This is a genomic window from Paenibacillus cremeus (assembly GCF_007786445.1).
Taxonomy (GTDB): domain Bacteria; phylum Bacillota; class Bacilli; order Paenibacillales; family NBRC-103111; genus Paenibacillus_G; species Paenibacillus_G cremeus.
Genome location: NZ_VNJI01000008.1, coordinates 56,446 through 139,247 on the forward strand (window position 1 = coordinate 56,446; position 82,802 = coordinate 139,247).

Annotated in this window: 67 protein-coding genes, 1 pseudogene and 1 riboswitch (1 of these 69 running past the window's edge); of the genes and pseudogenes, 55 read left to right on the forward strand and 13 right to left on the reverse strand. The window is 53.5% G+C overall.

The annotated features are described in order from the left end of the window. The 7 genes from FPZ49_RS08275 to FPZ49_RS08305 form a co-directional block, all read left to right on the forward strand. Nucleotides 1–664 carry the 3' portion of a polysaccharide biosynthesis protein gene (locus FPZ49_RS08275; protein ID WP_144845434.1) on the forward strand. The gene continues 1,163 nt to the left of window position 1, outside the view, so only the last 664 of its 1,827 coding nucleotides appear in the window; its start codon lies off the left edge, out of view; its stop codon occupies nucleotides 662–664. A 22-nt stretch (nucleotides 665–686) separates the two neighbouring features. After that, nucleotides 687–1,418, forward strand: a complete 732-nt coding sequence (locus FPZ49_RS08280) for a hypothetical protein (protein WP_144845436.1) — start codon at nucleotides 687–689, stop codon at nucleotides 1,416–1,418. Nucleotides 1,419–1,664: 246 nt separating this feature from the next. Beyond that, nucleotides 1,665–2,681: a copper amine oxidase N-terminal domain-containing protein gene (locus FPZ49_RS08285; RefSeq protein WP_144845438.1), complete on the forward strand. Its 1,017-nt coding sequence runs from the start codon at nucleotides 1,665–1,667 to the stop codon at nucleotides 2,679–2,681. 897 nt (nucleotides 2,682–3,578) lie between these two features. Next, complete coding sequence (gene ltrA, locus FPZ49_RS08290) at nucleotides 3,579–4,745, forward strand: group II intron reverse transcriptase/maturase (protein ID WP_144845440.1); 1,167 nt, start codon at nucleotides 3,579–3,581, stop codon at nucleotides 4,743–4,745. Between the two features lie 288 nt (nucleotides 4,746–5,033). Beyond that, a complete protein-coding gene (locus FPZ49_RS08295) occupies nucleotides 5,034–6,935 on the forward strand; it encodes a DUF2334 domain-containing protein (protein WP_144845442.1) in 1,902 nt (633 codons plus the stop codon). A 192-nt stretch (nucleotides 6,936–7,127) separates the two neighbouring features. Then, the gene (locus tag FPZ49_RS08300; RefSeq protein WP_144845444.1) at nucleotides 7,128–9,230 is read left to right on the forward strand and encodes an ATP-binding protein; all 2,103 of its coding nucleotides are present in this window, start codon (nucleotides 7,128–7,130) and stop codon (nucleotides 9,228–9,230) included. Nucleotides 9,231–9,308: 78 nt separating this feature from the next. Further along, the gene (locus FPZ49_RS08305; RefSeq protein WP_144845446.1) at nucleotides 9,309–10,022 is read left to right on the forward strand and encodes a response regulator transcription factor; all 714 of its coding nucleotides are present in this window, start codon (nucleotides 9,309–9,311) and stop codon (nucleotides 10,020–10,022) included. 57 nt (nucleotides 10,023–10,079) lie between these two features. Here FPZ49_RS08305 and FPZ49_RS08310 read toward each other — a convergent pair whose 3' ends face one another. From FPZ49_RS08310 to yhbH, 4 genes are all read right to left on the reverse strand, one after another. Next, entirely contained in the window at nucleotides 10,080–10,424 is a 345-nt protein-coding gene (locus tag FPZ49_RS08310; RefSeq protein ID WP_144845447.1) for a hypothetical protein, read from the reverse strand. 22 nt (nucleotides 10,425–10,446) lie between these two features. Then, on the reverse strand, nucleotides 10,447–11,145 hold the full coding sequence (locus FPZ49_RS08315; protein WP_144845449.1) for a pirin family protein: 699 nt from the start codon (nucleotides 11,143–11,145) through the stop codon (nucleotides 10,447–10,449). Between the two features lie 186 nt (nucleotides 11,146–11,331). After that, nucleotides 11,332–12,768, reverse strand: coding sequence for a SpoVR family protein (locus FPZ49_RS08320; RefSeq protein ID WP_144845451.1), 1,437 nt, complete (start codon nucleotides 12,766–12,768; stop codon nucleotides 11,332–11,334). Then, entirely contained in the window at nucleotides 12,765–13,925 is a 1,161-nt protein-coding gene (yhbH, locus tag FPZ49_RS08325; RefSeq protein WP_144845453.1) for a sporulation protein YhbH, read from the reverse strand. The genes FPZ49_RS08320 and yhbH overlap by 4 nt, the downstream gene beginning before the upstream one ends. Nucleotides 13,926–14,425: 500 nt before the next feature. Between yhbH and FPZ49_RS08330 the strand changes: the two genes are divergently transcribed. Further along, a complete protein-coding gene (locus tag FPZ49_RS08330) occupies nucleotides 14,426–16,189 on the forward strand; it encodes a glycoside hydrolase family 2 protein (protein WP_144845455.1) in 1,764 nt (587 codons plus the stop codon). Nucleotides 16,190–16,214: 25 nt separating this feature from the next. Here FPZ49_RS08330 and FPZ49_RS08335 read toward each other — a convergent pair whose 3' ends face one another. Next, nucleotides 16,215–17,057: a sugar phosphate isomerase/epimerase family protein gene (locus FPZ49_RS08335; protein ID WP_144845457.1), complete on the reverse strand. Its 843-nt coding sequence runs from the start codon at nucleotides 17,055–17,057 to the stop codon at nucleotides 16,215–16,217. A gap of 171 nt (nucleotides 17,058–17,228) precedes the next feature. Here FPZ49_RS08335 and FPZ49_RS08340 point away from each other — a divergent pair, with 171 nt between their 5' ends. Continuing rightward, nucleotides 17,229–19,532: a glycoside hydrolase family 95 protein gene (locus FPZ49_RS08340; protein ID WP_144845459.1), complete on the forward strand. Its 2,304-nt coding sequence runs from the start codon at nucleotides 17,229–17,231 to the stop codon at nucleotides 19,530–19,532. 73 nt (nucleotides 19,533–19,605) lie between these two features. On the opposite strand, the gene FPZ49_RS08345 is transcribed toward FPZ49_RS08340, so the two are convergent. Then, nucleotides 19,606–19,857 carry a hypothetical protein gene (locus FPZ49_RS08345; RefSeq protein WP_144845461.1) on the reverse strand — a complete coding sequence of 84 codons (252 nt, stop codon included), beginning with the start codon at nucleotides 19,855–19,857 and terminating at the stop codon, nucleotides 19,606–19,608. Nucleotides 19,858–20,111: 254 nt separating this feature from the next. Between FPZ49_RS08345 and FPZ49_RS08350 the strand changes: the two genes are divergently transcribed. Next, on the forward strand, nucleotides 20,112–20,411 hold the full coding sequence (locus FPZ49_RS08350; RefSeq protein WP_144845634.1) for a hypothetical protein: 300 nt from the start codon (nucleotides 20,112–20,114) through the stop codon (nucleotides 20,409–20,411). 111 nt (nucleotides 20,412–20,522) lie between these two features. After that, nucleotides 20,523–20,894: a DUF423 domain-containing protein gene (locus FPZ49_RS08355; protein WP_144845463.1), complete on the forward strand. Its 372-nt coding sequence runs from the start codon at nucleotides 20,523–20,525 to the stop codon at nucleotides 20,892–20,894. Between the two features lie 85 nt (nucleotides 20,895–20,979). Here the strand turns inward: FPZ49_RS08355 and FPZ49_RS08360 are convergent, their stop codons facing one another. Continuing rightward, a complete protein-coding gene (locus FPZ49_RS08360; protein WP_144845465.1) occupies nucleotides 20,980–21,444 on the reverse strand; it encodes a hypothetical protein in 465 nt (154 codons plus the stop codon). A gap of 719 nt (nucleotides 21,445–22,163) precedes the next feature. Between FPZ49_RS08360 and FPZ49_RS08365 the strand changes: the two genes are divergently transcribed. The 17 genes and pseudogenes from FPZ49_RS08365 (at nucleotide 22,164) to FPZ49_RS08445 (ending at nucleotide 41,843) form a co-directional block, all read left to right on the forward strand. Next, nucleotides 22,164–23,009, forward strand: coding sequence for a LuxR C-terminal-related transcriptional regulator (locus tag FPZ49_RS08365; protein WP_261381323.1), 846 nt, complete (start codon nucleotides 22,164–22,166; stop codon nucleotides 23,007–23,009). A 263-nt stretch (nucleotides 23,010–23,272) separates the two neighbouring features. Further along, the gene (locus FPZ49_RS08370; protein WP_144845469.1) at nucleotides 23,273–24,265 is read left to right on the forward strand and encodes a VanW family protein; all 993 of its coding nucleotides are present in this window, start codon (nucleotides 23,273–23,275) and stop codon (nucleotides 24,263–24,265) included. Between the two features lie 47 nt (nucleotides 24,266–24,312). After that, on the forward strand, nucleotides 24,313–26,034 hold the full coding sequence (locus tag FPZ49_RS08375) for a GspE/PulE family protein (protein ID WP_144845471.1): 1,722 nt from the start codon (nucleotides 24,313–24,315) through the stop codon (nucleotides 26,032–26,034). Between the two features lie 49 nt (nucleotides 26,035–26,083). Further along, nucleotides 26,084–27,295 carry a type II secretion system F family protein gene (locus tag FPZ49_RS08380; RefSeq protein ID WP_144845473.1) on the forward strand — a complete coding sequence of 404 codons (1,212 nt, stop codon included), beginning with the start codon at nucleotides 26,084–26,086 and terminating at the stop codon, nucleotides 27,293–27,295. Nucleotides 27,296–27,336: 41 nt separating this feature from the next. Continuing rightward, complete coding sequence (locus FPZ49_RS08385) at nucleotides 27,337–28,020, forward strand: prepilin-type N-terminal cleavage/methylation domain-containing protein (RefSeq protein ID WP_144845474.1); 684 nt, start codon at nucleotides 27,337–27,339, stop codon at nucleotides 28,018–28,020. A gap of 70 nt (nucleotides 28,021–28,090) precedes the next feature. Further along, complete coding sequence (gene pilM, locus FPZ49_RS08390; protein WP_144845476.1) at nucleotides 28,091–29,095, forward strand: type IV pilus biogenesis protein PilM; 1,005 nt, start codon at nucleotides 28,091–28,093, stop codon at nucleotides 29,093–29,095. Nucleotides 29,096–29,102: 7 nt separating this feature from the next. Then, a complete protein-coding gene (locus FPZ49_RS08395; RefSeq protein WP_144845478.1) occupies nucleotides 29,103–29,717 on the forward strand; it encodes a PilN domain-containing protein in 615 nt (204 codons plus the stop codon). Nucleotides 29,718–29,724: 7 nt separating this feature from the next. Continuing rightward, nucleotides 29,725–30,423, forward strand: coding sequence for a type II secretion system protein GspM (gene gspM, locus FPZ49_RS08400; protein ID WP_144845480.1), 699 nt, complete (start codon nucleotides 29,725–29,727; stop codon nucleotides 30,421–30,423). A gap of 26 nt (nucleotides 30,424–30,449) precedes the next feature. Then, on the forward strand, nucleotides 30,450–31,529 hold the full coding sequence (locus tag FPZ49_RS08405) for a type IV pilus twitching motility protein PilT (protein WP_144845636.1): 1,080 nt from the start codon (nucleotides 30,450–30,452) through the stop codon (nucleotides 31,527–31,529). Then, nucleotides 31,530–32,804 (forward strand): S-layer homology domain-containing protein, encoded by a 1,275-nt coding sequence (locus FPZ49_RS08410; protein ID WP_144845482.1) that lies wholly within the window; start codon nucleotides 31,530–31,532, stop codon nucleotides 32,802–32,804. A 49-nt stretch (nucleotides 32,805–32,853) separates the two neighbouring features. Further along, nucleotides 32,854–35,211: a vWA domain-containing protein gene (locus tag FPZ49_RS08415; protein WP_222429887.1), complete on the forward strand. Its 2,358-nt coding sequence runs from the start codon at nucleotides 32,854–32,856 to the stop codon at nucleotides 35,209–35,211. A 24-nt stretch (nucleotides 35,212–35,235) separates the two neighbouring features. Then, complete coding sequence (locus FPZ49_RS08420) at nucleotides 35,236–35,769, forward strand: type IV pilus modification PilV family protein (RefSeq protein ID WP_144845486.1); 534 nt, start codon at nucleotides 35,236–35,238, stop codon at nucleotides 35,767–35,769. A gap of 7 nt (nucleotides 35,770–35,776) precedes the next feature. Continuing rightward, nucleotides 35,777–36,313: a PulJ/GspJ family protein gene (locus tag FPZ49_RS08425; protein WP_144845488.1), complete on the forward strand. Its 537-nt coding sequence runs from the start codon at nucleotides 35,777–35,779 to the stop codon at nucleotides 36,311–36,313. 87 nt (nucleotides 36,314–36,400) lie between these two features. Next, the gene (locus FPZ49_RS08430) at nucleotides 36,401–38,203 is read left to right on the forward strand and encodes a hypothetical protein (RefSeq protein ID WP_144845490.1); all 1,803 of its coding nucleotides are present in this window, start codon (nucleotides 36,401–36,403) and stop codon (nucleotides 38,201–38,203) included. Between the two features lie 24 nt (nucleotides 38,204–38,227). Then, nucleotides 38,228–38,578, forward strand: a pseudogene (locus FPZ49_RS36370) (response regulator); the annotation flags it as partial. 1,175 nt (nucleotides 38,579–39,753) lie between these two features. Next, nucleotides 39,754–40,536 carry a prepilin peptidase gene (locus tag FPZ49_RS08440; RefSeq protein WP_144845492.1) on the forward strand — a complete coding sequence of 261 codons (783 nt, stop codon included), beginning with the start codon at nucleotides 39,754–39,756 and terminating at the stop codon, nucleotides 40,534–40,536. Between the two features lie 47 nt (nucleotides 40,537–40,583). Further along, nucleotides 40,584–41,843 carry a methyl-accepting chemotaxis protein gene (locus tag FPZ49_RS08445; RefSeq protein ID WP_144845494.1) on the forward strand — a complete coding sequence of 420 codons (1,260 nt, stop codon included), beginning with the start codon at nucleotides 40,584–40,586 and terminating at the stop codon, nucleotides 41,841–41,843. On the opposite strand, the gene FPZ49_RS08450 is transcribed toward FPZ49_RS08445, so the two are convergent. Then, nucleotides 41,833–42,138, reverse strand: a complete 306-nt coding sequence (locus FPZ49_RS08450; RefSeq protein ID WP_144845496.1) for a DUF5658 family protein — start codon at nucleotides 42,136–42,138, stop codon at nucleotides 41,833–41,835. The genes FPZ49_RS08445 and FPZ49_RS08450 overlap by 11 nt on opposite strands. Before the next feature lie 406 nt (nucleotides 42,139–42,544). Next, nucleotides 42,545–42,628: riboswitch (cyclic di-GMP riboswitch) on the forward strand. 88 nt (nucleotides 42,629–42,716) lie between these two features. On the opposite strand from FPZ49_RS08450, the gene FPZ49_RS35450 reads away from it, so the two are divergent. The 7 genes from FPZ49_RS35450 to FPZ49_RS35455 all read left to right on the forward strand — a co-directional run bounded on the left by FPZ49_RS35450 (nucleotide 42,717) and on the right by FPZ49_RS35455 (nucleotide 46,953). Continuing rightward, entirely contained in the window at nucleotides 42,717–42,890 is a 174-nt protein-coding gene (locus FPZ49_RS35450) for a hypothetical protein (RefSeq protein ID WP_186445689.1), read from the forward strand. Between the two features lie 100 nt (nucleotides 42,891–42,990). Continuing rightward, nucleotides 42,991–43,767: a gluconate 2-dehydrogenase subunit 3 family protein gene (locus tag FPZ49_RS08455; protein ID WP_144845498.1), complete on the forward strand. Its 777-nt coding sequence runs from the start codon at nucleotides 42,991–42,993 to the stop codon at nucleotides 43,765–43,767. A 44-nt stretch (nucleotides 43,768–43,811) separates the two neighbouring features. Next, nucleotides 43,812–45,533 (forward strand): GMC family oxidoreductase, encoded by a 1,722-nt coding sequence (locus FPZ49_RS08460; RefSeq protein WP_144845500.1) that lies wholly within the window; start codon nucleotides 43,812–43,814, stop codon nucleotides 45,531–45,533. 15 nt (nucleotides 45,534–45,548) lie between these two features. Beyond that, nucleotides 45,549–46,277, forward strand: a complete 729-nt coding sequence (tatC, locus tag FPZ49_RS08465) for a twin-arginine translocase subunit TatC (protein WP_144845502.1) — start codon at nucleotides 45,549–45,551, stop codon at nucleotides 46,275–46,277. Between the two features lie 25 nt (nucleotides 46,278–46,302). Beyond that, a complete protein-coding gene (locus FPZ49_RS08470; protein WP_144845504.1) occupies nucleotides 46,303–46,503 on the forward strand; it encodes a twin-arginine translocase TatA/TatE family subunit in 201 nt (66 codons plus the stop codon). Nucleotides 46,504–46,597: 94 nt separating this feature from the next. Further along, nucleotides 46,598–46,822 carry a ferredoxin gene (locus tag FPZ49_RS37440; RefSeq protein WP_144845506.1) on the forward strand — a complete coding sequence of 75 codons (225 nt, stop codon included), beginning with the start codon at nucleotides 46,598–46,600 and terminating at the stop codon, nucleotides 46,820–46,822. Beyond that, complete coding sequence (locus tag FPZ49_RS35455; protein WP_186445694.1) at nucleotides 46,747–46,953, forward strand: hypothetical protein; 207 nt, start codon at nucleotides 46,747–46,749, stop codon at nucleotides 46,951–46,953. Before FPZ49_RS37440 ends, FPZ49_RS35455 begins: the two co-directional genes overlap by 76 nt. Before the next feature lie 69 nt (nucleotides 46,954–47,022). Here the strand turns inward: FPZ49_RS35455 and FPZ49_RS08480 are convergent, their stop codons facing one another. The 3 genes from FPZ49_RS08480 to FPZ49_RS08490 all read right to left on the reverse strand — a co-directional run bounded on the left by FPZ49_RS08480 (nucleotide 47,023) and on the right by FPZ49_RS08490 (nucleotide 52,291). Continuing rightward, nucleotides 47,023–47,247, reverse strand: coding sequence for a hypothetical protein (locus tag FPZ49_RS08480; RefSeq protein WP_144845508.1), 225 nt, complete (start codon nucleotides 47,245–47,247; stop codon nucleotides 47,023–47,025). A gap of 10 nt (nucleotides 47,248–47,257) precedes the next feature. After that, complete coding sequence (locus FPZ49_RS08485; RefSeq protein WP_144845510.1) at nucleotides 47,258–47,506, reverse strand: DUF5132 domain-containing protein; 249 nt, start codon at nucleotides 47,504–47,506, stop codon at nucleotides 47,258–47,260. Between the two features lie 63 nt (nucleotides 47,507–47,569). Continuing rightward, entirely contained in the window at nucleotides 47,570–52,291 is a 4,722-nt protein-coding gene (locus FPZ49_RS08490) for an HAD-IC family P-type ATPase (RefSeq protein WP_144845512.1), read from the reverse strand. A gap of 189 nt (nucleotides 52,292–52,480) precedes the next feature. Here FPZ49_RS08490 and FPZ49_RS08495 point away from each other — a divergent pair, with 189 nt between their 5' ends. From FPZ49_RS08495 to ytfJ, 3 genes are all read left to right on the forward strand, one after another. Continuing rightward, on the forward strand, nucleotides 52,481–52,693 hold the full coding sequence (locus tag FPZ49_RS08495) for a hypothetical protein (protein ID WP_144845514.1): 213 nt from the start codon (nucleotides 52,481–52,483) through the stop codon (nucleotides 52,691–52,693). Nucleotides 52,694–52,773: 80 nt separating this feature from the next. After that, the gene (locus FPZ49_RS08500) at nucleotides 52,774–53,130 is read left to right on the forward strand and encodes a hypothetical protein (protein WP_144845516.1); all 357 of its coding nucleotides are present in this window, start codon (nucleotides 52,774–52,776) and stop codon (nucleotides 53,128–53,130) included. A 123-nt stretch (nucleotides 53,131–53,253) separates the two neighbouring features. Next, nucleotides 53,254–53,640 (forward strand): GerW family sporulation protein, encoded by a 387-nt coding sequence (gene ytfJ, locus FPZ49_RS08505; RefSeq protein ID WP_144845518.1) that lies wholly within the window; start codon nucleotides 53,254–53,256, stop codon nucleotides 53,638–53,640. Here ytfJ and ppk1 read toward each other — a convergent pair. After that, complete coding sequence (gene ppk1 / locus FPZ49_RS08510; RefSeq protein ID WP_144845520.1) at nucleotides 53,591–55,663, reverse strand: polyphosphate kinase 1; 2,073 nt, start codon at nucleotides 55,661–55,663, stop codon at nucleotides 53,591–53,593. The genes ytfJ and ppk1 overlap by 50 nt on opposite strands. 365 nt (nucleotides 55,664–56,028) lie before the next feature. On the opposite strand from ppk1, the gene FPZ49_RS08515 reads away from it, so the two are divergent. From FPZ49_RS08515 to FPZ49_RS08545, 8 genes are all read left to right on the forward strand, one after another. After that, on the forward strand, nucleotides 56,029–57,219 hold the full coding sequence (locus tag FPZ49_RS08515) for a HupE/UreJ family protein (protein ID WP_222429888.1): 1,191 nt from the start codon (nucleotides 56,029–56,031) through the stop codon (nucleotides 57,217–57,219). A gap of 37 nt (nucleotides 57,220–57,256) precedes the next feature. Next, nucleotides 57,257–64,804, forward strand: a complete 7,548-nt coding sequence (locus tag FPZ49_RS08520) for a DUF4350 domain-containing protein (protein ID WP_144845524.1) — start codon at nucleotides 57,257–57,259, stop codon at nucleotides 64,802–64,804. A 39-nt stretch (nucleotides 64,805–64,843) separates the two neighbouring features. Then, nucleotides 64,844–65,959: a permease gene (locus FPZ49_RS08525; protein WP_144845526.1), complete on the forward strand. Its 1,116-nt coding sequence runs from the start codon at nucleotides 64,844–64,846 to the stop codon at nucleotides 65,957–65,959. A gap of 22 nt (nucleotides 65,960–65,981) precedes the next feature. Beyond that, complete coding sequence (locus tag FPZ49_RS08530; protein WP_144845528.1) at nucleotides 65,982–66,884, forward strand: TIGR03943 family putative permease subunit; 903 nt, start codon at nucleotides 65,982–65,984, stop codon at nucleotides 66,882–66,884. Between the two features lie 20 nt (nucleotides 66,885–66,904). Next, nucleotides 66,905–67,774 (forward strand): cupredoxin domain-containing protein, encoded by an 870-nt coding sequence (locus FPZ49_RS08535; RefSeq protein ID WP_144845530.1) that lies wholly within the window; start codon nucleotides 66,905–66,907, stop codon nucleotides 67,772–67,774. A 189-nt stretch (nucleotides 67,775–67,963) separates the two neighbouring features. Then, the gene (locus FPZ49_RS36690) at nucleotides 67,964–68,203 is read left to right on the forward strand and encodes a hypothetical protein (protein ID WP_261381320.1); all 240 of its coding nucleotides are present in this window, start codon (nucleotides 67,964–67,966) and stop codon (nucleotides 68,201–68,203) included. After that, nucleotides 68,203–69,081 carry an MFS transporter gene (locus FPZ49_RS08540; RefSeq protein ID WP_261381321.1) on the forward strand — a complete coding sequence of 293 codons (879 nt, stop codon included), beginning with the start codon at nucleotides 68,203–68,205 and terminating at the stop codon, nucleotides 69,079–69,081. Before FPZ49_RS36690 ends, FPZ49_RS08540 begins: the two co-directional genes overlap by 1 nt. Before the next feature lie 346 nt (nucleotides 69,082–69,427). Beyond that, the gene (locus FPZ49_RS08545; RefSeq protein WP_144845532.1) at nucleotides 69,428–69,730 is read left to right on the forward strand and encodes a YunC family protein; all 303 of its coding nucleotides are present in this window, start codon (nucleotides 69,428–69,430) and stop codon (nucleotides 69,728–69,730) included. Between the two features lie 246 nt (nucleotides 69,731–69,976). On the opposite strand, the gene FPZ49_RS08550 is transcribed toward FPZ49_RS08545, so the two are convergent. Continuing rightward, on the reverse strand, nucleotides 69,977–71,953 hold the full coding sequence (locus FPZ49_RS08550; RefSeq protein ID WP_144845639.1) for a beta-galactosidase trimerization domain-containing protein: 1,977 nt from the start codon (nucleotides 71,951–71,953) through the stop codon (nucleotides 69,977–69,979). 144 nt (nucleotides 71,954–72,097) lie between these two features. Here FPZ49_RS08550 and FPZ49_RS08555 point away from each other — a divergent pair, with 144 nt between their 5' ends. The 9 genes from FPZ49_RS08555 (at nucleotide 72,098) to ltrA (FPZ49_RS08595) (ending at nucleotide 82,656) form a co-directional block, all read left to right on the forward strand. Further along, nucleotides 72,098–73,009, forward strand: a complete 912-nt coding sequence (locus FPZ49_RS08555; protein WP_144845534.1) for a helix-turn-helix transcriptional regulator — start codon at nucleotides 72,098–72,100, stop codon at nucleotides 73,007–73,009. Between the two features lie 79 nt (nucleotides 73,010–73,088). After that, complete coding sequence (locus FPZ49_RS08560) at nucleotides 73,089–73,805, forward strand: FadR/GntR family transcriptional regulator (RefSeq protein WP_144845536.1); 717 nt, start codon at nucleotides 73,089–73,091, stop codon at nucleotides 73,803–73,805. Between the two features lie 364 nt (nucleotides 73,806–74,169). Beyond that, on the forward strand, nucleotides 74,170–75,201 hold the full coding sequence (locus tag FPZ49_RS08565; protein WP_144845538.1) for a LacI family DNA-binding transcriptional regulator: 1,032 nt from the start codon (nucleotides 74,170–74,172) through the stop codon (nucleotides 75,199–75,201). A 232-nt stretch (nucleotides 75,202–75,433) separates the two neighbouring features. Next, complete coding sequence (locus FPZ49_RS08570) at nucleotides 75,434–76,471, forward strand: Gfo/Idh/MocA family protein (protein ID WP_144845540.1); 1,038 nt, start codon at nucleotides 75,434–75,436, stop codon at nucleotides 76,469–76,471. 30 nt (nucleotides 76,472–76,501) lie between these two features. Further along, complete coding sequence (locus tag FPZ49_RS08575; RefSeq protein WP_144845542.1) at nucleotides 76,502–77,374, forward strand: TIM barrel protein; 873 nt, start codon at nucleotides 76,502–76,504, stop codon at nucleotides 77,372–77,374. Nucleotides 77,375–77,394: 20 nt separating this feature from the next. Beyond that, nucleotides 77,395–78,777, forward strand: coding sequence for an ABC transporter substrate-binding protein (locus FPZ49_RS08580; RefSeq protein WP_144845544.1), 1,383 nt, complete (start codon nucleotides 77,395–77,397; stop codon nucleotides 78,775–78,777). 39 nt (nucleotides 78,778–78,816) lie between these two features. After that, nucleotides 78,817–79,758 (forward strand): carbohydrate ABC transporter permease, encoded by a 942-nt coding sequence (locus tag FPZ49_RS08585; protein WP_144845546.1) that lies wholly within the window; start codon nucleotides 78,817–78,819, stop codon nucleotides 79,756–79,758. A gap of 3 nt (nucleotides 79,759–79,761) precedes the next feature. Continuing rightward, a complete protein-coding gene (locus FPZ49_RS08590; RefSeq protein WP_144845548.1) occupies nucleotides 79,762–80,592 on the forward strand; it encodes a carbohydrate ABC transporter permease in 831 nt (276 codons plus the stop codon). Nucleotides 80,593–81,489: 897 nt separating this feature from the next. Continuing rightward, entirely contained in the window at nucleotides 81,490–82,656 is a 1,167-nt protein-coding gene (ltrA, locus tag FPZ49_RS08595; protein WP_144845440.1) for a group II intron reverse transcriptase/maturase, read from the forward strand. Nucleotides 82,657–82,802: the final 146 nt, after the last annotated feature.

Consider the following 82,802-nt stretch of genomic DNA (forward strand, 5'->3'; position numbering starts at 1 on the left):
AGAAGCGGCGGACCAGTATGGCAGTGAGCGTTTTGTACTGATCTCTTCCGACAAGGCCGTAAACCCGACGAGCATTATGGGAACGACGAAGCGGATTGCGGAGATGATCATTCAATCGCTGGACAAGACCAGTAAAACCAAGTTTGTCGCTGTGAGATTCGGGAATGTGCTCGGAAGCCGGGGCAGTGTGATCCCGTTTTTCAAGCAGCAGATTGCGCTTGGGGGTCCGGTGACGGTCACGCATCCCGAGATGATCCGTTACTTCATGACGATACCGGAGGCGGTGCAGCTAGTCATCCAAGCCGGCTCCTTCGCTCAGGGCGGAGAAATTTTCATCTTGGACATGGGCGCTCCGGTACGTATTCTTCAGCTCGCGGAGGATTTGATCCGATTGTCCGGCTTCGAGCCACATATGGATATCCCAATCGAATTTTCCGGGATTCGTCCTGGAGAGAAGCTGTACGAGGAGCTGCTGACGAAGGAAGAAGGGCTCACCTCGACTAAGCACGATCGGATTTTTGTCGGCCGACCGTCGATAATCAGCAGAGCGCAAGTCGAGTTCGAGCTGAAAAAGCTTGAGAACGTGCTGTTCGAAGAGCCATTCGTTGTTCGGGATGTGCTTGCCAACGTCGTTCCTACCTACATAAAAACGAAAATTTCTTGATTTGAATACATACGGTGATCACATGAAGCAGATATCAACGAGGAAACGGCGTCGCAAAGGGGTCCTGATCGCAGCGACTGTGCTGGTGCTTTTTATCGGTGGAGCTTATCTGGCATGGTACGAGTCCACGACCTATGTTTTGAAATTGATGACAGGAGCGGGGGCGGAGAAGGCCTCTTCTTTTGCCATTGAGGCTCAAGCTCCAGCTAGCGCAGGCCAGCAGGGGGCGGGGGCTGATCAAACGAAGGCGCAGCCAGGCGCTGCAGTTGCGGTGCCACCCCCGCAGCATGGCCAGGCGAAGGAAGATGGCGAGACGGCGGAAAGGTCGGACAGCCAGCCCAAGCAAGACGTGACCGCGTCAAGCCAATCGCCTGCTAAAGCAGCGCCTAAATTGCCGGTCGCCATGGAGCCAAGCAAGCCGGTCGAGCAGCAAAAGGGGGCAGGAGCGAATTCGGAGCCGCCCAAATATGAACCCAATATATCGACGGATAAGGCGAAGCAAGTGCAGGATTCGGCCACACTCTCCGAGAAGGCGCAGATCACGACGATCCTGCTCAAGAAGCTAAACCCCAGCGAGCTGCAGCTGTTTGTGAAGATGGCCAGTAACGGACTGTCTGTTGAAGAGAAAAAAGAAGCAAAAAAAATCATCCTCCAGAAGCTGACGGAGGATGAGTATAATCAATTGATTGCGATTGCAGCCAAGTATGGGCTTAGTCAAGGGAAAAGCTACCAAGATTCCTTAAAGGAGAAGTAATTTCTCACTAAAAGATTCTTTTTAATGCTTTACGCGGCTTTTTCATGTACCAGCGCTTTTCCGTAGGGTCATACAGCAATTGGATACCGACCAGTTCCAGTGGAGTCCAAATTCGCTTGAGCGTAATCAAAGGCATAGTTCATTCTTCCTCCAAGTATAGTACTTTAGTTCTATTTTATTTGGAAAAAAGTAGATTGTAAATACATCAATTACTAAATTTAAATTTATGAAGGCTGGTGATTGCTCATGTTTACTAAGTTTAAAGTGTTGTGTGCAAGCGCGATTTTGCTGGTTGGAATGACGGGAACCGCTTTTGCTGAGCAGAAGGCGTCAGATATTGATGTGTACTATGTGCCGCTGCAATTTGAATTTGATGGGGAGCAGTATACCCCGGCGGAGGATCAGCGGGGGTTTATTTATGAAGGCAGCACGTATGTTCCACTTCGGTTCATCTCGTATTCTTTGAACCAAGGCGTGAAGTGGGATGGCGATACATACACAGTGAGTGTGGGCGAACCATCAAAAATTGAAAAGCAGGAGATTAACGAATACAATCTCAATACGAAGGTTCGGGATGCGGTGAAACGGGACAAGTTCGACGCATCGCAATTGACCCCTACAACGTTAACGGCTTATAAGGAAAAGGTACAGTATGTATTCCAAGGGCAATCGAAAGAAATGGCCTCGGGGACATCGGGGTTGTTCATTGATAACCGCTTGTATGTGCCTCTGCGGTTTTTCTCGGAGTCGGTAGGACGTCAAATCGAATGGGATGCGGTCAGCTATACGATCTCCGCCAAGAGTAAGGAAGCACCGGTTGCCGAGCAGCCGCAAACGGACATCCCATCTACCTCTGGTGTCGGTGGCAGTGGTGGCGGTTCTTCAACTAGCATGGGAAGCGGCGGTTCCTCTGCAAGTGTAGGAGGCAGTGGAGGTGGCTCAGCGAGCAGCGGAGGGGCCAGCACGAGCCAGATTCAATCGGAAGCGGAAGCTAAACTGACTGCGTTGGAAAACAGTTGCCGAAATCGGTTGACCCCGCTTGGCGATCAGTATGTGCGTGAAAAAGACCCCGTCAAGCAAAAACAATTGATCGCCCAGGGGAAGCAAATCCTAAATGATTGCCACAATCAATTTGAGTCCATTATGTCCAGCATTGATGGAAAACTGCCTAGCAGCGTCATTCAAGGTTACCGCGATCATTACGATCAGATCCAAGCACAAGCTATGTCGGACTTGATCTTACGAATCGGCAGCGGGAATTAAATCATAAAGCTTTATGAACGGGTTCCCTTAGTGGAGCCCGTTTTTTATGTGCGCCTCACAGTCGCACAATCTAGGTGGTTCAAATCCACCCGGTAACTTTACCCTTTAAAGTGCCGTAGCCGAAGCAGAAGTCCTAGCTCCAGCAAGGAGAAGGACTGGCAGGGTGTCACTCGTGAGAGGGAATCCGAAGGGCCTGCAGGCAAAGTCCAGCCCGGAATGCGGTGAACCAGAGGTGGCGGCGGTGTTGGGTGACCCGCCATAAAAACGGGGAAACCTATGCGAATCAGCATACTTTGTAGGAAAACAAACAAAGGGATATGACCTGCAAGGCTCATCGACGTGATTAGGGTCAGGATGGATGGAACAGAATGTGCAGATAACTGAGGGAAGTCTCGTAGCTTCCCTGACGCAAACGCGGACAAGGTAGAGGAGGTATAACCCGAAGGGGAAAGCCGAATCGATGGGCTGCGAGATGGCGGATCGTTCCGTAGTAGCGAGTAAGTCTGAGCCGATGAAAGCTGGTAACAGTCTGGAGGGTAAAACTCGGATGAGTATGCGCGCGGGAAAAAAAAATCTTAGTCGCATAACCTGCTTCCACTCCAAAAGAGGGAAGACAGAGGCAAAGGGAACGTGCTTCGTCAAAGCCTGTGAGTTCAAGTGAGTAGAGATCGTAAGCGCCTTAAACAAACGGGCAGAGCCGAGAGGGTACGCCCCGCCGATGACGAAAGAACGTTGGAGGATAAAGGACTGCTGGCGACCTGAGTACGTTCTGCATGGCAGGAGCGATTGACGAAAGTCTAACACGCAGCTATGCAGGACGGAACAAGCAAGGAATCGATCATCTGTAGCGAGAACAAGACCAGCTTGGTGAGTAGCGGTAAAGGTGGTGAAACACCAATGAAACCGAAACGACGATACTACTCTTTGATCGACAAAGTATACCAAATGGATAATCTGCATGAAGCTTGGCTATCGGTAAAGAAGAACCAAGGAAGCGGCGGAATCGATGGCGTGAGTATCGCTATGTTCGAGAAGAACGTGAGCATAAACCTAAAAGAAATTCAAAGGCTACTGCAACAAGACCGGTATAAACCCGACCCTGTCAGGCGACATTTCATTGAGAAGGAAAATGGGACATTAAGACCGTTAGGAATTCCCACAATCCGAGACCGCGTATGTCAGCAGGCAGTACGCCAAGTCATTGAGCCGATCTTTGAGCAAGACTTTTACTACTATAGCTTTGGCTTTCGCCCCGGATACTCCGCGCACCAAGCGATTCAGACGATACGACGAGCAAAGCGCGGCGGATACAACTATGTGGTAGACCTCGACATCATGTCCTTTTTCGATGAAATACCGCATGAGATGCTGATGGAAAAGGTACAAGAACGAATTACTGACGGGAAAGTGCGGACGCTCATTCGCGGATGGCTTACCGCAGGAGTCATGGAAGATGGCCAGTTCCATGAAACGGAAGTCGGGTCACCGCAAGGCGGGGTCATTAGTCCATTACTTGCGAATCTATATTTGAATCATTTCGACTGGGGGATGAAGGAAAAGGGATTTGCCGTAGTGAGGTATGCAGACGATGTAGTCATCCTTTGCAAGTCAAAGGAACAGGCAGAAGAAGCATACCTAGTGGCAAAGACCATCCTAGAAGATGAACTACAACTACGAATGCACCCTGAGAAAACGAAGGTTGTGCACTTCGATGATGGGTTTCGGTTTCTCGGATTCGACTTCTGGAAGGACTATCTCATTGTACCTGACGCAAAAGTGAAGAAGTACAAAGATAAAGTCCGTAATATCACCCGAAGACAACAAGGGATTAACCTTGGCGAAATGCTTAAGAAACTGAATGAAATCGCACGAGGTTTTGGTAACTATTTCGGCATAGGGAACGTAAAGAAGAAGTTTCAACGTTTGGACGAATGGACACGAATGAGGGTTAGAGCCTTCATACGGAAAAAGAAGTCTACGGTTTCCAACTCCCTGCTTCCAAACAAGTTGTTGGAAGCAGCAGGGATGGTATTTCTAACAAGCTTACTCACTACACGTTTCTAATTCAGGCGTGAAATTTGCAGCCCGGCGACGGGTGAAGACAACTCACTCCTGAAGATGGGGAACTGACGAAGGAAAGCCGTGTGCGGGAAATCCGCATGCACGGTTTGACGGGGAGTCCGAGGAAGTAATTCCTCGTCTTACCCTACATGAAAAATAATCATATTCGGCGTTAAGAAAATTTGATACAATCAGTGTAGACTTCACACATGTAAGCGCTTAACAAAATATGGATGGAGCCGTTGTCAACTAGCTCCGCCTGTTTTTCAACTTAGAAGGGAGCCTGATGAAGTGGCGTTCTTACGAAGACATGCATGGCTGCGGTACGTGTCTTCTGCTATTGCGGTATGTCTGCTGCTGACAGCTTATCGCATCATAACGGTAGAAGGAGAAGGCCGAACGCCTAAGCTTGTTTTGATGCGGCTGGAGGATATCGGACCGGGAGGGCAGTACGGTTCGCTGGAGCAGCTGGGCAAGCTGAGAGCTGTGCTGGAATATTTGCGCGATCAGCATGTGGCGTATCATTTGGCCGTTGTTCCGCGATGGATCAATATACCAAGTGATGGGCCCAGGTATGATGTACCCTTAGATAAACCTGACGATCCGTATACGGAAGCATATCGAAAGGTGCTGCATCAAGCCGTTGATTCTGGAGCGACACTAGGGATGCATGGCTACACGCATCAAGTGGGTGATGTTCGCAGGGAAGATGGGCATCAAGAGTCTGGGATCGGCAACGAGTTTAATGTCCAGGGACAGGCGGAGACGTTGACCGCACGATTCGCCGAAGACCGGCTGAAGCAAGGGCTGACTATTATGGAGCATGCCGGGCTGAAGCCGCAATTTTGGGAAGCTCCGCATTATCATACCACAGCTGAGCAGGACAATGTGTTCCGAGCTTATTTCGGTTTAAATTATCAAGCGGAAGTGCAGAACAACCGGTATGCGCCGGTTGCGCTTTACACCAGTGGACGGAATAATGCTTCTGGCGCTTCCTCACTTGGAGCAGCGTATGTTCCAACTCCGTTCGATTACATTCCGTTCAATAAAGATGAGAAGGTCATTATCGATCGGGTAGGAAAATCCATTAATGTGCCCTCTTTTTATTTTCATGCGTTTTTGGAATTTAAAAATTTAGTTCCTGTGAAGGACGAGAATGGTGAAGCGGTTCAAAGGGACGGCATTCCGGAGTACCGGTATGACGAGTCGGGCAAGAGCCTACTGCAAAAGCTGGTCACGGGCTTGCGGGATAAAGGTTATACGTTCTATTCTATCCAAGATTATGTGCCGTTTACTCCCGCTCAAAGTATAAAACTCCTATCGCCCGGAAATGAAAAGCAGAAACTGCTGCTAGGCGATGCGACCGGCGATGGACAGACGGATCTGGTCACCTGGGATCCGAAGAGCGGTTCGGTGTTTGTGACCGAAGGGCATTTTCGCGGACTGCGCAACGAAGCGCAAGGTACGCCGACACAATGGGGGCATGCGGACTACGCCTTCGGCTCGGCCGCGGCGCTCAGCCCTCCCGATCAGGAAAGACCGTGCGGTTTTTGGATCGTGAATTCTAGCGGTAAGTTGGAGCGCTACGTTTCGGACGGTCATCGCTTCCTGCCGAAGGGCAGCTGGAAGATCGAGCCCCGCCGCTGGAGCAACTTGTTTGCGCTTCGCCAGCCCAATGGGGATACGGTCATTGCGGCTCTGTCCCAAGACCGCATGCAGCTAAGCGGCTGGCTGCAGCACCAGGGCGAGCTGAAACCGCTCAAGCCCTATCGGTTCAAGAATGAGCTGAGGAGTGACCTGCAGCCGCGGCAAAACGGGACCCTGTTCCTGACGAAGAACGCTGCCTCGGCAGGGCTCACGCTGCAAGCGGACGTAGCCACGCTGCAGTGGATTGTCGGCAAATATGAAACCGGCTTGCCAAGTGAAGAGGGGGTGCTCAAATTCGGAGATTTCAACGGAGACGGCTTGGAGGATGCGCTTCGCTTCGATCCTGTGACGATGAAATCGACGGTGTATCTCAAGCGGACCGACGGAGAGTGGAAGCTGCTATCGTTCTTCGGCCCGTGGGGGAAGACGGATTCTGTTGCAGATCTGGCAATTGCTGATTTTGACGGGAATGGAAAGAGCGACCTGGGCCTCTTTAACCGGGCTGACGGGTTTTTGGATACGGCCTTATCCTTTCAATCTAAATAATCATAAACCGGTCTCAGGAGAGGCCGGTTTTTATATAATTTTTGTTGCAAAAATCAACGAGTACAGCAGGAATTTCGGGTTCTCTCAGCGAATGAGTAAATATGGCTTTTATCGAAATTAGACGTTTTTTGTCGATTAAAATTAAATAATCGAATCGTTTCAATTAAAGCATGAGGAGACTAAGGAGAGCGTATGCTGAGTGAGACGATATACAAGCGTTCGGCCATTACCGTGCTCTTGCTGATTCTGATCGCATCGTTCATGTTCATGGAAGAACGGTATTCGATGTCCCGGAGTGTTACAGTCCCGCGAGCAGAGCAAGGGGTATTGGATCTAAGATCATGGAATTGGGAGCAGGATGGCACCGTCTTTCTAAACGGAGAATGGGGCTTCGATTGGCAGAGGCTCCCTCATGAGCTGTCACTCGAGGACACGGAACAGCCCCCCAATTCAGAGAATTATATAAAGGTACCAGGCTCATGGAACGGTTTGATGTTGGATGGGCAACCGCTGCCGGGCGATGGCTATGCGACGTATCATTTGACCTTGCTGCTGCCGGAGAATCAGCGGGAGCTTGCACTTCGCATTCCGCCGATTAATACGGCGTTTACGTGCTGGGCTAACGGTCACAAAATCGCCTCGGCAGGAGAAGTCGGCACGTCACAAGAGCGCACGATCCCACAGTATGCGCCGCAGATTGCCGTAGCTCACCCGGAGCGGGCGAGGATTGACCTCGTGATTGAAGTAGCCAACTTCGATCATGAAAAAGGCGGTATCCGGCAGCCGATCGAATTCGGGGCGTTTCAGAACATTGCGCGTTCGCAAGGGTTAGCGTTTAGCTTCGATTCCCTGCTGATTGGCAGCCTATTCATTATGGGACTGTATCATCTGGGTCTTTACGCCGCTAGGCCGAAAGAGAAGTCCATGCTGTTCTTCGGATTGTTTTGCCTTTTATTTTGTTTGCGCATCTCGCTTTTAGGTGAAGTTATGCTCATCAAGGTCATTCCGAATTTTCAATGGTCACTAGAGCTCAGCTTGGAATATATTTCGGCTATGGTTTGTTTGCCGCTGTTTATTCTGTTCTTCTCCAGCTGCTATCCTTCGGAGAGCAGGCGCAGCATAAACATTATCATATGCATGGTTGCCGTGGTCTACACGTGTGTCATCATTTTGCTGCCGCCTCTTGTGTTCACGAAAGCTATGATTGTGCTGCAGCTCATCATTGCGTCGTGCATTGTCTATGTCGTGGCCATTATTTTACGGGCTTTCGTTCGACAACGAGAGGGCTCGGGCATTATGCTTTTCTCTTGTTTGATTTTCGCGGTGACGATTGTCAATGACATGCTGTATGAGCAAGATCTGGTGCGGACAACGGAAAAAATGTCAGCTTTCGGGTTGCTGCTCTTTATTTTCGCGCAGTCAGTGCTGTTATCGACCAAGTTGTCCCGAGCGATTGTGAATGAGGAAAAGCTATCTGCGGAGCTTACCTTAGTGAACAGCGGGCTGAGCGAAAAGGTGGAGAAGCGGACGTATGATTTGGAGCAGGCTAACGAGACGCTGAAGCGAACCAATGACGAATTGCACCGGCTGGAGACCTCGCGGAGCCACTTGCTCAGCAACATTTCTCACGATCTGGGCACACCGCTCACGACCATCCAGTGCTATCTGGAGGCGATCATGGACGGTCTGGTGGACTCGGAGGAGCAGAAGAACAGCTACATGAATCTCATCCATAGTAAAGTCATCAGTATGGACCGGCTGATCGAAGATTTGTTTCAGCTTTCGCAGCTGGAGGCCAGGCAAGTGACGTTTAAGATGCAGGTTTTTTCAACGGACCGTTTAATGGAGCTGCTGTTCACAAGATATGTGCTCGATGCGAGAAGCGCCGGGCTTCAATATACGATGACACCCCATCGCTTTGAAGCGGAACAGGGTTTTATTTCCACCGTAGAAGTCGATCTGGAGCGGATGCATCAGGTGTATTCGAATTTGTTTTTCAATGCCATTAAGTTTACTCCCGAGGGCGGCGCGATTGAAGTAGAGATGATCGATGACGGACGGGAAATGAAGGTGCGGTTCAGAGATAACGGGGTAGGCATTCGTGCCGAGGAGCTTCCTTATATTTTTGACCGATTCTATACCAACAATAAAGAGCGAAATATAGAAGGCAAGGGACTGGGATTATCCATCTCCAAAGAGATTGTGGAATACCACGGTGGACATATTTATGTAGAGCATTCCGTTCAGCAGGAAGGGACCATATTTTGCTTCACACTTCCAGTAAAAAGCTCTTGACCATGTAAACACTTTCACCTATGCTTGGTTTTAGGGCTAAAGAACTAGTGAATCATAATGGACGGACGGTGACATCGAATGACAAGGCAAACTATACTACTCGTCGAAGATGATCATGAAATTCGTGAGATCATTCGGCTGTATCTGGAGAAGAACGGATATCGTGTCGTGACTGCGATCAGCGGAGATGAAGCGATTCAGATTGCTGCCAAAGAGCAGCCGGATCTGGCGATTTTGGATGTGCTTTTGCCGGGCAAGAACGGCTTTGAGGTTTGCCGTGAAATTCGTTCGTACTCCTCTGCTCCCATCCTATTTCTTAGCTGCAAAAAGGACGAAACGGATAAAATCGAGGGCCTTAGCATCGGCGGAGACGACTACATTACGAAGCCCTTCAGCCCCAATGAGCTGCTTGCTCGTGTGCGGGCGAACTTGCGAAGACCGTATTTAACCGGAGGAGAGCCGGATGCGAATACGTCTAAGCTGAAGGTGGGTACGATTGAGATCGACCGCTTAAGCCGCGTAGTCCAGGTGAATGGCGCGAGGATTACATTGTCGCGCAAGGAGTTTGACCTGCTTAGCTTTCTCGTGTCCCACCCGGATCAGACGTTCAGCCATGAGCAGCTGTTCCGCGAAATCTGGGGGCAGGATTGCTTTAACGACACTCGAACCATCATCGTCCACGTAAGTAATTTACGGAAAAAAATCGAGCCGGATCCATCGAACCCGCAATACATTATCAATGTGCACGGGGTCGGCTATAAATTTGCTAAGTCCTATGTATTCAATACATAGAATAAGAAGGACCTGTTCATTCTATCCATGATGAGGTAGAAGGAGCAGGTCCTTTTGTCAGTTTGAGGTTTGGGTATTTTCGTTGGAGTATCCGATGCGAGTATTCACCGTTAGCTGCAGCCGGGCTTTGGATACATCCGTCTCGAGGGTAGGGACCCCGATGTCATAGAGCCACCATTTGCGAAGGGAAGCTCCCTCACCTTCAAAGTAGAAGCAATTCAATTCGTTTTGAAGCGTTCGAATTTCCTCGATGATTGCGGATTCGACGCCGTGCACGTCCATAAGCCATCGGCCATCTTCGGTTGAAGTTAGGCTGAATTCACAGCCTGATTTCTCCGTATCCAGCAGGAGGCGCCCAATGACGTGTTTGATCAGCAGCTTAGTTTTGACGGGAGCGGACATTCCGTTCTCTCCTTTCGAGCATTTAAGGAAGATCGATCAGCATGAAGGTGGCGCCTGTTGCGGAAGACAGCTCCAACGAGGACAATTGCTCGATGCGAGCGGAATCGCGGCGGCCGAGCTTCGATTCACCATTCAGCGCGAGCTCTCCTTCGATGGTAAATACGAAAATGCGGCGGCCTTCCGGCTGCTCAAAGCGTACGCTTTGCCCTGCTTCCAGCTCTGACATGTAGATCGTCATATCTTGATGGATATGCGCGATGTTGTCTCCCGAGTGATTAGAGACGACAGGCAGCAGATTATTTTTCATTTGGTTCAGATCATACTTCGTCGTTTCATAGGATGGCTGAAGTCCGTTCTGGCCAGGCATAAACCAAAGCTGAAGCAAATGCACTTCCTCATCGCCCGGATTCATCTCCGAATGGATGATGCCTGTACCGGCAGACATCCGCTGCACTTCCCCAAAGGTTGTAATTGCGGAGTGGCCAGTACTGTCTTCATGCTTCAGATGACCTTTCAGCACGATCGTGACAATTTCCATCTCGCGATGCGGATGGGCTCCAAAGCCACGCTTGCCTTGGATAATATCGTCGTTCAGAACGCGCATCACCCCAAAGGACATGTTGCTAGGGTCGTAATAATCCGCGAAGGAAAAGCTGAAGTTGCTCTGCAGCCAACCATGATCGGCGCTGTATCGGGATGCTGCTGGGTAAATGTTGATCATTATATGATTCTCCTTTCGAGTGGAAGGTCAATGCTATAATCACTAACTAAATTATAGTTTATAAATAAATTAAAGTCAACAGGCGGTCGAAAGCATCCAATCGGACATGGCGGTGGGCTGCTCTAAAACTAAGGAAACAGGCTGTTCTCGAATGAATACTCGGGAACAGCCTGTTTTTGTTTCCTTTTATAAAAACTTCCGGTTATGCTTTTTGCCATCATAGGTGAACAAGACGGGCTTCGACTCAATGACGGACTCTAGATGCACTGTTTTTCCCCATAGCTGATAGATGTAAGGAATGGTCCGCTCTACGTATTTAAGATCCAGCTCCATTCCTTCATACATGTGCTTTAAGTACAGCTCGCCATTGCGTTCATAGTCCCCGTTATCCACTACAATGTAAGGGAAGCCGCCGTTGACGCGGGAATAAACCAGTTGATCGCGGATATTTTCCCAGGATTTATCGGTAATTTTCCATTCCGGACCTTTCTTCTCAAACACGTAGAGGTCAAGCTCATCGCACAGCTTTTTCGTTAAATAATTGCGGATAAATGATAAATCAGAGTCAACCTCGCGTACCTCAAATATTTTTTGCCGTCCTTCGCCGCCGCGGCGCCCGAATCGCTCCCGTTCTTCTTTCGTAGGGTTATCCCAGCGTTTTTCGATATCCTCGAAAATTTTCAGCCCGAGGTAATACGGGTTCAGACTGTGTCGAGATGGGACTACGACGGAGGAGTTGAGCTTGGCATACTCGACGGTTTCTTCGTCCGTGAGATCGAGCTCGCGCAGAATGCGCTGATGCCAGTACGAAGCCCAGCCTTCATTCATAATTTTCGTTTCCAGCTGCGGCCAGAAGTAGAGCATCTCGTCGCGCAGCATGGTCATAATATCGCGCTGCCAGTCTTTCAGATAATGGGAGTGCTCCTCGATAAATAGAAGCACATCTTTTTGGCGAACTGGAGGGAATTTGGCTGGTGCATCCGGCTTGGCCGCTGACTGCTGTTTGCCCCGATCATCTAGATCCCAGAGATCCTCGTAACCGAATTTGCGTTCTTTGATTTCTTTGAACGGGGTGCTGCGGGCGTCCCCGCGTTCCTCGCGCTGACGATGATAGGGCTTCGAAATGAGCGGGTCTACATGCTCTTGAATGGCCAGAACGGCATCGATGAACCGTTCCACCGCTTCGTTGCCGTACTCTATTTCGTATTGACGGATACGTTCGGCGGTAGCGGACATACTCTCGACCATGTTGCGGTTCGTTTTGGAGAAGCGTACATTGTTTTTGAAAAAATCACAGTGCGCAAGCACGTGCGCGACGATCAGCTTGTTTTGAATTAGGGAGTTGCCATCGAGCAGGAAGGCATAACAAGGATCGGAGTTGATGACAAGCTCATAAATTTTACTGAGCCCAAAATCATACTGCATCTTCATTTTGTGAAACGTTTTACCGAAGCTCCAGTGGCTGAAGCGGGTGGGCATTCCGTAAGCTCCGAACGTATAAATAATATCGGCTGGGCAAATCTCATAGCGCATCGGGTAGTAATCCAGGCCGAAGCCATTGGCGACTTCGGTTATTTCCGCGATAGCATATTCGAGCTGTTTAATGTAGTCGGCATGGTTCATCGAGCGGCTCTCCCTTCGGCACCTTTCGGGAAGAAGGTCTTCAGCGCCTTATAGACCTCGCCCTTCTCACGAATCACATAGTGAACAAACTTCGGATCGTGAATGTTCCGGTAAGCGGACATCAAGGTGCTGCTGCGGTTGTATTGGTTGACCTCACCATACCCAAACAGGTTCGCCCGCTTGACAAGCTCTTGAATCAGCTTGACGCAGCGTTCATTGTCGGAGGTCAAATTATCGCCGTCAGAGAAATGGAACGGATATATATTGTACCTTGATGGCGGATAGCGCCGATCGATCAAATCAACCGCCAATTGATAGGCCGACGAGCAGATGGTACCGCCGCTTTCGCCTTTGGTGAAAAATTCCTCTTCACTAACTTGCTTAGCCTCTGTATGATGGGCGATAAAAATAATTTCCACATGCTCATATTTAGTGCGTAAAAAGCGTGTCATCCAAAAGAAAAAGCTTCGCGCGATATATTTTTCAAAGGAGCCCATGCTGCCTGAGGTATCCATCATGGCCATAATTAATGCGTTGGAATGGGGGGTTACGATTTCCTCCCATGTTTTAAAGCGCAAATCATCCGGGCTGATATGATGGATACCCGGGTCGCCCTCGCGTGAATTGCGTCGGAGGTTCTCCAAGATCGTACGCTTCTTGTCAATGTTGGACATGATGCCCTTTTTGCGGATATCGTTAAAAATCGTTTCCTTTGTTGTGACGTTGTGCTTTTCCTTTTGCTGCAAATTAGGCAGCTCGAGCTCCTCGAACAGCATGGACTGCAGCTCTTCCATTTGTACCTCGGCATCGTAGTAATCGTCTCCCGGCTGATCGCCGGCCCCTTCTCCTTTACCTGCGCCGGGCTGCGGCGTTGGGTCGACGCCTAACACGTCGCCAACCTGACTGTCCCCGTCTCCTTGACCGACATGCTTGCTCTTGTTGTAGTTGTAGCGGAAACGGTACTCATCCAGGCTGCGGATGGGCACCTTTACGATCTGTTTGCCGTCCGACATTACGATGCTTTCATCCGTCACCAGGTCAGGCAGGTTTTGTTTGATCGCTTCGCGCACTTTTTGCTGGTGGCGGGTCTGGTCCTGGTACCCCTTGCGGTGCAGGGACCAATCCTCTCTTGATACGGTAAATAAAGGCTCTGTCATGCGGGACACCTCCTGAGGATTTGCTTAAATCGGTGCAGATGACAAAACAAAAAACGAAACGGACGGTAATGAATTCACAAGACAACTCGGAAAAAAAGTGCTTGTTACTAAATATATTCAAGTTACGGGGGGATATGTGATAGGTACAAGCGCGGATTTTTATCGATTGTTGCTATACTCTTCCAAAATATGAATAAAAGCACTGCGTTTATGACAACCGCAATGCTTGTATGTGATATGTACTTTTTGTCGCTTAGGAGGTCGGACAAAATACATTTATGGTTTGAAATTTCTTTGTTTAGGGGTCTGTACCTAACGGGCAAACCTTGGCAAGGGGGGGCACAGACAGGTGTCCTTTTTGCGTTTGTAAGCGATAACACAGCTAGGTGAGGGATAGAGATGGGGTTTAAGTATAATGTAATTTACAAGCTTTATTTAATATTGTAAAATTATAATGTAAATTATAAAATTATAATATAAATAAGGTGGCGAAGGTGATTATGGCTTTTCAACAGCCTTACAGACAGGAATATCCGCGTCCGCAGTTCGAGCGATCGTCTTGGATGAATTTGAATGGTACTTGGTCTTTTGATTTTGACGATGCGGGGCAGGGGGAACGGGAGGCTTGGTATAACGGGCATGAGTATGGTCATGAAATCCAGGTTCCGTTTTGTTTCCAGAGCAAGCTGAGCGGGATTGGCGAGACGGGCTTTCGGGATACGGTTTGGTATGAAACCAAGGTGACGTTGGATCCTAAGCAAGGTAAACGGACCCTGCTGCATTTTGGCGCGGTTGATTATTTGGCGAAGGTGTGGGTTAACGGACGGCTGGTGAAGGTTCATGAAGGCGGTCATACGCCCTTTTGGGCCGATGTTACGTTAGAGCTGGTGTCCGGTGAAAATACGATTACCGTCATGGCGCAGGATTACAGTGAAGACGTGTCACTCCCTCGGGGGAAGCAATACTGGAAAGAAAAGTCCGCTAGCATCTGGTATACCAATACGACGGGGATTTGGCAAACGGTATGGATCGAGGAAGTGTCGGAGACGCATTTAAGCCGCCTGCGGTGGACTCCGGATATCGATACGAACGAGATTCAGTTGGATGCTTCGATTGCCGGATGGACTGGAAAGCAGGAACTGGAGCTGCAGGTGGCCATTACGTTCCAAGGGGAGCCGGTAAGTAAGGATCGCTTCAGCATTCAAGGAGCGGAAGAGAGCCGGCGAATCAGGCTGAAGGACTTCAACGACCACGGCCTTGGGCGTTGGTGGAGTCCGGAGAAGCCGAACTTATACGATGTGGAGCTTAAGCTGTTAGTAGATGGGGAAGAGGCGGATCGTGTCACCAGCTATTTTGGGATGCGTAAAATCTCCATCGTCGACGGTCAAATCTGCCTCAATAACCGACCTTATTGCATGAAGCTCGTGCTTGACCAAGGGTATTTCCCTGACGGCATTCTAACGCCTCCAAGCGATGACGCGATTCGAAACGATGTAGAATTGACTAAGGCGATGGGCTTTAACGGGGCACGGAAGCACCAGAAGCTGGAGGATCCCCGCTATTTGTACTGGTGCGATAAGCTGGGGCTGCTGCTTTGGAGCGAGATGGCGAACGCCTATGTTTATTCGCAGGCCTACCAGCAGAGATTTACGCAGGAATGGATCGAGGCGGTGGAGCGGGATTACAGCCATCCGTGCATCGTGGCCTGGGTGCCGCTCAATGAGAGCTGGGGCGTGCCGAACATTCTGGTCGACCGGTTCCAACAGGCGCATGCGCTCGCCATGTACCATTTGACCCGGGCGATGGATCAAACCCGTCTTGTCATCTCCAATGATGGTTGGGAGCATGTCCAATCCGACATTTGCACCATCCACGATTATGAATGGCGGCAAGAGGTGCTGGACGAACGCTACAGCACGGCTGAGAGCGCCGTGAGCGCCAGACCAGCCAACCGCTGGATTTACGTTCCGGGTTACAAATACCAAGGAGAACCGATTCTGGTTTCCGAGTTCGGCGGCATCTCCTTCAAAAAGAGCGAGTGGGAGGGCTGGGGCTACTCCGGGGCTGTGGATGAAGCCGATTTTGTCGCGCGACTCAAAGCAGTGATCGAGCCGATGCAGCAATCGCCGGTTGTACAGGGCTATTGCTACACTCAGCTGACCGATGTCGAGCAAGAAATTAACGGACTGCTGACCTACGATCGTCAGCCGAAGGTGCCGGTTGAGGTCATTAAACAGATCAATGATGGCAACGCACGCCGATAAAGCTAGAAAAAAAAGCTTCTTGCAGCTATTCGCTGCGGGAAGCTTTTTTCAAAAATTCGATCGCATCGGGAATTTCGGCCGGTTCAACGCCACCTTCAAAGGAAAGGTTCATGAAAGGCTTATACTCCTGAAGCAGGCGCAGGAAGAACGGATAATCAATGCGTCCTTTGCCCAAGCTGACGTACTGTTTTTTGCCGTCCGGCGTAACATCCATGTCTTTCACGTGTGTCAGAACGATTCGGTCGCCCCACAGCTCGAAGGAACGGCGTATCACGTCATGCTGGTTGTCGATGTTGCCTGGATTCAGCAAATTGACAGGGTCCATCACAATCCCGATGTTCGCCGAGCGTACTTCGGAGAGCATGCGATGCATCTGCTCCGGCGTATGAATGACCTCGGTGCCGGACGCTTCGAGCCCTAAAGTAACACCCCAACGCTCCGCCTCTTCCGCCATTTCTTCCACAGCGGAGCGCAGCAAAGCCCAGATCGCTTCCTCGGAATGATTCGGGAAAACCTCCCGGTAATTCCTTAGCGTACCGGTTTCCGTTGCAACGACACTAGCGCCAAAGTCTCTGGCATAACGCAGGTGCTCTTTGAAGCGCGCGATACCGAGTCGACGCTGCTCCGGATCGGGATCGATCGGATTAATGTAGCACCCGAGCACCGAGATCCGTACGTTCTCCCGTGCAAAGATGTCTGCCACATGATTGGCCAGCCCTGGGCTTAAACGGCCCAGACTGCTATCGATATCTGTAAGTGCTTTCGCCAGCGCCAGCTGAACGAATCCCAATCCGTATGAACCGACGCGGCGGGCCAGTTCCTCTGTAGTCGTTTTTCCTAAATTGTGTGCCAGTATGCCAAAGCGCATGAAACGGTTCCCTCCTTATTGTTGTCCGCTTAAAAATACCATGAGAGGAGGGGAAACTGCAATGTGTCTTAGTTTTATCCAAATCGATCTTAAGAAAATCCATCCCTTCTGCTGCCGGCTTCGATTACAATAAGTAGAATCTAGTCGATGCGAAAGGGCTGATCCCAGATAATGAAGCAGCATAAGCTATGGTACCGTTCACCCGCACAAAAATGGCCTGAGGCGCTGCCCATAGGCAATGGCAGACTTGGAGGGATGATCTTTGGAACCGTCAGCCAAGAAAAAATCCAATTGAACGAAGACTCCATTTGGTACGGGGGACCGAAGAAGGCGAACAACCCGGATGCGTACAAGCATCTGCCGGAAATCCGGCGCCTGCTCCAGGCAGGCCGGCAGCAGGAGGCAGAGCATCTCGCCCGGATGGCGCTGATGAGCGCCCCGAAGTATTTGTCGCCGTACCAGCCGCTCGGCGACCTGCTTTTCTACTTGCCCGGCCACGATCAGCACCCGGAGCAGTATGTCCGCGAGCTCGACCTCGAGCAAGCGGTCGCCAGGGTCAGCTATGTGCTGAACGGCGCGCGCTATGAGCGCGAATATTTCAGCAGCGCCGCTGACCAGGTGTTGGCCGTGCGGCTGACCTGCGATCAGCCGGGCGGGTTGACGTTCGGCGCGCACCTGATGCGGCGGCCGTTCGACTCCGGCAGCCAGCGCATCGGCGACGACACGATCGTGATGCACGGGGAATGCGGCACGGACGGTGTCCGTTTCGCCGCCGTGCTCCAGGCCGTCGCCGAAGGCGGAAGCGTGCAGATCATCGGCGACTTCGTCTCGGTCGAGAAGGCGAATGCGGTTACGCTGCTGCTGGCGGCGCAGACGACCTTCCGGCACGAGCAGCCTGAGGCGGTCAGCCTCGGCCAGGTGCAGGCGGCAGCCGGCAAGCCGTACGCGCAGCTGAAGCGGGACCATATCGCGGACTATACGCGATATTACGAGCGGGTCCGGCTGCAGCTGTCTGCGCCGGACACCGAAGGCTTTGGCAGCGAGGCGGAATCGCTGCCGACGGACGAGCGCCTCACGCGCGTGCAGCAAGGGGCGGACGATCCGGGGCTAGTGGAGCTGTACTACCAGTTCGGCCGCTACCTGCTGCTCGCCTGCTCCCGCCCCGGGACGCTGGCCGCCACGCTGCAGGGCATCTGGAACGACAGCTATACGCCGTCGTGGGAATCCAAATATACGATTAATATCAATACGGAGATGAACTATTGGCCAGCGGAGGTATGTAATCTCGAGGAGTGCCATGAGCCGCTGTTTGATTTGATCGAGCGGATGCGGGAGAGCGGCCGTGTGACGGCCCGTGAGGTGTATGGCTGCGGGGGCTTCGTGGCGCACCATAATACGAACCTGTGGGGTGACACCCACATCGAGGGTATCCCGGTGAGCGCCTCTATCTGGCCGCTCGGCGCGGCTTGGCTGTCGCTTCACCTGTGGGAGCACTACCGCTACGGCCTCGACGCGTCTTTCCTTCGCCATCGAGCCTATCCGGTGATGAAGGAGGCCGCAGAATTTTTGCTGGACTATATGATTCAGGACGAGCAGGGGCGGCTCTTGACCGGCCCGTCCATCTCGCCGGAGAACAAGTTCATCCTGCCGGACGGCACGCGCGGTAACCTGTGCATGGCCCCAGCGATGGATACGCAGATCGTCCATACGCTGTTCGACGCCTGCTTGCAGGCGGCTTCGGTGCTGGAGACGGACGAGGCGTTCCGGGCGCAGCTGGAGGGGGCCATCGCTAAGCTTCCCCCGCTAGCCATCGGCAAGCACGGGCAAATCATGGAGTGGCTCGAGGATTACGACGAAGCCGATCCGGGGCACCGCCATATTTCGCAGCTGTTCGCGCTGCATCCGGGCGAGAGGATCCACCCGCAGCGCACGCCGGAGCTGGCGCAGGCCGCCAAACGGACGCTCGAGCGGCGGCTCGCGAACGGCGGCGGACATACCGGCTGGAGCCGGGCGTGGATCATCAACTTCTGGGCGCGGCTCGGCGAAGGGGATACGGCGTACGACCACGTGAAGGCGCTGCTCGCCAAGTCCACGTACCCGAACCTGTTCGACGCGCACCCGCCGTTCCAGATCGACGGCAACTTCGGCGGCACCGCCGGCATCACCGAGATGCTGCTGCAATCGCACGGCGGCGAGCTCGCGCTGCTGCCCGCCCTGCCGGCGGCCTGGCCAGCCGGCGAAATCACCGGCCTGCGCGCCCGAGGCGGCTACGGCGTGGATCTGCGCTGGGCCGGCGGCGCGCTGGCTCAGGCGGTCATTCGTGCCGGACACAGCGGCACGTGCAGGGTCCGGGCTGGGGCTCCAGCCAGCGTCACGCTGGAGGGGCAGCCCGTGGCCAGCCGCCTCGCCGATGGCGTGCTGGAGTTTGAGGCGGAGGCCGGACGTGCCTACGTGCTGACCATAACCAGCCTGTAACATAAAAGAGGCCGCAAGCGTCAAAGAGAGTGACGCTTGCGGCCTCTTACTCTTTTAAATCATGAAAAGCAGATCAAACGTACGCCCGGCCCCTGGTCAGGATGCAAGGTACCCCGTGGCCGATGGCACCCGGCTGGGACATGCGCTCCAGATAGCTGCGCCCGCGCTCGCACTTCATGCACTTGGCGCACACATCCGAGGTGACGACCTTCATGTTAAATCGATTTTTATCAAAGAAGGTGGGGGTCTTTTTCTTCGCAGCCTTGCCTTTCGCCCCCGACTTGCCGGCTGGTGGCTTGGAACCGCCTTTGTTTGGGGTAACCATCTGAGCTCATCTCCTACAACAAACCTGGATGATGCATAGTATGAGGGGCGATGCCCTTTTGCAACTGCCCGGCTTGGACACCCTGGGGCATTTTTTCCATCTGTACCAAGGTTTGAAGAACAGATCTAGGGTAAACGTCCTAATTTTTAGGAAAAAAGCAGGAGTTTTAGCGCAGCGTGTCGAAAAGTATTAGCAGGTGAGCGAGGGGAAGCCGCATTCGCTTCAAGACTTTGTATCCGATCGGGGGAATCATGATGAATTATACGATTTGCCAATGGGTCCGAATTGTCGATATGAACGATGAAATTATGTCTGAGGTGCTGTTCCAGCACGGGGAGTTTGAAGCTCCAGCGCTCACGGTCGGCTCGTCCGTCGTATCGTATCAGCTGGGCCTGAGAGAGTTTGACGTGGTATATGACACGCGTGAAGGCAAGCGCCAGCGCTCCAAGATTATCGATGTGGAGATCGATCTGATTACCAAGCCGACGACGAACCGGGTGTTTTTGGAGCCGGTCACCCTCATTATCGGCCAGCACGATATCGGCCAAATCTAGTATAGAAAGCTCAAGGCTCTGCGGTGGCAGAGTCTTTTTTTGTTCTCGCTGGCAAAATCCATTATGATAGTAGGGGACGTAAAACGAGAGTAGGCGGAGGGAACAGGTACGATGAAAAATCAATTCATAGCCATTGGCAGCATCTGCGGCTTTCTGGCGGTGGCGCTCGGCGCTTTCGGCGCGCATGCACTCAAGGGCATGCTGGCACCGGACATGCTGGAGGTGTACCAAACCGGCGTTCATTATCATATGATTCACGCGCTTGCGCTGGTTGCGATCGGTCTGGCTTCCAGCGTACTGCCTCGCAGCAGCGGGCATCTGCGCCGGGCGGGCTGGTCGATGTTGATCGGCATCCTCTTATTTTCAGGAAGCTTGTATGTGCTCAGCGTGACCGGTATCAAGGTGCTCGGCGCTATCACACCGCTGGGCGGGCTGGCCTTCTTGTTCGGCTGGCTGTCGCTCGCGCTGGCGGCGAGGAAATAGCTCGAGCCATAAAAAAAGCAGGAAGATGGATGCCTAAGCATGCCGCCTTGCTGCTTTTTTTTCGTCAGGGGGCTCACGGTCCCTCTTAAGCCTGAATATCGTCGATTTCGTTAATATTTAAGAGATAGACTTTTTTCTCGTCAACATGATAAGCGGTGAAGTTACCGCTCGGCGGGTCGGTGCTAATGATGCGGCACGGCATGCTCAGCTTGATGCCCTTCCCCTTGACGACCGTCAGCCGGACCAAGGAATTGCATTCCTTGTAGCTCGTCAGCTTGTCCCAAATATGGCGGTAAGGATCGGACGGGGGAGCGGAGGCTGCGCTCTTTTTCTTCAGCTCGTTGTCCTTGATTTTGTTTATAATCGAATCCTTCAGCGCCGACTCGATCTTCTTACCTAATTCAACCCCTTGCTTAATATTATAATCCTCGATGGTCTTCGAGTTGAGCAAATGCAGCAGTTTTTCCAGAGCGCGTCCATTGGACTCCTCTTCGATCAGAATGTCGACCGTGAATAAATATTTGCGTTTCTGCGGATTTGCCTGTTCCATGTCGGTCCTCCAATCCACACGTATGTAACATTTACTAACACTATACCATTTTTTTCGATGCGAAAGAAATTGACGCATAAACCATGTTATGGAAATCGAAACGTTTTTTCCTAAGTATGACGTCCATTCGTGTAGGTATTATGAACGAATCGTCACAATGGAGTCAGCTTTTCACGCTTCCAGGAGGCCTGGACTTCCGGCACAAGCCTTCGGTCCTTTTTCATGCCGCCCCAGGGGCTAGAGCCCTTTAAGGAAAGCATGGGCCAACTTTTGGGTGATTATGGTAGGCTGGAATGCTTAGCTGCAAGGGAAAAAGGGTGGAAAACGCGGCTGGCTCAGGGCTATTTTGTTGAATTTGATTCGAACGACACGTACTTAAGCGAGAATTTATAGCGAAACGTGGCGTTTGGCAGGCCAAAGGAAGTAGGTCTGTTTGACCGAAGGGCAGGCAAATGCTGCACATTTCGACAGGGAAAATATCTTTCTGTCGGGGAAACGATCCTGCGGCGGAATAGGAGCAAATTTCGGGCATAGTGCAAGGATACTACGCGAGGAGAAATAATCCCTATGCACTATACCAAGCGAAGGAGGGGAGGCTTTATAGTTAACTCATCCGGGAAATGTGACAAAATGGAAACTGTGATTCGTCGCCATACGACACGGTCCAGCCCTCGGGCAGCACTCCAAAAACTTTTAGGCAAAGTGAGTGAGTGGAATTGATGAAGGTGTTCGCAGCAGACGTACGGACCGATGACTTTGCCGGGAAGATCGGCATTCCGAGGGGGGAAATAGAGAAGCTGCATGAAAAATCGTTTCAAAATGGCGTCCAGCGGGATTCAATGCGAATCCGATTCCGGGTGCAGGGGAATATGCTGGAGCGATTGATCGCCAAGAACGAGCTCTTAATGGATGTCATCAGCAAGCAAGGGCTGCTTCGAATGAATAGTTTTTACTTTCCGAATCTGCTGATGGTGACGGACAGTAACGGTGTCGTGCTGCATATTAATGGAGACGAGCAGTCCCTCTCGAACGCCGAACGGATGAACAATATCGGCATCGGCTCCGCCATGTCGCTGTCGAGCGCGGGCACGAATGCGATTTCGGCGTCCATTGAGCTGCAGCGTCCGGTGTGCATCCACGGGGAAGATCACTACCTGGACACGATGCAGGATTGGGTATCCATGTGCGTACCTATCCATAATACGGAGAATCATTCCGTCGGCTATCTGGTGTTCTCGGCGTTCCAGCAGGTGTCGGCTCCGCTCGTTTACCCGTGCATCGAATCCATTGCCATGAGCATGGAATATGAGCTGCGAAAAACGGAGCTGCAGAGCAAGTCGTGGTTTGTCGAGGAGATTCTCGAGGAACGGCTGAAAGCGTTTAAACTGACGTTTCGCGAGAAGGAAATCGCCATGTACTGGCTTTTGGACTACGATTATAAGCAGATCGGCAAGGTGCTTGGCATCAGCGAAAACACCGTTCGCGTTTACGTGACGAAAATCAACAGCAAGCTCAAAGTCAACTCCAAGGCTTCCTTGATCCTGAGGGTGCTTGGAGCCATATAGGAGGAGGTCGGGCGGATGACCTATTCGTCCTCCGCTCCTTAGCTTTCATAGACCGATGAACCGGGCCACAGGCTGCGGATCGTCGGTCTTTTTGCATAGCTGATGGGATATTCGGGTGGATGTACGCTTATCGATTACATCAGGTGCATTAGGCGCATCGGTATAATGTGCGTGTATGATTTGCGGTGTAAAAAATTGGAGTTATATTGGAGGCACCCAATGAGAAAGCGGGAATATGTCGAGCTTTAGGAGACGGTAGGATTATGAGAGAGAGACGTAAGAGCTCGATCCTGCGGCCGTTCAAATGGATCGCTTTGCTGGTGGTTGTCGGCGGGGCCAGTGTAGCAGGATTATCGGCCGCAGGCCTTGTTCAATGGAATCCGGACAAAACGCTGGATCGGTTCATGTTCTGGAAAACGCCGGATCAGACGGCGACGGGGGCCGTGGTTCAAGCAGCGGCGGCGCCGCAGCCGAACGCGAAGGGCACCGCGCAAGCGGCGGGCAGTGAGGCGGGCAAGGACAAGGCGCAAGCCCCAGCCGCAACGGCAGCTGCACCTGCACCTGCACCTGCTGCGAAGCCAGCAGCTAATGCAAGCGGACAGCTGCTGGCCCAAGCGCAGAGCCTGATCGCGGTTAGCGCGAGCGAGCGGGCCTGGCTGGACCAAGCGGGCGCCATCAAGCTGGAGCCGGGCAAGCTGTTCTCGTACAATACATGGTTTAAAGACACGCAGAAGGGCAAGACGCTGGAGAAGAAAGAAGCGGAGCTGTCCCATCTGGCCGGCCTGCTCTATGAAACGGCGCTGCGCACGGGGATGAAGGTCGGCGATCGCTACGCCCACTCCGATATCCCGGCTTACGCGGCCTCCGGCTTCGATGTGGAGTATGTGCAGGATCAGAAGGATTTGACCTTCTATAATCCGTTTGATTTTCCGATCACGGTTGGGGTCACCTATAACGGCGATACTCCGATCCTCACGATGAACGGTACGCCGTCCGCAAATTGGAAGGCACCGAAGGTAACGGTGAACAAAGAGTCCTTCTCGCCGGATAAGGTGGTGCTTACCGATTACACATTAGCCGGCAAGGGCGAGGTCAAACGCAGTGACGGTTTGGTTGGCCTGTTGGTCAAGGTGTACGCGGATTGGAAGAACGATGGGAAGGACGAGCTGCTGTACAAAGATTTTTACGCGCCGCATCCTGTCGTCATCGCCCGGATGCCGTCACCGGACGACATCAAGGCCACGGAATTTAAGTAACGACATCCATAGGTACGTGCAGTTAACTACCAGGAAGGAGGACCCTGATGCGCATAGGTGAACTTTTCGTCATGAACGGCCTCATAAGTGAGGAGCAGCTGGAGCAGGCACTCAAGCAGCAGGTGCATACGAGAAAAAAGCTGGGTGAAATTCTGATCGACAAGGGACTGATTACGGAGCGGCAGCTCGTGGAAGTGCTGGAATTCCAGCTGGGGTTTCCGGTCGTCAATATGTTCGAGACCCCGCTGGATATGAGCACGGTGCAGCTGATTCCCGAGTCGCTGGCCCGCAAGCACTGCGTCATCCCGATTGAACGCAAGAACGGGAAAATTAAGGTGGCGATGGTCGACCCGCTGAATTACGACGCGATTGAAGAAATCCGGATGGCGACGAACATGAACGTGCAGCCGGTAATCGCCATACGCACGGAAGTGGAGCAGGCGATTACGCGGAATTACGGCTTGAAGGAATCGGTCGAGGAACTGATGGTTGACCTGGACAAGATGGAATTCAAGGATGAGGAGCAGGAAGCGAAGGACCAAGGCTCGCCCATCGTCAAGCTGGTCAATCAGATCATCCAGTCCGCCGTGCAGCAGCGGGCGTCCGACATCCATATCGATCCGCAGGAAAAGCAGCTGCTCGTGAAATACCGCATCGACGGCGTGCTGCGGACCGAGAAGGCGCTGCCCAAGCATATGCAGGGCGTACTGACGGCCAGACTCAAGATCATCTCCAAGCTGAACATCGCTGAGCGGCGGCTGCCGCAGGACGGACGCATTCAGATGCAGGTCGACTCGAGACGGATCGACATCCGGGTTTCGACGCTGCCGACCGTGCACGGCGAGAGCATTGTCATGCGGATTCTCGATCAATCCGCGGGGATGAAGAAGATTGCCGAGCTAGGCTTAAGCGATGCGAATCTGCTGAAGTTCGACAAGATGATTCAGCGGCCGAACGGCATTGTTCTGATCAGCGGTCCGACGGGAAGCGGGAAGACGTCGACCTTGTACTCGGCACTTGGACAGCTCAACGGCGACGACGTGAAGATTATCACGGTCGAGGACCCGGTCGAGTACCGGATGTCCGGCGTCACCCAGGTGCAGGTCAATTCGCAGATCGGGCTCACCTTCGCCTCCGGTCTCCGCTCCATCCTCCGGCAGGACCCGAACATCGTCATGGTCGGGGAGATCCGGGACGCGGAAACAGCGGAGATCGCGGTCCGCGCCTCCCTCACCGGTCACTTGGTGTTCAGCACGATCCATACGAACAGCGCGGTCAGCACGATCAGCCGACTCGTCGATATGGGCATCGATTCGTACCTGATCGCCTCCTCGCTCTCCTGCGTGGTAGCTCAGCGGCTTGTCCGCCGGGTCTGCAAGGAATGCGCGCAGCAGGTGCCGGCCCGAGACGATGAGATGAAGCTGCTGGAGGCGTACGGGCTGCACGCCCAGGAGGAGCAGAAGCTGGCGAGCACCGGCACGGGCGGCGTCGTGCGAACGACGATGTCCGGCGGCAGCGTGATGGTGACTCGCGGTAAGGGCTGCGGCACCTGCAACAAGACCGGCTATCGCGGACGGGTTGCCGTGCACGAGATTCTCGTCGTAGACGAGTCACTGCGCAGGTTGATCGTGCAGAACCGCCCGATCAACGAGCTGGAGCAGCAGCTGGCCATCAGCGGCTATCAGAACATGATGTACGATGGACTGCTGAAGGTGCGGCAAGGACATACCACGGTAGAGGAAGTTTTGAAAGCGGTGTCGGACGAGTAATCGTACCCTGCCGTTGTCATCAAGGGTTGAAGGTTGAGGTGAACACAGCGTGGCGAATTTCACATACGAGGCCGTAAGCGACAGCGGCAAGAAGCTGAAGGGCGTGCTTCGCGCCCCGAACAAGAATGCGGCGATCAGCGAACTTCGCGGCAAAGGCTACATCATCCGCAGCATGCAGGAGAAAAAAGCGACGGCGATGGACAAGGAGATTTCCATCGGGCGGGCGGTGAAGCTGGAAGACTTCGTCATCTTCTGCCGGCAGTTCGCGACCTTGATTCGCTCCGGCATCCAGATCGACCAGGCGCTGACGATCCTGGAGGACCAGACCGCCACGAAAAACTTGAAGGCGGCGCTGGGCGATGTCGCTGAGCAGGTGCGAACCGGGCACTCTTTATCCAAGGCGATGAGCGAGCACCGAAGAATTTTTCCCGAGATGTTCGTCAACATGATCGCTTCCGGTGAGACAGGCGGGAACCTCGACGACGTGCTCGACCGGATGGCAGACCATTACGAGAAGGAGCACAAGACGGTTCAGAAGGTCAAATCGGCCATGACATATCCGATCATCGTTATGATTATCGCCGTGTTCGTCGTCATCTTCCTGCTCATCAAGATCGTACCCACCTTTGCGGATATGTTCATGGATCAAGGGGCGGAGCTCCCATGGATCACCAAGTTTGTGATGAGCTCCAGCGATGCCATTGTGGAGTATTGGTGGATGTTCCTTGCCGGTATAGCGGCGCTGATCTTCGCTTACCGCGCGTTTACGGCGAGCGATGAAGGCAAATTTGTCGTCGATGCCGTGAAGTTTCGCATCCCGATCTTCGGCATCATTTTGAAGAAGGCGGCGATTGCCCGGCTGACACGCACGATGTCTTCGCTCTTCATGAGCGCCGTACCGGTGCTGCAAGCACTGGATGTGACGGAGAAGGTCGTCGGCAACCGGGTGATGGCCAAGGTGCTGCGGGAAGCGAAGGATAGCCTGCAGATGGGCAAGCTGCTGTCCGATCCGTTCTCGAAAAGCGAGCTGTTTCCGCGAATGGTCGTTCAGATGCTGATCGTCGGGGAAGAGACGGGGCAGGTGGACAAGATGCTGATGAAGATTGCGGAATTTTACGAATCCGATGTGGATCAAAGCGTCGACCGGCTCAAGGCTGTCATCGAGCCTCTCATGCTGCTCATCGTCTCCAGCTTAGTTGGGATTATCGTCGCGGCCATCATGAGCCCGATGTTCAAAATGTACGATAACTTTCTTAAATAAAAAAGCTATCGCATTCAGCTTGAAAGGGGGTGAATAGAGACATGTCACAACGGTTGGCAGTTCAGCAAGGCTATGGCTTTGAAGCTATACATAATCCGCTTGAAAACCAAACTATGCGAAAAGGTGGAATTGAGATGGAAATGACAGCTAAAAAACGGTTTGTAGGGTTCCGCGCACCAAAGATGTCGCTTCGTGAAATGATGAAGAATGAAAAAGGTTTGACGCTGATCGAGTTACTCGCAGTAATCGTTATCATCGCTATCATCGCGGCAATTGCAATTCCGTCGATCGGCTCGATCCTTGAGAAGACCCGAGTCAACGCGCACCGTTCGAATGCTCACATGGCGATTGATGCAGCGAGATTGTACGTATCGAATGAAGGAGTAACGCTGGCTGGAACCGGTACTACTTTGGATATTACGTTGACTGACCTGAATGCGAAGGGCTACATGGAAGTGATTCCGAAGGATCCGTCGAACAAAGCGCAAACTTATGATCCAGGTACGGCTTCTGCAACGGCAACCACACCTGCTACAACTTATTCCGGTGCTGGATCTTACGTCCACATTGCAAAAGATGCTACAACCAATAACTTCATTTATTCCGTCACCCTTGTAGGCCAAGGTACTACAGCTCAAAAGTATGCAGACCATACGCTTGAAGCCAACATCGGTACAGATGGCTATATCGTTGAAACCGGAACGGCAACTGCTCCTACTCCATAATCGCATTCCCCAGGCGCGCCGCCTCAAGCGGCGCGCCACCCATTAAGCATCACTGAAAGGAGTCCGCGCAATGTTCGGAAAAAAAGTGAGCAAATACACCTATGGCATGCAAATTTCGGATTCGGCAGTCAAGCTGGTAGAAATCATGAATCAATCGGGACAGGTTACCGTGACCCAACGGCATTCGATTGCGCTGGATAAAGGCAGTATTAAACATGGAAAATTCATGGACGAGGAGTCGGTCGTCCGAAGAATGGAGACGATCGTGAAGCAGCTAGGGCTGCAGGGGGCACGGGTGAACGTGACCGTCCCGATGTCGAACGTCGTTCTTCGTAAATCGGTCTTTTCGTCTTTAAAAGATAAAGAGCTTCGCAATCTTATCGACGTGGAGCTGCATGGCGGCCAGCAGCTGCCTTTTAAAAACCCGATCTTCGACTTTGTCCGCCTAGGCCCGCCAAAGGATGCCGCAGCAGCTGCTGTGGAGGAGGATGGCAAAGGCAAGAAGGCGAAGCCGTCAGCTCAGGAAGAGGTCCTGATCTTCGCCACGCCGTCCGAGGTCGTAGAAAACTACGCCAGTGTCGTCAAACAGACCGGGCTGATCCCCATTAGTGTCGATCTTGCACCGCTGGCGCTGCACCGCATTCTTGTGCGCCATGCCAAACAGACCGGCTCCGCGATGAAGGACCGGTTCATGCTGCTGCATGTTGAGCCGGACTGCGCTGACGTTAGCATTTTTGTCGACGGCATCCCGGTGTTCCTGCGTTCGATCCAGATCAATACGAGCTACTTTATGGATACGGGCACCGATCCGATCGCGGCCTACGGCCGCAATCTGTCGATGGAGCTCGGGCGCGTGCTGAATTACTTCCGCTACTCGGTCTCTACGGATCAAGAGGACGTGCAGCTCATTTATCTGGTGGGCGATCACGACTGGATTCAGGCCATGCCGGCGCACCTGGAGGGAGCGTTCAGCGGGGAAATCGCAGCCTTCCCTTTAGCGGGCGTGCTGCAGAGCGACGACTCCTCCGATCACTCGTATGCCGTGCCGCTAGGCTTGGCGATGAAAGGGGCTTAAGGGGCACATGAATACAGCGGTGCAGCGGACGCAGTCCATCGAAATCAATTTGCTGCAGATCCGGATGGAGGACGACAGGAGCAACAGTCGCGTCATTCCGGTGCTTCTAGTTGTCATGTTCGCAACGGCGACACTCGCGATGGGCTGGATCTGGTTCAGCTCGAAATCCGCCATCACGCAGACGAATGAATCGCTCAAGAGGGTGAACGCGCAAATTAAAGAAAGCCAGTCCAAGCTGGCAACGACACCGAGCATCGGGGGCATCGCGGATTTCATCGCGCTGCCGCAAGCCTTAAGCCAGAGCCGTCCGAATGCAACGGAGGTATTAGATAAGCTGGCTCCGTTGCTGCCTGCGGCGGCGAACATGACCTCACTCTCGTTTGAAGATGGCGGCAAGATCAAGCTGACCGGCAACTTCGCTTCCTCCGAAGAAGTGATTGCATTTATGCAGGCGGTGAAGTCCTCGGGGAGCTTCAGCCTAATCTCCACCACCGGCATGACGAAAACGCCGGCCGTTCCGGATGACAAAAACGCGTCGGCCAATGCCGAAGCACCACCGCTGCCGGTCATTCAGGCGACCTTTGACTTGAAATTTACGGCGGATGCTAACAAGAAAGGCTGAGTGACGCATGGGGGTATTTAGCAGCAGAAGAAACCAGATATTCGCCGCAGTGGTCGCGGCACTTGTGCTTGTCATGGTCTATGTCAACTTGGTTTCACCGATTCGCGCGGAACGACTGTCCCTGGAAAGGCAGCTGGCGCAGAAGCAAAAGGAGCTGGATGCCTTACACAAGCAATCGGAGGGCGCTTCAGCGTTAGGAGCGGCGGAGCAGGTCAATCTGGTGAAGGCGCGCACCAGAGTTCCCGAGGTGCCTGATGTGGAAGGATTGATTCGTAGCATGCGAATGCTGGAAACGGTCAGCAAAATGCAGCTGGCAAGCTACAACTTTGAAATTGGCAAGCCTGAGGCGCCGGGCAAACCGCAAGCGCCAGCTCCGGCAGCCGGCAGCGGTGGGGAGGCGGCACCTGCGGCGGCGAGTCTGTCGCTCGCCGTCCCGATCAAGCTGAACACGACTGCGAAAGGCGATTACCAGCAGGTGCACCGCTTCCTGGAGGAGCTTCAATCGTCAAACCGGCTCATGCAGGTTGATAAGCTGTCGTTTGCCATGAAGACCTCCACACCGGTCAAGCTGGAATCGCCAAGGCGCGAGATTGCGGTTAGCCTGTCGCTCGTCTCCTACTATGCTCCGGGCTTGCAAAAGTTTTATAAAACGCCGTTGCCGGTTCCGTTCACGAAGCCTGAGGGCCGGACGAACCCACTGTACTAACATTTTTTAAGAGAGGGGATGACATGATGAGTTCCATCGCCGAACAACCTGCTTCTGCTTCGCAAGCGTTATCGCTGAAAGAACTGCTTCGCATCTCCTACGACTCGAAAGCGTCCGACCTGCATATTAACTCCGGGACGGAGCCGCTCATGCGGCTGCACGGGAAGCTGATCAAGGTAATCGACACCGTACTGCGGCCTGAGGATACACAGCGCATGGCCAAAGAAATTTTGACCAACGAACAGCATGACCAGCTGACCAAGAAGGGCGAGGTCGATTTCTCCTTCGCTTTGCCCGGCTTGTGCCGGTACAGGGGGAATGTGTTCAAGCAAAAGCGGTCGATCAACATGGTGTTCCGCGTGCTGTCATCGAGCGTCCCCTCCTTGTTCAGCCTGAATTTGCCGGATCTGGTCCGCGAGTTCGCGCTGAAGCAGCAGGGGCTCATACTGTGTACAGGGCCGACGGGCAGCGGGAAATCGACGACGCTCGCCTCCATCATCGACTTCATCAACGAAACTCAGCGCAAGCACATTATCACGCTGGAGGATCCGATCGAATATATTCACTCGAGCAAGCACTGCCTCGTAGCGCAGCGGGAAATCGGCATCGATACGCTGTCATTCTCGAACGGCCTGCGGGCGGCGCTCCGGCAGGACCCCGATGTGATTCTGGTCGGAGAGATGCGCGACCTGGAAACGATTCAGACGGCGATCACGGCAGCCGAGACCGGCCACCTGGTGTTGGCGACGCTCCATACGCCGGATGCGCCTCAGACGGTCGACCGGATTATCGACGTGTTCCCGACCGAGCAGCAGCGGCAAATCCGCGTGCAGCTGGCCTCGGTGCTGATCAGCGTCTTGTCCCAGCGGCTCGTTCCCCGGATCGACGGCCAGGGGCGCGTCATGGCGCTGGAGGTGCTGGTCAACACGCCGGCGGTTGCCAACCTGATTCGACAGGAAAAAATTTACCAAATCAAATCGGTCATTCAGACGAGCCGCCACCTCGGGATGCAGACGATGGTCTCGAGCTTGAAGTCGCTCGTCGAGGAGGGCTTAATCCATCGGGATGCCGTCCGAGAATACGAAATGACCCTAGGAGAGGATTAAATGAACAGCCGACGTAAGCGACTGATGCTCGCTTCTCGCAGCCATTTTGAACTTCAATGGTTCAAAATTGCTGCCTTAGTAACTATGACGATCGTCTCGCAATCTTCGATGCTTGCAGGCGAAGCCTTAGCTGCCGCAGCGGCTCCAGCCGTTGCAAGCGTAAGTGTCTCGAGCAGCCCACTCAGCCAAGTGCAGGGGCTGAATTCCCTGGAGCGGAACAAGCTGTATGAAGGAATCACCTTCAATACGGCCGGGTGGCAGATCGGTACGATCGTATCCAAAGAGCCGTATGCCGTCGTGACTGCTTTTGATGAAAAGGGTCCGATCGTTCGCGTTTGGACGGGCGTATTGGTGCGCGAGGGCAGCGATTTGGAAACGAATTGGGATGAGCTTCGCGTGAGCACCGCTGGCAAGGTACTGCTTCATGTGACGGATTTGGACGCGACGATCCCGGGGTATTTTGCCTCGCCATCGAAGGACATGTTCAAGTCGAAGGCGTATTTGGGAGCCTACCCTTGGGCGGATATTCCTACCGACCCTGAGGCGGAGAAAGCAGGCAGCGACAAGGTCACATCCAACATCGCGCTGCATGTATACGGCAACATATCCATGGATAAGAGCGAAGTGGTCTCGACGAATCTGGGCCCGATCAAGAAGGAAGCGGCGATCCCTGATACCGTACCGGCGCTGAAGCGATTTGGGGAAATCGCGGTGCCGAAGCTGCCGGTCGATGCAACTACGCATTGGGCGAAGGACGAGATTCTAGATTTGATGAAAAAATCGATCATCGAAGGCTACGACGATCATACGATTCGCCCGGATCGCACCTTGTCGAGGGCGGAATTCCTCACGCTGCTGGTGAAGACGCTCGGTCTGAGCGCAGCTGGAAAGGGCACGATCACCGGCGAGGAGCTCGGCTACATTGATCTGAACACGCACTGGGCCTTGCCGGCGATCGAGGAAGCGCAGCAGTTCGGGCTGCTTGATAAGAAGCCGGCCTCGTTCAAGTTCGAGCCGGACGCGCCGATGTCGCGGATCGAGATGATCGGGCTGCTCGGACGCGTTTTACAGAAGTATGGTGCCGCTGGTAGCGGGGCGTCGGAAGCACCGGGCTTCAGCGACACCGGCAGCTTAACGGAGGCGAGCAAGGCGGCGCTTCAAGCGGTGGTTGGAGCCGGGATCGTCGGAGGATATCCTGACGGCACGTTCCGGCCGGATGGCAAGCTGACCCGCGCGGAAGCGTTCAAGGTCATTTCGAGATTGTTCCAGCTTTAGAGGAGACAGCGAGCCCAGCGGGGCATCACCTTTACGGGGAGGGATAATGATGAAGTGGATAAACAGATGGAAGAAGCATCGGGCTGGAATGCTGGCGGGGGTGCTGACCTTGGCGCTGACGGCGCCGGCGGTCGTGCCGGGAGGCGTGGCCTTAGCGGTGGACGACGGATGCCTTGGCATGACAGGCACAGGGACCTTATCGGCAACTGAAATTGTACAAAACGACGAGCTGATTCTGAGGTACACCTTGAATCCGAGCGGCACGCATACGGTGACGACCCACCGGGATCCGGTGGACGTTATTTTTGTGGCGGACTACTCGGGAAGTATGGCGAATCATATTAACTCCAGCAGCAGCTCGCCGATTCGGATGGATATGCTGAAGACGTCCTCGCAGACATTGACGAACAAATTGACGACGGCCGCAGCGCAGGATCGCCTCGGCTTGATTAAATTCAGTACAAACGCTTCGCTCGAGAAAAGTTTCACTACAAATTATGCGAGTGTGCAGACGGCCATCAACGCCTTGCAGCCGTATAGTTATACGAATATCGATGAGGCGCTGACACTGGCGAAATCCACGATGGCCTCATCCGGAGTCAATCAGACCAAGTATGTCATCCTGCTGACGGACGGTGCGGCTACACGATGGACGGACGACAAAGGGAAAGTGCAGAGCGGGGACCAACAGTCCGCGGACGAAGCGAAGAAATCAGCGGATCTGATCGCCCCGACGGGGGTCAAGGTGTATACTATCGCCCTGGCAGAGCCCGGCTCTACTGAAATCGACCTGAATTTGCTGCAATACATCGCAACGAAAACAGGCGCAGCGAGTTATCAGGCCAGCTCGACGCAGCAGCTCTCCGATATTTTCGATAATATTATCCATACACTTGATGCACCGGCGAAGCTGTCGAACATCGTGCTGCATCAGCCGCTTCCGGCAGGCTTTATTCTCGCCCCGGGGCGCAACGCGGCAGGCATCACCTTTGACAGCGCTAAGCAGGAAGCGCTCATTCCGGTGCCGGACGTCGCTTATCCGTTCCAGCAAACCAGCATTCCGCTGGAGCTGCATTTGATTCCTACCACGGCGGCAGGTGATTACCAGCTGCAGGACGCGCAGGTTGCCTACAAGGACGCTTGCAGCGCCAGCAAGCAGTTCACGATCCCCTTCGGCTCGACGATCTCGGTCAACGTTCGGGCGGTGGACAAGTACGGCAACGAATATTTAGGCAAAACCTCCGGTGATGTCATCCGCTTCCGTACCGGCGACAAAGCAAAGCAATGGACCATTCATGAAGTGAATTCGTCCGTAACCAGCATCAAATTCGAAGAAAACGACACGGTAGTTGTGGTGGGCTACAAGAATGGCAGCTCCCGTTGGGATCTCAAGCCGACCGCACCGTCCGACTTTACGCTGAAGGACGCCAGCGGAACGGTCATTCCGGATGCAAGCTGGCGTAAGGGGCCAGGCAAGCTCACTTCGATTTCCGGCTCCGCCTCGCAGCTTCCGGCTTCGACGGTGTACGCCAATGACGATTTCTCCGCCAAGTTCATTGCCGGCTACGAATTCGACATTGCCGGTGGCGAATGGCGAGCGTACGCCAGCGGCGACACGGTAACGCTTCCGGATGGCGGCAACACCGCGCTGAACGCTAGAGCCTTCACTAACGCGATTAGCGGCAGTGCCTCCCTTCCAGTGGGCGGCGCCCAGGCGTCCAGGACCGTATCGCTGGACAGCACGCCTCCACTGATCGGCTGGAAGAAGACGATCGACTATCCGTCCGACGATGCCACGATCACGATCGAAGCAACGGAGGATCTGAGCCCGCTCTCCAGCATTAAAGTGTGGCTGGACGGCAGCAAGAACCCGTCCATTACCGTGAGCGCAGGGCAATTCACCAAGAATGGCAGCACCTATTCCTACAAGTTTAAGCTGAGTGATGTCTACACCAACAAGGATGATCGGGCCGGCTGGCACCAAATCGTGTACGAAGCGACCTCGGTGGGCGGTGCGTCGAAGTCGGCGCCGGACTATTTTGTCGTCAATCCGGGTCCTTCCGCAGATCTCGTCCCAGATGGCTATACGCAAGATATGTACGCGGACAAGCCGGTTACGGTCAACGTCAAGAACCTCAAGCTGCCGGTGTCGGACAAGACGTTCGGCGACGTGTTCAAAGAAGGATTTACTCTGAAGGGCATGTACTACGTGATCAATACAACCTCGGGAACACCGGCGGCATCGGAGTGGAAGAAGATGGCGGCATCGCGTCTGACTGTAACGACCAAGACGGATTCCACGGAAGGCACCTACTACGTGCATCTGAAGCTGGTGGACAGCGAGAACATTGAAACGATCATCGAGTCGATGCCGATCAGCATGGATACGACGCAAAACCGCAATTAGCGCAAGTAGAAAGGGTGCCGTGCCGTGTACCGTAATGTTCGCAGAAGCAAGCCAATTCTTAACGAAGACGGCATATCACTGGTGGAAATCCTGGTCGGCGTCACGATTATGGCGATTATCAGTGTCACGTTGATGGGCCATTTTTTGAAGGCGTTGGACAAATCGGCCGAAGAAAGCCGCCGCATTATCGCTTCGAATTTATCCCGGCTGAAGGCGGCGGAGCTTCGCGACTACTTCAAAGATCAATATGCGTCCGTGGAGACGGCGTTAGGGAGCGATTCGTACTATGCCTTCACCGGCAACAGTGAGAAGGATCACACCACGAGGCTGATGCTCGGGCGGCTCGATCGCACCATCGTCAACGGGACGACCTATCGGTATCTGGTGGAGCTGGACAACCAATCGGTGAGAAAAAGCGAGCTGGACACGAAGCTGGACGCCTCGGATGGTTACTTAACCCGGATGCTGGTGACGGTATATTGGTCGGGGGACGAAACGTTCACGCCTTCACCGAACGCCTCGACAACGCTGGATACTTATCTCGTGAAAAGGTGGTAGCTGAGCCGTGCAGCAAAATGAAAAAGGCATGACCTTGATCGAAGTGCTGGCGGCGCTGCTCATCTTTTCCATGGTGACCACCCTCCTGTACTCCTTTCTGGTCATGGGTATCTCCATTTACAAGCGGGTCACCGTGGAAAGCCAGATGCGAAGTCAAGGGGACACGTTGTACAGCCAAATTATTTCGGAGCTGAAGGATGCGATCTATGTTCAGCAGTCCCAGCCCGACTCGGAAATCCGTTATGCGAAAAAATCGGCTGACCCGAAAGCCTACATCGAATTGTATGTGATGAAGCTGATTCCGGATGCGGTCTCGGGCGGCCGGATCGAGGTGCGGAGGGCTGGCGCAAGCGCAGGTCCGCCGGATCAAGTATTTCAGCTCGGGAGCAAATTTACGATCGACGGTGGCAGCCTGACGGAAGTCAGTCACGACCTAGTGCAGGTGAGGCTGACGTACATCCGAAGCCACTCGGAAGCGCTGAAGGTGCTGGACAACCCCAGGCTCGAGATCGATTCGCAAATCCCGCTGTTTCGCAGCGACTAACATTCTAGCGGCATGACAAAGCACTGTCGACAACCGACATCGGGTTCACCGGCTGTAACGGTTGCGACAAAGGAGGAAATCGAACCGATGCGCACCGAGCATCAAGACCCTGCCAAAGGCCCTTCCGGGCAAGGCAAAGAAGAAGGCTCTGCGCTCGTCATCGCCCTCCTGGCCGTCGTCGTGATGACGGTCCTCGGCCTTGTGCTGATGGATGTGCTGCGAGGCGGCATGGTGCAGGCGGTGACGACGGAGGGCGGCATCCAGGCGGAGGCCATCGCCCAGAAGGGGCTGGACGATACGCTGGCGCTGCTGCGCGGGGCCGTCGCCCAAGGCGAGAAGGGTACCGACTATCGCGGGCGAATCAATCTGGTCGACGCGAAGCTGGCCGAAGCCGTCGTTTTTCTGCACGACAAGCCGGATGTGGAGGCCAAGAAGGGTACCTACCACATCGAGCTGTTATCCGATGAGACCAAGATGAATCCTGAGCTAAGCCCGGTGAAGCCGGTGACTAGCCCGGATTTCCCGTATGTGCGCAAGTTCGTGATTAAGTCCACCGGCGTCATCGAAAGCAAGCCCGAGAAGCGGGTTACGAAGCAGATGACGGTTTATGTCAGCACGATCAATCCGGTGTTCCGCTATCCGGTGTCGAGCGGCAAAGATTTAACGATGAACGGCACGCCGTATGTGACGGGCGACGTTCTCGTTCGCGGAGACAGCTTCCTTGTCGGCGACGAGGCGTTTTTCACCGGAGTTCGGGGCAGCAAATACGGGCTTCCGACGGGGCTGCCGGCGCTTCGCGGATTTTTGCGGGTGGATGGCGACGGCGTAGCCGGGGGCATTCAGAAGTACTACTCCAAGCTCAGCGACGGCACCGATGCCTCCAGCGACCTGCTCGACCCGGCTTATTTTACGGACCAGTATTTCCCGCTGGAGGATGCGTCGCTGGATAATGATGTCGCTGTCGATGCCGCCGCCTATGTGAAGGACAAAGCGGAAACGAAGCTGAACAGCCGGCTGAGCACGGGCTTCGGCTCGACGGTTACCGGATTGCTGGATTACACGCTCTATAACTCGGCGAATGCCTCCAGCGTGCTTTACGACGGCGAATGGGTCACCGTTCAAGGCAATGTAACGAATGGCAATGGCTCGGCTGATGCCGACCTGTTCGTCAATAGCGGCGTGCTGATGATGGATGACGAGAATGGCAGCCTGACGGTGAAGCGCGGCAGCATCTACATCAAGTCGCCGGACAGCAACCTGGTCGCGGCGGATTTGCGGGGGAAGCTGAACGTCGATGAGGACCGGTTTGTAGCGGTAGATGGAAACGTGACGCTGAACCAGGGGTTTGATTTTCCACGGGGCAGCATGTATATCAAAGGCGATTTAAAGATTATCGGCAACATTCGCCTCCAAGGCACGGTGTATGTGGACGGCAATGTAGAGCTGAAAGAGATGAAGTCGATCAATAAGAAGCTGAACGCGGCCGACGAGCCGATCCCGCTCATTATTGTCGCTTCCGGGGAGATTGTTTTAGGGAACAACACGAACGAGAACAACGAGGAAGTCAGGGCGTTCCTGTATTCGAAGAAAAATATGACGCTCTACGGCGTCATCTCCAAGCTGAATCTGCTCGGCGGCATTCACGGGGAATCCGGGGTGGAGCTGAACGCGGTACGCGGCGAGCTGTCCTCGGCCGGTCTCACGCCGACCGTGTATGCGGGACCGGCGTGGAGCGGGCAAACCGTTCAGCCGGGTCAGCAGAGTATGGCGGCGGATACGTCGAGGCTGCAAATTTTTTACGATAACAACCTGTACGACAAGCCCCCTTACGGCATCCCGATCACGAGCCAATTCAATGTTTTTGTGAAGGATATTCAGTATTTGAAATGAAAATTTTGAAAGGAGGCACCCCCTATGTCACTCAAAATTTTGGTTGTAGACGACACTAAGTTTATGCGCAAGATGCTGACTGATATTTTGAAGCAGTTCGGATACGAGGTGGTTGGTGAAGCGGAAAATGGCAGACAAGCAGTGCAGCGCTACGAGGAGCTGCGGCCGGATGTCGTCATTCTGGATATCACGATGCCTGAGATGGACGGGATTGAGGCGATGAAGGAAATTCGCCGTTTTGATCCGCAGGCGATCGTCCTGATCTGCTCGGCGATGAGCCAGCAGGACCTTATCTCCGAGGCGCTGAAGGCAGGGGCGAACGGGTATGTGATGAAGCCGTTCAAGCCGATCCGGGTCAATGAAATTATCCGGAAGTACGGCGTCCCCCGTTCAGGCGGCGAGGCGAAGCTGGAGGAAGCGGCAGCTGAGGCTCCGGAGGCTCCAGAAGCGCTGGAGGCCGAGGCCGATCAGGCGCTCGTGATGCCGGAGGCGGCGGTCGAGGCTGCGGCAGCGGCAGAAGCCCCGGCGCCGGTGCCGGCAGAGGCGGAGGCCGTCGCAGCCGAAGCGGCTGCCGAGGCCGAGGTGGCCGCCGCAGCGGAGGAAGCGGCAGCGGCCGCAGCGCTCGAAGCCTCTGCCGAGCCGGCGCCCGCGGAGGCGCCGCAGGAGGCGTCGGCGGACGTGGGCCTGCTGGCCGCCGACGAAGAGGCCGAAGCGCGCTCGGAGCAGGAATACCTCGAGCTGGCGCAGCTGCTGCAGGAGGAGGGCGACACCGCTTACCTGCCTTCGGCAGTGGTCGAGGAAGCGGCCGAGGAAGCGGGGCTTGCTCCGGCAGCGGAAGACAGCCTGCAGCTGTCCGAGAGCGAGCCGCTCGCAAGCGAGTCCTTCGCCGCTGAGGCGGAAGAGCCGGCGGCGGAGCTGCCTGAGCCGGAGCCGCCGCTCAGCGAGGCGGTGCCGGAAGCGCTGCCTGAGCTTGCGGCGTCCGTCGAGCTGCCGTCCGAGCTGGACGAAGCGGAGCTGAGCCTGGAGGAGCTGAACGACCTGACGCTGAATATGGCGGAGGAAGAAAGCGCAGTCCTAGCGCCATCAGTCGAGACCGCACCGGAGCCGCCTGCTGCTCCTCCTGCGGCACCAGAGCCCCCGGCAGCTGTAGAGCCGGAGCCTGCGCAGCAAGCGAATTCGAAATCAAGCATGTCCGTAATAGATGGCGGGAAAATTATTAATTTATTCAGGGGGAATGAACCGATGAAAAACTTCACCAGCTTCACCAGCAGCTATATGTGCAATTGGAATGAAGAAGTGAGCGGGGACATGACTAATTTTCTCGTCATCTGCACGGAAAGCGAAAACCGCGTCGCCATCGAAATGACCGGCAGCGGCAATCAGAAGCAGACGATCAACTTCACGATCGACGGCTTCAACCAGCTGGCAAGCTGGCTGCATACGCAATTGAATCACTCCGGCTCCAGTGTGAGAGAGTTTTCCAAGCGCGCGGATTAAGGGAGTCATTGACATCGCCGGCATCGGCTCTATTTTGAAAGGGGAAATCAGCTATGGATGGGCAGCTATGGGTCTTACTAGTTCCGCTATTTTTCATCGGTGCTTTGTTCGGTTCGTTCTTTAACGTGGTCGGGATTCGGGTTCCCCGGGGGCAATCGGTGGTGCATCCCCGATCCAGCTGCGGCAGCTGCCATCAGACGCTCGGGCCGGTCGACCTGATCCCGATCTTCGGCTGGCTGCTTCGAAAGGGCAAGTGCCATTACTGCGGGACCCCCATATCCGGCGTCTATATGCTGGGGGAGCTGGCCGGAGGCGTGCTCTTCGCCGCCCTCCCCCTCCTCTTCCCTGATCATCTCGAGGAGCTGTGGATTGCATATCCGCTCGTGTCCGTGCTGCTGATTTTGACTGTGAGCGATCTGAAATACATGCTGCTGCCGAACAAAATCATCTACCCGGCTATGCTGCTGTTCACGCTGCTGCGTCTCCTGAACCATCCGCTTCCGCTGTGGCATTACGCCTTGGGCTTCGTGCTCGGCGGCGGCATTCTGATCAGCGTCTCCCTGATCGCTACGTGGATGGGCAAGCCGGCGATGGGCTTCGGCGACATCCGGCTGATGGCGTTGATTGGCCTTGTGATTGGCGTTAAGCTCGTTCTGCTCTGCGTGTTCCTGTCTGCGCTCCTCGGCAGTGTGATTGGCCTGGCGCTGATCGGATCGGGCAAGCTGAGCCGCAGCACACCGATTCCGTACGGTCCCTTCATTGCCGTCGGCAGTCTCGTCTCCTATTGCTATGGCGATCCGCTCGTATCGTGGTATTTGGATCTGATCACCTTGTAAGGCAAAGGCTTGCTGAATTTTAAACCATAAAGAGAGGTCGATGATTCATGGATTGGTTTCGTTCTCAATCGTTCCGAGCGAAGCTGCAGCTTGGGTACTATACAATCGTTGTGTTTTACACCCTGGTGATTTTGTTCCTGATGCTGATAGCCAACATTTCCGTCGTGATCGGGTTGGTGTCGTCCCTGGTGCTGATGCTGATCAGCTTCCCGTTCATCAACTTTATGGAAAAAGCGCTGACGGAGCCCATTGAGGACGTATCCCGTATTGCGATGAACATCGCCAAGGGAGATTTTACCCAGACGGTCGATGCCACCTCCAATGACGCTTTGGGCGAAATGGGACGTTCGTTCAACGGGATGATCGTGAAATTGAAGGAGTTGCTTAACGAAACAACGGCGATTTCCAAGCATGTAGCGGATTCGAGCCGGGACATTTATTCCAAAAATGAGGGCATCAACTCGATGCTGGTCGAGGCCACCAGCTCCGTCACGAATCTGGCTTCCGGTGCCAATGAAATTTCGGGCGCGGTGTTTACCAGCTTTTCGGTGGTCAAGGACATCGAGTCCAAAGTATCGGACTATGCGGAGTCGACGAAGGAGATGAACCGGCGCTGCGAGCAGACGCTGGAGCTGGTGCAGCGCGGGATGCGCGCAGTCGAGAGCCAGGCGGAGAGCGTGAAGCATAACGTGATCGCGACGACGAATGTGGCGGGCACGATCGATGAGCTGGTGAAGGAAGCGATGGGCATCAGCAAAATCACCCGCACGATCTCCGAGATCGCTGAGCAGACGAACCTGCTGTCGCTGAACGCATCCATTGAAGCGGCACGGGCCGGCGAGCACGGCAAAGGCTTCTCAGTCGTTGCCCACGAGGTGCGCAAGCTGGCGGAGGAATCGTCCCGTTCCGCGAAGGAAGTGTTCCATCTGGTGCGGAACATCGAGCACAGCATCCGGCAAGCCCGGCAAAACATTCAGATCAACGAAGACATCGCAAACCGCCAAAGCCTGTCCATTGACGAAACCGAGAAGGTGTTCGGGCAAATGGTCGAAAGCGTCGAGTTCATTACGAACCGGATGAACGTGTTTACCGGCGAGAGCCAGAAGATGCAGGAGGCCGCTAAGGTGATTGCCGGCACGATGGAGAACATCTCGGCGATTACGCAGGAGTCGGCTGCCGCTACGGAGCAAGTGTCCTCCTCGATGATCGAGCAGACCAGCTCGGTCCGCGCCGTCGTTTCCCAGTCCGAGCAAATGCTCCGGATGGTGACACAGCTGCAGCGGACAATCCAAATTTTTAAACTGTGACCGACAGCGAGCTCGTAATCCAGTAGTAGTGCATCAGCAGAATGCCTACATAGACAACCACGGACAAGTTAAGCAAGCCTCTAATCAATAGCCGCTTTCCTATTCTCGCCGCGAGGAAGAATAGGGACAGCGGCAATGCTATTTTTAGGGCATAAAAGCCTAGATACATATGCTCATAAAGGAACTCCATGATAGGATTCGCTTCTCCGATAAGGTGAAGCCGAAGGCCTATATCCGTAAGCCCGGCATCCAGGACGCTGGCGATTAACACAAAGCCGATTAACAGTCGGTTCATTCGAATCACTCCGATCAGGACATTTGAACTACTTGAGTTGACTTCATTATAAGTAATTTGGGAACAAAAAGATGCAATGCAGGTGCATTATAAGGCTGGGTATAAGGATGCGCTTGGTGCGGCGGCGTATAGCCTTCTCGGCATAGATGTCAAGCGGGCTTGTCCGGCTTTTATGCTTGTGCCTTGTGCCTAATAGCTTCAGGTCTCGTTCCTCTTCACTCTTCAGAGTACCCCGGGCGCTTGCGCTCTCCCGTTCCTCGGCTGTGATCCTATCACTAGTATAGCCACGAATGCTATAAAACTAGACTTGTACTAAATGTATATGCGGCAGGGCGAGAAAATATTCCTAAAATTTTAAAAAATATAGATTCTATACAAAATAGGAAATAGGTTGTGATATTGGGGGAATTGATAAAGGCAAGCCCGTACAAAAGTCCAGGACGCAAAGCCATGACTAAGGCATTAGAGCTAAGGTTTACGGGTTGCCGAATAGCGCAGGATGCAAGAGCTATTCAATTTCCCTATTGAATGGCTTTTTTTGTTGGACGGAGCGAGAGTAAGAGCTCATAGAGAGATGAATGATGAACTGGAAAAGCTTGCGTCTGAAGGTGTTGTTTGGGTTTTCATTCGAGCCCATTCAATCAGCCGTGAGAGATGTGATGACCCAAATTCAAGAGGCATCCGCCGCCGTTCAGCTGATGGCGGGAGGAACCGAGCAGATGGTGCAGTCCATGCGCTTTATTGCCGAATAGTACGATGGAATCGCTGATCCTTATGCATAAGAATACCGTCTCTGACTCATGATATCCATAAGTAACCAGTTCTACATAAAAATCCAAGGAGGCATTCTTCGTGGCAGATAAACGCGTTGACCAGACCCCTGACGATTCACGGCGCCGTTTCCTGAAGTATACCGGTACCGCCATTGGCGGCGCGGTGGTGGGGGGCGTGATTGGCAGTGCGATCACCGGAGGCTTTAAGAAAAAAAATGCGGCTCCCGCCCCTTCCCCATCTCCGGCGCCTCAGGCTCAGGCATCGGTTGATTTTAACGTTGCACCGATGTTTTTCAACCAGGCGCAGATGGCCATCGCCGAAGCGGCGGCTGAGCGGATTTTCCCCAAGGACGAAAGCGGTCCGGGCGCGGCGGAGCTGGGGGTCGCATTTTACATTGACCATCAGCTGGCCAGTCCCTGGGGCGTGAATGCCCGCACGTATCGCATGGGGCCGTTTGTGAAAGGAGAAGTGACGCAGGGTGATTATTTAAGCATTCAGCGGCACGAGCTGATTACGATGGGGCTGCAGAGCTTGGAGGACACGAGCAAATCAAAGTATTCCAAGTCGTTCGTGGAGCTGGCGCCGGAGGAGCAGGATGCGATTCTCACCTCGATGGAAAAAGGCGAAATCAACGTCGTCAATGGCGTGACGGGCAAAACCTTTTTCAACCAATTCCGGGTTCTCGTGATGGAAGGCGTCTATTCGGATCCGCTGTACGGCGGCAACAAAAATATGCTGGGCTGGAAAATGCGCAAATACCCGGGCAACCAGATGAGCTACGCCGAGATTATGGACAAGGACCAGTTCGTCGCGATGGAGCCGCGCAGCCTGCACGATCATTATGCGGCGCATTAATGCACCTAGCCGATGCTTAGGAAACTTAGGAAAGGAACATACATATGGCTAATAAATTGCCGAAGGTCCCCGTCGTCATCGTAGGGATGGGATGGGTAGGCGGGATTATCGCCGCCGAGCTGACCAAGCAGGGCACCAAAGTGGTCGGGTTGGAGCGGGGCAAGCCGCGCTCCACGGAGGATTATTATATGGTGCATGACGAGCTTCGCTATGCTTCCAGATATGATCTGATGCAGGATTTGTCCAAGGAGACGGTCACCTTCCGGAACACGGATAAACTGGCGGCGGTCCCGATGCGCGAATACGGCTCATTCTTGCTGGGCGAGGGCTTGGGCGGAGCGAGCATCCATTGGAACGGGCAGACGTACAGGTTTTTGCCCTATGATTTTGAAATTTACAGTAAAACGGTGGAGCGATACGGCAAGCAAAAAATTCCCGATGGCATGACGATCCAAGACTGGGGGGTCACTTACGATCAGCTGGAGCCCTATTTCGATAAATTCGAGAAGATGGCGGGCATCTCGGGCGATCAAGAGCAGAATCCGCTGGTCGGCAAGCGTTCTAGTCCGTTTCCCACCAAGCCGATGACCAAAACGCCCATGCTGAAGCTGTTCGAAGACGCGACGAAGAAGCTGGGCTACCACCCGTACATGATGCCGTCCGCCAACCTGTCGGAGCAGTATACGAACCCGGATGGGATTACGCGCGCGCCCTGTCAATATTGCGGCTACTGTGAACGCTTCGGCTGTGAGTATGGGGCAAAGGCGGATATGGTCGTCACCGTTCTGCCGATCGCCCAGAAGTCGGGGAACTTCGAGCTCCGCTCCTACTCGAATGTAGTTCAGGTGCTCAATGACGGTAAAAAAGCCACCGGCGTGCTGTACGTGAATACCGTGACCGGCGAGCAGTTCGAGCAGCCGGCCGATGTGGTCATCATGGCCAGCTACGTGTTCAATAACGTCCGGCTGCTGCTGACGTCCAAGCTGGGCAAGCCGTACGATCCGGCGACGGGCAAGGGTGTTATCGGCAAAAACTACTGCTACCAAACAAATGGAGGCTCGGCAACCGGCTTTTTTGACAATAAAGAATTCAACCTGTATGCCGGGGCGGGGTCACTCGGGATGGAGATTCCAGATTTTAACGGTGACAACTTTGACCACAGCAACCTTAACTTCATCCATGGCGCGGGGATCCGAATCTCTCAGACGGGGCAGCGGCCGATCGCGACCAACTCCGTTCCGAAAGGGATGCCTGCCTGGGGCAAAGACTTCAAGAAGCAGTCGCTGAAATATGCGAACAGCGTTTTGGCCGTCTCGCCTCAGGGCAGCAGCATGCCGTGGAGACATCATTATTTGGACCTCGATCCGACCTATAAGGATGCTTACGGACTGCCGCTGATCCGCGTCACCTTTGATTTTGAAGAGCAGGATCGGCAAATGATCAAATTCGTCAGCGGCAAAGCGGCCGAAATTATGAAGGAGATGGGCCCGACGACCATAGGGTCCTCCGACCAGCTGGGACCGTATAATATCGTTCCGTACCAGTCCACCCATAACACGGGCGGCGTCATTATGGGAGCGGATCCGTCGACGTCTGCCGTCAATTCGTATTTGCAGATGTGGGATGCGGAGAATGTGTTTGTGATCGGGGCGTCGGCGTTTGCCCATAACAGCGGCTACAATCCTACGGCTACAGTCGGCGCGCTGGCCTACAGGGCTGTCGAGGGGATCGCCAAATATTTGAAGCAGGGCGGTATGGTCGTTTAGAGCGAGGGGGATGGCATGGACCAAGAGGATTGGATCGTTCATTTGACCGAAATCCGCAAGCGGCTGCTCATCGTTGGGGCTTGGTTCGTGGTCACGCTGGGCGCGGGGCTGTACATCTCGCCGCATCTGCTGCTGTATATGAAAACGCAGCCGCTTATTGGGGACATCCAGTGGAACGTGTTTTCGTTTACGGATGGGCTGATGATCTACATGAAGTGCGCGTTCCTGTTTGCGCTGCTGGTCACGCTGCCGGTGCTGCTTTACCAGGTGTGGGCCTTCGTTCGGCCCGGCTTGACCGAGGCCGAGTCGCGGAGCGCGCTTCCGTATATCCCTGTGGCTTTTGCGCTGTTCCTCATCGGCGCAGCGTTCAGCTACTGGGTGGTGTTTCCGATGATGATCCGGTTTATGATGCGCATGAATCAGACGATCGGGGCGGTAGAGACGTACGGCATCGACCGCTACTTCGCTTTCTTGTTCCAGCTGGTGTTTCCGATGGCCATGGCGTTTGAGCTGCCCGTGGTGCTGCTGTTTTTGACCAAAATCGGACTGCTGACGCCGGAGCGGCTGAAAGGATCGCGTAAATACGCCTATCTCGGGCTGACGATCGCAGGCTCCTGCATTTCGCCACCCGATATGATCTCCCACCTTTCGGTGACGGTGCCGCTCATTTTGTTGTTCGAGATCAGCGCCATGGTGGCCGGCTGGCAGTGGAGAGCGATGCAGCAAAGACTGGCCAACAGCTAAGGAAATGTGAAAAGAGGTGAACGGAATGTTCAACAATATCGGCGTATCCGGGTTGATTTTAATTTTGGCAATCGCGTTAATTGTGTTCGGGCCATCCAAGCTGCCGCAGCTGGGACGCGCGTTCGGAGACACGCTGCGTGAATTTCGCAACTCTACCCGCAGCATTGTGGAGGACGATCGGGACGACAATCCTATGATTGAGCATGAGGGAAAAAGGCCGATGTGAACGTAATGTATGGTATAATGAGGAAAAAGCAGTGCCGCTCCTGGTTCGTGAGGAAGCACTGCTTTTTTTGTCCTTGAAGGGAGATGAACAAAGCATGGCTAGGAGACTGAATACGAATGTGGCTGGCGATTTATATGTTAACGACGCCTGTATCAACTGCGATACCTGCCGTCAGTTAGCGCCGGACACGTTCGCGGAAATCGGCGGATATTCGGCTGTGAGCTGCCAGCCCGTGGCAATCATTTGGCGTGGAATCGGGAGGAGCAAGGGCTGGAAGGCTTCCAAGATTACTGCTGGTACTCATGGAAGGAGCAAGTAAAGTCGCTCGAGCGGCTGCGGCAGGAGACGTTCGAATGGGTGCTGCCGGGGCATGGGGATCGGATTCATTTGCCGGCATCCGGCATGAGGGAGGCCATGACGGCGATGCTGCAGCGGTATGGCGTTTCTTAGGTGTTCAAACGTGATCGGCAGAAGTCCGAAAACCCAATGTGAGCGTGGGTTTTCGGCTCTCCCGAAGCACTAGCGTATCTTGGCAAACGAAATCCAGCTCAGTAAATTAATCCGCGATTTTTTGCCTTTCTCTTTGACCAGCCCATAAAATTCACCGAGAAATTGCTCCCACTTCTTCCCGATGTCTTTTCGCGCGTTGTCATTTTCCAAGACGGTATGTATGCTCTGGTTCACAGCCTGCTCCAGATGCTTCAACGCTTCCTTCAAATGATGATCGATCGCTTGGTCCTGCACACCGTCCCTCCTACTCTGAAGCAATTTCTTGGTCCAGCCTTCGTTTCATTCGTTCAAATTGCGCTTCGGCAACAATATCCTCGATTTCGTCTCGGGCCACCTGAACGGCGTATTTGATTTTATCCGTCAAGCCTGAACCGGTTTGAACGCCATCCTCGACCAGAGGCTTCCATGTGCTCTTGAGTATGGGCACAAGGGTAGAGGCTGCGACGGCCAAGGCAGCGCCGACGATCCATTTTTCGGCTTGTCTATCCAGCATGAACTCATTCCTCCTAATTTCACTCTCATGTGGAAAATAAAAAAAGCAAAGCCTATACCGCTGCTAAGCGGCGGCATAGGCAGGCGCTGCGGATGGAACCGCTCGCCCACTGGGAGCCAAAGCCCTGAGGATCGGCTTGGATACCCATGAAATCGATGCAGCTACGGCCAGAATCGGCCCCCAGTGATGGAGGGCAATCGGCGCCGTGTGGAAAATCCGGGCAAGCGGAGGAACATACAGCACCGCCATTAGTGCAACCCATGAGATGCCCAGGGCACCTAGCAGGAATCGGTCCTTCCCCCAGTCGCGAACGGTTTCGTCCGTTCCTTCTTGTCTCCACGAGAACGTTTGAATCAGCTGGCCCGCTACCAAGGTGGCAAAAGCAATGCTTTGCGCCACTTGCACCGGCTGTCCCGCTGCCAGCGAAAACGCGAATAAACCTAGCGAGCCGACCCCAAGCAGCAGGCCTTTGGTGATGACCTTTTGGTACAGCTCCTTGTCCACGATGTCGATGCGTTCGGTTTGCTTCGTCTTGTTCCCCGGATTCACGGCAAGAATCATCGCCGGCAGCGCATCGGTGAGCAGATTCATCAGCAGAATTTGAATCGGCACGAGCGGAATCGGCATACCGGCAATCACAGCTGCGCTAGTCACCAGGATTTCGGCTAGATTCCCTGTCAATAGACAGCCCAGCGCCTTGCGGATATTGCTGATGATCGTCCGGCCTTCTTTGACTCCGTCCACAATGGAGCCGAAATGATCCTCCTTCAGAACCATGTCCGCAATTCCTTTGCTAACCTCTGTTCCTGTTCGACCCATCGCGATGCCGACATTCGCCTGCTTAATAGCTGGGGTATCGTTCACACCGTCGCCCGTCATGGTCACAATATGTCCTTTGCGCTGAAGCACCTTCACGATGCGAAGCTTATGATCCGGAGTCATTCTTGCGAATACCGTGATCCGCTCCACGATCTGATCGAGCTCTTCGTCCGTCATCCGCTCCAGCTCATGGCCGGACAGCACCGCGCTGGTGTCATCGCAAATGCGCAGCTGACGGGCGATCGCAATGGCCGTAATCGGGTGATCTCCCGTAATCATGACCGGCTTGACGCCCAGTGCCTTGGCTTCTAAGATGCTTTGCTCCACGCCGGTCTTTGGCGGATCAATCATCCCGGCCATGCCTACGAAGATCATGTCCCGTTCATCCAGGCCCATTTGTTCAACATTCTCCTCCGAAGAAAGCGGTCGATAAGCAAAGCCAAGCACCCGCAGCGCGTCCGCCGCAAGCGCATCGGTTTGCTTGGCGATATGAGCCCGGAGGTCATCGGTAAGAGGATAAACTTGTCCCTCTTTCTGGTACCGGCTGCTGTGGCGTAAAATCGCTTCGACGGAGCCTTTGGAGAACACATAGCATGCATTGCCGGACGCTGTGTCTCGGCACACTACGCTCATTTTCCCTTTCCCCGAATCGAAAGGCACTTCCGCCCCCCGATGCCACCCGGTCATTCGATCCGGATAGATGCCCCCCTTGTAAGCCATCACTTGCAGCGCTCCCTCCGTCGGGTCGCCTTGAATCGTCCATTGATTATCTTTCTGTTCTACTTTGCTGTTGTTGCATAACGAGCTAATCAGCAAAATTCGCTCGAGCTCCGGCTGGAACCCGGCGGCAGCTCCGGAGGCGCCCACAATTGCTCCGTCCGGGTCATACCCGTTACCGGTAACATGCCAGGCGTGGGTATTCGCTCGAATTTCCTTCACCGTCATCTCATTTTTGGTGAGCGTGCCCGTTTTGTCCGAGCAGATGATCGTCGTTCGACCCAAGGTCTCAAGAGCGGACAGCTTGCGGATCAGCGCGTTTTTCTTGGCCATCCGAAAAATGCCTGCACTAAGCGCAATCGTAATGGTGACCGGGAGCCCCTCAGGAATCGCGGAAGCCGCTAAGGTGATCGATGTCGTGATCATCTGAGTGAGGGGTACGCCGCGGATTAGCCCGGCTGCAAATACAATAATGCCAGCAATCAAGGCAAATTTCACAAACGTTTTGCTGATGGAGGTGACCTTATCCTGAAGCGGCGTAGTCGTTTTTCCTTTGGTCTTTAACAAGGCCGTCAAGTGGCCGATTTCCGTATTCATGCCTGTTTGTACGACTAGCCCTAGCGCCTTGCCTCGTGTTACATCCGTTCCCATATACAGCATATTGCTCCGTTCGGACAACGGGCAGTCGGATAAGACCGGCGCTTCCTGCTTGGGTACCGGTACCGATTCACCGGTCAGCGCTGATTCGTTGGTCTCCAGATTCCACGAGCGAATGAGCCTAATATCGGCAGGGACCCGGTCGCCCGGCTCCAGGATGACGACGTCTCCCGGTACGAGCTCCTCAGCCGAAAGAATGCTCTCCTTGCCATCGCGAATGACAAGGTTTTGGGGCGGTTGAAATTGAGTCAGGCTGTCGACGACCTTCTCCGCTTTCCGCTCCTGCATGGTACCGATCGCTGCGTTGGCCAGCAGCACGGCTCCCATGGCCAGTCCGTCGAATATTCCGCCGGTAAATAAAGCCAAGACGGAGGTTCCAAGCAGCACTAGCGTAGTGAATTCTTTAAACTGGCCCAAGTAAGCGACAAGCCACGGTTCGCTCTTCTTTTTTTCGAGCTCATTGAGCCCGAACCTGGAGCGAATCTCCGTCGCTTGAGCTGAGGTAAGCCCCTTGAGATGGTCTACCCCCAAATCCTGTGAAGCCCGTTCCCAAGGCATCCCATGCCAGGCAGCAGCCTCTGCGGCGCTCGCTACTTCCAGATGAGCTGCGGTCTTAGGCAGAGTGGAACGCGGAAAAGCGGCTTGAGCGATTCGTTGCGAACGGGACAGGAATAGAAGCGACATGGCGTCGGCGATCAGGTTGACGATCGGGGCGCTTAGCGTACCGAACGCGGCAAGCACCGAGCCTACCATATTCCATCGTTTAGTCAGCTGAAAATGCTCCTGCACGGTCGCCTCGATCTTCTTGGCCGAGCTTCGCGTCTTCAGCACCGTCTCTAGTCGATTAAAGGTAACGCTGGGGACACCAGCATCGAGCATGTAGCGGATGGATGAATCAGAGTCTGCGTCTGCGTCCGTCACCAGAAGAACATCCTCGCCTTGTTGGTGCCATACCGCAATGCGCTCGATCGCTTCACTTTCATGTAAATCAAGCCACGTTGTGTCCATCCCCAGCTGCTCGAGCTGGTGGTGACTTGCGGAGCCGCTATTATGAAGCACAGCCAGCTTAAACTGCTGGTTTCGCAATCGGGTAAGCAGCTCCGTCCGTTCTTTGTCCTCTTGCTGAGCATGACAAAGGATGCCTAAGCATTGCATGCCTTGGCTTGTTTCTTTGGCCACGAAGAGAACATCGTAGCCTTTGCTTTCCATTCGCTTGGCTTCCAGATAGTAGCTTTCAAACGGAACCGTATGGCTTCGGCTATAGGCCAGATTGCCGATATGGTAGGTGGTCGTATGGATCGTGCCTTGGATCCCGCCAGGCTGCTCTTCCATATGAAAGGCCCTTCGCATGGTCCGGCACGATTGCTTCGCCTTGGCCACGATGGCATCCTTCCAAGGATGAGAGCTTTTTTCCACAAGGGAGGCGGCGATGCAAATGACTTTATCCGGATCGTCCTCATGAGACACACATTCCAATTCCTGCAAGTCGGAACGAACGAAGGCTGACGTATCGTGCAATAAAATGGTCTTGGTTCGCACCAGCTGTGAAAGCGAGCCTTGGCTTGGCAGGTCTGCTTGCGCCGCTCGGGTCGTTAACTCGGCCTGCTGCCAAGCCGTTCGGCCTGGCAACGTCGCTGGGCGTGGATTCGCTGCCAGCAGCACCGCAATACCCCGCAGCGGATCACGCGTGATTAAGCTGGTGGCACCAGCGGCAAAAAGCCCCCATTTGGCGGCTTTTTCACTGTAATTCACGATTTCTGCTGGCAGTGCTTCGGCAGCGGAATCGGTTAAGTGCGCCTGACTTCGTTTCCAGTTGACATATTGCAAGATGCTGATTGCACCTAAGACCACTAGATTTTCGCGAACAAACGCCAGACCTAGAGCGGCTGCGCCTAGGAACAAATCGGGATTCAGCTTGTTTTCGGTTGTCATCCGCCCAAAGCCGCGGCGAAAAAACGGGTAGCCGGTAACGACGGAGACCAGTCCGGACAAGTAGAAGGGAGCCGGGCTTCGCGCTAGCGCCGATCGGCCGAAAATCAGCTGCTTTACGCCGAGTACGACGAGTCCTCCCATGGCGACGGCCAGCGGAAGAGGGACTCGTGGCGGCGAGGCCGAACGCGGCGTGACACCCTTCGGAATTTCGCGCAAAGACACGGGCAAATCCGTTAGAGGAGCACTGGTCACTGGCTCGGTCTGCCTGAGCTTGCCGCGATCCTCGGCAGCCTCCTCTACAGCGACCGCGGCTTCCATAATCGCGCTGTCCCCCTCCAGAGCGTGAACGATTGCTGGAGGTAAATCATTCGAGCTTGTCCTCAGTTCGTCCGTTCCCACCGGACTTGTTGACGTTTGCTGCTGCTCCAGCTGCTCTAGCTGCAGCAAAATGGCACGGCTCGAGACGATGGTCTCGTCGAAGACAATTAGGATTCGGCCGGTTGTGGAGCAGGGCTCGGCTTTGGTAACCCCCTTCATGCTTGAGAAAGCTTGGATCAGCACCTGCGCCGTCTGCTTGCTATGAAGCAACCCGATAAATTCAATGCGGATTCTTCCGGGGAGCATCCGGATGTACCTATCCCTATACTGTAAATCTGTCATAGTAAAAATCTCCTCAACCCAATAATGTCTTCAAATGGTGATATCCTGATATTGTGGTTAGTTTGCCAAATTTTATGCGCTCAAAGGCGTTGGAATTTTTTATGTATAGCAGGAAAACTTTTGTGAAATGATAACCAAAATGTAAATGAATTGTAAATATAAATCGTTGCTGCTGAGGAGAGGAAGCTTATGTTGAAATCACGAGCAGGTTATTTGTTAGGTGCAGCGGCCCTCATGCTGCTGCTCTCGCCGACCGTTAGAAAAGCCGTTCGCAGCTGGGCTGTGAAAGGTGTAGGGGCTGCCCTGGATGTGACGGATCAGGTCAAAGGATTCGGTGACAGCATCCGTTCATCTGCGAATACTAATGAGATGGAAATGGAAAAAGGTAACAGAATGGTTTGACGTTATGTAAGGTTTTATCGGGCACAATGTTCATAAGATCCGGAAGGATCCCACAATCATCATTTCGAGGAGGAAATAATATGTTTCAAGGCGGATCACTTTGGGCGGGGCTTATCCGAGGTTCCATGTTACAAGCGGAGGACACCAAGAACTTGCAAAAAGGGCAGATGAATAAAACCGATTATGCTGTAGAAACGACAGGGAATGTGACGGGGGCAATCGGAGTCATGGCCGGCGTGGAATATGGAGCCGTGCTCGGGACAACCTTCATGCCGGGTGTAGGTACGGTCATCGGAGCTGTCGCCGGCGGTATACTTGGAGATAAGCTCGGACGTACGGTCGGCCATCAGGTAGGGTCTACCGTCTTCCACAGCCAGCTGGGGAATAAGCTACTAAAGCCGGCGGTAGTGGATCCCGTAACCGATGTGATCAGTTAACAAAAAGGTGGGGGCGCGCCAGGGGCGTGCCCCCACCTTTTCTTTTTGAAACGGGATTGAACCCTGCGATTTTTGTCTAAACTAGCTAGCACGACTTTTTTTAGACAGGGTGAGATGTGATCGATGTCAGATAATCCGGTACAAGGGCTTCTTCAAACCGCACTAAGCGGTCTAAATGGCATGATGGATGTGAACTCTATCGTCGGCAAGCCCATTGAAACATCGGATGGGACCACCATCATTCCGATTAGCAAAGTATCCTATGGCTATTTTACCGGAGGAAGTGAGTTTGGCAGCTCATCGAGTACGCATATGCCTTTTGGAGGCGGAATAGGCGGCGGCGCAACGATCACACCTACCGCCTTTCTTGTTATCGGTCCGTCTGGGGCGCAGCTTCTGCCGCTTGATATGCCGAAGGATTCGCTCAGTCGGATCATCGAGCTGACTCCGCAATTGTTAGTCAGTGTGAGGGAATGGTTTGATAACGGTGCTTCTTCCAGGCCGCAATGAACTCTTGGGTTTCAAACTGACTGCGGATGGGTGACGCCCCGCCGTTTTCACGGACGTATCGTCCGCTGGGAAGCATGATTCTTGATTTGACACGATCGCTTAGCACCAGTTGGAGGCTTTGGATAACCAGGTCCTTTAAGCTTTGATCCAGAACCGGACAGATTAATTCAATTCGTCTTTCCAAGTTTCGACTCATCCAGTCCGCACTCGATAACCATACCTCCGGGTCACCCGCATTTTCAAAATAAAAAATACGTGAATGCTCCAAGTACCGATCAATAATACTGCGGACGGTAATATTCTCGCTTATGCCCGGAATGCCTGGCCGCAGCACACAGATTCCCCTTACTATAAGATCGATTTTTATTCCGGCCTGAGATGCCGCATAGAGCTGATCGACCATCTCACGATTGGAGAGCGAGTTCATCTTGGCAATAATCCTAGCAGGCTTGCCCTCCTGGCAGTGCTTCATTTCACGCTGAATTTTGGTGATGAGCGTTTGTTTCAAATCGGTGGGTGCTGCCGAAATATAGTTCCAGTCCCGAGCCGTAGAGAATCCCGTCATTTCATTAAAAAGCACAGCAATATCTTCACCGATTTTTGCGTTGGATGTAAACAAGCCGATGTCCGTAAATAAACGGGCCGTATGCTCGTTGTAATTGCCGGTGGAAATATGCACATATCTTTGCAGCGTCCCGGACTCTTCACGAACAACCATAATTAGTTTGGCGTGCGTTTTCAGCCCGACTAAGCCATAGACGATATGACAGCCTGCTCTCTCCAGCTTTCGAGCCCAAGCGATGTTTCGTTCTTCATCAAATCGCGCCTTGATTTCAACCAGAACCGTCACTTGCTTGCCGAGCTCGGCTGCACGTTCAAGTGCATGAACGAGAGGAGAGTCGCCGCTGACTCGGTAGAGGGTCATTTTAATCGCTAGAACGCTCGGGTCGATGGCCGCTTGCTGTAAGAAATCAGGAACGACTTCAAATGATTCATAGGGGTGAAAAGCTAACATATCTCTTTGTTTCAGCATAGCAAAAATATCCGACCTGTCCATATCCATTGGATAAATCGGCTCCACACGGGGATATCGCAGCTGATACATCCCTGGGATCATTTCTGGCAGCTTCATTAAGTAGCTTAAATCAAGCGGGCCGCCGATCTCATACACGATATCGCACAGCTCCAGCTCCTCGCGAAGCGCCTTTAGGGCGAATGGATGAAAGTCCTTCTCGATCTCCAATCTCACCGGATTCCCCCATTGACGTCTTCGAATTTCCTTCTGCATTTCCTCCACCAGATCTTCCGCTTCTTCTTCCTCTAAAATAAAATCGGCATTTCTGGTGATACGAAAGCAGTGAACCCCTATGAGGGTATACCCGAAAAATAACGTGTCGATCTGATCCTTAATCAAATCCTCCAGCAAAATAAATTCTTGGCTGTTCTTGCTATTCGAAGGTACCGGAATGATCCGGGGAAGATTGGCCGGAACCTGAAGAAAGGCCAGGTCTGGTTCGTCGTCTTCCTCGGTCGCAATTCCCTCCTGCCGGAGCACGACGGATAAATACAGACCTTTGCTGCGGAACAGCGGAAACGGTCTGCTTTGATCGATGGCCATCGGGGTAAGGACGGGAAACACCTTATTGGTGTAATAGCTCTGCAATTCCTTTTTTTGCATGTGATCCAGCTCATCCATAGCTTTACATTGGATCCCGTGCTGTTTGAGCTCATGAAATACGGTATGGAAGGTACGGTATTGAAGCTCGACTAATGTTTTCGCCCGTCGGGTGATTCGTTTCAGCAACCCTTCAGGTGTATACCCAGCAAAATCCTTTTGAAACACCTTGCTGTTGATCTGGTCAATGACTCTGGGCACCCGGATACTCATAAACTCATCGAGATTGGTGGCAACGATGGATAAAAATTTAACTCGCTCGAGCAAGGGGGTGTTTTCATCCATAGCTTCCTCCAGCACCCGGTGGTTAAATTTAAGCCAGCTTAAATCCCGGTTGGAATAGATCATTTGGAATATTTCTTGAGTAGGCTATAGCAATCTCGAACTAACCCATATATGGCTCCGCAGCGGATTTTTACGGTTTCGACGGGTTTTTCGGTTTCGTTTAACATGGGCGTTTCACCTCTAGGAATGACTTAGTACCATCGTTTTTTACATATTTCCCCTAGGCCTGTGAATTTAGTCATCAATTTGTTAAGAAATGATAAAGAAATGGCTTTAGGTGGGTGGTTTCCTAAAGAGAACTTAACAATTTCATTACAAGTAGTTGACCCAGATTTAATAGTTAGATGATAGATTTGGTAGGCACCATACATCAACGATTGATTCTGAGGAACCAGAACCAGAAGCAGAAACAGAAAAGGAGGACTTACATGGCGGTTTGGCGATGGCGTTTCTTTCTTTCAATTTTCATGGCGCTGCTAGTGCATCTGTCATTTGAGCATCGAGCGGATGCTCATGCCTACAGCGCAAGCTATACAACGTTGGATTTGTACAAATCCAAAACCGAGTTGACGTACGCGCTTGATGAGTTATCGGTCATTGAACTCGTGGGGGGTGACACGAATCATGACGGCATGCTCGATTCAGGGGAATTTGCTGCGGTGGATCAGAAGCTGCTGGCGGTTCTGCAGAGCAGCCTCGCTTTGAAAATCAACGGAGAAAGCGCGGCGTGGCCCCCAATTGAGAGTCTCATTATGGACCGCAAAGGAGATGCGACGAAGGCAATTCTGAAAGCCTCCTTCACTGCGGTATCGGCGTCCCAGCCGATCCTGCTGTCCGATCAATTGTATGTGAAGGACGCAGCGACCAATTACGTGAACCTGCTGACGATTCATTACGGAGCTCAGAAAAGCACAGCGGCCCTCTCCGGCGGCAACCGAACCTGGGCGCTTCAATTGACGGAGAAGGATTATGCCGGATTGCAGTCGAGTGATGACGTGCCTAAGCAAACGGCAGAACCGGAGGCGGACGAGCCCCAGCAGCATCCGCAGCCTGCAGAGGCCGATTCATCGGAGGCGACGGGAGGCTGGCTGTCTTTTTTCGTGCTTGGGATGAACCATATTTTATCGGGCTACGACCACCTATTGTTCTTATTTTCCTTGCTCATCGCAAGGCAGACGTTCAAGCAGTATGCAGGGACAATCACTGCATTTACGATCGCGCATAGCATTACCTTGGCCTTGACGGTCACCGGTGTGATCCATGTCTCCTCCCGTATTGTAGAGCCGGCCATTGCTTTGAGCATTTGTTATGTGGCTTTGGACAATTTGATTCGCAAGAAAGTCAGCCACCGGTGGGTGTTGACCTTCATCTTCGGGCTGATCCATGGGATGGGCTTTGCGGACATTCTGATGGAAATGAATATTCCGAAGAGTGAATTGGCGGTGGATCTGATCAGCTTCAATGTCGGCATTGAAACCGTTCAGGTGATCCTCGTTGCCCTAGTGCTGCCCGCGCTGGCACTTCTGTATCGCTGGAAGCACTCCAAACAGGTGGCTTTTGCCGGCTCTGCTGCAGCGCTCATTTTAGGCGGACTGTGGCTTATCGAGCGGGTGTTGTAATTATTTTATTTTTATTTTAGGAGGCGATTTCGCAGGTATGTACGGTTTGATGCGAAAGTATTTGAGAAGGTACAAGAAGTGGGCTAACTTGGCGATGGCGGTCATGTTGCTAACGTCGGTGGTACTGCCGAATGTACTTCTGCAGACAGCGAATGCGGCTGCAGAGACTGTAGCCAATTGGAGCTTTACAGCGGCGAATACGGCTTTAGTCACAAAGGCCTCTGGCGGGAATGCTGCGAACTCAGGCAATGCCGAGCTAACTCTAAGTAACGGTAGAACGCCTACTTACTCGACAACAGGGAACACCATTTACAAAGATGGATGGGCTTCGCCTACAGGAGGGTACTGGCAGGCAAAGCTTAGTACAGAGGGATATACCGGGTTGACGCTTTCTTCCAAGCAATACGGAACGAACGGCGGTCCAAGAGATTTTAAGTTGCAGTACAGTATTGATGGCACTAATTTTGTTGATTTTTCCACTGAGTATCAGCTTACAACCAGTATTGTACAAAAAGATATTGCTTTGCCGGCCCAAGCGGAGAACCAGCCTACACTTTATATCCGTTGGCTGAATACATCCAATGCATCGATTAGCTCAACTAATGCTGGGACTAACGGGACAGGGACAATTACCCAATCGAGCGGGAACAGTCGAATCGCCGATATCTTGGTTTCAGGTACTCCAACTTCCGGCTCCGTAACCCCTGTGCCAGTAACGGGTGTAAGTCTGAACACAAACACCGTCAACCTGACCGTGCTTGGCGCTTCATATGGGCTGACGGCAACAGTTGCTCCAGCCATTGCAACGAATAAAACCGTGACCTGGGCATCTAATGACACGACCGTGGCGACAGTAACCTATGGTACTGTAACCGCAGTAGGTGTTGGTACGGCGACGATTACCGCAACGACAGAAGATGGAAATAAGCAGGCTGCAGCAACGGTCAATGTAACTAACAATCCAGTAAGTGCAACCGGTGTAACGCTGGATAAGTCCACCTTGCCGTTAACGGTGGGTGGAACAGGTCAGCTGACGGCCACCGTACAGCCGACAACGGCAACGAATAAAACCGTCACCTGGAGCTCGGACCACACGGATGTGGCGACCGTCAATACAAGCGGCAAAGTGACCGCGGTTGGCACAGGTACAGCAACGATTACCGTCACAACGGCCGATGGAAGCTACACGGCTTCCGCCACGGTCAATGTTACAAATGCAGCAACGTATAAGCCAGGAGATGTCGTTTTCAGCCAGCTGTATATCAATGGCGGGAACTCCGGCGCATTTTATAAAACGAAGTTTTTCGAGCTGTACAATACAACGAATCAGGATATCGATTTCGGCGGTCAATGGAACATCTTCTACGCTTCGGCCACCGGTAGCTTTAATGCGGGGCAAGTACCGCTTTCTGGCGTCATTAAGGCGCACGGATATTTTCTGGTGAAGGGTTCTACAAGCACCAACGGTGCGGATCTGCCGGTAACGGAAGATGCATCGACCTCGATCAATCCGAGCGGCTCTACCGGAGGCGTGCTGGCTCTCGCGAGCACTCCAACAGGCTTAACCGGCCAGGACGACCCGAAAGCCATCGATATGGTTGCTTACGGCAACGGAACGAACACCAATTTTACTTTGAAAACCGATCATTGGGGTGCTCCATTCTACAATTCCAGCGTTGGAGGCGGGACAATCCTGCGGAAGACGGATGCGGGCTCCGATCCAAGAGCGGCGTACGGCATCGGCAACGGCTTTTTCACGAAAAATCCATCGAATGATTTCGTATTGAACGCTCCGGCAAGCACAAGCAGCCCGGTGGAGATTCAAATTCGCACTTCGAAATCGATGATTTCCCCTGATTCAGCCAAGCTCAGCTTCACGAGTGCAGGCGGGAACGTAGTGGGCACGGCCGGTGCTGTCCCTGGTTCGTCTACGGTAAAAGCTTATGTGGAAACCAGCAGAACCGTTACGCCGGTTGGGCAAGCAACTGCGGCAGCTGCAAACGGCTCGTTTACACTTAGCTTTACGAATACGAATAACAACCAATCGGTTTATGTGACCTACACTTCCGCATCGAAAGAAAGTGTCTACACCCGCGTGGATGCTGCTCCGAGCTCCTCGACGCCGGTGTCGATCGGTCAGCTTCGTACGAATGATGCGAACGGACTGCTTTTGAACATCGGATACACGGCAACGATCGAGGGTGTAGTAACATCCGCTAACAAAGCGCTTGGCACCGAGAAAACCAACTTCTACGTGCAAGATGCTACAGGCGGACTGGATGTTATCAGCGGACAAGACCCTTCAATCTCCATCTTGGTCGGACATAAAGTGAAGGTAACAGGCAAGCTGATCTTCACGGCCGGTACAGCGCAGCTGGTAGCCACCTCTACGATTTTAGACGAAGGTGCAGATACAGTTCCGGCTGCAGCTCCAATCACGCTGGATGCCCTGGGCGCCTATGCAACAGCGGAGCCGCTGGAAGGGAAATTAGTTACGGTAAAAGCTAAAGTATCGACTGTCCCTGCGTCCGGCCCGGACTATGATGTGACAGTGATCGATGATGCGAACCATACGGCGGTCGTGCGGATCTTGGGATCCACAGGCATCGACGTAGCCGGAGGCGCGATCACTCAAGGCGAAACCTACACCTTTACAGGCGTGGTTGCGCAATCCAAGAAAAGCTCGCCCTTCAACGCGGGATACTTGCTGCTCCCTAGAAGCGCTTCGGATGTCAAAGGGGAATTGCAGCTCAGCCATACACCATTGCTCAAAGCATACACCGGCATCGATGTCAGCTTTAAAGCAACGGCCAAATTTGCGGACAGCGTGAAGATTTGGTACAAAGGTCAATCGGATGCCAACTATTCGTCGGTTACGATGGCTTCGGCGGACGGCTTGAATTACAACGGCGCCATTCCGCAAGCGAGCATGCCGACCGGCAAGCTGCTGTATTACATCGAAGCCATGCAAGGCAGCACGACCAAAACGGTCGGTGAAGCAGCACAGCCGATCACCATCGATGTAGTGCCGGATACGGACGGTCCGGATTTGTTCAACATGCAGCCGGCGGATCACGATGAGATTGAATCGGCCCACCCGGTCATTACGGCCAACTGGGAAGATCCGAACGGGGTTAATACCTCATCGGTCAGCATCAAGATTAACAGCATCGACTATACCTCCAAGGCGGTCATTTCGGAAACCGGAATGAATCTGACCATTGCGGATCCGGATAGTCTGGCTGTAGGAATCTATACGGTAGAAGTTTCCGCTAAGGATAAGCTGAATAATCTTTCGACGCATACCTGGTCCTTCAAAGTACTGCCGAGATTTTCCGGTGGTAATCACTACTACGGGACGACGCATAACCATACGAACATCTCCCATGATGCCGACGGTTCGCCGGAAGACGCACTGAAGGCAGCGGAGTACCATGATTACGATTGGTTCGCGTTCTCTGACCATTCGCACGATATTGACGCAAGCCTTGCCGGCACGGACACGGTGGATCATAACGGCATGCCTGAGCGGACCGGCGGTTCGGACTGGCAGCTGACGAAAAACCTGGCGGCACAATACACGAAAAATGGAAGCTTTGTTGTTTTCCCTGCCTTCGAAATGACTTCGACGACTTGGGGACACTCCAACGTATTTGGAACAACGAACTTTATCGATCGTGTACAAAGCGGGGGCAAGTACCAGAACCTGCAAAACTATTACGGCTGGGTGCTGACTTACGATAATGTGGTGGCTCAATTCAACCATCCGGCGATGTCGGCCAATGCGTTTGACAACTTTATTCCGTACGACAAGAACGTAGACAAGCTCTTCACCATGCTTGAAGTAGGTAACGGCTCAGGGAAATACTCTTATGCGAACGCAGAGAGCAAGTTCTTTAGTGCACTGGACTTGGGCTGGCACGTAGCGCCGACCTACGGTGAAGACAACCATGATGCGACTTGGGGACAAACGAAGCAGCGGACCGTTATTGTAGCTGATAATTTGTCGCAAGATTCGCTGATTGATGCGATGCGCAAAATGCACGTTTACATGACCGAAGATCCGAATGCGAAGCTGGATGTACTAGCCAGCGGCTGGTATATGGGTTCGACGACGGACACGAAAAATCTGCAGTTCAGCATTACGGGCAGCGACTCCGTTCTGGAAAGCAAGTCCGATCCGAAATACAGCTATTTGAAAACCGTTTCGAACGACAATATCGCCAAAATCGAGCTGATCACCAACGGCGGCCGCGTGATCCAATCGTATGTGCCGACGACAGACACCACTTCCTTTAACTGGTCCCCAACCGTCAACGTCATAGGTGGTCAGCAATGGTTCGTGGTTCGTGTGACGCAAAAAGACGGCGACCGCATTTACTCCTCCCCGATCTGGTCTCCTGAAGACCCGGTAGCGGTGAATGTGAACAATGTAACTGTGGTAGAGGGTGCGGTTGTAAGCGGGGTTGCCGCTACGCTGGAAGCGGGCGTAACCAACCTTGGAACAACGGATGTAACGGATATCACAGCGAAATTCTACATCGATACTGTCGATGCCGGACACATGATTGGAGACGCCGCGATTCCGTCGCTCCTATCCAGCAAATCTGCGATAGTGCGTGTCAGCTGGCCGAATCCGGTGGCAGGTGAGCACAAAATTATTGTGATTTTGTCCTCAACGGATAAAGATTTGGGAGATAACAATTACGAGCAAGCCTTGTCCGTCAAAGCCCCGCTCGGCAAAACCATTCTGATTGATACATCCAAGCAGAATGAAAATACGTCGACCGACAGCGGAGGCTATCCAAACAATCTGAAGACCTTTACGGTCATGATGAAACAGCAGGGCTATACTGTCACGGAAAATACGTACACGATCACGGACACCGTGTTAAACCAGGCTTCCGTGCTGTATATTACCCATCCGGCTGTCGCTTACAGCGCTGCCGAAATTACAGCGATCAATAACTTTGTGGCCAAGGGCGGATCCTTATTGCTTGCCGAGCGCAGCAACAAGGACGGCAGTAATCAATCCTTGAATGCGGTCCTATCGGGTATTGGATCCAGTATCCTTGTCAATAATGACGGACTCTACGATGAGTCGGTAAACGGCAACTTCTTCGGAGACCGGACGACGTACAACTATGCGGTAAAAGCGCATCCGACGCCGGTAAGCAACGGCTTGACGGATTTTGTGCCGACGATCGAGTCCTTCGGACCGGCCAGCTTGGCCAAAAATGACGGAGCGGGCAACAAAGTTCCACTGACGGACACTGATAAAGTCTCGATCCTGGTGCGAGGCAACGAGACCACGTTCCAGAATAGTCCGAACATCAAGTCGGATTCCGTGAGCTATAACGTTCAGACGTCCAATGCGCCTGGGAAACCGACATTGGATAATGTCACCGGGGGCTCGGTCATCCCGATGGTGGCGTCCGAGACGCTGAATACGAACGGCGGACGAGTGATCGTGACCGGCATGAACATCTTCCATGATAAAGAGATGGATCAGACCTACAATGCCAAAGGGAATGTGCCATTCGCGCTCAATGCCGTGAACTGGCTGGCTCATCTGGAGCCGAAGGTCGTTAGCATCGCGGACGCGCGGAAATTGCCGGAAGGTACGAATGTCGTTGTGCAGGGTAAAGTTACGACTGCAGCAGGCATATTCTATGACGCGGCTTACCTGCAAGACGAAACTGGCGGTATCATGGCCTTTAGTGAAGTACCGGAAGGTTCACTGAAGCTTGGAGACACCATTCGAGTGTACGGCCATATCGGCACATTCGAGAATGATAAAGAATTGATGTTTGACAAGTTCGTTAACAGCGTTGTGAAGCTCAGCTCGGGCACAGCGGTCGAACCGAAGCTGCTTCCAACGGGCGCGGTGACTTCCGATACGTATCAGGGACAGCTGGTCCAAGTGAAAGGGAAGGTCGTTTCGCTGCCGGATGCCAATTCCATCGTGGTCAATGACGGCTCCGGCGATGTGCTGGTCTTTATTGACGGCTACATTGTCAATGAAAGCGGAGTGCCGATTCCTCAGCTGCACATCGGGGATACGCTTCAAGCGACCGGGATGAGCGGTAAATATTCGCAAGGCGACCGAATCCGTGTCCGCGATACTAGAGAGCTGGTAAAGCTTGATGGCTCCTCGGTACCGGTAACGGGAGTAACATTGAACACGAACGCATTCGTAATGACGGTTGGTTCGTCCGTATATAGCTTGACGGCAACGATTCAACCTACGGATGCAACGAATCAAGCTGTTACATGGACATCCAGCAATCCGTCGGTTGCGACGGTAGATGCCGGTCATGTGACGGCGCTTGCTGCGGGTACTAGTACGATTACAGTAATTACAGACGATGGACATTTCACGGCGTCTGCAACGGTAACCGTAACGACTCCATCTAACGGAGGCTCAAGCAGCTCCAGCAGCAGCAGCGGCTCGGCTCCAGCAGGTAGCACCGACAGCAAGACAGTTACCGTATCGGCAGATAGTCTCACCAGCAGCGGTAGCGGTAAAGCTACAGTATCGGTACCGGCCGAGGCGAGCGAAGTGAAGCTGCCTTCGAATACGGCGGATCTGATCAAGCAAGGCAATCTGGAAATCAAGTCGGATAAGCTCACAATGAGCATTCCATCCGAGCTGATGAAGCAGCTGACCAGCGGACTCTCGGCTGACGCGCTGCAAGGCAGCAGCATTTCAGTCCAGTTCCATGCGTTAAGCGATGCCGAGACCAGCGCAGCCCTGAGCTCCAGCAAGCACGCTGGGAATGAAGCAGTTAAGCTTGCTGGTGAAGTATACGAGTTCAAGCTGTCGATTACGACGGCGGATGGCAAAACGACCACGTTGTCCAAATTCGACAAGCCGATGGTGCTTACGCTGAAGGCTTCCAGCACGGTGAATCCGAAGCTCACGGGCATTTACTACATCTCGGATGAGGGCAAGCTGGAGTACGTCGGAGGCAAATTCAATAGCGACGGCACGGTCAGTGCAGAAATCAAACACTTTAGTAAGTATGCGGTTCTGGAAGTGAACAAAACGTTTGCAGACGTTCCAGCCGGCCATTGGGCGACAGACGTCATCAAAGAGCTGGCCGCTAAGCAAATCGTAAATGGCATTAGCGACACAGCCTTTGCTCCGGAGCGCAGTGTGACGCGCGCCGAGTTTACAACGCTGCTGGTGAACGCGCTGAAATTGACGGCATCGGCCAAAGGCGACGTAAGCTTTAGCGACGTGTCCGCAAGCGATTGGTATGCCGGTGCAGTGGCTGCCGCAGTGAAGGCAGGCCTCGTGCAAGGCAAGAGCGCGACCACATTCGACTCGAACGCGCAAATTACACGCGAAGAAATGGTTACCATGCTGATGCGAGCGTATGAATACAGGAATGGAAAAGCAAACGCAGCAGTCGGTTCGACGTTCAAGGATGAAGCGCAAATTTCCCCTTGGGCAGCCGCCTTTGTGAAAGAAGCTGCAGCGCTGAAATTGATTCAAGGCCGCTCGGCAGAGCAATTCGAACCCAACGGGATTACGACACGGGCGGAAGCGGCGCAAGTGATCTACAATTTGCTGAAATAACATTTTAACGCACCAACAGATGACAAGGATGCTGTTCGCATGAACGGCATCCCTGTTATCATTCTAAGGCTGTATGAAGAGGGGATACTATTGCACAATTTGGCAATTGAAAAAAAGACCATCCAGTGGAACAGCAACGTACTCGCCGCCGTCAGTCTGCTCTTTATTTTGACCGTCTACCTGTTTTCCACCGGCGCACCGGGAATGCTCGTAAACAGCCCGAAGCTGCTGCTGTTTAAAGCGATGTTCATCAGCATCATGATCGAAGCGATGCCGTTTATTCTGATCGGGGTCGTCATCTCTGCCTTGCTGCAGGTGTTTGTATCCGAACAAACCATCCAAAAAGTCATCCCAAGCCATTCCGTTCTAGGGATCATCACAGCCAGTGTGCTGGGCATTATCTTCCCCATCTGCGAGTGCGGCATGGTTCCGGCCATTCGCCGGCTGCTTGAGAAAGGGATGCCGCTGTATGTAGCTACCACGTTTATCGCCGTCGGGCCGATTCTGAATCCGATCGTGTTCTGGTCCACGTTTACCGCATTTCGCAATCGCCCGGAAATCGCCTTTTCGCGCATGGGCCTTGCGTTTCTGGTTGCTCTTGTGATCGGGCTCATCGTTTATAAGTTTGTCACTACGGATCAACTCAAAGCTAGTCAATCGCGAACAATCCAGCCCGAAGTCAAGCGTACGCCGCATAAGCAGCATAGTCATCATGAGCATGCGCATGAACACGGTGATGATCATAAAAGCAAGTCCAAGCTGATGGAAGTGATGGAGCATGCGATCAGCGAGTTTTTCGAAATGGGCAAGTTCTTGATGTTCGGCTCCCTGCTCGTTGCCCTGCTGCAAGCTTTTGTGCCGAAAACCAGCTTATCAGAGCTGGGACATGGGGCAGGCAGCGCCCACTTGCTCATGATGGGCCTCGGGTTTATTCTCTCCTTGTGCTCCACGTCGGACGCCTTTGTAGCTCAATCGTTTTTGACAACCTTTTCCAAGGGGTCCATTATCGCTTTCATGGTATTTGGGCCGATGCTCAATTTGAAAGGCGTGCTGATGATGACCGCCGTATTTCGGACGCGATTTGTCGTTTTGTATAGCGTACTCGTATTTACATTTGTACTCACGGGAGCATGGATTTTGGACGGACTGATTTAGCGCTAGAGAAGGGGGATCGGTTATGAAAAAACTAACAGGAGCAGCTGCTCATCAGCTGTTGCGATTGGTGGTTCTGCTCGGATTTACGGCGTTACTCGGTTATTTGCTGCTCACCGGAGAAATTCTCATGTACATTGTTCCTCAGCTGGTTCTTTATATAGGGCTGGCTGCGTCAGGGCTGCTCGTCTTTAGCGGGTTCCAAATCGTGCTCTTTATTCGCTCGCTCAAGCAGCCTGCCCTTGGCTGTGCATGCGGGCATGATCACGATGGGCATGGTCACAGTCACCTGCCTTCGCGATCCCTTTGGAAAAATACGCTCGTCTACGGGTTATTTCTGGCGCCGCTGCTGCTCTCCGTTTGGCTGCCCAACCAGGCGTTCGCAGGTTCGCTTGGCAAGAGCTTGACTGCGGGCGCCAGCACGGAAGCTCCAGCAGAGCTCGTCCAGCTGAAAAAAGGCACCGAAGACCCGGCACTGAAGCAGCTGTTTAAGACCGACAAGTACAATCGGGACTATGCCACGCTCGGCATGCTGCTGTATCAGCAGGACCAGATTGAGATGAAGGATCAGTGGTTTATTGAAAAATTGCAGGCTCTCAATACGTTTCCTAGCCATTTTGAAGGAAAGTCTATAAAGATTAAAGGCTATATTTACCGGGATCCCGAGCTGAAGGGCAATCAGTTCATGATCGGACGCCTCGCGATGACGCATTGCATTGCGGATATTGCTCCTTACGGCATCATTGCCGAGTACCCGGATGCAGCGAGCTTGGGGAATGACAGCTGGGTCACCTTGACCGGGACGCTCAGCCAAACCACCTATCATAATCAGCCGGTAATCAAGCTTATGGTTCAAGGGATCGAGCCGGCTACGGCCCCAACGATTCCGTATATATACCCGGATTGGGATTTTGCTAAGAAGCTTTAGAGAAATGGAGTGATATCGTCATGCTGCTTCCCATCGGAAGTTTTATTCTAATCGTTTTGTTCGCAAGCTATTTTTCCTTCTATTTCAGGCAAAATAAGGCTATACTGACGAGCTCCGTCGGCCGGACGGCCACAACGGTTGTGGCTGCGTTATCCTGCTTCGTGTTGGGCGCTGCTGCGGTGCAGGTGCTCGAATTCGATTTAAGCAGGATCGCTACGGTTGCCGTGGTGGTCGCCGTCCTGATCGGATGGCTCGTTGGACTGCCTTTTGGGCGGGTCTCGCTTCTCAACGGAGCGTTGGCCGGAGCGCTCGGCGCCATCGTTGGTGTTACAGGGGCCGGGCTATTCATCCAATCCAATCTGGTCCTGCTGTCCGCTGACCTCGTGTTTATCGCTGCTATGTTTGGGCTGCAGAAGCGCTTGGATCGACAACTGCATCAGACCTTTGCGAACGGCAAAAAGAGCAAACAGACCGCATCACCGAGCCGTTCTCCGTATTTCAGCACGGGCATCCTCTTTGTTTGTGTGATAGTTGCTGCGGGCACGTTTGCAGGGCAAAGGCATCTCATTGGCGCCGCCCAGATCGGTCAGGCGCATACGCAGAAAGCCGCGATGGACGAGGAGAATGATATGCAGGTCGCGAGGATCGACCTGACTGCGAATGGTCTAACGCCAGAGCACACCCAATTTAAAGCCGGCTCGATGATTAAAGCGATCGTGAATGTGAAGGCCAGCGCAGGCGAGCATCTAAAGCTGATCTCTAAAGATTTGAAGTTCAACGCGGATCTGAAGCCGGGGGAAAATATGTTTGTGCTCAACAAGCCGCAGCCGGGGACGTACGAGATTTCAGTTGAGTCTAAGCCGTGGAAGGCGACTTTTACGGTGGAGTAGCGATTCGGAGCACTTTCGTTTGAATATCCAAAAAAGCACTGGCCTCTGGTCGGTGCTTTCATCTTTTCCAGAGGCGAATCATTCCGGGCGGTATGGCTATAATGGAAGTCATTGGTAAGGAATAAGGATCAATGAAGCGCTACAGTCCGATTGGGCTGCAGCGCTTCGTTTTAAAAGGAGTTATACAGCATGACGTACATCCAACGAGGACAACCCGAGTATGCTCGGGCAGCGATAGCGCTGTTCGGGGGAGCTTTCGTAACCTTTGCCGAGCTCTATGCAACGCAGCCCCTAATGCCTGAACTCTCGAATTATTTTCATGTGACGCCGGCGGTATCCAGCTTATCGCTTTCCTTTGCGACGATTACTTTAGCCATCTCGATGCTATGGGTTTCAGCGTCTCCGACCATTGGGGGCGCAAGCGCTTAATGAGCGTATCGCTAGTAGCTTCTGCGTTAATATCCATTTTTGTTGCTTTTTCTCCAAGCTTTGCAATGCTGCTTACGTTGCGAATTATCCAGGGCGTTTTTATTGCCGGCTTTCCTTCCATTGCAATGGCCTATGTGAATGAGGAGTTTCATCCGCGTGAAATGGGCCGTGTGATGGGGCTTTATGTGAGTGGTACATCCGTAGGCGGTATGATGGGACGTATGGTTATCGGTGCGTTATCCGAAGCGTTCTCGTGGCATATGGCCATCCTTATCGTCGGCTTGTTGAGCTTGGGTATAGCGTTGTGGTTCTGGTTTGCCTTACCTCGACCGAGGAACTTTAAGCCCAAGCAGATTGGCGCAGCTCAGATTGTGGCGAGACTTGGCAAAGCGTTTACAAACAAAGCGCTAATAGGGGTTTACATGCTCGGATTTTTGTTAATGGGCGGGTTTGTCACGATGTACAATTACATTAGCTATGAGCTGATGGGGCCTCCGTATCGGCTCAGCCAGACGCTCGTAGGATTTATTTTCTTGGTCTATTTGATGGGAACTGTAAGCTCGACGTGGATGGGCAAATTAGGGGACTCCATCGGGCGGTCAAAAACTATGCAGATGGCCGTTACAATCGCGTTTGTGGGCTGTATGGCTACGCTGCTTGAACCCTTGGCTTTGAAAGTTATTGGCCTGGCGATCTTCACGTTCGGTTTCTTCGGCGCTCACTCTACCGCAAGCGGCTGGGTTGGACAGCTGGCTCCCGCGTATAGAGCCCAGGCATCATCTCTTTATTTATTGTTTTATTATATGGGATCCAGTGTGGCCGGCACGGTTGGAGGACTATTTTGGAGCTCCTTTGGTTGGATCGGTGTCATTTCATGATTGCGATTCTGCTCGCGGCTGCTCATTTAGTGGAACGCATTGTATTAAGGACGCTAAGGATAGAACCTGCATAAAAAATGAAATTGGAAGACGCCTAAATCCTCAAACTAGTCGAAAAATTCAAGTTGTTCACACTATTCACAATAGTTATACACATTATCCACAGCATTTCGCTAGGAAAGCTGGAAGAAGGAGAAGCTTATCAACAGAACCGGTAACCGTTCATGGTCAACCCTCCGGCGGCAGCGGCCCGGTTTTGGAATGGAGACGCACGCATGTAGGCGCACCGGCATATACTGGATGGTAACGGTTATTATCTTGATATTGCCATTGGAGGATGCTCGCCATGATGCGAATGGAACCGATTGATCTGGGAGGGCGGACAGCACTCGCGATCGAGGTGAAGCTGCCGAAGACCACACTGCTGGCTGTAACCACGGATAAAGGATATATTATGTGCGGCGCGCTGGACGTGGGCCTGCTGAATGAGCGGCTGCGGGAGCGGGGCATTATTGCGGCGCGCGCAACGGGGGTTCGGACGATCGAGGAGCTGCTGGAGGCGCCGCTCGAATCAGTTACCTATGGGGCGGAAGCGATCGGCGTCGTGCCGGGGATGAAGGGCCGGGATGCGGTAGCGCTGATGTTTTAAGCGGCTGATTGCCGCTAATACAGGAACTGATTTCCGCTAAATCAGCTATTACGGGCTATTTACAAAATTAACGGAACTGGAGTACGCTATTCGTCGGTAAAGATGGGGTTTTCCCCGCATTCGACATGAATAACATACCACAGTTCCGTTATTGTTTTGCAGCACCTCCGTCAGCGATGGAATAGCGGTATGGAGTTCCGCTAAGCTATGTCCACACGCTAGTCGGCATGCGAATCTGCCATCCCATTACACATCCAAAACCACCATCTGATGGCACTCCAGCCGCGGAAGCGTAAAGCGCACCGTCCCGCCGTCTTGGTCAAACGGCAGCTCCTCCAGCTGTGGAGCCAAATAAACGCGCCGCACCTTCTCCGGAATCGCCAAGCTCACCTGCGTGTCCAGCACCGGCAGCAGGTCCTCGATCACCTCGACACCATTGCCCCGTTTGACCGGCGAAGCGTAGAGCAAATGATTCACATACCTCGATTCCGCGGACTGCTTCATCAGCGTGGCGATGCCTTGGGCCGGCAGGCTCGTCTCCAGCGTTTTGCGTCCAGCCAGCAGCCGGTTCAGCGCATACAGCACCGTTTCCTTGAGCGCCAGGCTGCCCTTCGTAGCATAGTCCTCGAACACGCTCCACGCAAAATAAATCCCATGGCCGCTCTCCACCATGCCCGGACCGTTGTCTCCCCCTGCGCTAGGCGTATGCTGGTGTGAGCAGAAGGTGAACACATCGCGGTTGAAATACGGATACTCGCGCACGCCAAGCACCTGACCGCCGGCGAGCTCCACCTCTTGCCCCTGCGAATAGAAGATGAACGAAGCGGGGCTGCTCCAGCTTTTCAGTTCAAACTGCGGGCGGAAATAGTCCGGCTTATACGGGGACAAGCCCTTGTAGCGGACACCGAGATCGATGGCAAAATTCTCTCCAGCCTCATCCAAGCCGGAGCGTCCGGTCGCCAGCACTTTGCCGCCTTGGGCCAAATACGCGTTCAGCTTGGCCGCCAGCTCCGCGTTCAGCGTAATCTGATCGGGGAGGATCACGACCTTGTAGGGGCTAATATCGCTCTGACCATCGACGACGTCGAACAAGATTTTGCCCTCAAGCAGCATGCGCACCGCCCCGGCGTCCGAACCCCCCGCGCGGTCCTCGCGCTTCTCCTCGGTCGCGGACAGCACCGCTTCGACGCTGAGCAGCGCCACGTCGGCGATACTCTGAGCGCCCGCGCACCACGGCTCCTTCTGCTCCACCTCGCGGTAAGCGGCGCCGATCAGCTCGTACGTCGCCTCATCCATCGCGCCCTCGGGGTGCAGCTGGTCGCCGATCGAGCAGCACGCGCCATTCGCGATGCTGAGCGACGTCTCGTAGCGTAGCGCGTTCGGATGCTTGTAGCCGCCGAATTCCCCCCACGTCGTGTGGAACTTGCCGGTCATGCCGAGGAACGGCATCCCAAGGCCCTGAGCATACCGCGCCGACAGCGGAAAATGATCATACCCCCAGCCGCCCGTCGGCAGCGATTCGAGCTCCAGGTGCGTGTTCATCGTCGCCAGATCGCGCCGCCCGCGACGGATATGCCCGCCGTTGTGAAACACCGGCAGGCCAGGCTTGATCGCGTCGATCGCTTCGCGCACACGGCTGGTATAGTTCGCGTACACCCGCTCACCAAGCGCAATGACCGCTGCCGTATCGCGTGGGTCGTGACCTTCAGCGCGCAGCGTGGCGACGCATGTATGGCAATAGCATTTGCGCACACCCACAATGTCGAGGAAAATCCCGTCCACATCGTACGTGGAAACGACTTCTTCGACTTGACGGAGGAGCAGCTCCAAATAAGGAGAGTTCAAGCAAAATTGATGGTAGCCCGGCTTCATAAATCCGTCCACCCAGTTGGTGTTGTCGTTCGCGTCGCGAATCAGCCATTCGGGATGGCGGCGTGCCAGCTTTTCGTCGAGCCCTGCGGAGATGTAGACGGGGGTACGGACCCCGATTTCGTGCGCCGCTTCTATCATCGCCCCCAGCAGATCGAAAGCAAGTCCAGGATGCTGCTCATTCGCAGCGCTTGGATGATACGCCCAGCCGTGATGGCATTTGCTAAAAATCGTGATCGAATCAACGTGGCCCTTGCGCAGCATCGCCTGAAATTGGCTTTGATCGAACCGCGAGCCAATGCCGGCAATAGCCTCGGACGTATGGAAATCGAGATGGACTTGGCGAAAACGCATGCTCATGCTTCAACAACACTCCTTTGGAGACGAAATTACTTTAACTATAAAGCGCTTTCCCGCCCAGCCATAGGGAATAGGACGACTTGGAATAGCACATTTTCGACCAAATGGGATTTACTTATATAGGCGGCCGCGGCTAAAATGAAATGGAGTGCATCACACGGAACGGAGGAGAAAAAGATGGACTGTCTGCAGCTAACGATCCCCCCGCTGCCCCAATTTCTCACGGCCGGCCATTCGGTGTGGCAGGCGGGAATGCAGCATTTTCCGCGGACGTTCGGCGTCTTTGATCTGCTGCTCGTGTGCCGGGGGACGCTGTACATGGCAGAGGAAGGCACGGCTTACGAGATCGGGCAGGGGCAGATGCTGCTGCTCGAGCCCGGGCGGGCCCATGTTGGGTCGCACCCCTGCGAGGAACCGACCGAGATTTACTGGGTGCATTTTTCCCATGCGGGGGAGGTGCAGCATCTGCCGGAGAAGGAGGTCGCCTGGTCTGCCGTCGTTCGTCAGGGAACGGACGCGGATCAGAATCCGGTCGATCAATATTTGTATTTACCGAAGCACGGGAGCGTCGAGCTCAAGCAAATGCTGCCGCTGCTAGAGGAGATGCTGCGATTGCGAAGCGTGCTGACGATGGAGCATGCCATCGATTTGCAGCTGGTGCTGGGGCGACTGCTTTCGCAGCTGCAAGCGGGGCTCCGAGGCAGCCGGAAGGGCAGCCGCTCGCACGCGGTGTCGGAACAGGTGAAGGCGTACCTGGAGGCGCGGCTGGCGGAGCCGTATATCGCTGGGCAGATGGTGGAGGAGCTGCATTTTGACGTGGATTATGCCGCCCGCTGCTTGCGCAAGCATACGGGTTTAAGCCCGCTGCAGTACCATCATGTGGTACGGATGGGCGAGGCCAAGCGGCTGCTGCTGCAAACGGCGCTCCCTGTGCGGGAGATCGCGGCGCGGGTGGGGTACGGCGACTACAATTATTTTATCCGCAGCTTCCGTCAGACGGTGGGGATGAGCCCAGGTGTGTTCCGGCATTCAGCGATCGGGTACGTGTAAGCGGCAGGGACATTGAGAAAGTCGCAAAAGCAGGTATAATGGGAGACAGGAATAAGCCGTAGGGAGGAGGACGAGGCCGGTGGAATTTAAAAAAATCGCCACGCCGCGCAAAATTCACGAGGTGATCGCCGAGCAGCTCAAAGAGCGCATCGTATCCGGCGAGCTGAAGCCCGGGGACAAGCTGCCATCGACCAAAGAGCTGTCCGAGCGATTTCAAGTGGGGCGTTCGACGATTCGCGAGGCGCTCAGCGGCCTGAAGGCGATGGGGCTGGTCGAAAGCCATCAGGGGGAAGGCAGCTACGTGCGCAGCATTGAGGCGCAGGACGTGGGGCTGCCGGAATTCGATGCGCTCCTCATGAGCCGGGAGACGGTGCTCGAGCTGATCGAAGCGCGCAAGGCGCTGGAAATTTCCAATGCCGCGCTGGCGGCAGAGAAGCGGACCGAGGACGATCTGCGCCGATTCGAAGCGGTGCTGAAGCGGATGGAGGAGCATGTCGGCGATGAGGTGGAGGGCGAGCGGTCGGACATCGAGTTTCATTTGATTCTGGCGCAGGCCACGCATAACTCAATTATGATGCGGATGATCGATTCGATCTCGTCGCAGATGCAGACGGCAATCCGTGAAACGCGCAGGCTGCAGATGTACGCAAGCCGCAGCGTATCGCACCAGCTGTGGCGGGAGCATCAAGCGATTTACGAGGCGATCCGGACGCAGCAGCCGGAGTTAGCGCAGGAAGAGATGCGCCGCCATTTGTTCCATGTGGAGCAGGTGCTGGTTAAATTTATGAAAAAGTAGCTGCTGCGCACGGCATGGCCGGGCTTGCCGCGGGATGCGGCAGTGCAATTTTATGCAGCAGCCTCCTTTAAAAGATAACTTATCTGATAACCTGATAACCATGTTTGATTAGATTTATTGAGCCGCGTGTGTCCAAAAATCATTCGGATGCGGGCGGTTTTGTTTGTATCCAACTGTATTGACAACCAATAGTCCGGGTGAAATAATGAAAATATTGGAAACGGTTCCGGCTTGGAAGCTTACTGCAGCAGCTGCAAAACATTGGCTTGAGAGGCACATTTCAGGTTATGAAGCCAATTTGCTGGAACCGGTTTTATTTTCGAATAGCGAAGCATATATCTCTAATAAGACTGGGTGACCAACCATGGATCAATTCAAGAGCAAAGTGACAATCGATCAGGTCGCCAAAGCGGCGGGCGTTGCGAAATCGACCGTGTCCAGAATTATTAACAACGCTCCGGGGGTGAAGCCGGCCACGAAGATGAGGGTCAGCAAAATCATTGAAGAAATGGGCTTTACGCCGAATTTGATGGCTCGCAGCTTGAAGACCAATCTGCGCAAGCAAATTGCGCTGGCGATCAACGACATTCGCAACCCGTACTATCCTGAGCTGGCCTGGGCTGCGGAGCAAGTTGCTAAGCAGCACGGCTATCGGCTGGTGCTGATCAATCATTACGGCAATCCGTCTGACGAGCTGGCGGTCGTTCGGGAGGCCAACGATATGCATGTGGACGGCATCATCATGCTTCCTCTCAGTAAGCCCAAGACGCTTATGGCGGAAGTGAAAAAAGCATCCGTACCCGTCTGTCTCATCGGAGTATACGAGGAAGATATCCCTGCCGACAGCGTCGCGTTGACGCGCTCGGAAGGGGTGCTCGCTATGGAGCATCTCATCCGCATCGGTCGGCAGCGCATCGCATATGTCGGCAGACACTATCAGCAATTTCGTCCGCGTTCCAGATTCAGCGTTTATCAGAAGGCGCTGGAAAGCAGCTTTTTGAAGAGGGACCCTGCGCATGTATTCCTAGGCCCGACTGCTTCGATCCAAACGGGTCTGGAGGCGGCGCACTATTTTTACAGCCTCAAGGATAAGGATAACCTGCCGGATGCCGTCTTTACGGACAATGACATGACCGCCATAGGTTTGATTCAAGGACTATTGAATCTGGGCGTGCGCGTTCCGGAGGATATTGCCGTGGTCGGGGTGGACGATATTAACTGGTGCACGCTGATCACGCCGAAGCTCACCTCCGTTTCAAGCTTATCGACCGAAATGGGCCGGATCGCGGTGGAGCTGCTGCTGAAGCGTATTGAGACCGGTCCGGAAACGGAATTTCGCCGAGTGGAGCTGGAGCCGAGGTTAATCGTGAGAGAGTCGAGCGTAAAACAGCTGTAATGAAAGCGATAAAAAAAACCATTTCCCGCCATACCCACGTTTCGATAACACTCCCAAATCAGTTGTAACTCCGAACCTGTTTTTTTACTCCATTTTGGAATCGGTTCCATTAGTGCCGAAATCATTCCAAAAATCCCACTACCAACCACCTACCAGCCATCTATCCGAATGCTAACGCAAGTGCTCCTTAACATGTGAATCGCACCCTAACCCTTAAGGAGGTTCACCCACATTGACCTACCAAAGAGAAGCGAATACCCGCTTGAAGATCGCTGTCGTCGGCGTCGGCTCGCACTGCTACCGCAACATTCTTCCTGCGCTGACCTATCTCCCGGTTGACCTCACGGCGCTGTGCGATGTGAATGAAGACCTGGTTCGAGCGACTGCGAAGCAATACGGCAGCTGCAGCTATTACACCAGCACCAAAGAAATGTACGAACGGGAACAGCTGGATGCCGTGCTGCTCGCCGTCTCTCCTTTTAAGCATCCGGAGCTGGCCATCGAAGCTTTTCAAGCCGGAGTGCACGTGTGGATGGAGAAGCCTGCAGCGGTCCGTACTTCCGAAGTGGAGAGAATGCTTGAACAGCGGGGCGATCGGCAGGCGATGGTCGGCTATAAAAAAATGTTCATGCCCTCCACAGACAAAGTGTTGGAGGTGCTGAACTCATCCCAATTCGACGCCCTGAATTCCATGCTGGCCATCTATCCCATGGCGATGCCGGCCAACGGACGCGAGGTGCTCGAGCAGCGCCAATTCCAGAACTGGCTAGGCAACGGCTGCCATCCGCTGTCTTTGATGCTGGCGGCCGGCGGTGCGGTGTCGGCGGTTACGACCCATGTTGGCTCCAAGGGGCACGGGACTGTACTGCTGGACTTTGCAAATGGGATCACCGGCAACTTCCACCTCGCTTCCGGTCCGCATCCGATTGAGTCGTATCATTTTTACGGCGGCCATTGGCATTTGGAGATCGACAACAGCTTGAAGGTCACGCTGCAGCGGGGTATTCCTTTCAAGTATGGCTACACCACGAGCTATATCCCCGAGGGCATCGAATCCGGCGCGATCGTCTGGGAACCGCAAAACTGCTTGGCGACGCTGGAGAACAAAGCGCTGTTTACTCAGGGCGTGTACGGGGAGCTCCGATACTTTTGCGATTGTCTGCTGGAAAACCGGACGGTTGAGAGGGGCTCGCTTGAATTTACGCTGGGGCTGATGAAGGTGTATGAAGCGGCGCTAATCTCCGAGGGGAAAACCATTTACCTGGACTAATCAAAAATGATAAGGATTGGGGGTTGCTGGATGGAGATTAAACTGACGATGCTTAATTCGATGGCAAGCCGCAATTTTACCGAGGCACTGGAATGCTTTGTACGGTGGGGACTGGACGTAGTGGATTTGAAGGATCATATTTTCGGAAAATCGCTCATTCACCTCACGGACGAGGAGACGGAAGCGGCTGCCAAGGCGTTGGAGGAAAGAGGACTGCAGGCATACTGCTTGTCGAGTGAGCTGTTCTATGACGATATCGAAAAGGGGGAGGCGCACTTTCGGTCACAGCATCTGGAGCGGCTCGAGCGGCTGATTGCCATTGCCCGTCGAATGAGGCCGGCCATGATCCGATTGCTCGCTGCGCGCTCCACCCAGCGGGCTAGCTTCAATAACAGCATGACGTATATTCGGCAGCAAGCGCCTTGGCTGATACCCATGTATCAGGAGGCGATCGATCGGATCGCGGCCGCCGGGTTTCAGACGACGATCGAGAACGAGTGCAGAGATTGCATCTTAGCTACCCCGACGGAGGTGACCTCGTTCTTTCAAGCGCTGGCCCGGCCCGGCAAAGTCCACTTCACCTACGATGTGCAAAATTTATGGGAGATGGGCACCTTCCCTACACTGGAAGTTTATCGCACGCTCAAGCCCTTGATCGGTTATCTGCATCTGAAAGGCGGTCGTACCGGCGCTGAAGGCGAGCGCATGGTATGGAAGTCGAGTCTGCAGGATGCTTCCTGGCCGGTAGCTGCGATGGTGGCCGAGGCGGTGCGAGATCAGGTCAGTCCGGTCCTGTGCTTAAACGCATCCCATGGCAAGGAGCTGGCAGACGTTAGCTACGAGCATATCGTTGAACAGGATTTGAGCTTTACCCAGTCGTTGGTCCGAAAGCGGATAACCTAACCTTCGGGAGGTCAAAAAAAATGATGAACGCCAATTCAAAGCGAGCTGCCGCCGCATCGTTCATTACGTTGGTTTTGCTTGGCACAAGCGCATGCTCTTCGCCGATCAACCCAGGTCCTGCCCCATCAGACAGCAAACCGGCTGCAACCGCACCGACACCGGCCGCCCCGGCTGCATCTGCTTCCTCGGCCCCATCGGGGCAGCCCAAAGTGATCAAGGTGTATACAGGCGCAGCCCCGAATGAAACGACGAAGGAAAGCCGGAAAAAAACGATCGAAGCGTTCGAAGCCAAAAATCCCGGCTATAAAATCCAATGGCTGGAGGGTGACAATCAGGTGGAGGGAGGCAAGCTGTCCACCATGCTGAACTCCGGCGTCGAAGTCCCGGATGTGATCAATATCAGCACGGGCCCCGGCCGCATCCAAGCACTGGCTTCCGCCAATCTTATCATGCCTCTGGATCAGCTCTATGAGCAGAACAAATGGAAGGATAAGCTGAATCCCGGCGCTGTCGATTTCATGAAATACAATGCGGATAAAATCTATGAAGTTCCGAATACCGTGGACGCCATCCAGGTATATTACAACAAGGAAATTTTTAATAGGCTCGGTCTCCAGGTGCCGAAAACAAGTGATGAATTTGGCGACGTCCTTAAGAAAATCAAGGCGTCCGGCATGACGCCGATTGCATTGGGCGCGCGGAACGGGTATGCCATCGGCTGGCTGTTCGGCAATATTTTGCAAGCGGTTGCAGGGAGGGCGAAAACAGCTGATATCCTGAACGATAAAGCCCCGTGGAACGATCCGGACGCGGTGAAGGCAGCCTCGTTGTTCGGGGACTGGGTCAAAGCGGGATACATCGACAAAGAAGCGGCGACCATTGACGATCCTGGGGCCAAAGCGAGATTTCTCGATGCGAAGCATGCGATGATTTTTATCGGCGCCTGGTTTCATGTGGAGATCGTGGATAAAAAGATGCAGGATATAGTCGGGATGTTCCCGCTGCCCAGCTTCAAGCCCGGAGAGACCCCCTATCCGACAGGCGGCTTAGGCAACTCCTGGGTGGTCCCATCCCAGGTGAAGGATGTCAGCTTAGCAGCTAAGTGGCTGGATTTCGTGTTGTCGAAGGAATACGCAGCCGTAACGGCGAGCAATCCGGCCGCCGATTCCATTATCCCGAGCAAAGCGGCTAGCGAGGCTAAGCCGGTGAGCAAGCTGCTGGAGCAGTCGATTCAGTCCATATCGGGCGGCTCCGGGTATAATCCAAGCGTATTTATGGGGGCTGAAGCGAAGGATGCGTATTATCAGAATCTGACCGGTATTATCGGCGGGCTCGTGGCTCCGCAGAAAGCGATGGATAACATCGAAGCCGCCGACGCCAAGGAACGGAAAGCGGCCAAGTAACGGCAGACCGATTCGCAATGGACGACGGGGGAGAATCGTATGGACAATCCAATCTCTCCCCCCTACACGGGGGGAAACGTCTTGGTGCGCAAGAAGAGCTCTGCGGCGGCGAGACTGGCGAAGCAGACCATCGTAGTCTTATCCTTTTTGGGGCCGGCCTTGCTGTTCTACGGCTTTTTCATGCTTTATCCGATGGAGGAGGCTATTCGCTGGAGCTTGCTTGATCTCAATGCCAAGAGCACCGTAGCGCATTTTGTGGGGCTGAGCAATTATGTTGAGATCTTAAAGGACAGCGTCTTTCAAAGCTCACTCCTCAACAATCTGGAATGGGTCATGATGGAGCTGCTGCTGGTTGTTTTTCCGGTACTGATCCTTTCCGTGATGATTACGAAGGTGAAGCGGGGGAAGCTGTTTTTTCGCGCTGCCTTTTACCTGCCCGCCGTGCTGTCTATGCCTGTGGTGGCGGTCATCTGGAGCAAAATTTACGATCCGTATATCGGACCCGTCAATTCCTTCTTGAAGCTGATCGGGCTCAAGGGTTTGGCGCTCAATTGGCTTGGCGAGCCGTTCACGGTGCTGCCGGCGCTCATTTTGGCGAGTACATGGGTGGCGTATGGCTTTTACATGGTGCTGTATTTAGCCGGGCTGCAGAGCATCGACTACGATCTGTACGAAGCGGCCGATCTGGACGGTGCGGGGACCGTGAGCAAGTTTCTTCATATTACGCTGCCTTCGCTGAGGCATACGATCAATTTTATCGTCAGTCTCGTGATCATCAACTCGTTCAAAGGCTTCTCGATGGTCTGGATCATCACCCAAGGGGGACCCTTTTACAAAAGCGAGGTGGTGGCAACGTACGTGTACAAACAGGCGTTCAGCAAGTATCAAATCAGCACCGGTGCTGCGGGCAGCGTCATTCTGGCGCTCATCATTATGCTTGTGACCATTGTATTCAACCGCATCCGCGAGAGAGGGGAATAGCCGATGACAGCTCGCGCCAACACCACCCAGCTGCTGCTATGGTGTGCCATGATGGTCCTGCTGGTGCTGCTGGTGACTCCGATTACGTGGGTGCTGTTCAGCAGCTTCAAAGATAATACGGACATTATGAATCATCCGTTCTCGCTGCCTTCCACGCTCTCGCTTGCCAATTACATTAGCGCTTTGAAGATCGGGAAATTTTATGCATTCTTTTCCAACACGCTGTACGTGACGTTTTTCGGTCTGATTCTTGGGGTTGGGGTTGCGACCCTGGCGGGCTATGCGTTTGGACAAATCAGGTTCTGGGGCCGGGAGCCGTTGTTCTACATGTTTCTGCTCGGACTGACGCTGCCCAGCCAGACCGTTATTATTCCGGTTTTCTACTTGCTCAAGTCCATGGGATTGATCAATACGCTGTGGGGCGTCATTTTGGCCTCGGTTGGTATGGGACTTTCGTTCGGTGTGTTCCTGATGCGCAACACCTTCAAGGGCTTGCCGAAGGAGCTGAAGGAATCGGCTTATATGGACGGAGCGGGAGAGTGGCGAACCTTTCTGTGGGTGATGCTGCCCTTGGCGAAGCCGGCGCTGGTGGCGCTCGTCATCTTTACATTCAACGGGCTGTGGAACGAATACCTGCTGCCTCTGGTCGTGCTGATCAAGCCGGATAAGTTCACAATTGCCGTCGGACTGACCGCCTTTCAAAGCGAGCAGTATACGAACTATTCCATCATTTTCGCGGGCGCCGTCATTTCGATGATTCCTAGCATTATTTTGTATCTGATTTTTCAGCGGCAATTTATCGAAGGCTTGCTGTCCGGCGCACAAAAAGGGTAAGAGCTGGATGGCTTTAAATCCCGCACATGACGTGTGGGATTTTTTCATGTGCGCCTCACAGTCGCACAATCTAGGTGGTTCAAATCCACCCGGTAACTTTACCCTTTAAAGTGCCGTAGCCGAAGCAGAAGTCCTAGCTCCAGCAAGGAGAAGGACTGGCAGGGTGTCACTCGTGAGAGGGAATCCGAAGGGCCTGCAGGCAAAGTCCAGCCCGGAATGCGGTGAACCAGAGGTGGCGGCGGTGTTGGGTGACCCGCCATAAAAACGGGGAAACCTATGCGAATCAGCATACTTTGTAGGAAAACAAACAAAGGGATATGACCTGCAAGGCTCATCGACGTGATTAGGGTCAGGATGGATGGAACAGAATGTGCAGATAACTGAGGGAAGTCTCGTAGCTTCCCTGACGCAAACGCGGACAAGGTAGAGGAGGTATAACCCGAAGGGGAAAGCCGAATCGATGGGCTGCGAGATGGCGGATCGTTCCGTAGTAGCGAGTAAGTCTGAGCCGATGAAAGCTGGTAACAGTCTGGAGGGTAAAACTCGGATGAGTATGCGCGCGGGAAAAAAAAATCTTAGTCGCATAACCTGCTTCCACTCCAAAAGAGGGAAGACAGAGGCAAAGGGAACGTGCTTCGTCAAAGCCTGTGAGTTCAAGTGAGTAGAGATCGTAAGCGCCTTAAACAAACGGGCAGAGCCGAGAGGGTACGCCCCGCCGATGACGAAAGAACGTTGGAGGATAAAGGACTGCTGGCGACCTGAGTACGTTCTGCATGGCAGGAGCGATTGACGAAAGTCTAACACGCAGCTATGCAGGACGGAACAAGCAAGGAATCGATCATCTGTAGCGAGAACAAGACCAGCTTGGTGAGTAGCGGTAAAGGTGGTGAAACACCAATGAAACCGAAACGACGATACTACTCTTTGATCGACAAAGTATACCAAATGGATAATCTGCATGAAGCTTGGCTATCGGTAAAGAAGAACCAAGGAAGCGGCGGAATCGATGGCGTGAGTATCGCTATGTTCGAGAAGAACGTGAGCATAAACCTAAAAGAAATTCAAAGGCTACTGCAACAAGACCGGTATAAACCCGACCCTGTCAGGCGACATTTCATTGAGAAGGAAAATGGGACATTAAGACCGTTAGGAATTCCCACAATCCGAGACCGCGTATGTCAGCAGGCAGTACGCCAAGTCATTGAGCCGATCTTTGAGCAAGACTTTTACTACTATAGCTTTGGCTTTCGCCCCGGATACTCCGCGCACCAAGCGATTCAGACGATACGACGAGCAAAGCGCGGCGGATACAACTATGTGGTAGACCTCGACATCATGTCCTTTTTCGATGAAATACCGCATGAGATGCTGATGGAAAAGGTACAAGAACGAATTACTGACGGGAAAGTGCGGACGCTCATTCGCGGATGGCTTACCGCAGGAGTCATGGAAGATGGCCAGTTCCATGAAACGGAAGTCGGGTCACCGCAAGGCGGGGTCATTAGTCCATTACTTGCGAATCTATATTTGAATCATTTCGACTGGGGGATGAAGGAAAAGGGATTTGCCGTAGTGAGGTATGCAGACGATGTAGTCATCCTTTGCAAGTCAAAGGAACAGGCAGAAGAAGCATACCTAGTGGCAAAGACCATCCTAGAAGATGAACTACAACTACGAATGCACCCTGAGAAAACGAAGGTTGTGCACTTCGATGATGGGTTTCGGTTTCTCGGATTCGACTTCTGGAAGGACTATCTCATTGTACCTGACGCAAAAGTGAAGAAGTACAAAGATAAAGTCCGTAATATCACCCGAAGACAACAAGGGATTAACCTTGGCGAAATGCTTAAGAAACTGAATGAAATCGCACGAGGTTTTGGTAACTATTTCGGCATAGGGAACGTAAAGAAGAAGTTTCAACGTTTGGACGAATGGACACGAATGAGGGTTAGAGCCTTCATACGGAAAAAGAAGTCTACGGTTTCCAACTCCCTGCTTCCAAACAAGTTGTTGGAAGCAGCAGGGATGGTATTTCTAACAAGCTTACTCACTACACGTTTCTAATTCAGGCGTGAAATTTGCAGCCCGGCGACGGGTGAAGACAACTCACTCCTGAAGATGGGGAACTGACGAAGGAAAGCCGTGTGCGGGAAATCCGCATGCACGGTTTGACGGGGAGTCCGAGGAAGTAATTCCTCGTCTTACCCTAC

Coding starts and splice junctions, on each gene's coding strand:
- FPZ49_RS08490 (WP_144845512.1), bottom strand. CDS start 52,291: ATGACAGATTTACAGTATAGGGATAGGTACATCCGGATGCTCCCCGGA.
- FPZ49_RS08350 (WP_144845634.1), top strand. CDS start 20,112: ATGAATTATACGATTTGCCAATGGGTCCGAATTGTCGATATGAACGAT.
- FPZ49_RS36690 (WP_261381320.1), top strand. CDS start 67,964: ATGACGTACATCCAACGAGGACAACCCGAGTATGCTCGGGCAGCGATA.
- FPZ49_RS08585 (WP_144845546.1), top strand. CDS start 78,817: ATGGACAATCCAATCTCTCCCCCCTACACGGGGGGAAACGTCTTGGTG.
- FPZ49_RS08285 (WP_144845438.1), top strand. CDS start 1,665: ATGTTTACTAAGTTTAAAGTGTTGTGTGCAAGCGCGATTTTGCTGGTT.
- ltrA (WP_144845440.1), top strand. CDS start 3,579: ATGAAACCGAAACGACGATACTACTCTTTGATCGACAAAGTATACCAA.
- FPZ49_RS08555 (WP_144845534.1), top strand. CDS start 72,098: ATGAAATGGAGTGCATCACACGGAACGGAGGAGAAAAAGATGGACTGT.
- ltrA (WP_144845440.1), top strand. CDS start 81,490: ATGAAACCGAAACGACGATACTACTCTTTGATCGACAAAGTATACCAA.
- FPZ49_RS08310 (WP_144845447.1), bottom strand. CDS start 10,424: ATGTCCGCTCCCGTCAAAACTAAGCTGCTGATCAAACACGTCATTGGG.
- FPZ49_RS37440 (WP_144845506.1), top strand. CDS start 46,598: ATGGCTAGGAGACTGAATACGAATGTGGCTGGCGATTTATATGTTAAC.
- FPZ49_RS08355 (WP_144845463.1), top strand. CDS start 20,523: ATGAAAAATCAATTCATAGCCATTGGCAGCATCTGCGGCTTTCTGGCG.
- FPZ49_RS08405 (WP_144845636.1), top strand. CDS start 30,450: ATGAGTTCCATCGCCGAACAACCTGCTTCTGCTTCGCAAGCGTTATCG.
- FPZ49_RS08320 (WP_144845451.1), bottom strand. CDS start 12,768: ATGAACCATGCCGACTACATTAAACAGCTCGAATATGCTATCGCGGAA.
- FPZ49_RS08345 (WP_144845461.1), bottom strand. CDS start 19,857: ATGGTTACCCCAAACAAAGGCGGTTCCAAGCCACCAGCCGGCAAGTCG.
- FPZ49_RS08590 (WP_144845548.1), top strand. CDS start 79,762: ATGACAGCTCGCGCCAACACCACCCAGCTGCTGCTATGGTGTGCCATG.
- FPZ49_RS08335 (WP_144845457.1), bottom strand. CDS start 17,057: ATGCGCTTTGGCATACTGGCACACAATTTAGGAAAAACGACTACAGAG.
- FPZ49_RS08415 (WP_222429887.1), top strand. CDS start 32,854: ATGAAGTGGATAAACAGATGGAAGAAGCATCGGGCTGGAATGCTGGCG.
- FPZ49_RS08300 (WP_144845444.1), top strand. CDS start 7,128: ATGCTGAGTGAGACGATATACAAGCGTTCGGCCATTACCGTGCTCTTG.
- FPZ49_RS08575 (WP_144845542.1), top strand. CDS start 76,502: ATGGAGATTAAACTGACGATGCTTAATTCGATGGCAAGCCGCAATTTT.
- FPZ49_RS08485 (WP_144845510.1), bottom strand. CDS start 47,506: ATGCTGGATAGACAAGCCGAAAAATGGATCGTCGGCGCTGCCTTGGCC.
- pilM (WP_144845476.1), top strand. CDS start 28,091: ATGTTCGGAAAAAAAGTGAGCAAATACACCTATGGCATGCAAATTTCG.
- FPZ49_RS08525 (WP_144845526.1), top strand. CDS start 64,844: ATGAACGGCATCCCTGTTATCATTCTAAGGCTGTATGAAGAGGGGATA.
- FPZ49_RS08315 (WP_144845449.1), bottom strand. CDS start 11,145: ATGATCAACATTTACCCAGCAGCATCCCGATACAGCGCCGATCATGGT.
- FPZ49_RS08365 (WP_261381323.1), top strand. CDS start 22,164: ATGAAGGTGTTCGCAGCAGACGTACGGACCGATGACTTTGCCGGGAAG.
- FPZ49_RS08565 (WP_144845538.1), top strand. CDS start 74,170: ATGGATCAATTCAAGAGCAAAGTGACAATCGATCAGGTCGCCAAAGCG.
- FPZ49_RS08500 (WP_144845516.1), top strand. CDS start 52,774: ATGTTTCAAGGCGGATCACTTTGGGCGGGGCTTATCCGAGGTTCCATG.
- FPZ49_RS08430 (WP_144845490.1), top strand. CDS start 36,401: ATGCGCACCGAGCATCAAGACCCTGCCAAAGGCCCTTCCGGGCAAGGC.
- FPZ49_RS08340 (WP_144845459.1), top strand. CDS start 17,229: ATGAAGCAGCATAAGCTATGGTACCGTTCACCCGCACAAAAATGGCCT.
- FPZ49_RS08375 (WP_144845471.1), top strand. CDS start 24,313: ATGCGCATAGGTGAACTTTTCGTCATGAACGGCCTCATAAGTGAGGAG.
- FPZ49_RS08530 (WP_144845528.1), top strand. CDS start 65,982: ATGAAAAAACTAACAGGAGCAGCTGCTCATCAGCTGTTGCGATTGGTG.
- FPZ49_RS08445 (WP_144845494.1), top strand. CDS start 40,584: ATGGATTGGTTTCGTTCTCAATCGTTCCGAGCGAAGCTGCAGCTTGGG.
- FPZ49_RS08385 (WP_144845474.1), top strand. CDS start 27,337: ATGTCACAACGGTTGGCAGTTCAGCAAGGCTATGGCTTTGAAGCTATA.
- FPZ49_RS08360 (WP_144845465.1), bottom strand. CDS start 21,444: ATGGAACAGGCAAATCCGCAGAAACGCAAATATTTATTCACGGTCGAC.
- tatC (WP_144845502.1), top strand. CDS start 45,549: ATGGACCAAGAGGATTGGATCGTTCATTTGACCGAAATCCGCAAGCGG.
- ppk1 (WP_144845520.1), bottom strand. CDS start 55,663: ATGATCTATTCCAACCGGGATTTAAGCTGGCTTAAATTTAACCACCGG.
- FPZ49_RS08535 (WP_144845530.1), top strand. CDS start 66,905: ATGCTGCTTCCCATCGGAAGTTTTATTCTAATCGTTTTGTTCGCAAGC.
- FPZ49_RS08440 (WP_144845492.1), top strand. CDS start 39,754: ATGGATGGGCAGCTATGGGTCTTACTAGTTCCGCTATTTTTCATCGGT.
- FPZ49_RS08520 (WP_144845524.1), top strand. CDS start 57,257: ATGTACGGTTTGATGCGAAAGTATTTGAGAAGGTACAAGAAGTGGGCT.
- FPZ49_RS35450 (WP_186445689.1), top strand. CDS start 42,717: ATGATGAACTGGAAAAGCTTGCGTCTGAAGGTGTTGTTTGGGTTTTCA.
- FPZ49_RS08495 (WP_144845514.1), top strand. CDS start 52,481: ATGTTGAAATCACGAGCAGGTTATTTGTTAGGTGCAGCGGCCCTCATG.
- FPZ49_RS08550 (WP_144845639.1), bottom strand. CDS start 71,953: ATGCGTTTTCGCCAAGTCCATCTCGATTTCCATACGTCCGAGGCTATT.
- FPZ49_RS08515 (WP_222429888.1), top strand. CDS start 56,029: ATGGCGGTTTGGCGATGGCGTTTCTTTCTTTCAATTTTCATGGCGCTG.
- FPZ49_RS08305 (WP_144845446.1), top strand. CDS start 9,309: ATGACAAGGCAAACTATACTACTCGTCGAAGATGATCATGAAATTCGT.
- FPZ49_RS08370 (WP_144845469.1), top strand. CDS start 23,273: ATGAGAGAGAGACGTAAGAGCTCGATCCTGCGGCCGTTCAAATGGATC.
- gspM (WP_144845480.1), top strand. CDS start 29,725: ATGGGGGTATTTAGCAGCAGAAGAAACCAGATATTCGCCGCAGTGGTC.
- yhbH (WP_144845453.1), bottom strand. CDS start 13,925: ATGACAGAGCCTTTATTTACCGTATCAAGAGAGGATTGGTCCCTGCAC.
- FPZ49_RS08395 (WP_144845478.1), top strand. CDS start 29,103: ATGAATACAGCGGTGCAGCGGACGCAGTCCATCGAAATCAATTTGCTG.
- FPZ49_RS08545 (WP_144845532.1), top strand. CDS start 69,428: ATGATGCGAATGGAACCGATTGATCTGGGAGGGCGGACAGCACTCGCG.
- FPZ49_RS08330 (WP_144845455.1), top strand. CDS start 14,426: ATGGCTTTTCAACAGCCTTACAGACAGGAATATCCGCGTCCGCAGTTC.
- ytfJ (WP_144845518.1), top strand. CDS start 53,254: ATGTCAGATAATCCGGTACAAGGGCTTCTTCAAACCGCACTAAGCGGT.
- FPZ49_RS08460 (WP_144845500.1), top strand. CDS start 43,812: ATGGCTAATAAATTGCCGAAGGTCCCCGTCGTCATCGTAGGGATGGGA.
- FPZ49_RS08410 (WP_144845482.1), top strand. CDS start 31,530: ATGAACAGCCGACGTAAGCGACTGATGCTCGCTTCTCGCAGCCATTTT.
- FPZ49_RS08280 (WP_144845436.1), top strand. CDS start 687: ATGAAGCAGATATCAACGAGGAAACGGCGTCGCAAAGGGGTCCTGATC.
- FPZ49_RS08540 (WP_261381321.1), top strand. CDS start 68,203: ATGAGCGTATCGCTAGTAGCTTCTGCGTTAATATCCATTTTTGTTGCT.
- FPZ49_RS08470 (WP_144845504.1), top strand. CDS start 46,303: ATGTTCAACAATATCGGCGTATCCGGGTTGATTTTAATTTTGGCAATC.
- FPZ49_RS08450 (WP_144845496.1), bottom strand. CDS start 42,138: ATGAACCGACTGTTAATCGGCTTTGTGTTAATCGCCAGCGTCCTGGAT.
- FPZ49_RS08580 (WP_144845544.1), top strand. CDS start 77,395: ATGATGAACGCCAATTCAAAGCGAGCTGCCGCCGCATCGTTCATTACG.